This window comes from Methanococcoides vulcani (genome assembly GCF_900111645.1).
Lineage (GTDB): Archaea > Halobacteriota > Methanosarcinia > Methanosarcinales > Methanosarcinaceae > Methanococcoides > Methanococcoides vulcani.
Genome location: NZ_FOHQ01000002.1, coordinates 1 through 115,343, shown reverse-complemented (window position 1 = coordinate 115,343; position 115,343 = coordinate 1). Strand labels below are relative to the sequence as shown.

Sequence of the window (115,343 nt, the reverse complement as noted above, 5' to 3'; positions counted from 1 at the left end):
GGCATCATAGGCATCATCGTAATGGCAACATCATTCTCATTTGAGAACTTCGACATGCAGAACCCGGAACTTCTGGAACAGGCAATGCTTAATGATCCTACAATGAAGATGTCAGTGATAGTCGGGATCCTTTTCACACTATGGAGTGCTAACATCTGGATATTCGGACTTGTCCATGCAAGACGCCTGAGCGTGAAGAACGCAGCGATATCCATACTGGTGCCTGTAGGACTTTACATATTATACACTGCAAGCAAGTTCATAGGTGCATAAAGTGACACTAAAGGCCATCATAAGCATAACACTGGTGCTGCTCCTGGCACTTACAGCCCCTGCAGCAGCGGATACAGATATCAGGCCAACCGTGGTCGTAGACTATTCCATGGAGCCTGCAGTCCTCATGCCCGGGGATACCGGCACCATCACCATATCCATAGAGAATATGGCAGGAGGAGAAGTGTATGTCCAGGAGGATGACAAGACGTTCGATATGAACGCTTACATTGCCAGTATAACGCTTGGCGGTAACAATGATATCGATATCCTCAACAATGAATACACTGACATCGGCCTGCTGGGACCGCGGGATACCATCAAACTGGCATTCAACATACGTGCAAAGGAAAACGCAGAGGATGGGGTCCATTTCCTTAACATGGAACTTGTGGGTGGCAGCGACATGTACGATCTCAACTACAACATCCCGGTCAAGATCGATGACAGGAACTTAAGGCTTATAATGGCAACAATGCCAACAACGGTGATGAACGAGATCTCAACGATAGAACTGGACATCATCAATACACGGCCAAATGATGTCAACAATGTCATAATCAAACCCGAAGGAGAGAATGTCTCTTTCAATCCTGCAGAGATCTTCGTGGGAACCATACCTGCAAGCGATAAGACCACAGTGGAGATAACGCTCAACACCATGGCATCTTCAAGCGGAACGAAGAACATCTCGTTCACTGCCTCATTTTTCAACGGCGATAACTACCATGTTTCCGAAAAAGAGGAGACGGAGATAAACGTAGTAGGCCAGCCATCACTGATATTCACGAGCATTGAAGTGACAAAGATCGGGAACAGGTATTCATTTATTGGCGATATCAATAATTTCGGCACGACTGATGCAAAGAACGTACTGGTGTCTGTTACCGAATCCGAAGACATCACCCCCATGCAGCCTTATGCGAACTACTTTGTAGGCACACTTGAGGCAGATGATTTCAGCAGTTTCGAACTATCTGCACGCGTCCTGTCCTCTGACATCAAAGAGATACCCATCCTTATTGAATTCCGTGACACTGACAACGTATATTCATCTGTGACAGGCTATATTGACCTTGAAAGTACTTCAGTACCGGAAGGCGGGGATAAGGAAACACCCATATGGATGTGGGGGATCATCGCGATCATAACCATAGCAATTGCCGGAGTTATCGTCTATAGCTGGAAGAACAGGAAGACAGCAGAAGTGGAAGAACCTGAAGATCTGGATGAAGAAGAATTAGATGATGCCGAAGCTGATGAAGTCGAAGACTGATGAGGAACCTATGTCCGATCCGATAGTCCAATTACAGAATGTCAGGAAAACCTATACCCTCGGAGCAAGTGAGATACATGCACTCAATGGGGTCAGCATATCCATTGAGAGAGGAGATTTTGTCACGATAATGGGAGCATCCGGTTCAGGAAAGTCCACCCTTCTCAATATGGTAGGCTGCCTTGACACGCCCACATCAGGTAAAGTGAAGATCAATGGAACGGATATAACTAAACTCGATGATGACAAGCTTACAACGATCCGCAGGGACAATATCGGATTCATTTTCCAGCAGTTCAACCTTATACCCACACTGACTGCAATTGAGAATGTAGAGATCCCCATGATATTCAGCAGGGTCCCACAAAATCTGCGAAAGGAACGGGCCATGCGCACACTGGAACAGGCAAAACTTGAGGCCGAATATGCATATCATCGCCCGAACGAGCTATCAGGAGGACAGCAACAGAGAGTTGCCATCGCCCGTGCCCTTGCAAATGAACCTCCGATCCTTCTTGCAGATGAGCCTACCGGAAACCTTGATTCAAAGACCGGAAAGAGCATCATGGAACTGCTGGTCCGGCTAAATGAAGAGGGTACAACTTTGATAGTTGTCACCCACGACCAGAAACTTACTGAATATTCCAATAAGACCATCGTCCTAATGGACGGGGAGGTCTCCAATGATATCTATTGAAGATATCCAGAGCAACATGTACCTGCAGCTTGCAAAGAGAAATCTCAAGCGGCAGACCTTCCGAACGGTCCTTGCAGCCATAGGTATAATCATCGGGGTCATTGCCATCTCATCCATGGGGATCCTTGGGAACAGCCTGAAAATGTCGGTCACCGATTCATTCGGGGACATAGGGGATAAACTTCTCATATATCCTGCACCCGGAGAGGACGGCGTGACAGAAAAGCAGATCCAGCAGATGAAAAAGGTAGACGGCATAGATGCCATAATTCCTGCCTATTCGACAGGGGACCGGGTCGAATACAAGAATAGCTATACCTTTGGGTCCATCTATAGCATCGAACGAGAGGATCTGGAAAAGCTGGCAGAGGTGGAAGACGGGCAGTTCTTCAAATCCGGCTCAACCGATTGTGTGATCGGATCCTCCATTGCTGACAACCTTGAACTGAGGGTTGGAAGCAAGATCGAGATAGGAGATTCAAGGCTCAGGGTAGTAGGGATCCTGAAAGAGCGCGGGATGGGATTCGATATCGATGCAGACACAGGCGTGTTCACATCGGCACAGATGTATGAGAAGATGTACCCTGGCGAGGGGGATGAATATGATTTCGCCATCGTCCGGGCAGAGGAACTTGACAAGGTGGACGACATAAAAGAAGATATTGAGAAGCTCCTGAACAAGAAAGAAGAGGTAATAACCGTTTTCGCAACCAATATCATCCTCGAAAGCATCAATGAAGCCTTCAAGTCCATTTCCCTTTTCCTCATGGGGATCGGTTCGATCTCTCTGCTGGTAGCAGGGGTCAGCATATTGAACGTCATGCTCATGTCCACAATGGAACGCACCAAAGAGATCGGTGTGATGAAAGCAGTCGGTGCCTCGCGGAAGGATGTACTCACAATGTTCCTTCTGGAAGCCCTGCTTCTGGGAGTTGTTGCAAGTCTTATCGGAGGTTTGTTCACCATCGGAGCAGGCTACCTTATACTTTCACTGGTAGTAAAGAATACATCATACCTGTTCTCACTGGCAACCCTGATCTACATATTTGAAGGGATACTGTTCGGTGTTGCTACGAGCCTTATTGGCGGGATGTACCCTGCATGGAAGGCATCGAATATGAGACCTCTTGACGCATTGCGTTATGAGTGAGAACGTAGTAAAACAGCAGAATATGTTTTATTGAAAACAAGAAATATCCAAAAATGAAGAAAAGGTGGTCATTCCTCAGAAAGTCCACCCATGTCTTCGAACTCGAGTCCTTCAAGTTCTTCCTTTAATCTGTCGAGGTCTTCCTGTGAGATCGGGGTGGTATTATCAGGTTCTGTTGATGTATCCTCGTCCTCAGGGATTGCTTCTGCCGGACCGTCTACCACATTTTCAACTCCGTTGTCATCAAAATCCCCTGATACGTCTGCCGTATCCACTATCACGACATCGTCCATTTCTTCTTCAGCGACATCACCATTCTGAGCACAGCCACTAACAAGCAACATTGTAGCTATAATTAAGATCGCAAATATCATTCGCTTCATTTTATCATTCTCCCCTGACGATCAGACCATAAGCCTCGTTCAGGTATCCATGTGCAGAGAGCATATTGCCCCTGGAGATCCGGAGATAGTTGTTCCCATTGGAGAACTTGATCAATGGCTTTCCGGGAACACGTACCTGCTCGTATTCTTCCTCGGCGTTGCTGATATTTGCTCTTGCATCCTCGATCTCGGCCTTTGCCATGTCGAGTTTTTCAAGGACCAATTCGTTGTCTTCCATGCCCTCAGCCACTCCGCGCAGCTTTACTTCATACTCCTCAAGAGTATCTGCATGTTCATTTGCTGTATGGATCCAAACAAAACCACTGTTCCTTGCAACATCGGATACAAGCTCAAAATAGCTTCCGATCATTTTCAGGAAAACAACGCCCAGCTCGAACCTGTTTTCCACACCATCGACTTCCACCCTTAGCTCATCGATCTTCACAAGATTGACATCGACATCTTCCTGGATGGTCTCTTTCAGATCATCCGGAATGCCAGGATTCTCTTCTACTTCAAGGTCCTTCCATATCAGCCATGCTTCCACTTCATCAAGTGCAGCATTCAATGCATCTTTTCCGGTATCGATGACCTTCTGATTATTTTCATCGGTCTTGTCTGCTGCCCAGTCGATCTTTGCATCCCTGTGCTCAGCCTGGGCTTCGATACTTGCCTGTTTTGCGTCATGCCACGCCTGTTTTGCATCACTTGATGACAATGCACTTACAGCTATTGGCTGCAATAAGAGCATAGTCAGCACAAGCAATGCAATAAAAGATACTTTTTTCAGTTTCATGATCCTGCCTCCCGCATTAGAGATGCCATCATCAGCAATATAACCATTTTGGAGTTTTCCGGACGAACTTGTAGAAAATACCCCATCGAAATGAGATCAAAAGAAATGACAGGTAATTGATAAGGAACTGACATCGCGACAAATGATATAAGAGACTTCTAACAAAAATAATGCTAATGAACACAATGCATGTAGAAACCCGGGAAGAATGGAGAAAATGGCTGGAAAAGCATCATTTAACTGAAAAGGAGATCTGGCTTGTCCACTACAAGAAGCACACAGGCAAGCCCGTACTCCCATATGATGATGCAGTTGAAGAAGCGATCTGTTTTGGCTGGATAGACACCCTTGTTCGCAGGATCGATGAAGAAAGATATGCCCAGAGATACACTCCCCGCACTGAGAGGAGTCAATGGTCGGAAACGAACAAGCAACGGGCACGGAAAATGATAGAACTGGGCAAAATGACAGAGAACGGGTTGCAGAAGCTTGGCAATGCACTCAATGAAAGACCATCGCAGCCAAAGACAAAGACAACTGACATCCCGGCAGATATGAAAGCAGCTCTAAAGGCTGATGAGCAGGCATGGAAGAACTTTTCAGCCTTTGCTCCGGGTTACAGAAGATCATACATCGAATGGGTACTTGATGCTAAACGTGAAGAGACCCGGATCAGAAGAATAGCCAGCGTTGTAGAAAGAGCACGTGAAAATAAAAAGCCCGGGATGATGTGACCAAATATCACTGGTCACATCCCGGCAAATATAGAACTTAGTTAATTGATTCCCTGACGATCTGGGCTGTACCCTGACCTTTGAATGCCTTTATGAACATAAGGGTCTCAGCATAGCACATTGCATCAATAGCAGCTTTTGTGTCATCACCAACAGAATATATCCTGTCAAAGAACTGCTTGACTGCAAACTTGCTGAACTTGCCGAATATCTCGTTGTCGCCCTTGCCCGGAGCTTTCTCTTTGTATGTGGAGATCGTCCAGTTCCTGATATCGTTGAAGAGTTCAGGTTCGTAGACCTTGAATATGTCCCAGACGATATTCTGGTAGAAAGTTGCCACATTTCCTTTGACGATATCGCCATGAGGGAACTGGTTGTGGATCAGATCACGTGGCGTACCCGTAATACCGTGCTGTGCGATCCTCACATCCAGCTCGTTGTCCTTCAATGCCTTTGCCACTGCAACTGTCTGGTCGATATCGATGGATACCTGTTCAACGAGATTTCCGTTTGAATCATAGGTGTTGCCATGTGCACTTCCGTTGGCTATGGCCAAAAAGTGAGGGAAGACACCGTTCTCGTTCAATGCCTTGATGAAGGTGACTGCCTCTTCAGGACTTGTAAGCACCCTTCCATGATCATCTTCCCTGCCGATCTCACCGACCTCAACCTCAAGACCGTATTCCTTAGTCCCCATATTCTCCTTGATGTGAAGACCGATCTTTGTAGTGGCATCGATGTTGTCAGCAAGCTCTTCGCGCAGGTTGCCGCCCTGAAAATTGAACAGGTGGGATGCGTCAATGGCAAAGGATGTGAATCCTGCATCTATCTGCCCGCTAACAAGGGCCTTTGTAGACTCAATGTCCTCATCAGTCCCTTTCTTGATGCCTATGTGATCAGCATGCAAAGCCCACATATCAAAACCGACTTCCTTTGCTGATTCTCTTGCCATCCTTGAAAGGTCAGATGGTTTCAATCCGGAATATCCGCCTTCTAGATTACACTCGGACCTTGCCAGCTCGAAGATGAGCGGTGCATCCATGTCCTTAGCAGCACGCATGATGCCGTTCATGACAAGTGCTATCCTCGGATTAGCGGTCATTATGATAGTGTCCTTGTCAAGCAGGCTCTTAAACATTAATGAACTTGGTATTGGCTCAAAATTATTATTGGTCATATTGTTACCTTCAAATTTCTTTCAGCTATTTTTGATACTTAATAGACGTTTCAATTCATAATCATTTCTATTCGAAAATGTAAGCACCCAGATATGAAATGAAAACACCAAAAATAATAAATACACAACATCCAATGAGTTTAAGATAAAATAAGGGGGCTAAGCCAATGAAACATCTCCTAGAACTGGAAAATAAACTTTCAAATATGACAACTGATGAAATTTACAACTACGCAAAAGATAACTACCCGGAAGAACCGAACATGTGGATGGGAAAGAAAAAACTGGTAGTTCGCAGAATAGTCAATTATGAAAGGAACAAAATGAACATTGAGGAAACTACAGAATAAACTAAGCTCTGCTCTTTTTGATATAGCATACCTTCTTCAAAGGACATTTTTGTAATATTCAGGAACCAGAGATAGTCTGAAGCAGCCTGACTATTACAACTTCATAGATCAACATACCCAGCATCACACATGCCAGTATAGAGATCAGCTCTACTGTTGAACAGGTGATCCTGTCATCTTTATTTTTCTCGTAACACACTTTCATCCAGCATACACCCCACACTGCACAGAAGAAATTACCATATCAAAATTGAACTTACAGCTATTTTAATTTTTATAAGAGAGTGGAAAATTAAACCATTTGACGAAAACTAAGAAAAATAGAAAAAAGAAAAGACAAAAATGGGAAGAAAAATGAGAAATTTTGCCTTTTTTAGCACTCCTCTTCCACAAGACTGGCACCAACACCCATCACACGTATTCTTGTCTCAAGTGGGTGGTCCCAGCCATCAGGAATTATCTCTTCCTTCTCCACGTCGACCTTTACATGTTCGGGGTCCAGACCTGCATCGGCCATATACTGTATGATCATTTCCTTTCCTGTTGTCGTGGCATATTCAAGTGCTTCTTCATACTCATAGAAATTCATTCGTCCTTTCTCAGAGAAAACATAGAATTCCCAATCCGGTGCTGCCATTGAAACAGGCCTGACAAGGAAATCCACCCTGCGGATACCTTTTGCTGCCAGCGCACCTGCTGCATTGCCAACATTCGAGAATTCAGGGACCACTATATCTGCATCAAGTATTTCTTTGAGGTTTTCAAGATATGCCACCACAGGACCGCCTATCAGGACTACCGGCATCTCTACCTTGAACTTTGTCGGGGACTCGATGTCAAAGATCTTACGGATCTCGTTCTTGGGTATACCCTCCAGGAAGAAGGACATGAGATCAGATGCCATGTTCTTGGCAAATTCCTGTTTTACAAAAGCAGCAAACTCCTGAGCATCCCTCTTGCACAGAGAACCGAGGTACTTTGCGCCTATTTGCGCTGCCTCGACAGTGTGCTCTTCATAATCACCAAGCACGTGCAGGGCGTCCGTGGGTGTGAAACCGATGGTCTGTATCAGGCGTTTCTGAAGTAGAAGATCGATATGTTTGGCTGAAGGATACTTTTTCAGACGATACTTGATCTCCCTTAATGATGTAGGGGTTTCGGATATTGCGCCAAGTACCTCTTTTTCCATGTCGGTTATGTCGATCGGGTCGTATCCGGTCCTGATGAAAAACTTGGTTGGCTGGAAATTCTTACCTATCAATCCTTTAGAAGGCATTGGGTTCGTCTGAAGCTGATCGAGGAATCCGGGGTAAATATCTGCGGCACGACAAAGTGGGATCACCCTTCTTGGCCCGATGTTGACGTGATTGTCCTTGACCCATACATCACTGTCCCCTCCCATTGCAGAGGTCTCCATCTTGATGGCTTTGACCCTTGTCTTCCAGCCGCCTACAACAGCACCTGACTCACTCATGTCCGGAACACCGTCATTTATGACAGAAATATCAGTACTCGTTCCACCTACATCGATCACAGCACAGGTATCATTACCGGTCAGGAAAGATGCACCTACCAGACTGCCCGCAGGACCTGAGAAGATAGACTCGATCGGCTTTTCAAGAGCACTTCTGATACCAATGACAGAACCATCACATTTGAGCATGAAAACATTTGCATCCACACCTTTGGAAACAATATACTGTTCCACAGTAGACATGAAATTCTCAGTGATAGGAATAAGCTGGGCATTAAAGAATGCAGTAACTGCCCTTTCGAAAGCTCCAAGGTCCTGTGAAAGCTCATGAGCACATACAACAGGAAGCCCGGTAGCTTCCTTGACGATCTCTTTTACCCTCAGTTCATGGTCATGATTACGAATACTGAAATAAGAAGAAACCGCAAATGCTGCAACACGGTCTTTGATCCCTGCTGCAAAAACCCTTACAGCCTCCTCATCCAGAGGTGCTGTCTCTATCCCATTATAATTGTGACCACCCGTTACCTGAACAAAATGTTCAGTTGGCAGATCCTTATTTATTTCATAGTTTCCAACAAGGATCAGACCTACAGGAAAACCCGTACCTTCCAGAATACTATTAGTGGAAAGTGTGGTTGAAACGGATACGACCTTCACGTCCTTGAGATATTCCTGATCGATCCCATCGATCGCATTCCTTATGCCCTCCAGTGGATCAGGATATGTTGTAAGCGCTTTGTTCGAAGCAATGATAACCTCATCCGAATCCCTCAGAAGTACAGCGTCTGTGTAAGTTCCACCTGCGTCTATACCAAGACTGTATTTCATCCAAAAACAACTCCTTTATCTTATGAAATGAACAAATTGAATAATGGCCTTTAACTAATCGATTAAAAAGGGAACCTATACATAAAGATATCGTATTTATTTATCGCCGTTAACTTCTGAAAACAATGCCAGTAGCCACGTTCGTAATATAAATAATAAGAAAAAAAGGCAAGAATTGATTGAAACTTTCCATATATAAGAATAACAGATCGGATTGGAATTAGAAAGAACACGAGGATCCAAATTGTTATCTTCAAATTTTAATATATTAGGATCATCCATTCAGTCATTCATCCATTCTCAATTTTGTAATTTCAAGGGTCTTGAAATTGAAAACGACCAGGGAATTTGTGAGCCCTGCTCCTGATTTAATACATTCGGAATATATAGACAATTATGGAGAATTTCTCAATAAGATAACTATAAGAATGAATATCAAAATATATTAATGATTATTCGTGATATATATATAGCAATAACTAGATAGTTAAACATGAGAATATATCGTCAAGCCATGAGTGGGAAGTGACTCGAATGAAAAAAGATGATTTTTCATGGAAAAACAACGAGATAAAGTATCCTGAAAGTTTCGGGAAAATAGTTGCTATACCAATATCTGAAGAAAAAGAGGATGCTGTCGATGATCACACAATGCTCAATAACCGTATGATGCTCGACAATGAAGAAATAGGTGATGTTATCATCGACGCTTTCAAAGAGCGTATGCGAACCATGTTATCTGATCACAGGCACAATCAGAACCATTGAAACAGATAACAACATAGCATTACTTCTCAACACACCCTTTTCTGCAGTACATGCCGTATACTAACAAAGGTAGCAGCAATACCGCAAAAACGTTCTTCACTTCTTCCGGCATGATCTCACTGGCACTTCCTGCTATTGAAAGAGCATCGATACCGAGCTTTGAGTATATCTGATCGAGAACAAGCCCACTGATAACTGCACACAGTGCTATCGATGCAAGATAAACTACAGTGGTCCTTTTACCAAGGAATTTCAAGACCATAGTGATAGTGGCTGCGTTAGTAGCAGGTCCTGCAAGCAGGAATACGAATGCAGCACCGGGACTCATCCCTTTTAAGATAAGAACCGCTGCAAGTGGAGTGGAAGCAGTTGCACAGATGTAAAGTGGTATTCCCACAACAAGAGCAAGCAACATGGATCCAATTCCACCACCAAGATAGCTGCCCACCATGTTCGCTGGTACGAAATAAGAGATAATACCTGCAATTACGACCCCGACAATAAGCCAGAAACCAATATCTCCAAGTAATTCAATGTAAGCGTACTTTATGCCAGACCTCACTTTCTGCACAACGTTTTCGCCCTCTATTTCATGGCTACCACATGAACTGCAGCCACAGGCATCTGGCATAGTGGAGGTCATTGGAAGCACTGTTAAAGGTACTGCTCTTTTCGACACCGTACCCGGACCTTCATTTGAAAAGTCCAGTATATTCTCGGTCACGCCCGCGACAACAGCAGTAGCAAATGTTGCCACCGGCCTGAAGACGGTCATTATAGGATCAAGAAGGGCATAGGTTATAGCGATGGAATCCACCCCGGTCTGGGGGGTCGAGATAAGGAATGACAGGGTTGCACCTTTTGTAGCACCTCTTTTTTTGAGAGATAGTGCAGCAGGCACGACCCCGCAGGAGCATAGTGGCAGAGGCACCCCTAAAATGGATGCGTTGAGAACAGACCTGAACTTTCCTGCAGAACTGCCCAGATATTGCATTACTTTATCATCCGGAACGAAAACATGCAAAAGACCCGCTATACCAAAACCCAGCAACAGGTAGGGAGCAGCTTCTGCAAAGATATGCCATGACTCGACCAGTATACCTGAGAATGCTTCTGCAACAGAATCAGCAAAGCTCATAATGCACACCTCATGACATGCTTGCGGGACAGCTCAAGGAGCATTTTCACGTGCTCATCAGCAACTGAATAGACAACAAAACGGCCCTTCTTTTTGGTCCTGACAAGGTCAAGCTGGCGAAGGGTGCGAAGATTATGTGATATCGCTGACTGGCTCATTCCAAGAGCGAATTCAAGCTCACATACGAACATCTCTTTTTCCAGAAGAAGATACATGATCTTCAGGCGCGGTCCCGATTGAAGTGCATGGAAGATATTGGATATCCTCACTATTGCATCTTCTTCAGGCAGGTTGGATGCAAGAGAGCTGATAGCTTCCTTATCTACCCGCTCACATATATGGCCACTTTCCATGAATACATGAACATGTGCTCATGCATATATTATTAGCGCTGTGCCAAGAACTACGAAGATACAGACAAAACGGTCAGATGCTGCCATTTTCATCTCAAAGAGTGACGTGCGATAATTTCCCTGATAACAACGGGACTCCATCGAAAGTGCAACATCATCAGCCATACGCATGGACCCTCTTAAAGCAGGAATTGCCAGGGACAGCATCCCGGATATGGGATGATGCCCGTACTTCAAGCCGCGGGACATCTGGGCATCCTTGATCTGCCTCACATACCACAGCAGATGTGGAACAAAATGAATTGCCAATGACATCATTGTCGCTACTTCAAAGGACGTAGTCCCTAATTTCCCTAAGGGAAGAGGACGAAGCAAGTGCTCGATCCCACTGGTTATCAAAGCCGGTCTTGTGGTGGAAGTTAGTAAGGAACCAAAAAGGATCAACAGGACGAAACGACCGGTGACAACTGTTCCCTTTTCAAGGCCTTCGTATGTTGGTGAAAAAGGAAGAGAAAAGATCGGACTTCCATCTGTGAAGAACAGATGGATAAGAAAAATGAAACAAAAGAATATAACCATTGGACGAAGGGATCGTATAGCTACGGATATGCTCACGCCTGCAATGTTTGTTAGCATCCCAAAAAGAACTGCCAGAACAAGCAGATGTGACAGCACGGAAATATTGAATATCAGAATGCTCAGACACATCACAGAAATTATCTTCACCCGTGGGTCCATGTTGTGAAGAAAAGAGTTTCCCCTCACATAGGAAAAAAGTGGTTCTGCCATCAGAGGACACCCTTTTTTTCTGACCAGGCAGCATAGATCTCCTCAAATGCGTGATCCACGGAAAATATATCATCCTTTACGTCAATACCGGACCTCTTCAATCCCCTCATCAGTTCTGTTACCTGTGGGACCGGCGAAGGCATTGATGCAAGATATTCCGAAGGTGTTCCTTCAAATGCAATTTTTCCATTGTCCAGATAGATCAGCCTGTCCACAACATCAAGCACGTCTTCCAGTTGATGGGACACAAGTACAATTCCGACACCATTATTTTTCAGAGAGTCCAGTATCCTGAATAGATTAGCTTTCCCACTGCTGCTTAAGCCTGAAGTAGGCTCGTCCAGAACAATATAATCCGGAAATGAGGATAAGACACCTGCAAGAGCGACAAGGCGCATCTCACCACCACTCAGAGTGAAAGGTGATCTTTCAAGTATTTCCTCAGCAAGACCGACCTCCCTTATCGCTTCATGAACACAACTATCAAGTTCATCCCCACGGACCCCGAAATTCGTCGGACCATATGCAATATCTTCAAAGACAGTACTGCAGAATAGTTGCTTTGAAGGGTGCTGGAAGAGAATACCTACTTTTTTACACACTTCTTTTTTAGAAGAAGGCAAACCATCAACAGTAACATTTCCGGAATCCGGCATAAGGAGACCATTTAGATGCTTTATCAACGTGGTTTTACCGCATCCAACCTTGCCGACGATCCCCACGGACTCGTTACTATCAATGGAAAATGTGATATCTTTGAGGACCTGAACCTCATTTTTTCCTTTTCCGTAAGAAAAGCACAGGCCCTTCACATCGATTGACATAGCCCCTCCATTAGAGAATTGGCATTTACAGGCAGCACACCCCTATCCAGTATTCCGGAATCCTGAAGCCTGAACACAAGTTCCATGAGCGGAGGGATGCGGTGTCCGGAATTGTAAAGTTCACGGAAGACATCCGCCGGAGACCCATCAATGGCAACAGACCCACCCTCCATCACAATGACACGATCTGATGCAAGAACCTCTTCCATGTGATGGGTCACATAGACAATGGTCTTTCCCATCCTGTTAAGCTTCAGTACGATTTCCAGTACCTGGGACCGGGAATCCTGGTCCAGCATTGATGTGACCTCATCGAACACAAGATATTCAGCTTTCATGGCCAGTACACCGGCAAGTGCTGTCTTTTGCAACTGTCCGCCACTGAGGTTCATCAACAGGTGTTCTTCGAATCCTTCAAGACCTACATCAAGGATAGAATCAGATACACGGATACGGACCTCTTCACGCTTAAGTGCCAGGTTCTCCGGACCAAAAGCAACATCTTCTTCCACAGTAGCGCCCACAGCCTGGGAATGAGGGTCCTGGAATACCATTCCGACCATCTGGCGGATCTCCCAAAGGTTTTCAGGATCGAACGTCCCCATTCCGCATACTGAAACAGTGCCATCTGAAGGTGTAAGAAGCCCGTTCATGTGACGGACAAGGGTAGACTTTCCACTACCATTGTCACCTATTATCGTAGTGAACGTTCCCTTTTCTATCTGGAGGTCTATCCCGTTGAGCACCTGGCGATCATCCGGATAGCTGTAGCTTACTCCTTCGAACCTTATCATGAGTTATTGAGTTCTTTTTTATTATATCTTATAACTGGTAGCAATATATGCAACCACTGCTATTTTTACAAGAGCGCCACCAATGAAAGGAAGAAAACCTACAGTGATCGCCTGCATGAAGGACATATCTGCTACGAGCATCAGATGTGTCAGACCGAAAGCATAGATCACAACTGACCCCATGAGAACATAGATCGCATTGAACAGAACCTTTTCCGTCCTGTTCTTTTCGAAAAGGAAACCTACAATAAATGCTGCTGCGATAAAACCAATGATATATCCGCCTGTAGGACCCAGGATCACACCGATCCCTGAAGCGCCACCTGAGAATACCGGAAGGCCGGCAATTCCGAGCAGGGTGTAGACGATCATGCTTATTGCACCCCATTTGCTTCCAAGCATTGCACCTGCCAGCAGGACGAACACAACCTGAAGGGTGAACGGGATCGGACCAAGCGGGATAGTGATGTAAGCCCCGATGGCAGTCAATGCCGCAAATAGAGACGCATAGACCATTTTTCTGATATCGGCCGCAGGACGGGGCGAAGTGATAGAAGTATTAGTATCGCTGTTAACCATGACTCCATAACTGGTTTACAGTGGCTAAATACTTTCCCCTTACAAAGCAAACCTTTCAGATAAACAACCTGACAAACAAAGAAGAACAGTAGTAAAAGAGAGCAATACTACGAGAAGATCAATAATAAAAAGAGAACTGTGTCGGGAAACCCGACACGAGTAGTAAGGTTTGACTGAAATTAGAACCCGGCGTCCATGTCCAGGTCAACATCAGGCATACCAGGTGTTGGGCCTGCTGATCCACCACTTGATGCTACTAGATCATCGATCCTCAGGATCATGACAGTAGCTTCGGTTGCAGCGTTGATAGCCTGTGTCTTGATACGCAGTGGTTCAATTACATCGTTTTCCCACATATCGACAACATCCCCGGTGTAAACATTAAGACCTGCGTTCTTGTTGCCCTGCTCGTGCTGGGAACGGAGTTCTACCATTATGTCGATCGGGTCAAGACCTGCGTTCTCTGCAAGTGTCTGTGGGATGATATCAAGAGCTTCAGCAAATTTGCTGACTGCAAGCTGCTCCCTTCCCTTAAGAGTGGATGCGTACTCATTGAGCCTTAATGAAAGTTCGATCTCAGGTGAGCTTCCGCCTACTACGACCTTACCATCCTCAATAACAACTCCGACTACACGAATAGCATCGTTCATTGCGTGCTCAAGTTCAGCTACTACATGATCGGTTCCGCCGTGGAGGAGGACTGTTACTGCCTTGGTGTTCTGGCATCCGGTCACATAGGTCATCTTTGCGCCCCTGATCTCCTTTTCCTCTACAAGATCTGCAGTTCCTGTGTCTTCAGGTACGATCTCGTCGAGGTCCTGGATAAGTGTGCCGCCGGTAACCTTGCTGAGTCTCTTAAGGTCGCTCTTCTTTACCCTTCTTACAGCGTAAATTCCAGCTTTCTCGATGTAGTACTGTGCCATATCATCGATACCTTTCTGGCAGAATACGACATTTGCACCGCTGCTGATTACCTTCTCAGCCATCTCTCTCATCATTTTCTCTTCCTGGTCCAGGAACATCTGCATCTGGTCAGGTGAGGTGATCTTGATCTCTGCATCCATTTCGGTCTTTCTGAACTCGATCGGGCAGGTTACGAGAAGGATCTTTGCATTCTCGACCATTTCAGGCATGTTTGGATGTGAGCGTTCCTTGTCGATAACAAGACCAGTGACAAGGTCAGAATCTGTGATACTTCCGCCTGCACGCTTTTCGACCTTGATGTTATCGGTGTCGACTACTAAGGTACCATCTTCCTCTTCGACTACGCTTGTAACTGCATCAACGGTAAGCTTGGAGAGTTTTTCCTTGTATGACTCAGCGCCCTTGCCTGTAATAGCAGTTGCTGCGATCTTCATGAGAGCTTCTGTGTCTTCAGGAGTTACGTCAATTGTGATGGTCTCAAGGATCTCACGGCATTTCTTTGCAGCATGCCTGTAACCTTCAGATATAATAGTTGGGTGAACGCCTTTGTCAATAAGATCTTCTGCCTTTGCGAGCAGCTCACCTGAAAGGATAGCTGCGGTAGTTGTTCCGTCCCCGACTTCATCATCCTGTGTCTTGGACACTTCGACGATCATCTTAGCTGCCGGGTGCTGAATGTCCATTTCCTTCAGAATGGTAGCTCCATCGTTGGTTATGACGATGTCTCCCATTGAGTCCACAAGCATCTTGTCCATTCCCTTTGGACCAAGTGTTGTACGAACTGAATTTGCAACGGCCTTTCCTGCAAGGATATTAATACTCTGAGCATCCTTGCCGCGGATACTCTGACTTCCATTTGGTAAGATATTTAGCCCTCCTAAATAGCATTGATAAATTAATTCCAATTATTTTGAAATGCAGATTGGATTTACACAAATATTACACATTATGTACTCAATCTGTTCGTTCTAAATGCATGAACTTCTATATAAGGATAACCAATGTATGGAGTCGAACTTCTAACATAAAATGAGCTTGAGAATGTCAACAATCAACACTTATCCCAACAGTTGTAATAACACTTGCAATAACAGACAATATGGAATTAGATGAAAGTAGACTGAACAAAAGTGCATTCCAATCAAATATACCCTTAGATCATAAATTATAATCGTAAATCTCATAAAAAGAACCCCACAAAGGTTATTTAAGATCTAACCTTTGCGAAGTGTTCGGGTGTTAAACCCTAAGTGGTACGTCCCGACCGAGAATTGAACTCGGGTCTAAGGCTCCGCAAGCCCCAAGGATATCCTCTACCCTACCGAGACACATTGGACAGACTCCTAATAACTTACTGCAATATAAATATTACTGGTCAGGAGAATATTTCAGTTGATCTATACCATGTCAAATGGAAACTCATCATGAATAAAAGTTAAATGCTTCAAGGATGATGTGTAAAGCATGTCAATGACCATAGGCCTTGCAGGAAAACCAAATGCAGGAAAATCAACTTTTTTCAAGGCAGCTACCCTCGCAGATGTGGAGATCGCGAACTATCCGTTCACCACGATCAATGCGAACAGGGGTGTAACATACGTAAGGGTGGAATGCCCATGTACGCAGAAAGATAAGCGCTGTGGCAACTGCCAGGATGGGATCAGGTTCGTGCCCATCGAAATGATCGATGTGGCCGGCCTTGTGCCTGATGCACACATGGGCCGTGGTCTTGGGAATGCGTTCCTTGATGAGCTCAGGCAGGCACAGGCGATAATTCATGTAATTGATGCAGCCGGGGCCACGGATATAGAAGGAAACCCTGTGGACATCGGGGATCACGACCCTCTTGAGGATGTGGATTTCCTGAACCATGAGATCACCATGTGGATGACTGGCATTCTCAAACGCAACTGGGAAAAGCTGTCACGCAAGATCAAAGCAGAAGGTCTCAAGATGTCAGAGGTCATATCCGATCAGCTAATGGGTGCCGGAGTTAATGAATCACAGGCACACGAAGCACTTCTTTGCTGTGACATGCCATGCGAATGCACCCAATGGACAGACGAGGACATGATCAGACTTTGTGATGCCATCCGTGCTATTAGCAAACCTACAATGATAGCTGCCAACAAGATCGATATCGCACCGGAGGAGAACGTCAGGAACCTCAATGATCTCGACCTTATAGTAGTACCCACCAGCGCTGCTGCAGAGCTTGCATTAAGGTCAGCTGCAAAGAATGAGATCATAAACTATCTCCCGGGGGATGAGGACTTCGAGATAATCTCCGAGGACATAAACGATGCACAGAAAAAAGGCCTGCACAGTCTCAAGGATCTCATGAACAAGATGGGAACCGGTGGAGGCGGGATACAGGAGTGCATCAACAGGGCGGTATTTGACCTTCTTGACCTGATAGTGGTATATCCGGTAGAGGATGAAGGAAAATGGTCTGACAAGAACGACAGGATGTTGCCTGACGCGTTCCTCATGAAGAAGGGATCCACAGCCCACGACCTTGCCTACCGCGTACATAGTGATATCGGCGACAGGTTCCTTTATGCAGTAGACGGGAAAACAAAAATGAGGCTTGGAGAAAAACACGAGCTTGAAAATGGCGATGTTATCAAGATAGTCTCTACAGCAAAGTGATCACTTATAATTGATCATTGATCATTAAACATCATTTCCAAAAACAAATAACACAAGATGGCGTTTATGATAAGAACCCTATATGAGAGATATCTGCTCGGTCAGGTGAACAATTCACCAGAGCAGATACCAGAACATATAACAATAATACTCTCTGAATCCGACCTGCTTGATGCGAAAGGGGAAGATAAGTTCAGGTCCTTTATAAGCTGGTGCGAAAAGCTGGGCATCGCTACTATCAGTGCTTACATCGATGTACTGGATACAAAAGAAGAGCTTCAGTTCGAGATGACATCCATGCTTACGACAGGCATGCAGGAGATGCTGAGATCATTTCCCGAGGATGTGGGATTTTTCATATACGATGAAAACGGAAACATCAAAGAGAAACGTGAAGGAACTTCGCTCACAGTTCACCTTTCAGTAGGATTCGGAGGAAGAGCGGAGATCACAAAAGCCATCAATTCGATCCTTTCAGATGTGAAGGACGGAAAGATACAACCAGAAGAGATAGATGAGAGTGTCATTGAGTCTCACCTTCTGGTCCGGGAAGAGCCTGACATGATCATACGTGCCGGTGGCAAGCACCTATCCGATTTCCTGCTCTGGCAATCCGCATATTCTGAGCTCTATTTCACAGATGTCAACTGGCACGACCTCAGGAAAATAGACCTATTGAGAATTATACGGGATTTCCAGAAGAGGCACCGGCGCTTCGGGAAATGATCAACGCCCCAGATCCAGCTCCATTACAATGGCATTGTCATCCGGATAGTAATTGGGAATGCTCCCTGTCACCTCAAACCCGTTCGAAAGATAGAATTCCTGAGCAGTCTTGTTCTTTTCTCTTACCTCCAGACGGATGAGAGAATACGAATTCTCCTTTGCAAGAATTACACACCCTTCAAGAAGAGCCGTTGCCACCCCCATTCTTCGATACTTTGGATGGGTTGCAATACTTGCCAGATGTGCAGCCCTTTTAATGACCACAAGAACAGCATAGCCAAGAATAACACCATCAGACTCTATGACAATAAAACCGGGGTAATCCGCGTAGGAACGGAACACGCGTGAAGACCAGGGAACATCAAAGGAAAGATTCTCGATCTCTACGATCGAAGGAATATCCGATCCTGTAGCTACCCGTATCATGTGATGGAGTTATGACATCATCGGTGATAAATTGAAGGCTATGCCCTTGCAGGGTGCCATACTTATACGAGACAGTACAACCAGTCAATGATGCCAGTTTATTCGGTCATAGTGTGTCCAAAATGCAGGAGATCTGCACAGTTGATAGAACAGAAAGGTGCAAAGACCACGAAGTGCCAGCGATGCGGAGCTACATTGCAGACAAGGAAATTGAGGATATTCCACACAACGGATGTCCTTGAAGATGCCATTGCAGTACGCACAAAGCTACAGGCGAAGATACTGGGAAGAGGATATGACACAATATCGGACAAGTCCACGTTCTCAACTTTTACATCCAACTCCACAGAAGAGGACACTAACTTAAAGTTCCAGACCAAAACCCATCAAGCTACACTCAAACCTACCCCAAGCAAGTATCCCACACACATACCCACCACAAACAAGCCTGCCACGAATATACCTAAAAAGAAGGATCCTGCAAAGACAATATTATCTATCCTTGAAAAAGCACGCAGTGAAATGCAGATAACTGAACTTCACGACCATGCGCTCAGGCAGGATATTGATGAGGAGATCTTTGAGAGAACGCTGGAAAAGCTGCTTCAAAAGGGAGACATCTATTTTCCAAAAAAAGGATATGTTCGAATTGTCCCATGAAAAATAAGTGAGGGATCGTAACATTCGATCGGACTCAAACACATAAATTATATCTAAAAGAACCACATAATCGTATGGTTCACTGAACTGCTCAGGAACATGAGCATACAAATTATTCATCAAATTATTCCCATTATACAGGTAAGAACATGTCCGACACGACAACCCTTGACATTGTAGAACTTCTATTGACAGCAGAAATATACAACAAGTATCCGGAAATGGATGTTAATGATCTTCCGAAGAACATCAGGAAGAACTACTGGAGCCGTACGCAAAAAGGTGTCCCAAAACCCATCAGCGTTTCCCGATCGGACATAAAAAAACTCTTTGGGATCGAGGAGATAAAAGGACAGGTATTCGCCCTTCCTTTTTTAGATATCGATGAACTCACCTCAAAGATGAAATTCACATCATTTGATGTTGCTGCTGACTGGTTCCAGAAGCAGGAGACTGCTTCTGAAAGGATCGATCAAAATCCGGCACTGGCATACTATTTTGAAGAAAAGAAGAAGGTAGCTGGTGCCAGCTATAAGAAAGCACGTGCTGTAACAAGACCTAAAGAGGTCGACAGGGAATGGATCGAATCACTTATAAGTGAAATATCCGAAGAGGAGACTGGAGAGGACATGCTCAAACTGGTGCACATTATGGCTCCGGAGGACATTGTCCAGCCCATGAGATCCCTTGTTCTTTCAGAAGAGCAGAAAGAAGAGATCGAAAAAATAGTAAAGGCCATTGAGTACAGAGATTACCTCAAACGCATCGGCCTGTATGACATCGGAAAGATACTCCTTGTGGGACCACCGGGAACAGGTAAGACCTCTGTGGCAAAGGCTATGTCAGAGCGCCTTTCCATACCATTTGTAGAAGTCAAGCTTTCCATGATAACAGACCAGTATCTTGGTGAAACAGCAAAGAACATCGACAGGGTGTTCGCACTTGCCAAGCGCCTGAGCCCATGCATACTCTTCATAGATGAATTCGATTTCGTCGCCAAGACAAGGGCATCAGATGAACATGCAGCTTTAAAGAGAGCAGTAAATACCCTTCTCAAGGCCATTGACGAGATAAGCCTGACCAATGATGGCGTCCTTTTGATAGCCGCTACGAACCATCCCAGGATGCTGGACTCTGCTGCATGGAGAAGGTTCGACGAGATCATGGACTTCCCGCTGCCTGATGAGAGAATGAGGAAAGAGATCCTCGATATTGTCACCAGGGAAATAGAAGGTGACTTCAACACTGAAGGAATTGCCCCGCTCACCGAAGGATATTCAGGTTCAGACCTGCGTATGGTCATCCGCGAAAGTGTGCTCAATGCACTGGTCGAGGAGCGCACCAGCATTAATCAGCAGGACCTCAGTGATGCAGTGAACAGGTTCAACAAGCGTGCTCACATAAAATCCGACGAATATGTTGTCAATACCGGGGGTTTCTAAAACCCCATGAAGATAACGCTCCTTGGAACAGGTGACGCACCCGGCACACCCATCATCGGCTGTGATTGCCGGACATGCATGGATGCCCGCAACGGAGGTAAAAGCAACCGCACACGTTTTTCAGTCCTTGTGGAATCCGACGAAGGCAGAGTGCTCATTGACACAAGCCCGGACATGAGACAACAGATGCTCAATAAAGGGATCCGCCATATTGACGGAGTTATCTGGACACATGGCCATTATGACCATTACACCGGTTTTGGCGAGTTCCACCGCGTTCAGAGCCATGTGGATGTCTACGGAGTTACCGAAACACTGGACTATATACTTGATTATGTCTCATTTTTAAAACCAAGAAGGCATGACATTAGGCTCTGCGAACCTTTTGAGCTTATAGGACTTACATTCACACTGTTCGAAGTGAATCACCCGCCTGTAAAGAAGGCGATCGGTGTTATGATATGTGAAGGTGAAAAAAAGGTTATCATCAGTGGTGATACTGATAATAACATACCGGAAAGCAGCCTTGAACTTATAATGGAACCCGACCTGTTCATAGTAGATGCTATTATCCCCGATGATGTCGGATTTCATGTGAAAAAACACATGGATGCAAAGGAAGCATTGGAAATGGCTGAAAATATCAGGGCAAAGGAGGTCGTTATGACACACCTGAGCCATTATTTCAAACCTCACGACGAGGCATCCGAAACATACCCGTTAGGATATGATGGAATGGAGTTCACATTCTGAGATAATACCTACGTCAGATCTCATTTCTTTTCAGATCTTCTTTTCTCATCAAATCCTTCTTCGATCAGTTCACGTGCCTTCCGAAGTTTTCTTCTTGTTGAAAGGTAGTTCCCGAGGACTATAAGCACGCCTGCACCAAGGATGCTCGTGCCTATTAGAAGCATACGTGGAGCGGATGTCTGATAGAACTTGACGATTATTGGTTTATAGGGAAAGTCTTCATCAGATACATCAACTTTCAGGAAATCTCTTGCCATCTCTGTAAATGAACCTGCCGTTGCACGCAGGTCATACCATACAAGAACTTCCCTGTCGAGGTCATCAAAATACCTCTCTGCAGGTTCGGGATTCACTTTGCCTACAAAGGGATTGCCCGTAGTATAGCCTTCAGGCAGAACGAACCTCACAACAGAATCATGGGCCGGGACATACATGAAATCCGGTCCCTTGGGAGTTGCCAGACTATAGGCCACAATGCCTGTGATGCTCTCATTGAACCTTATGTAGATATGTTTTTGCCCACGAAGAACCTCATCGTCCATGGTGTAATTGAAAACTGGCACATCCCCTATTGAAGATGTTGAAAGCCTCTCAAAGGTTTCAAAGGATGGCTCCGTATCATTTGAGCTACCTGCAAGGATCACAATATTTGAGATCGTTTCCTTGTTCTGGTTCAGCATGTCTTCCAGAGGTACGACCTCAATAACAGAAGCGTTCACTATCATATGAACAACATTTGCAGATCCGTCATTTGCAAGATAGAACGTCGTCGTGTTAACGAACCCGGCATCGTCTGTGGGATCGTAAAAGACCTCCAGCTCATATATGGAAAGGTCAGGTGATGCCACTTCTTCGTCCACAGGCACAAGCTCGTTGATACAGCCTGATGCCAGTACTGCAAGAGCAAAGATAAATACTACTGTTATAATTTGTTTTTTCATTGTACACATCACAAACAATTTATGAAAAAACAATGGGTCCCATTAGTAAAAAAGGTTATTGAAAAAAGAGATAGCACTCCCGAAGAACGGGAGTGAACTTTAAATTTACTCATTGTTTGCTATTGTCAGGAGAACACCTGTCTCTTCAAGAGCAGCTGCGACCTCTTTGTATGCGATGAAAAGTTCCCTTTTCTGCATCTCAACGGAATCTACAGGTGGTTCGGATGCAAACCAGATATCTTTCTCGCCTTCACCACGTGTGATGGACACACATGCAAGCATGTCAGCCTGGATCAGCCTGTACACAGAATCAATGCCGGTTGGTGTGACCCATGCAGTATATGACTCTTTGAGCTGGTCAACGAATTTGGTCCAGTTAACTGTTGCAGAACCTTCAAGTCTCAAATGAAGATGTGCACGCTCCCCTGTGATCTGCTCATCGACATTTTTGAGAAATTTCTTGTACTCTGCACTCTGCTCATCGACCGTCTGTGCCTCGTGGCTTGCCAGCTCTTCTGCTGCTTCCTTAAAGAATGGAGCAAGGTTGACAATATGGGATGGCCTTGTCATAAATGAGACACCAAAGAATGCAATTCCACTCAATGCCATTCCGACAATGACACCATGGTTCATGAGAATTGGGTGTACGGTCTCAAGATACGGAGGAGCCATAGGTGCGGTCATTGAAAGATCATAGACTGTAAAGGAGATCTGTGCAATAGCACCAACAAGAAGACCTGCCAGTGCACCTTCCTTTGTAGCACGTTTCCAGTAAAGTCCACCCATCAGAGGGAAGAAATAGGATGCACTTGCAATGAAGGTTGCAATGTGAATTGCATCGATGATACTGCTAATGAAGAATGAACCCACTGTTGCTGCAGCAACTATGAAAAGGACACTGAGCCTGTTGATAGCAAGCATCTGCTTCATTGTTGCATCTGGTTTTATAAATCTCTGGTAGATATCACGTGAGACACATGATGCACCTGATGTAGCAAAAGTATCAGCACATGACATGGAAGCTGCTGCAAGGCCAATTGCACTGATACCGATCACTGCAGGTGAGAAAGTGCTTACTATGTAGGTCAGTAATGCAGGTTCTGCCTGAGCCATTCCCATTGGGAATCCTGCTGCAGCGATCTCCGGATACAATGCATTCAGTCCGATCGCAATAACTGCACATGCAGAGAATACGATTGCTACCAGAAGGGAACCAAGTACCAGACCGTTCCTTGCGGAAGTTGAGTCCTTAGCTGCCCAAACCTTCTGCCATGGGTCCTGTTCAGTGATCCATCCCGGAACTATCGCAAAGACGAAGATCAGTACCATCGGGATGCCGATTATGAACGGATTCCACCAGTCAGTAGAAACTCCAGAGAAAAGATCGGCTGCTGTTGAAATATCAGCAACACCGGAGGTAGCTGACTCAACTGCAAGGAATGCCATTACAATTGCAAATATGGAAAGGAACGCGAACTGGATCACATCGGTCCAGACAACAGCATGCAACCCACCAAGGGTAACATACACAGATACTGCAAGGGCAACGATCAGAGCTGCATATATTGGATCAAGGCCATAGAATATCTGCAGCACAAGAGCAAAGCCCTTGATGTCAGCAACTGCGAAAAGTATCATCACGATAGCGATGATGATTCCCACCGGAGCACGGATCGCAGAACTGTACCTCTGCTCAAGAAGCTCTGCCTGTGTAATAGCAGGAAGGTGTTTGATCCTTTTCACGAATATAGCAATAATAAGCAATGCAAGAATGTTCGGTGCTACGAAACCCCATATGGAGCCCATTCCAAGTAGCATGAAAAATCCTATCACGGCCAATATTCCACCAGCGGTCAGCCATGAAGCTGCCGATGAAAATCCAATCCCCATCGTACCGATCTTACGACCGGCAAGCCAGAAATCGGTCACTGTCTTTTGTCTTTTTGTAAAATACCAACCAATGCCTATCAGTCCACAAAGGTAGACTGCAAGCATTGCCATAAATAATTGATAACCATCCATAACTAAACCTCAGAATAATATTACATTTATCCAGATATTATTTGAATCATTAAATATAATCTAACGACGGTATTTCCTATTAAAGGATAGTAAGGACATATTTGGTTTAATATATAAGCTCTTTCAAAAAGAAAACCGTTTTTACCCTACACAAATACATTAGAATTCCGAAAAATGTATAAATACACGATAATTCTTATATTTAAACACATTTCGAAATAAAATGAAACTAAAAACTAGATTAATTAAATGAAATGAAAAGTTCACATCCACTCATAATGCTGTATGACCTCGAGATTGAGATCATACATCAGGCTATTTTCAACATAACCAAAGAAGAAGCAGCCTTCACACTTCTCGGTCAGTTCCTTTTGTTGATCCTTTGAGGCTTTCCACACATTGACGATACCGTCCTTCACATTGCCCAACGACTCCCTGTGAACACGGCAGTTCTCGATAGAGCCATCTGCAGTAACATCCAGGATCAGATTGTTGACATGACAATTATATCCCTTTTTCAGCTCTTTTATCATTTTAAGATAGGTCAATGAATTTATGATTGGATAGCCATCCTTTTTCATCTCGATTATCCGATCGATCGTACATTGGTATTTTTCCATGTCACGAATACCCATGTTGCCCCAGACATCCTCTTTGATCCCCCTGAACTCATACAAAGGCTCAAATGATATCTTCACATCTATATCACGTGCCAGTTGGATAAGGTCTTCGACATCATCAAGGTTCTTGCTACTGATAACGCAGTTCATCAACAGAGGATTTTTCAGTTTGTCCTTGACAGCCATAATAGCATCCATTATTATCTCAAAATCGATGCCACGTATCTCTTTGTAGCTTTTTGTCCCATCCACAGAAACAGAAAGATAATCAAGGTCATCCAGGTCATTTATCCTTTCTTTCAGCAATTTTCCGTTAGTGATCAGGGACGTGATCATACCCTTACTTTTAGCATACGCAAGGATCTGTGGCAGGTCCTCCCGAAGAAGAGGTTCAACTGTCCAGGCATTGTAGGCGCCAATGCCGAAAGAGTGAGCATCATCAAGCATCCTGAAAATATCATCGAGACTCATCTCATCCCCCGGCTCCTTCCAGTATTCACAAAAGCTACAGCTCATGTTACATCTGGAATTGACCGCGTGTGAGAGAACAAAAGGTCGCTTTCGTACTCTCATCTGCCAGATCGCACGTGCTGCAATGGTAGGAGAAAATTTAGACATGGTAACTCTTTGATCGAATGCTCATTAAGGTGCACTATATCTTCCATCGCTATTGATAAAACTTAGCATTTATCTGGCATATCCTATTCCATCATACTTTTGCAAGGATGTTTTCAAAGTTTTCTTTTTGCTTCTTATAGGACAATGTTTATAAGCAGAAAGATGTATGAAAGGGCATCTGAAACGAAATAGGTTAAAAACCCCCATCATAATTAACATAAAAATGATTTCTAACAAGATTTCCGGTGGGGATTTGCCAAGAACGAGAGACAAAGATGGCGCTCTTCTTCTTTTAAGAATTAGATATATACTAACAGGTAATCACCATGGAATCATTTAAAAACCTAGGGATCGAAGAAGCGATCCTAAGATCGATCGAAGAAAAAAATTTTGAAGCCCCTACAGAAATTCAGTCAATGGCGATCCCGCTCATTCTGGATGGAAAGGATATTATTGGAGGAGCAGCCACCGGTTCCGGTAAAACACTCGCATTTGGGTGTGGCATTATCCAGAAAATTGAGACTGGAAGGGGAATAAAGGCTCTGGTCCTTACCCCTACAAGGGAACTGGCAGAGCAGGTTCACAATTCACTTAAGGAATTTTCCCGTCATAAAAGGTTAAAAATAGCATCCATTTACGGCGGAGTTGCAATTGGCCCACAGATGAAGAAGCTGGAAAAAACAGATATTGTTGTTGCAACACCTGGCAGACTCCTTGACCATATTGGAAGAGGTACGATAGACCTGGACAACGTAGAGATGTTGGTCCTTGATGAAGCAGACAGAATGCTTGACATGGGATTCATCGATGATGTGGAAGACATCATTAAAGAGTGTCCTGAGGAAAGACAAACAATGCTTTTCTCAGCAACTGTTTCAAAGGACATCAAATACCTCTCACGCAAGTACATGAACGATCCTCAGAAGGTCTTTGCAAAAGCACATGTGGACCCTGAAAAGCTTGAACAGGTATATTATGACGTTCCAAAACCCATTAAATTCTCCTTGCTTGTTCACCTCCTGAAAAATGAGAGGTCTGGATTAGTAATGGTTTTCTGTAACACACGAAGCAATGTGGACTTCGTCCAGAAGAACCTCAGGAAAAATGATATTGATGCGATCGCCATACACGGAGGTCACACCCAGGCAAAGAGAAAGAGCACCCTCAGCAAGTTCCATTCAAGCGAAGCACATGCACTTGTCTGCACAGATGTTGCTGCACGTGGTCTAGATATTCCTCATGTGTCACACGTCTACAACTATGATATCCCTGATGATGTGAATGAGTATGTACACAGAATAGGCCGAACTGCAAGAGCAGGTAAGGAAGGTAAGGTCATTAATGTTCTGACAGACAGAGAAGCAGATGCTTTCCAAAAGCTAGTCAGGCATCACCGCAAGTTCACGATCAAAAAGGAAGAAGTGCCTGAGGTTGAAAGGGTAGTCATAAAGGACGAGAAGGACAAGCGTCATGACAGGAACAACTTCAAGAGATCCGGTGGTCGTGGCAGATCAGAAGGTCGCGGAGGTCAAAAAAGGTCCGGAGGATATGGAGGATCTAAGCCGAAAAGTGGCGAAGGTTCCGGAAGATCAGAAGGTCGCGGAGGTCAAAAAAGGTCCGGAGGGTATGGAGGATCTAAGCCGAAAAGTGGCGAAGGCTCCGGAAGATCAGAAGGTCGCGGGGGTCAAAAAAGGTCCGGAGGATATGGCGGATCTAAGCCGAAAAGTGGTGAAGGCTCCGGAAAATCAGAAGGACGCGGAGGATCCAACAAATCAAATGCAAGAACCGGATTTAAGAAGAGAACCGGAGTGAAAAGAAAGGCAGAGTGACCTTACCGGTCACCTTTTTATATAAACATCATTAGTTCTTTTTATGAACTGGTTTGTAGTAGATGCAGCAGGCGAAGCTCTCAGAAGAACGAGAAATGCCTGCTGGAACCGTTCGATCTAAAGAAGTGGCTGAAACTTGCGATCATAGTCGCCTTAGCAGGCGGAGGAGGCAGTTCAGGCTACAACGGTTCAACACCTAACACAGGCAACAGTGACTTATCAGACCTCCCTTTTTCTTACATTCCGGATGGAAATGGATTCGTTGACCAGATAACATCCATGCCCGATCTGCCATTGATACTTGCAATTGTGGGATCTATCGGACTATTTGTCCTGATATTGTGGTATATCTCATCAGTAATGGATTTTGTTTTTGTGGAATCCATCACAAAAAATGACGTTCGTTTTTGGGAATACTCTAAAAAATACATGAGGATGGGACTGAACCTTTTCATAATACGCTTTGTTCTGGCAATAGGCTTCTTTGCCATATTCATAATGGCAGCACTACCCATGATCATTCAGATCATCAATGATCCATCCACAAGTTTCCTGCCCATGCTTATTGCAGGAGGAATGAGCCTTGTTGCAGTCATATTGATAATATCGATATTTAGTGCCATTATCTACTCTTTCATCTACCTATGCATCCCCATTGCAATGTATGATAAGATTGGGATCATTGAGGCTCTGGAAAAAGTAGTGGCGACATTCAGGCAGGACTGGAAACAAATGATAGGTTACTGGTTCGGAAGGTTCATTCTGTGGACCGGAGGTGGAGTTGTCTTCGGTATAATTATACTCTTCCTCATATTGATCCCGGGATTGTTCTTCCTATTCATTGATGCCATTATCTACTTTGCTCTTTCATGGATCATTCAGCAGAGCATAATATGGCTGATCCTTGCACCTATTGCAATCATAGAGATAGCATTGTTGATCCTGTTCTCAATAATGGCAATAATGCCATTGCATGTCTTTATGAAATATCATATGCTGCTATTCCTTGAAAAATGGCGTCCAGATACGACAATTCCATTTTTTGACCTTGCAGATGAAAGCTAAAGATCAATAGGTTATGACCAATCACTTAGAACCAATTTTATAATCGATCATAAAATTAGTCTATTCGAATTTTGATCACTGATGCTCCCGATAGAGAGATCCAGTGATAAAAATGATAGTCCAGGTATTTTTAAATTGAAAGTAATTAAAGAAAAAAAAAGATTGGTGATACCCGCATGATGCGAGTATCGTTTTGAAAGAAATTATCCGAAGAGTGCTCCGAGACCAGCCATGCCGCTCTCTTCTTCTTCAGCTTTCTCTTCTTCTGCAGGAGCTTCTTCAGCTGCTGCCTCTGCTGCTGCAGGTGCTGCTGCTGCTGCAGGTGCTGCGACTGCTGCGGTTGCCATTGCGTCTGCGATGTCAACATCCTCGAGTGCTGCAACGAGTGCCTTTGCACGTGCATCGTTAACGTCTACTCCTGCTGCAGTGAGTACTGCAGTAACTGCTTCTTCTGTAATGTCTTTCTCAGCGTTGTGTAGTAAAAGTGCTGCGTATATGTATTCCATTGTAAATCACCTTTTATGTTATTAATATTAATTTTTTGATAGTAGTTTATCCAAAGAGTGCTCCAAGACCAGCAGCCATGCCGCCTTCCTCGTCGTCCTCTTCTTTTTCTTCTTCCTTCTCTTCAACGACCTCTTCAGCTGCAGATTCAACTGGTGCTGCTGATGCAGCTGCGCCAAGTGCCTCTTTCAGCTCATCGTCAATTGAACCCTCATCCTTAGCAGATGCTGCTGATGCAACAGACATCATCTCGCCCTGTGCTTTGCCAAGCAGGACGTTCATGACATCCGGCTCGAAGACCACAGCGTTGATAGCAACGTTCTTTGATTCTGAAGCTGCCTTTGCAAGTAATGTGCTGATGTTTTCGGTTGTTGGGTACACTGCGTTGACAGACAGGTTGAATGCCTGCTGAGTAGCCTGTACGAAGTCTGCGAAGATCTGTTCCTCATCAATTGCGAGTACATCAGGAGTGAAGATAGATCCCTCTTCCATAACTGCTCTCAGATCAAGACCCACTTCAAGTGGATAGATCTCCAGCCTTGTAAGCATAGCTGCGAGCTTCTGGGATACGACCTCTCCGGCCTTTGCAACTGCCTTGGTCTCCTTGATAACGACCTTACCGCCGTCGATAGCAGCAGGAATTCCTGCAGCCTGCATATCGCCCAGTATAGGTCCTGGTGGGAAGCTTGTTGGACCTGCTTCCACAACAATATCATTAGGAGTGACCATTCCACCTTTGATAGGGGAAGGACTCTTGCTCTTCTCAAGCAACTTGTAGAGTTTGAAAGGATTCTGTTCTGTGAATATCAGTGCAGTCTGAACCTCAACAAAATCATCCATTTTCTTGATATCATCGGATGACTCATCAAGTGCTCTTCTTATGAGAGTGTTTCTGGACACCTTCAGGACAGCAACATCCTTAAGGCTCCTTCTCATTGCCTGAAGCTGTTTTGCAGGAATGCCTCCAATACCCACAACACCTAACAATGGATATGATGTGACGAGGTTCTTGATATCCTCGACCTCTTCTTTCTTCCATTTAGGGATATGTTCACTGTGGTGAAGTTCTTCCATCATACCAACCTCACAGATTTACCCATAGTAGTCGTAACATAGACCGATTTAAGGTTATGTTTACCTTTTTCGAGTGAGTGCTCGACTCTGCTCAGAACTGTCTCGATATTCTCTGCCAGGTTTTCGACATCCATGTCTCTGCGACCAATTGCTACGTGGAACGTAAGTCTGTCTTTTGAGCGTATACGAATTGAGTTCTTCGTACTGTTGATAAGATCTGCAACGTTCTTATCAGGTGTCAAAGGTACAGGCATCTTTCCACGAGGACCGAGAATTGCACCGAGGGTCTTACCGATCAGAGGCATGTACTGCACTTCTGAAATGAAGAAGTCACACTCATTTGCAAGACTTCTTGCCTTGGATTTATCCTCGCCAAGTTCTTTGATATCCTCTTCGGTCAGAACATAGTCTGAACCAGCATCTTTAGCATTGAGTCCAACTTCACCCTTTGCAAAAACAGCTATCTTAAGGGATTTACCAAGACCATTGGGAAGAATTATCTCTTCGTCCACACGGTTCTTGGGTTGACTCATATCGAGGTTCTTTAAGTTAATTGCCAGATCCACACTTTCAGAGAACTTACGTTCAGGGGATCCTTCGACTAACTCTTTTACTAGATTTAAAGTAGTCTCTTCTACCATTCTATTCCTCCCGTAGTTAATGAACAAATGTTCAGATACAGGGTCAGACCCGGTATCCGGCGGGCATACGATATGCATACCAACCGATGCGACCGCTGCGGCCTACTACGGTTAAAGTAAGGAGATTTTCATCTCAATTACGAACACTTCAATAATGAAGCAATTATTTTAAACTTATCGGTCAGCCTGAGCGGCCGACCAACGCATTTGACATTAATATTGGATATCGATCCGATTACCATGCTTCTGCTGCAAGAGGCTCGTCAAACTTGCCCTCGTCAACAGCTTTCTGGCATTCCCTTGGATCAAGACCTTCTACAGTAACGCCCATTGGCACACATGTGCCCATGACCTCTTTAACTGCAGCCTTGAGGGAATAGGAAAGGATATCGTCTTTCTTCATGCGAGCGACCTTTGCGGCCTGTGCAATTGAAAGATCACCAACATTGACAGTACCGGATTCCCCGGAGCCTTTCTCAATGTTCAGTTCCTTAAGGATCAATGCGGCTGTTGGTGGAGTACCCACTTCGATCTCGACACTCTTGTCATCAGCAACAATTACCTTAACAGGAACCTGCATTCCATTGTAATCTTTAGTTTTGTCATTGATCTTATCAATCACATCTTTGATATTTACACCAAGAGGTCCCAATGCTGGACCAAGAGGAGGGCCCGGATTTGCTTTACCTCCAGGAACCAAGGCTTCTACAACACTTGCCATTAGAGATTCACCTTTTTTAATTTTATAAATTTAGTTTTAGTTAATGAATATAATCATACAGTACGCATCAGGATTCTTCCTTCCTGAGTATCCGTACAGTATCACCACGTATAGTTATAGGTATTGGTACAACAGCATCGAACAGCTCGACCGTTATTTCCTCGTGACCTTCGTCAACACGCTTCACACGTGCCTTTTCGCCCTTGAACGGACCGGAGGTTACCTCGATGATCGCACCTTCCACAATACCTGTGACGGTTGGTTTTGGTGTAAGGAAATGTTCGATCTCCGCTATACTGGACTGGCCTTTAACAACAGTCCTTGCATGAGGGACCGTCTGAATAGCCTGTTCTACAGCACCGGAATCGGATGATTCCAGAAGTACATACCCTTTAAGCTCATCCGGAGCAATTATAGCCCTGATGTCAAGATTGTCCTTCCTGGCAACCTGAGCCAGCATCCCGGCAACTGAGCGCTCTTGATTCGCAGTTGTCTTAACAACAAATATAGCGGCATCTTCACTCATAAAGTTACACCCACTTTGGTAATTCCGTCAGCAGTATATAGATAATGAAACCAACAAAGCCTATTACCAAAATACCGGCACCAGCGACCTTAGAGATCATGTGGAACTCTTCCCTTGAAGGCTTCTTGGACAATTTCAATACCCTCAGGTATGACTTAAGGACTTGAACGACATTACGGTTTATCTTAGGCGCTTCAAACATATTACCTGCCAAACTTCTCACAACCAGTTTCAGTATATTACATATGATTGATCGGGGTTGATCTAATTCAGAGTACCAACACCTCGACCATATTATAAATTCTAGCGGCGTTTAAATAACGTACTATATAAAATACCTTTCGATTGAACCCCACAAAAACAATTTGGTTCAAATTAGAAAGAGAAGGAGAGAACTCCTTTTCATTTTACGAAATCAATACCGTATTTTCGAGTAACGTTCTGGGAACTTCCACTTCCATATATCTGTGGAGATTTCACACCTGTTACAACAAGCATTGTGCGGACAGAGTGCTCAAGCTCAGGATCCACCTGTGCTCCCCAGATCAGCCTTGCATTTGGATCGATCCTGCTGTAGACTTCCTGTACAACACTCTCTGCTTCTGCAATGGTCATATCCGGACCACCAACAACATTCACAAGAGCGGAAGTAGCACCTGAGATATCCACATCAAGAAGAGGACTCCTCAATGCTTTCTGGACAGATTCCACAGCTTTGTTCTCACCGTCTGCCTCACCAAGACCTATCATTGCCACGCCACCGTTCTGCATGACGGTCCTTACATCAGCAAAGTCGAGGTTTACAAGACCAGGTTTTGTAATAAGCTCGGTAATACCTTTTACAGCTCTCATCAAAACCTCATCAGAGACCTTGAAAGCAGCCTGTAATGGTAATCTTGGGACAACCTCAAGGAGCTTGTCATTAGGAACTACGATCACAGTATCTGCAACATCCCTGAGCCTTTCAAGTCCTGCCTCGGCGTTTGTGCGTCTTACCTGACCTTCAACAGCGAATGGAAGAGTTACCACGGCAATTGTCAAAGCACCTGTATCACGTGCAGCCTCTGCAACAACCGGAGCGGAACCTGTACCGGTACCACCGCCAAGTCCTGCAGTAATGAACACCATATCAGTGCCATCTACGACCGCACGCACCTCATCAATGCTTTCAAGTGCAGCATCTTCGCCGATCTGTGGCAGACTGCCAGCACCAAGACCTCTTGTCTTTTTCTTGCCGATAAGGATCTTGCTCTCGGTAGTGACATTCAAAAGATGTTGTGCATCCGTGTTTATTGCAACAAGCTCTGCGCCCTTGATGCCTTCCTGCGCCATGCGCTGAGCACTGTTCGAACCGCCGCCGCCGCAACCAATGACCTTGATGTTCGTCTGCAGATCTCTAAGCATCGCTTCGAGTTCCGCATTGATGTCATTCTGTTCCGGGACGCTGGAACGGATTTGTGTCTCTTCTACAGATCGTGCCAATGCCTCTTCTACTATGGATTTCATAACATATTCTCCACTATAGCAAAATGATCAAATGTATTATTGGAATTATACAATACTAATGCAATACACATGTTAGATATTTGTATTATACTTTACCATCTTTTATTCAAAAGATTGCGTTATTAACACAAAACTTTTTTTTGTCCTTTCACGTACCATTTCTGGCCCGATGGTCCTTCCATCTATTATAACCGACTCACCATTGGCCAGTTTCCCAAACATGGGGCCCGGAGGAACTCCCATTTTTCGTGCGAGATCGGGGTTGAACCTATCATCCGTAATATACAACACGTTTTCATCGAAAACATATTCAGTATCATAACGTCCTTTTAGTATTTTAATGCATTCGTTTACCAAAAAGGTAAGGAAATCCTCTGCATCCTGCTTCCAGAAAGTAAAGAACACATTTGAAACAGTTGCATCCTCTAATTCAAAATACACAATATTTGAGTTCTGAAGTACGTTTTTCAAAGCCGCAATGTCCACTGATTTGGCCAGTTTGATAAGCTCCTGATCTACCCTGACAGTTGTGACCGACATAGCATCCATACCCGAACCAGTGAGAGCCACCTCACCCAGCCTTTTCCGGATACCTTCGGAGAACTTCACCCGACCCAATAGATCATGCTCCTTCACCTTATGCAGGAATATCCTGAAGTCATCCCAACGGACACCTCTCATCTCCCTGATGTCACTCTCCCTTAGCAGTTCAAGACCGGATGAATCCGCCAGATCACGTATCTTCTTCCGATCTCCCGAAGACATCGATTTCCGGTCACAGTACACCAGATCGGCACCTGACCTCTCAACTGCCTGCCGGAACATAGCCCCATCAACATTCTGTATCTGGTAATTCGGGAAATTGTGCCCGAAGGTCACATCAGAACTAAAAATAAGATTAGTCTGCCTTGCAGCATAATGCCCACCGCCAAAACCAATGGCAACCGGACATTTTACCGGTTCCACAGCAAGGATAGCACGGGCAACTATATCACCGGCAGCAGTATCGACCCATTCTGATTCAGAACTTCCGATCTCCGCATACACCGAAGGAACGTTCAGGTCTGAAGGACCATGATGCGTTGACTCCATGGAGACGTCATAGTCAATATCACCAACCATTTCAGACATTGACAGGAGAATAGAACGCAAAGCAAATGGAGCTGCTTTTGCCAGCTCTCCCGGATTTCCGCCAAAATCGGCAGACCCCGGATTTCCTGTAAAATGAGACGTAAGCAACCGCCTTCCATCCGCACTCCTGTGCTTGGAAGCAAAAATTATGAGATCGCAGGGCAAACCGGCCTTCTTTAATTTCTCATCAATATTCTCCAGATAGATATGATGTATATTAACCTCCACGATCCGGAAATTACCACTCTCATAGACCTCGGACAGGTCTTCAATTATACCCGGAGGTAACTCCAACCTGCTCCATTCCCTGAGCCTGAGCAAATGATCTTTTATGTTCTGGCCTGCCATATCAACAGTCGAACAGATAATGATGATGTTTGTAGAACTTTCCTTATCGATAGTTGTCTGCATGATCAAAGGACCCCAATAGTAAATTACATTTAAGTCACAAGCTGTTCACAGCAATTAGAATAGCACAACTAATAACCTTTACCGCCTGCAGATGATAAGGGGGCGGAGGTCATACCTTTACCATATCGAATACCCACCTGCTAACACCCGGAGCAACATTCCCACACCGCCGGTAACCGATAACATTGAGCCCCATACCGGAATATTTCTTGATCAGACCTTCGATCTGCTCCCGGGTCTTGAACGTATAGAAATGCAAATATCCACCACTTCTTACAAGGGGAAGCACATCCTCAAGGAAACGGTCCATCCCATAAGGAGTTGGAATTATTACCCTGTCAAACTTTGCATTCAGCATATTCCCAATACATGATGCATCTGCAAGGATAGGACTTATGTTATCCTCCACATGGTTCAATTTGATGTTCTCAGCCAGCCATTTGCAAGCTGCCGGATTTTTCTCAAGAGCAATGACCTTGGCACCCTTTGATGCAGCAGGTATTGCAAATGGTCCGACCCCGCAGAAAGGAACCAGCACGTCCTCACCCTCCCGAACCTGGGAAGCCAACCTTTTTCTCTCAAAAGCAAGCCTCCCATTGAAAAAAACGTCCTTCAGGTCCATCTTATACCTGAGCCCGAATTCCATATGAGTTGTTAACGAGCTATCGCCAAGCAACAGTTCGAAACCGGCAACCCGATGATCACCTTCCAGCTTTGTCACCTTGTTAAGGACCCCCCGGATATTGCCCCTCTTTGACGAGATATACTCTGCAACAGAAAATCTATGATCCCTTAACTCAGGAGGGAACGATACCACTGCAACATCCCCGATAATATCAAAACGCTTAGGGATCAGATGACGAATTTCTTCAGGAAAGTCATCAAGATGTTTAAAGGAAGTCATTGAAAGGACTCCTGCCCGTACATTATCCAATACCAATTAAAGCTCATGAATTACAACTTATTAATTATAACTCATCAATACACTTTTGTGGACTTGATGTTCATAAACTCATAGAATCCGAACCTTGAAAGCTCCCTTCCAATGCCGCTTTTCTTTACACCGCCAAATGGCAGGTTTGCCTCGGGCCTGAAAAAGCCATTCACGCCAACAACCCCCGCCTGTATCTGACATGCAAGTGAGGAAGCCTTTACCTCATCCCCGCTCCAGATACTCGCACCCAGGCCAAACTCAGTAGCATTAGCGATATTCATAGCCTCAGCTTCATCTTTAACTGCAATAATAGGAGCAACCGGCCCGAAGGTCTCCTCTTTCATGACTCCCATATCCACGGTCACATCAGAAAGTACAACCGGTGAGAAATAGTAACCCTCGCCTTCCATACTGCCACCCTCAAGCTCTACTTTAGCACCCATTGAAACTGCTTCACTGACCTGTGCTTCAAGTAATGCAACCTGATCCTCACGGACCAGTGGACCAAGGTCTGTTTCAGGGTCCAGCGGGTCACCCAGCTTAAGTGCACGGGTCTTTTCCACAAAAAGAGCTGTGAACTCATCTGCAATTGATTCATCCACAATGAAGCGTTTGGATGAAATACAGGTCTGGCCTGTGTTGATAAAACGACCTGAAACAGCGACCTTTGCAGCCATTTCAATATCGGCATCTTCCAATACGATGAAAGGATCACTACCCCCGAGTTCAAGAACACATTTCTTCATGTTCCTACCCGCCGTTTCAGCCACTTTCTGACCTGAAGGAAGGCCACCAGTAAATGAAACTGCTGTGATCTCCGGCCTTGATATCAATGAGGAAGCCATAGGTCCGTCTACAAGAAGTGTCTGGAACACACCTTTTGGAACCCCTGCTTTCTCAAATATCTCCTCGATCTTAAGAGCACACATCGGAACATAGCTGGAATGCTTCAAAACCATTGTATTTCCGCCTGCAAGTACATGGGAAGCAGCACTCAGGACCTGCCAGAGAGGGAAATTCCAGGGTTTGATAGCAAGTATCGTGCCCATGGGCTCGAATGAAATGAAGGCTGATGAAGCATCATCCACAACGTCAGGCTCAAGAAGTGACTCGATATTGGAGGCAAAATAGTCGAACATGCTTGCACATTTTTCAACCTCCGGAAGCGACTGTTTTATGGGTTTGCCCATTTCTTTTGTAATGGTCTCTGCAAGGTCCTGTTCCTCCTTTCGAAGCATAGCAGCGACATCCTCAAGATAGACACCCCGCTCAGCAGCAGCAAGTGAACTCCATTCCAGGAACGTTTCGCTGGACCTTTTCAGTATCGAATTTACTTCTTCAGAGGAGTGCAATTCGAACTCACCATTGACATTCCCATTTGCAGGATTTATTGAGACCATTGCGTTCATAGTTGGCTAATTGATCCTAATTTAATATAAGAGAGGCGGATTTGATATCAATATATAAATGATAGTACCAGATGACAATATGGAGGTAGTTAAATGAACTACAAACCATACCGACCACTGAAAGCGATAGGGTATTCACTCCTCATCTGGGCGATCGGTTTTGTGTGTGGAACCGTTGTCTTCATGACCCCGGCGCTATCGGAGATACCCTCCATAGAATATGTTTCAAAAATGCCGGCCATATCGGTCCCGTTGCTTATCGCCTCTTTAATAGTCATACCATATCTTTCAAAGAGATACCTTGAAAATGCAGTTGACAAAATTGCAGAGGCAACAGTCCTTGGAGTGATCTTCCTTGTGATAAATGTACTTCTTGACCTGCTGATGTACCTGACGATCTATGACCAGGATTACTATACATACATATCAATATGGATCTCCTACGCATTTATCCTGATACTGCCAATGTACACCGGAAAACGCATGCAGAACTGAGCACTGGACCATAACAGAATACATATAAATGCATTCACTCCCAATATGTCGTTATGCAGCAATTACTTGACACCGCAGAAAAAATAAGGACAATGGAGATACGTGGAGCAGGAAGGATCGCCGAAGCCGCCTCTGCTGCACTTCGTGATTACGTACTGAGCCTCAAGGTCACCAACATAAAGGATTTTAATAAAAAAGTGGATGAAGCAGCAAATATCCTTATCCAGACACGTCCGACTGCCGTATCACTTCCAAATGCAGTACAGATCACAAAACATCATTATTCTGATGACGTGGCAGGAGCACGTGAGGAGATAATTCGCAACGCAGACGTATTCCTCAAGCAGGCAGGAGAAGCTCTTGATAAAATGGGAAAGATCGGTGCCAAAAGGATACATGACGGGGACGTCATCATGACACACTGCAATTCCCATGCAGCACTTTCGGTCATATCCACAGCTTTCAAACAGGGCAAGGATATCTCGGTCATAGCAACCGAGTCACGCCCGAGAAGGCAGGGGTTGCTTACCATAAGGGAACTGAACGATTACGGCATTCCCACCACATTGATCGTGGATTCTGCGGTCAGATATTCCATGAAAGAAGTTGACACCGTAATAGTTGGTGCTGATGCAATAACGATCAATGGTGCTCTTGTCAATAAGATAGGAACATCACAGCTGGCGCATGCTGCACATGAAGCAAGGAAGAATGTCCTGAGCGTTGCTGAAACTTTCAAGTTCAGCCCGAACACGATACTTGGTGACATGATCGATATCGAAGAAAGGTCGGCAGATGAGGTCATTGATCAGGAGATCCTTGCAGAAATGCCAAATGTGAAAGTCAAAAATCCTGCATTCGACATAACACCTGCCGAATACATTGACATAATAATTACAGAGGTCGGAGCATTCCCACCACAGATGGCCTACACCATCATCAAGGAACATCTCGGATGGGAACTCACTAATATCGGATGATCAGTGATCGGTCAAAGATAGCAACTAAAAGATAAGGTGATCAATAATTTGGTCACTTTTTTTACATACATTCAAATCATCAACTAAAAAAATGACCGCCGATCACTCGACGATCGTACCTACCGGACTTTCCTTATAATAACTTACCAGTTGCTCAACAGAATCTGTTGAAAAGGTTTCCTCTGAACCGAAAAGTATGCTCGAGAGGGATGGCCTGTTAATATAATATACTGAAGGCTCACCTTCGATACCTCCAAGTTCTGCCGCTGCATCAATCGCATCATACAGATTCCCAAAGTCATCGATCAGCCCGATCTCTTTTGCTTCCACAGCGATGTAGACGCGACCATCGGCAATATCCTTCACCTCGCTCTTTGTCATATTACGGTGCTCTGCAACACTGGTGATGAACAGGTCATAGACCTTGAGAACGACCGTGTCAGCATACTCCTTCTCCTCAGAGGTCAGACCCCTCCAGTCACCACCCATATCCTTGAACTCACCAGATTTAGAGATGTAGAAATCTATTCCTTCATTGTCATAATATTCCGACCGGTTCGTGTAAACGCCGATCACACCTATGCTCCCCGTTATCGTGGAAGGGTTTGCCAGTATCAGGTCTGCAGGTGCGGAAATATGGTATGCAGCACTTGCAGCCACATCGCCCATGGAAACGACCACAGGGATACCCTGTGCCTGGACATTCTCGATCTCAGTTATGATCTCCTCTGCTGCTGCCGGCGATCCGCCTCCGCTGTTCACCCTGAGGACTATTGCCTTGACACCTTCATCGGCTGCAGCTTCACGCAGGCTGTTACACACATCCTCTGATGTTGCATATCCAAAGCCGGAAGGAAGATTACCTGTAAGCATTACTCCCTGTACGTAGATCACTGCAACTTTATTATCAGAAGTATAGATCTCGCCACCAAAGGACAGGTAAATAACTGCAAAGCTTCCACCAATTATAAGCAACAATGCAGTGAACAATGCAATATATTGCCATTTATGGCTCTTTTTTGGAGCAGGCGGACTTTGTGGAGCTTCTTTTGCTTCCTTTGGAGGTATTGTGGTCCCCTCTTCTTTAACCTCCACAGGAGGGACATATTCTATAATATCATCATCCAATGTCTCAACTGATGGTACAACAACGCTGTCCGTCAGGTTGCCATCTTCATGAACATTGTCCAGTATCTCCGTATACTCGGGCTCAGGAGTCATCTCAAATGCTCCAAGATCCGGAGCATCCTCTACGGATTCTTCCAGAACTTCATCAAGAAGGCCTTCAGCATCATCTTTTCCATTCACGGGTTCTTCACTATAGGTCATTTAATACCTCTGATATATATTGTAAATTGACCTGAACATTCAAAAAGCTTCTCTTGTTGATAATATAAGCGAAATATATTTTATTATTGTAGACCATGCAAAAGGAAACTAATGATAATGGAGATAAAAAATGTCCAAATTCCCATCAGATAAACCAGTCCTCGTAACATGTGGGCTGCCATATGCAAATGGAAAGGCACACGTCGGCCATTTGCGTACATATATCCCTGCAGATATATTCACAAGATCCCTCCGTAAGACCGGACAGGAGGTCACTTTCGTGTGTGGTTCCGATACTCATGGAACCCCCATCGTTTTCAACGCGGAAGAGCTGAACACCACACCTAAAGAACTGATAAAGATATATCACAAGCATTTCGATGAGACCTTCAAGGAAATGGGTGTGATGTTCGATGCATTCGGCACGACCGATGATCAAACAAATCACGACCGTACTACCGAAATCGTCAACAAGCTTATCGAAAACGATTATGTTTTCCCAAAGACCATCGAGATCGCATATTGCCCGGCATGTGACCGCTTCCTCCCGGACAGGTATGTGAAAGGAACATGCCCGCACTGCAAGGAAGAGGCAAGGGGAGATGAGTGTGACCAGGGATGTGGAAAGCATCTTGAACCGGGAGAACTTGAGAATCCGACCTGTACAACATGCGGCGGACCTGCCGAATACAGGAAACAGGAGCACTATTTCTTTAAGCTGTCCCAGTTCAAGGATTTCCTGATAGAGCACCTTGAAAAACTCGGAGGAACCCTCAATGCAAGGAACTACGCACTTGGATGGATCAAACAGGAGCTGACCGACTGGTGCATCACAAGGAACCTTGAATGGGGAGTGCGCTTCCCGGGACATGATGAACTTGTGGTCTACGTGTGGGTGGATGCACCTATCGGATACATCGCGTTCACTGAAGAATGGGCAGAGGCAAATAATGAGAGCTGGGAGAAGTTCTGGAAAGAAGATTCACGCATCGTTCACTTCATCGGCGGAGATATCATATACCACCACTGCATCTTCTGGCCGGCCATGCTCAAAGGTGCCGGATACACACAGCCCTGGGCAGTTGTTGCATCAGGAATGGTGAAGATCGAGGACAAGACGTTCTCGAAGAGCCGTGGATATGTCGTATGGGTAGGAGAAGACTATCTTGACCATGGGTTCCACCCGGACCTTCTCCGTTACTACCTCGCAAGCTACACATCCCACACCAAGGAACTGAACTTCTCATGGGAGGTCTTCCAGGACAAGATCAATACTGAACTTGTAGGAGTTTTCGGAAACTTCCTGTACAGGACGCTCCTGTTCACCCACAAGAACTTCAAGGAGATCCCTGCAGGTGAGATCAAACAGGAAACACTGGATGAGATCAATTCAACCATTGAAGCTGCAAATGAGGCAATGGAGAACTATGAGTTCAAGAAATATGCTGACGCTGTAATGGCACTGGCATCATACGGAAACAGCTATTTCCAGTCCAACGAACCATGGAAGCTCATCAAAGAGAACAAAGAAGCATGTGGCGAAGTTGTTGCAAACTGCATACAGCTTGGAAAGGCACTGTGCCTGCTCTTTGAACCGATCCTGCCAGGTAAAATGGAAGATGCATGGAAGCAGATCGGAATGACAACAGATGTGCATGCAGCAGGATATGCTGAAGCCACAGAACTTGTTAAGAGCGGCACACCACTTGAAAAACCATCCATCCTCTTTGAGAAGGTAGAGGATGAAAAGACCGAACAGATGGAAGCCATTGCATCTGCAAGAGTTAAGGAAGCCATTGCAAAACAGAGTGGCAAGGAAGAAAAAGAAGAACCAAAGGAGATGAAAGAACTGATCACATTCGACGACTTTTCAAAGCTTGACCTGAGAATAGGAACCATCGTTTCTGCCGAAGAGATAAAGAAATCCAAGAAACTGCTTAAGCTGCAGGTCGACCTTGGCGAGGAAGAAACACGCCAGATCGTCGCCGGTATAAAGGAATCACACTCACCGGAAGAATTGCCCGGCAAGCAGGTACTTGTACTTACAAACCTCGCACCTGCAAAGCTTTGCGGAGTGGAGTCCAACGGCATGATACTTGCAGGAACTGATGAGGAAGGCAAAGCTATCCTGTTGCAGCCTGAGAAAGGAACCAATGCCGGAAATGGCATAATGTAAGTGTCAATGTAAAGCGAATTAAAATACAAGTGCGAGAGTAAACTTCAATAGTAAATGTGAAGTTGATCTCAAACCTAAATTAAAAAAGAAAGGAGAACAACTCTCCTTTTATTTCTCCATCAGCATCTCAAGATAAGATGTCCTGATGGAAGCCTCTTTTTTTATCCCAATGCTTTCAAGGAATTCGAACAGCAGTTCCCTGTGAGAATCAATATCCGAATCTGCTACTAATTCCACTTCAACGAACTCACCCAGGCCTTCAACTGAATCAAGGCAGATGGTGATATCATCGTATCTGTAGATATCCCGTGTTTTTTTCACAATTCCGGATTCAAAAAAACCAAGAGAAACAAGAATGCCCTTTGCTGCCGTCCCATCCACAGGGGTTTCAAATTCTTCCCTTGTCTTAGAGACGCTGTCGAGCTTCCTGCCCTTGTAGGTCATGCGCGTGCCACCGTTGACACTGCGCAACCTCAATGCTTCGTCAGTTTCTGCAAAATCACGATGCGGTGCATTGTAATACACATCAAGGTGATCTTCAGTTCGGATCTTGAGTGCGCCCATTCCCAGGATCCTGTCCCTGACAGGACCATGGTCGGCACGCACCTTGATCTCGATCTCTATCATCTTATGCAGGGATGTATTTAGTTCCGTAATAGATCATGCCCCTGTCGCCACCCTCACCGAGCTTCCTGAACACTGGCTTGACCTTCATCCCGATATGCACATCCTCAGGTTTGCAAACTATCTGGCTTGTGAACCTTGGACCCTCGTCCAGCTGGACAATACCAAGCACATAAGGAGCCTGATGTTCAAAACCTTCTGCTGCTGTGTGAATGACAGTATAGGTCACGATCTCACCGGGACCTGAGAACTTGTGAGACTCGATCTCACCGTCACGCCTGCACTTCGGGCATACGTTACGTGGTGGATAATAGTATGAATCACAGGTCTTGCAATGTGTTCCAACAAGGTTGTACCTGTGGATCTGATTTCTCCAGAATCTTGCTACAGACATCGATGATCACCTCTCCCTCGCTAAAATGTGTACAACTGCTGTCGCGCCGGAACCTCCGACGTTGTGGGTCATTCCCACCTCAGCCCCGTCTACCTGACGTCCGCCAGCCTCGCCGCGCAACTGCTGGGTGACCTCCACGACCTGCTTGATACCGGTAGCACCAACAGGATGTCCACATGATTTCAGACCACCTGAAGTGTTCACAGCGATCTTTCCGCCAATTGCTGTTTCTCCCTCTTCGGTCATCGTTCCACCCTCGCCTTTCTTTGCAAAGCCAAGGTCCTCGATAGCACATATCTCAGCAATGGTGAAACAGTCATGGACCTCAACAAGGTCGATGTCAGCTGGTGTCATCTTTGCCATCTCGAATGCACGCTTGCCTGCTGACACGGATGCATCCAGTGTTGTGATATCACGACGGTCATGCAGTGCGATGGTATCGCTTGCCTGTGCTGTTGCCTTAATGTAAATAGGCGTGTCCGTGTACTCATGTGCGACATCCGCAGGAGCCAGGACCACTGCCGCAGCACCATCTGTTATCGGAGAACAATCGAATATGTGTAATGGGTCTGCCACCATGATGGAGTTCAGTACACTGTCCACGGTTATAGGGTTCTTGTACTGTGCAATAGGATTCATGGAACCGTTCTTGTGGTTCTTGACCGCTACAGCTGCCATCTGTTCACTGGTAGTGCCATACTGGTGCATGTGCATCCTTGCGACCATTGCATAAAGGCCGGGGAACGTTGCACCCATTATGCCTTCCCACTCACGATCTGCCGCTGCTGCCAGAGCTGAAGAGGCTCCTGTGGATGAAACATCGGTCATCTTCTCAACACCTGCTGCCATCACAATATCCTCATGGCCTGAAGCAACTGCCATCACAGCCTGCCTGAATGCAAGACCACCTGAAGCACAGGCTGCTTCCACACGTGTTGACGGAACATGAAGGTCCAATGCCAGGCCTGAATAATCAGCGATCAAAGCACCAATGTGCTCCTGCTCAACGAACTGTCCACCACTCATGTTACCGACGTACATGCCATCCAGCCTGTCGCCGCTAACTCCTGAGTCCTCAATAGCTCCGACACCTGCTTCCACAACGATGTCCCTGAAGGAGCGTTCCCACATCTCACCGAACTTTGTGTTCTTTACACCAATAATTGCTACATCTCTCATATCAACACCCCTCATGTCAGCCTGATCTTTCCTTTATGCTTGGCATACATTGCATAGTCCATATAGATCGGATCTGCCAGTAGCCCTTCAACTGTAGGTGCAGCCTCGCGGACCTCATCGATCTTGTCGGTCACCCTGAAACTGAAGGCATCTCCGCCAGCTCCTGAACCGAATGCTGTTGCGAATATCCTGTCACCTGGTTTTGCCTGGTCAAGTGTTGCGGCAATACCCATCATGCATGAACCGGAGTAGGTGTTGCCCAGCCTTGGGACGACCAGACCGGGTTTGATCTGCTCTTTGCTGAATCCCAGCATCTTGGCAACCCTTGAAGGGAACTTACCATTAGGCTGGTGGAAAACAGCATTATCGTAATCAGAAGGGGAGGTCCCCATCTTTTCCATCAGGCCATTTGCAGCACCACTTACGTGCTTGAAATATCCCGGCTCTCCGGTGAACCTTCCACCGTGTTCAGGATAAGCCATGCCCTCACGTCTCCAGAAATCAGGGATATCAGTAGTAAATGAGTAAGTATCCTCAATAACCGCTACCATCTCAGATTCCTTGCTACCGATGATGCAAGCGACACCACCTGCTGCTGCAGTGTATTCCAGTGCATCGCCAGGAGCTCCCTGGGAAACATCGGCACCAATGGCCATTCCAAGATCGACCATTCCACTGGAGACCAGACCCATGCATGCCTGGATCGCAGCTGTACCTGCCTTACAGGCAAATTCAAAGTCAGCTGCTGTCATGGCCGGTGTTGCCTCAATGGCTTCAGCTACAATAGTACTGGTAGGCTTTACAGCATAAGGGTGGCTTTCAGAACCCGTATAAACGGCTCCGATACGTTTGGGATCTATGTTGTTTCGTGCTACTGCGGATCTTGCAGCCTCCACTGCAATTGTAGCAGTATCCTCATCCATGTCAGGTACTGATTTTTCATTTACCATCAGGCCTGCACTGAGAATATCTGCATCATCTCCCCATACACGGGCGATATCTTCTACTTTTATCCTATATTTGGGGATATAAGCACCATACGAGACAATCCCTACACTCATTGTTTTATTCACCTGTTTGATGTATTAAAAGTTTTCAAGATATATCTAAAAGAGATACTCTTTCACTCGATTATATGATACTGGCTGTACTTTTTCAGGACATCCACCAGTTCATCAATATCCATTGTCGTTGCAAGAAGTGGAATCCGATCTATCTCTGCCATCTTCCGGGCCATCGGATCGACCTTGTTACCTCTTATTCCGTGAATGACCACTGCACCGGGTTTCAGATTTGTGACGCGGATAGCCACCATTGGTGATTTTCCGGTAGAAACCTTTGTGAATATCATTGCACGCTCGGTACTCCAGCCATACAATTTCTGGAACTCATGGGATGAAAGCTCAAGAATAGCCTTTTTACTGTCCACGACAGTGAAACCGTAAAGCGGCTTTTCAACTCCCTTGTTCACAACATCTGCTTCGATCAGGGTTGCAAGCTTTGCAAGCTGTATAGGATATGTATACTCATACGTGGCATACACTGCCTTGGCACCCGGATCGGTATAAAGCATACCTTCATAACTATGGATCTTCTGTCCGCCTTTGGAAGAATCGATCTGCAAAAGTGCATCTACGATCTTGCTTACAATAAGAGTACCGGGAGATTTCCTTCTGCCGCTTTCATAATCACTTATCACAGAAGGAGACACGCCAAGATAACCAGACAGATCGGTTTGGGCAATATCAAAGTTCAATCGCCACTTCTTCAAAGCCTCTCCGGGCTTCTCAGATAAAGTGATCTCACCTGCCATCTTTTCAGCCAGACGCTGACGGATGTTCTCATAGGCCATATCTTCGGTCATGCTTCGTTAGTCAAGAGGAGGAATCTGCATATATATTTAGCGAATGGTATTACGACAATTGACGAATAAAAATCCTTATGTTGTTCAACTATTTATAAAATGCCGATAATGTCCTATAAATCATGCCCTTGATAAATCTCAAATTGCATGCAAATGTTTCTGAACTGACGCTGTACCTGAAGTGTCCCCGGCAGGTATACTATGCTTACCGAAACCATACGCTTGTACCAGAGATAACTGCCGAATACCTCGAGCACATGATGCTAAAAGAACTTTCCCTCGGATATCCTGATGCTATCGAGAGAACTACGGGTGAAAAACAGAATATCCATGACGAACTTAACATCGAAATGGAACGTGTAAAGGCCGAGCTGGAACTAATATATTCTACCGAACTACGAGACCTGCCCTTCAAAGTACTGGAAACTGCTGAAAGTGTTGTTTCTGAACAGATCGACAGCATTGCCATGAACCTTTCGGAAACTATCAGGAAGCATGGTAGAGAAGAGATCATACAAAGGATCAGGCCATGTCGCACAGAGCCGGTACTGCATTCTGACAAACTAAAGATGACCGGCATACCTTCTGCAATTGTGCACTACAAAGAAAAGATGGTACCGCTTAGTATCAGAACAGGCAAATGTCCGGATTCCGGTGTTTGGGGAAATGACAGGATCCACATTGCAGCCATTGCAATGCTTCTCGAGGACAACTATGAGGATAGTGTCGAGCATGGTTTTGTCCAATATGCAAGACATGGAAATATCCGAAAAGTGAAGATAAGGCCGGAAGACCGCCGACAGGTTCTGAAGATACGAAAGCGTGTTGACACTATAAAGGAAGGCATCCTGCCTGAAAGGAAAGAAGGTCCTATCTGCAAATATTGCAATTTTACAAAATTCTGTACCACTACGAAGTCATCTCTTGCTTCCAAACTCTTTTGAAAAGGTTCCAGCACCCAAAACCTATTTATGCATTCTTCCAGTGACCATCTACGATGTCAAAACCTGTATATCTTGGAAAACTGCTTCTCCACTGGTGCAGTCATTGCAATGTACCCGTACTTGGGAAAAAATGCAGTTGTGGGGAAAGCACTCAAAAGGTAGAGGTCACCCCTCCTGGAGATATACGTCCGGCATTCCAGTACGACATCGATCATATCAATGCCGTTTCACTAAAGCAGTTCAACGCACCACTTATACCGGAAGGTCATCTTGTTGTAATGAACAAAGCTCCATACGATGACAGGATGGAAGAGATCATCGTTGACGGAGAAGTTCTCGCAAGCATCCGTTTTGAGATGGAAAAACTACAGTGGGTATTATTGCCAAGACTGCCCGGCGCAAGACGTCTTTTCGAAGGAAAGGACCTCAAGGACATGAAGGGATGGGTTGTACTGGACGGCGGAGCCGTGAGTTTCATATTAAAGGGTGCAAGCGTACTTGCACCGGGGATCGTTGATGCCGACCCGGACATACAGATTTCCGATGAGACGGTCGTACTTACCCCCGAAGGAGATATCATAGCTGCTGGTCGTGCACGCATGTCAGGTGCCGATATGCTGGAACACAAGCGTGGTGTCGGTGTCAAGACCCGCTGGAAAGGCAAGCCTGAGAAACTGAACGTTCCGGAAGGTGGACAGACCTGGGACGATGCCGTGAAGGCGAACTCTGATATCCTCGAACGTTTTGAGGAGAAAGCACATTCATTTATCAAAAACGTTACCGAGACCGTTAAAAAACCGGTCACTGTGTCATATTCCGGTGGCAAGGACAGTCTTGCAGTATTACAACTGACAAGTGAATGCCTAGAAGATTTTGATCTCCTCTTTGCAGATACCGGACTGGAATTCCCTGAAACCGTAGAGAATGTAAAAGAGATAGAAGAATTATACAGGAAACCACTCAGGACAAAAGCTGCAAAGGAAGCTTTCTGGGATTCCGTGGATAATTTCGGACCACCATCTGTGGAAGCACGCTGGTGCTGCAAGGTATGTAAGCTCGGCCCCATCACACAGATAATCGAAGAGAACTACGAGAACGGATGTCTCACTTTTATCGGCCAGAGAAAGTATGAGTCCGATGCCCGGGCAAAGAGCGAACGTGTGTGGAAGAACCCCTGGGTAGGAAACCAGGTGGGCGCATCCCCGATACAGGACTGGACCGCAATGCATGTCTGGCTTTACATATTTAAGACCGGAGTACCATACAATGTGATGTATGAACGCGGTTTTGACAGGATCGGATGCTGGCTGTGCCCGTCCTCATCACTGGCAGATCTGGTGCGTTTAAAGGAAACCCACCCAGAGATGGAAAAGAGACTTAATGACTACCTGCTGGAATATGCAGAGCGTATGGGACTCTCAAAAGAGTGGGTGGACCATGGATTATGGAGATGGCAGACCCTACCACCTGCCATTGCAGAAGTGGCAAAGCAGAAAGGGATCAATATCATACCAAAGAGCAAAGTAAAGGGTAACCTGAACTTTGCTGTGACCTCAGGATACAGACCATGCCGCGAAGGCGGGATGTCTGCAGAAGGCAGTTTTGGCATTGCACTTGATATGGAGCTAATTGAGAGTACCGGACAGCTCCGTGCTGCCGGAAAGCCTGCTTATATCGAAGGGGTCGCTTCAGTACAACATGGAGATGAACGTGCACAGATATTCGCCTCGGGAACGATCACTGCAAGAGGCAATGACGAAAAGAGTGCACGCAAGTTCATGACCAATGTGGAAAGATCGGTCAGGCGTGCCCTGAAATGCATGGGTTGTGGAGTCTGTGTGGGACAATGCCCCAACAATTCCATCACCATCAAGAACGAAAAAGCGGTCATTGGAAAGACATGCACCCACTGTGGCGCCTGCATTGATATTTGCCCTATCGTGAAGTTTGGCTGATGAACAGGACCAATGTACCACATTGCACAACCAGAACGTTTATACATAATATATAACAACATAATTTGGTGATTTTTTGGTAAAAAGAGCACTGCTGAGCGTCTCTGACAAAACTGGAATCGTAGAGTTTGCAAGAGGACTTGAGCAACTGAACATAGAGATCATATCGACCGGCGGAACTGCAAGGATGCTCCGTGATGCGGGTATTGAGACTACCGATGTCTCAGAAGTGACAGGATTCCCTGAAATGATGGGAGGTCGTGTAAAGACCTTACATCCAAGGATACACGGCGGGCTTTTGTGCCTGAGAGAAGATGCTTCACACATGGGAGAGGCAGAAAAGGAATCCATAGAGCTTATCGACATGGTGGCAGTCAACCTTTACCCCTTTGAGATAACCGTCTCAAAAGAAGGCGTTAACCTCGAAGAGGCTATCGAGAACATCGATATCGGCGGACCTACAATGTTACGTTCTGCCGCAAAGAACTACTCCTCTGTAGCCGTTGTATGTGACCCTGACGATTATGGACACATCCTCAAGGAATTAAGGTCAACAGGGATAGTATCCGACCAGACAAGGGAAGGGCTTGCAGTCAAGGCATTCCGCCATACTGCAGACTACGACAGCACCATTGACACATACCTGAGCAAAACACTGCTCGGAGAGGACGTTCTTCGTATGAACTTCACCGACGGCGTCAAGCTTCGTTATGGTGAGAACTGGCATCAGGAAGCAACATTTTACAGAGAGAAGGGGATCGAAGGACCTGCACTCTCAAATGCAAAACAACTGCATGGAAAGGAGCTTTCCTACAACAACTACGTTGATGCCGACAATGCACTCCAGACGATCAAAGAGGTCGGGAACAAGAAACCTGCTGTTGCTATTGTCAAGCACAACAACCCCTGCGGACTTGCAACTGGAAATACCCTTAGTGAAGCATTGCAGCACGCATGGGACGGCGATCCGATATCCGCCTTTGGCAGTATAATCTGTACGAACACCGTATTTGACATGGAATCCGCAGAGTTTCTCAAAGGCAAGTTCGTAGAGATCATCCTGGCACCTGGATTCGAGCACAATGCACTTGAATACCTGAAGGAGAAGAGCGCAAACCTTCGCTTGCTTGAGCTTCCACAGTTCAACGAGAGCTTTGATACAGACAGCACCTACAAGTATGTCATTGGAGGAATGCTGAAACAGCAAAGGAACATCGGTCTCTACGAGAAGTGGGAATGCGTTACAGATACACCATACCCTGAAGAAAAGCGTGAACTGTCCGAGTTCTGCATTTGTGCCTGTAAGAGCACAAAGTCAAACTCTGTAACTCTGGCATATGAGTACAGTGAAGGATGTTTTGTGATGCTTGCAATGGGTGCAGGACAGCCAAACCGTGTTGATTCCATCCGCAAGCTTGCAACCACAAAAGCAAGAGAGAACCTGGAAATGATCTACGAAAGGGAAAAGCCGGACATGTCATTTGAAGAGTACTGGGAGTCCATACTTTCCGAATGTGTCATGGCATCAGATGCTTTCTTCCCATTCGACGACAGCATAATCCATGCTGACGAAAGCAAGATCAAATACATCATATCCCCAGGCGGATCGATCAGGGATGATGAGGTAATTACAACTGCAAATCGCCTGGACATATCTATGGTCTTCACAGGAATGAGACACTTCCTGCACTGAAAGACCAAAAAGAATGCGTACACAGGTATGCATTCTTCCAACCATTTTTTTATTTTTCTTTTGACCTTTTTCTGGAGCCACCTTTTCCAAAGTTGTTTCAATTACGTCTAATTGTATTTCAGTTAAAATATTAGAACAATTGGTTATAAACCAAATATTTCGACACCATATGACCTCATAATGAGAATATTGATCAATTGTATTTCGAAGATCCCACCAATGTTTCAGAAATGTTTAAATAAAAATTCCTAAACTATATATACAATTGATACACAATCAACCTTGGAGTTGATGCAACTGAAATCAACAGGGTTACTGAGCATTTTAACATTTTCTGAAAAACGAAAGGACCTTCTGTTCCTGTTAGAAGAAGGACCTCGATCATTATCCCAGATAAGGGAACATTTTAACGTCAGCTCACCGGAGATATCCCCCCGATTAAAAGAAATGATAGCTGCAAACCTTATCTGCAGGGATGAAAAAGAGTATTTCATAACCCCCATTGGCAGAGTTGCAGCCAAATACCTGAGACCACTGGTTGACACACTTTGTTCAATAGAGAAAAATGAGGAATTCTGGAAAGAACACATTCTTGAAGGTATCCCACAATATCTTCTTAACAGGATAAGTGAGCTTGATGAATGTACGATCCATGAAGAAGGTATTGAGAACATATATGATTCTCATAAGAACTTCCTGGACAACATTGCCGAATCAAATGAGGTCTGCGGCGTATCTTCAATATTTATACCCATGTATCCCGAATTCTTCGCAAACCTTGCAAAGAACAATGTTCCCACATCCCTCATACTAACCAAGAACGTCTTTGAAAAAGTTAAAAATGAGTACACAGAAACGATGCAGATGTACCTGGATTCGGATAACACAACACTTTACCTGATCGATAATGCTAAAGTTGCGTTCGTTGCGACTGACAACTTCTTTTCCCTGTCACTCTTTTTCAAGAACGGGAGCTATGACCCACAGAGAGACCTGATGGGAACCGGGCAGACCATTGCAGGCTGGGGAAAAGAACTCTTTGAGCATTACAAAAAAGAGGCCAGGGAAATTACATCCCTGTAAATGCCTTTAATCCTACCATCATACTTGATTCACCATCTACAACGAACAGGCGCTTGTGCATTCTGCCCTTTGACTCATTTTCCGTAGGTACTGTGAACCGACTTATGCAGATCATTCCTGCAATGAAGCTGTAAACCAGAATAATAGGTTCATAGGCAATGGTCTCTGAAAGTATCAAAATCCCCAGAAGAGAATGGGAGAATAGATGCATGCCCAACAGGAGACCACGGGTCCTTTGTGGTCCAAGACTCACAGGCAGGGTCTTGATACCTGCAAGAGCATCACCCTTGATGTCCTTGAAATCATAGACAGATGAATTAACGAAAAGTTTGATCCCAAAGAAAAGGAAAACTGCGATCACAGGGAAAAGACTTTCAGCATACCAGCCTGCAATACCGGCAATGAAGGCACCCCATGTTGTACCCACAACAAGATTTTTCACTCCAAGACCGCCTTTTAGTTTCAAATGATGTTTGCCGACCTTTAGTCCTTTACTGTAAAGATAACCGGTAACAAGAGGAAGGAATGCGAGAAGCAGTATTCCATCGAGGAACAGGAAATAAGCACCTGCTAAAAATGCAAGCAACGAAACGAAAAGTGCTACATCCCTTCTTGCACCTGTAAGCTCGGACCTGTTGACAGCATCCTCTTCTGAATCAAGCGCACGATCCAGTGTGTATACAGCATACACGACCAGGCCACCTGCTATACAGGAGAGAATGTTACATTGCATCTGGAGCAGAAGGAAAGCAAGATATATCCTTAAAGCCCCGGACATCGAGACCAGTGTGGAACTGTTCAAGAGATGAAGGGTTGGCCACAGCCCCGAAATGTCAGGCAAAACAAGATTATTGTTGTTACTGTTGTTGTTTTTTGGATAGCTCAACTGATTTGTGGAAATAACTGTTTTTTCAGCCATGAGTATAACAGTAGTGGACTTCCAGATATTATTAAGGTAAAATAGGATTATACCATTGAACTAACTTAGACAACTCCACTAAAAGATAACTAAATCACTAATATATACCCGTGAAAAAATAACTACTAATTACATCATACTAACCAAATGAACATCATTTGGGAAGGATTAAAAAAAGCAGAAAAACGAAGAGTTCGGGATGTTCGAATGAGTGATTGAACGACCACATCCTGATAACTCAAGAGGGTGAAAATGAAAAACTATTGTCCTGCAATATCCGCAGAGATTGAAAGATATACAGATGGAGATCAGCAGAGATATACCATAAACTGCTGCAAAGAATCCTCCAGCCTGACGAACATGTGGAAACTAAAGATGATGGATATACGATCTCGATCAAACAGTCCCTTTGAACCACCCATGGACGTGCCATTCGGATCTAATTCACATTACTGGACGGACACGAATGGCCTGAACATACAAATCGGCTCCTGCGACACAAATATGATCGGATATTCAAGAAAAGTGATCAGCAAATTTATTTCCACCATCTTTTTACAGGAATTTCCAGATATGGAACCTGCAAATGCCAGAACTTTTGGTAATGATCTTGCAGATGAGATCAACATGTTAGACCATATGGATCCCGGGAAGGACAACGCCAGAATGATCAGGATCGAATGGTCATCCATGGCACTTGTTTTTTTCTACAATGAAACACAGCCTAATGATACCATACCCCTATTGATAGACGATCGATGCCACAATATCCGTAAAAAGAGATAATACGGAACTGTTTTATAAGGTGTTTTCTTTCTCACCACCAAACCTTTCCGAGGAAAACACCAATGAACGCCAGAGCCCGGATGCTTGCAGAAGAAAGCATCTCAAAGGTCCTTTTTAAACTTTCAGTGCCAGCAACCATAGGAATGGTAGTTCAGGCACTTTACAACCTTGTGGACACAATATTTGTCGGAAGGGCACTCGGGGCTGAGAGTGTACAGGGAATAGCAGGCATTACAATAGCATTCCCTATCCAGATGATAATAATGGGAGTGGCACTTACAATTGGACTTGGAAGTGCATCCATAATATCAAGAAGCCTTGGCTCAAAGGACTACAAACGTGCTGATATTGCACTTGGGAATGCCATATCTGCAATACTGGCACTCAGTATACTTATCACAGTACTTGGAAGTATTTACATCGTACCCCTTCTGAAACTGTTCGGTGCTACCGATACCATCCTGCCGTTCGCATTTGACTATACGAGAATAATATTGTACGGAACAATCGTTTTTGCATTCTCAATGACAGTCAATAATATAGTTCGTGCAGAAGGCAATGCAAAGGTTGCCATGCTGACAATGCTCATATCTGCCGGACTGAACATAATACTTGACCCGATATTCATTTTCGGACTTGATATGGGAATCGAGGGTGCTGCCATCGCAACCGTAATATCACAGGCTGTCAGCGCCATCTATCTGGTACATTATTTCAGCAGTGGAATGAGCAGCCTGAATTTCCATGCAAGTAACCTCATTCCTCATCCGGACGTTTTCAGGGAGACCATTACCATCGGAGCATCCTCTTTTGCAAGAAGTGCATCAGGAAGCCTGATGATCATTGTAATAAACAACACACTGGCGATCTATGGAGGAGACATACCCATAGCAGTCTTTGGTGTTGTCAACCGCCTTTTCATGTTCACCTTCATGCCAATGATAGGCATAGTGCAGGGACTCCAGCCTATTGTAGGATTTAATTACGGTGCAAAGAACTTTGAGAGGGTCATCAGCTCAACGTTGCTTGCCATAAAGGTCACCACCGTGATATCAATAGCAGGATTCCTGTTGCTGTTCCTCTTCCCGTCCCAGCTGTTCAGCATCTTCACCACAGACCAGCAATTGATAGATGCGGGCAGATCCGCCACACGCATCATGGTGCTTGCAGTTCCATTCATCGGATTCCAGATAGTAGGGGCATCCATCTACCAGACCCTTGGAAGAGCCTGGCCAGCATTCATACTATCCATCAGCCGTCAGGTCCTGTTCCTGATACCCCTTGTGTTGATACTGCCAAGATTTTTCCAGCTGGAGGGAATATGGATAGCGTTCCCGATATCAGATGGACTTTCATTCCTTGTGACCTTTGTAATGCTGGCAAAGGAATACAGCGTTTTCAAAGGTATCCGCGCATAATATAACGAGGAGACGTCCTGAAAATTATTTGTATTCGTTGTTGTTGTTGTCCCACCACATCCTGACCCGCATAGTATCACCAAGGTGCAGGATGGAACCATCCTCGTTCTGAGGCAGGACCGTACCCAGATATTCCCTCAGGATCTCCAGTTTTTCAGGAGTATATGCCCGGTAGTGCGGGATGTAGTGTTTTACAGCTTCCTCCAGTGAAGAAAAATACATACTTCGCTCGATAGGGAACACATTCATGTTAGGATAGATGCCCATATCGTAAAGAACGTTGTACATTATGTTGCACTTGGGAGAACTGTGATATTCCTCGTTGTGAAGGGGAGCCCATATGGCACGATACTGTTCATCCCAGGATGTTTCTCCTGCAAACCAGTAGATGTAGACGCAACCACTGGAAACTGCCTGTATCTTTTCAAAGGCATGCCTGATATCGGGAACGCTCAATGAATAAGAAGCAATGACAACATCATAGTCATCACCTATCTCTTCGACATCGATGTCTTCCCAGCCTTTGTGTATGCACTGGATGTTGTCGATGTTCATCTCAGCAATATTTTCCTCCAGAACGGACATCATACCATCAGAAGGTTCGACAGCGACCACTTCCCTGACGCGCTTTGAGATAGGGATTGCAAGTGCTCCCGGACCTGCACCGATATCAAGAACACGTGAATCAGGTTTAAGGTCGATCTCTTTCAGGGTATGGTCAACCCGGGCAGCGCCTTTGTCCCGGGACATTTCCCAGTACCTTCTGGCACTTTCTTTGGTTTCCCAGATATCCACCTTTTCCGATGAGCCAGCAACTTCATTATAGAGCCTCATCTGTTCTTTCCAAACTTCGTTCCAGTCAATTTCGCTGATATCCATGGACAGGAATATGGGAAGTCATCAAAAAAAGTTTTTGCTACAAAAAATTAGGGGCGTATCTCAGAAAATGTAAATATTCAGAAGATGAGGAACCTTAGAAGAATGAGTATTAAGAAGAACAAAATGAAAACGAAGAACGAAGAAGAAGAGGAAAGAGAACTATGCATGAGTCTCCTTTCCTTAGCAAATACAAGGTGCTTTATTAAAGTTTTTCAGCGATCTGAACAGCATTCAAAGCAGCGCCCTTGAGTATCTGGTCACCACATACAAAGAACTCAAGACCGTGGTCACCGAAAACAAGGTTCTGTCTTATCCTGCCAACTTCCACGTCATATTTTTTGGTGGCAGTCAGTGGCATCGGGTAAACGTTGTTCTCAATATCATCTTTTAGTTCGATTCCCTCTGTTTCGCCTAATAGCTTCTTTGCATCTTCCGGAGAGATCGGTTTTTCGGTCTCGATCACTATGCTTTCCCCATGAACCCTCATCGTTGGGATCCTTACACAGGTGCAGCTGATAGCCATGTCAGGTTCACTGAATATCTTTCTGGTTTCCCAGACAACCTTCATCTCTTCACGGGTGTAATCGTTTTCCTGAAAACTGTCAATGTGTGGAATAGTGTTGAAAACGATAGGATGAACAAATACCTTGTTCCGGGCCTCCTTGCCTTCCAGGTAATTCCTGGTTTCCTCTATCAGTTCGCTCATTCCGGCAGCTCCGGCACCGCTGGTAGCCTGGTAGGTACTGATTATGACCTTCTTCAGAACATATTCCTTGTGGAGGTTATACAGAGGAATGGCTGCAATAGCAGTTGTACAATTCGGATTGGCGATCAGCTTTGAGTCCCCGATAGCATTGGCATTGATCTCAGGAACCACCAGTGGCACTTCATCATCATATCTGAAAGCACTGCTGTTGTCGATCACATAGCAGCCTGCATCTGTTGCCTTTTGGGCATTCTCCTTGCTCCAGCCTCCGCTGATCGCAAAAAATGCGATGTCAAGCTGCGAATAATCTGCCGAGCCGGCGTTTTCAATAGTGATCTCACCAAAAGGTGTCTCGATCGTCTTACCTGCACTTCTCTCTGATGCATAAAGTCTTAGACTTTCCACAGGAAAGTTCCTGTCATGAAGAACTTCGATGATTTCCCTGCCCACTGCACCAGTAGCGCCCATAATTCCTATCTTGTAACTCATTTTTCTTCATCCGTTAGTTGCTGAGAGTCCATGAAAACCCTGAGTTTCTTTATTAGCATCATTTATGTGAAATTGTGTGAACTTTGCTTTTGGAATCTCAATGTTTCCCAAATTGATCTGCAATTCCACTTATCAGTGTTTTTTTGCTATATATCATACACATAGAAATAGCCTATCCTTGTATTTTAGTTGCTCTAACAAAAAAGATAGAGGAGATTGTAAGGCCCACAAAGATAGACCATAGTGAACTACTCCACGCTTACGCATGGAGCTTCCTGCTTCATTCTTTGAACTTATGTTCACAAGTCCACAGGCTCTTCCCCTCGTTCCGAAGGTGTCAAATATTTAGTAGATTTTGATTTTGAAGTGCAAACTTCTTGATATTGATAGCGGCATTGATATCTCGGTCATGTTCTGTATTACACTCAGGACAACTCCAATATCTATCTTTCAAAGTCATTTTACCATTGTGGAAACCACAAACATTACATAATTTCGAAGATGGCTCAAATTGACCTATCTTTAATAGTGTCTTTCCGTACTGCTCTGCTTTATATTCGAGTTGTCGAAAAAACACACTCCATGAAACATCACCGATTGCTTGTGCAAGACAATGGTTTTTTAACATGCCCGAAATATTCAGTGTTTCTACTGCAATTGCTTGGTTCTCGCTTATTAATTTATAAGAAGTTTTGTGCAGAAAATCAGTTCTCTGGTTTCGGATTTTTTCATGAAGTGTAGATACTGCAAGTCTAGCTTTATTTCGGTTCTTTGAACCCTTTTGTTTCTTACTCGTCCGCTTTTGTAAGATTTTCATCCTATCCATACTATTTCTAAGGTGTTTGGGATTGTCGATTTTTTCACCATTGGAAAGTATGGCGAAGTGAGTAAGTCCAACATCGATTCCCAATGTTGATTTTTCATCGAACATTTCTTTTTCAGGCAATTCTTTTCCATCATCTACTAGAATACTGATGTAGTATTTTCCAGTAGGGGTTATTGATACCGTAGCGGTTTTTAGTTTACCTTCAAACTTCCGATGCAACTTTGCCTTTATCGGTTGTTTCAACTTAGGAAGTTTGATTGTATCAGTTTCAAAATCCACTGAATAATGTTGTGGTATCTGAAATGATTGTACGGGATTTTTCCTTGATTTGAAATTAGGAAATCCTTTTTTCTCTCTGAAAAAGCGAGTGAAAGCAGATTCGAGATTGATAAGTGTATTTAGTAATGATTGGGAATTGACTTCTTTTAACCATTCATTGTTTGGTTTCAGGTCATGAACAAGTCGATGCTGTAATTCAAATCTCGACAAGTATTTTTTATCAACTTCATACGCTTTGTTTTTCTGTTCTAAAGCCCAATTATACGTAAACCTACATGCACCAATATGTTTTACAAGAATCTCGATTTGGGATTCAGAGGGGTACAGTCGATATTTGTAGGCTTTAAGCATCAATATACTATATGTTTTAACAATATATCAATGTTTTGTAAAATAATGGTGTATGCGGATAGTACGCCTTTCATCCCCCACCTTACAGAAGGGACTTCTCGGCTGAAAGTTAAAGCTCATCCGAGGCAAAGGTCGAACCCGCCCCGAATTCCATCCGGCAACAGTAACATTATTGATACATCTAAATACAATGCAAACTAAAGAATAATAGAGGAACATGAGGTCGATAACATCTTCGCGAATGCGGGCAATCGATGCTAACTGTGAATATCTTGGGCTCAAAGGACTGCAACTGATGGAAAATGCAGGAGCTGCCATTGCACGTGAGGTAAAGGAACGTATCGGTAGCGGAAAGGTCATATTCATTGCAGGCAGGGGGAACAACGGAGGCGATGCGTTCGTTGCTGCGAGACATCTGGCATCCGATCCGGATGTAACAGTATATATCGCACTTGTGGGTAATGCAACCCGCATAAGGACAGATGATGCAAGACATAACTTCAATATACTCAAACACTGCAATATAGAAGGAATAACTGAGATCACTGATGCATCACAGCTTAAGAAAAAAGGATGGATCGACGATGCAGATATTATCGTAGATGCACTACTTGGAACCGGGATCAGTGGAAAACTGAGAGAACCTGAATCCACCGTGATCGATATGATCAACGATTCAGATAAGCAGGTAATAGCTGTTGATGTACCATCAGGTTTTGACCCCGACGGCGGAGATATTGACAAAGCAGTGATAGCAGATATTACTCTCACTTTTCACGAAATGAAGACAGGACTTACAACGTCCCTTGCCAGAGAATATACTTCCGAGGTTAAAGTTGTCAATATCGGGGTGTGTACCGATGCAGAAAGATATGTAGGCTCAGGTGACCTGAAAGTCCTTCAAAAACGCCATGCAGATAGCCACAAAGGCAACTCAGGCAGGATACTTATCATTGGCGGCGGGCCTTATTCCGGTGCACCGGCACTTGCAGCCATGGCAGCGTTACGAACAGGTGCTGACATTGTTACCGTCGCTGCTCCTGCAAGTGTTGCAGGGACTATTGCATCATATTCCCCTAATATAATAGTAAGACCACTTTCATCAGATGTCCTTTGTGAAGAGGATGTGGGAACGATCGCTGAACTGATAACATCACATGATGTGGTGGTCATTGGAATGGGGCTTGGAAGAGCAGAACGAACAAAAACAGCGATCTCAAAGATAATACCTTTCTGTAAGAAAGTGGTTGTAGATGCCGATGGTCTTTATGGTATAGAACTGCCTGTCCCCGAAGATACAACAATGATCATCACCCCGCATGCAGGGGAATTCAGATCACTTGGAGGTCACGGGGCAGATGATGTACAGGCATTTTCCAGAGAGAACGGTCCGACCGTACTTCTTAAGGGTAAGGAAGACACCATCAGCAACGGAGAAAGGGTTGCCATCAACAGTACCGGTAATGCGGGAATGACGGTGGGTGGCACTGGTGATGTGCTCGCAGGGATCTCAGGAGCGCTCTTTGCGACCAGTTCTCCAATGGAAGCAGCATGTTGTGCGGCTTTTATCAATGGTGCAGCAGGAGACCTTGCATTTGAAGATAAAGGATATGGATTGCTTGCTACTGATGTTATAGACAGGATCACAGACGTCATGAAATAAAGGGAGTGGTAAAATGGATAAAAGTAGAAATATAACAGTAGATATTGAAAGGAACAGGGTACGCATAGTTGTCAGCCATGGTGAAGATGAAGAGATCGTGAAGCTTTCAATCGCCGAGGCACAGGAGCTACTCACAAAGGTGGGAGATGCTATCGAGGACTATGAACAGAGAAAACAGGTGCGTATCGACTAAGTGGAGAGAAGTATCAGATGCAGGAATTTAGCCATATAAAGGACGACCGTGCATACATGGTCGACATCAGCAACAAGGACATTGTGAGCAGGTATGCAACGGCTTCCGGAATGTTTGTTCTTACGGGGGCGACCATCGAGAGTATCAGAAGTGGAACCGTTAAAAAGGGAAATGTCCTTGCAACTGCAAGGACCGCTGCCATATTCGCGGTCAAGAGAGTGCCCGAAATGATACCCATGTGCCACCAGATACCCATCACCTCAGTAGATGTGGAATTTGAGGTTGGGGATACAGATTTGACAGCCAATGTTGAGGTCAGGTCTGTGGGAAAGACAGGAGTTGAAATGGAAGCCCTTACAGGAGTTTCCGTGGCCCTTCTTACTATATGGGATATGGTCAAATCCGCTGAAAAGGACGATACAGGCAATTATCCATCTACTGCTATCAAAGACATACATGTTGTAAAGAAAGTCAAGGAACAACTGACAAACCAATGACTTTTAATGGTTCAATGTAATAAAGGGGAATTATTGTTAATAACACTTGATCACTATTAATAAAATTATACTGGAGAGGTACATTCTTTGAAAATCATAGCAGGACCTGCATCACAGTTGCTCGCATCACGGGTTGCAAGAGAACTAAATATGGAACCGTCGCTTTGCGAGTTCAACCGTTTCCCCGATGGAGAGGTTTACACAAGAGTACTTGAAGACATAGTCGATGATGTCACGATCATCCAGAGCACACCCACTGATTCTGACCTTATTTCACTGTTGCAGTTGATAGATGCATGTGAGGATGCACCCACTATCACCGTGGTCATACCCTACATGGGCTATGCCAGACAGGACAGGATCTTCAAATCCGGAGAGGCCATCAGTGCACGTGCCATTGCCCGCACCATCAAAGCGGACAGGGTCATCACCGTCAATATTCACGAGAAGAGCGTACTTGAACATTTCAGTGCTGACTCTTTCGATCTTGATGCATCCCACCTTCTGGGCAACTACATCAGATCACTTAATCTGGAAAACCCCTTGATCATTTCCCCTGATGCCGGTGCCATCGCACTTGCAGAAAGTGCCTCCGAAGATGTGGGCATCGAATACGACTATCTTGAGAAGACAAGGCTTTCCGGAGATACGGTCACCATCAAGACAAAGAACATCGATGTCACCGGCAGAGATGTTATACTGATAGATGATATGATCGCAACCGGCGGGACCATGGCAGAATCAATCAAATTGTTACGCAGCCAGGGTGCAAAGGACGTGTACATCGCATGCGTACACCCGGTGCTCACCAAGAACGGTGTCCTGAGACTTTACAATGCAGGCGTACATGAGGTCATTGCGACCGACACGCTGGAAAAAGCACAAAGTCACATCAGTGTTGCACCTCTTATTGCAGATTTCCTGAAGAAATTATAAAAAGACAACAGACCCGGAGTGGTTTTACATGGTGTTACCCGAAATATGCCCATTGGACAACGAATTGCAATGCAAGGGAAAGAGCTGCTACCTATTCCATGTGGATTGGAGGACAGGCGAGGAGAACTGTACCATCGGGTACCGTTCAACTCACAAACAAGGCAACCGGTCAGACGTCGTGTCCGACAACTATGCCGAAGAAACCCGCATGCGCCTTGGATATAAACCGGAACCAGCTCCGGAAAGGGCATATGAAAGGGAACCTGTACAGCCAGTTGCCAGAGTTGAAAGGGAAGAAACGGCCCCTATCAAGCCTGTGATAGAGGAAGAAGTTGTGATGGAGACCGAACATACAACGGTGATCCACTCACATGAAGCTGTTGTGGCAGAACAGACAAATGAAGATATAACTGAGACTTCTGAAAAGGAAGATAATGCAGCAAAAAGCAAGCTTGACAAAATGATGAAGTTTGATGACCTTCCTGAAGATTATGAGAAGGAGTTCTGGAACTAAAGTTCCGGATGACTTCAGCTCATCCAACATATCGAAGAAGTAAGTATTTTAGAAGTTCTTCGGCTTTTTTTACTTTATTACTTTTTTTAAGACACACGCCCATATTATATAATAAGAAAACATCTTTTAAGGCAGATGCAAAACGAATTGGTCAGCGATATCTACGAGGCACTTCTCGGGATGATCGGTCATCTGCAATGGTGGCCCGCTGATACGCCTTTTGAGGTAGTGATCGGTACAATACTGACACAACAGACAAAATGGACAAATGTTGAGAAGGCCATAGGTGCTCTCAAAAGGTCCGATCTGATAGAGCCTGAACAACTGGCAAATGCAGATGTAGAGCATATTGAAGAGCTTGTCAGATGCTGCGGTTTCTACCGCCAGAAAGCAAAACGCCTGAAAGACATTGCACAGTTCTTCACCACAGAAGGAATGGATAACATATTCCAGTTACCTACAGAGGAACTGAGAGAACTTATGCTTTCCCTGAACGGCGTAGGGAACGAGACTGCGGACAGTATTGTTCTCTATGCTGCAGATAAACCGAAGTTCGTGATCGATGCCTACACCACCCGTATCATGAAATGCATCGGAATTGAAGGCAATTATATGCAACTTCAAAAGCTGTTCGAGACAGAACTTCCATCAGATGTACCACTATACAAAGAATACCATGCTTTGATAGTAGAATATGCCAAGAACTACTGTGGAAAGAAACAATGTGATGATTGTGTTCTCTTGCATAGCTTCAAAGACAAAGAGGTAAAGAATGGATAAAAGAACCTATCTCCGGATATATGAAAATGTAAATGATCCGGAAAACATCGATGATCTGGCGATGCAGTTCAATGAGCCTGCAGGAGTTATTGCTGCAATACTTAACCAAAAAATAGTCTCGAAGGTCAAGAGGAAGATGCATAGCCTCCAGAGCAAGAGCAAGAACTATCTCTACTTGTGGAACAAAGGCATAAGCATAATTGTACTGGCAAAGGACAACGAAGTTCCGGCTACTCTCATGGCTTCAGTGATCATCAAGGAGCTTGGCTACTCTAAAAAATATATCCTGAAACACCTCGATTCACTGGAAGATAAGCGCCTGGCAAGAGAGATAAGCGAAGCTATCAATGAAGATCATTTCTTTTCCCCTGAAGCACATAAGGCCCAGTCCATTCGGGGTAAAATGGGAGAAGACATTATTGAAAAATGGCTTAACTACAAGGAACTTGCTTACAGCACCGAAGAAGACCTGAGGGAAATGGGAATGCAAAAGACCCCGGATTTCCTGCTGGATGAGCCGATCTACGTTAATGATGTGGAGATCCTCTGGATAGAGAGCAAGGCAATGTTCGGGGATGAAAGGGAGCATGCACATTATCTCAAAAAACAGTTCCAGTACTACGAAAGGGATTATGGCACAGGAATGGTGATATACTGGTATGGCCACCTTGATAGTATCACAATGGATGGGAATATCATACGTGACCACAGTTTTTACAGGGGTTCCACCCCTGAGATCAATATGGATATTGAAGAACTATTAAATTCGAGCATTTAAGCTCATATTATTTCCAAAAAATTCACTTTTTCTTTAGAGGGGCCATGATGCTCATTGTGTGAACATGGTAGATCTCTTCATCTTCATAAGCCACAGCTCCTTCTGTAATTGAACCATGGGTACCCATCACCTCAAGCATGCTACCTACCTCATCAAGGAAAGGTTCGCGCAAATTGCTCATTTCAAAGATATCGATCAGAGCGCTTATTGAATTCTTTTGTGGTGTAGCTGTAATACGAGTCATTATAGTAAACTTCGTTAGGTACTATTAAAATCTGCCGAAATAGGAAATTTAGGCTCTCTTAACAAAAACATCCTTTTCAAAGCATCATACCTGCTATATTTATCAGGAAACCTGCCAGCAGTGCCAGACAAATAGTGAACATGGAGATAACAGCAGTATCTTTCCAGCCAAGTTCATGTTTTAGTATTGCAATGGTTGCAACACATGGAATATAGATCGTTGTTATGACCGCAAATGAGTACATCTGTAGCGGAGTCAACACCTGGACAAAGTTTGCAGTACCGGCAAGCACCGCCAGTATTTGCAAAGCCATTTCCTTTCGGAGTATACCAAAGATAAGAGCAGTTGCTGCAAATGCAGGCAATCCAAATAAGCCTACAGATACTGGCTCGACCGCATTCTGGAACATATCCAGGACACCTAGTGAATCAAGCAACCCAAGCAAGGCACTTCCTGCCACCAGCAAAGGGAATGCTACGTAAACGAACTCACGCACACGCAACCAGGTCTTCTGCAAAGTAGCCCTCGGGTCAGGCCTGCGCAATGGTGCCATCTCCATTATCAGACCGGTCTTTTCACCTGAAAGCCCTTTACCAAGGACCCAGCCAGTGCCGAATATGATCACAAGTTCAAGTACATATATTGAAATTGCTGCCCAGTAACCCACAAAAGTTCCCACAAGTCCCAGAATGATCACAGTTCTTGCAGAGCATGGTGTCAGCGCTATCAGCACCGATGCGATCCTTCTTTCACGCATGGTATTGAGAGCCCGGGTGGACATGATCGCAGGCACATTGCATCCCAGGCCAAGGACCAATGGAATGATCGCCCTGCCGTGAAGACCCACTTTGTGGGTCCAGTTATCCAGAAGGAAGGACGCTCTCGTCAGGTACCCCGAATCCTCGAACAATGAGAGGATAATGTAGAACACCGCAATATATGGGATCGCTATAGCAAACCCGGCTTCAATTCCCAGAAGAGAATATATAAAGACATTCCTGAAGATCGGAGATGAATCTGCAAGCATCTCCTCCACAGGGAAGATAAGGTAAGTTTCAAACAGAGAGACTATTCCCTCTTCAAGGAAACCACCTAGTGTAAATACAACAAAGAATGTAAGTAAAAGAGCAATGATAAGACCGGTTATTCCCACATACTCAGAGGTCAGCAGAGAATCGATCTTTTCCTTGAACGTGATCTTGTGCTCGAACTGGGTCCTGACCCGATCAACGATGTATCCTGCTTCCCCATACAGATCGCGTGCAATGGTATCCGATATCTGCATCTCATGAGCCTTTTCGATATCTTCGGTGATGGATCCGGAAGTCGCAAGCAAAAGATCGGCATCATGAGGACGGCAGCTCAATTTAACGAATTCTTCATCCCTTTCAAGAGCCCTGACCTTGATGCCATAACCGATCTCCGGGAAATCTGCATCCAGCCTTTCGATGGCACGAAGAATATGATTGTCATAATGTACCCTGCGTCTTTTCTCAGTTGAAATTTCCTCGTCAAGCGCTGAAAGAACAACATCATCAAGTCCAAGGCCTTTGGTAGCAACTGTTGGAATTACAGGCACACCCAGATAATCTGAAAGCTTCTCAACATCAATCTCGATACCCATCTCTTTTGCAGAATCCATCTGGTTTAAGGCTACCACCATAGGGATGTCCAGTTCCAGAAGCTGCAATGTAAGGTAGAGATTCCTTTCAAGTCGGGTGGCATCCACAACATTGATGATAACGTCCGGATATTCCCTCAAAAGATACCTTTTTGAGACCTTCTCATCTTCCGTGGAAGCTCCCAGGGAGTATATTCCCGGCAAGTCCACGACATCCACTTTCTTAGAACCTGCATTGATACTGCCATGCGTCAGTTCCACTGTGGTTCCCGGGTAGTTTGCAATGACCACGCCAATACCTGTAAGGCGTGAAAAAAATGCACTTTTGCCCACACTCGGATTGCCCACAAAGGCCATCGTCATATCATATTTGGAAGAGATCGCCCTTTCAGTAACAACGTCGGAACCAGAATTAATTTCTACCACTTCCACGCGGATATCTCTTTCTTGCACCCAGACGTACAAAGATCTTCCTGGCGATCTCGTTTCCAAGAGCTATCTCTGTTCCGCGTGTCAGGATAGAAGTTGAACCTTGCTTCTGCTTACGCTTGACATCCACACTTTCTCCGGCTATCAGGCCAAGAGATACCAGTCTCTCTTTGGAAGAATCAGGCAATGTCATCATGACCACTGTTCCACTATCCCCTTCCTTGAGATCGGACAATGCAACATAGTTCTCTTTGAAAAGACAGCATTCGTCCTCATCAACAGGATTGCAGTCAATGTTATTACTTCCCAGAAACTTGCACATGCTTTCCACAACAATGTCCGATACCGCATGTTCAAGACCACATGCTTCGTTGTGTGAGACCTCGGGGTCTATCTCCAGAACATCCGAGAGGAACTTTTCGATCACATGATGCTTGCGCTTTAGCTTTTTTGCCTGCAACAGACCGGTATTGGTCAGCCGGACACCATGATATGGCTGGTGATCAACAACTCCTTCCTCTGTGAGTTTTTGCACCATTTCGGAAACTGCAGCCTGCGATACGCCAAGCTCATCAGCTATATCTTTATTCTTAACAGAAAGTTCGCCGTTATTACTAAGTGAGAGTATCGTTTCAAGATATTCTTCAATGCGATCTGCAGTCATTTTCGTTCACACTATAATGTAATGAGTGGCTATAACCCATGATTTAGATATATAAATTTTGGTTCTGCATACCGAAAATTATTCGATTCCATAACCATCTCAGATAACAAAGACCATTGCAACAACAACAGTGGTCCAGAAGCCATTTTCATCCCCCTGGACACACTGGCAATAGTGTGTCGTATCAAATATGTGACCACTTGCCTTATAGACCTGCTCACGCTCTTCCCAGGCAGAGTCAGCATCGAACTCGACCCCCAATGTTGTAGCGAGCATGGTTGCTGCCAGGTCCTCAGCATAGATCCCTGCGGTCCTCTCATCCTCCCCGAAAGAATGATGCTCGGAAATGTAGCCGTAATCCTTGCTGTTGACAGGAACAGCATTCCCGATGGCTGCTGCTATCAAACGTCGTGGTTCATCCGTCTGGTTCTTTGCCATGACACAGTAAACGATCTGACCGGGCTTAAGATCACCAAGACCCTCTTCCTTTGAAACCACATCACAATTTGGAGGCAGTATGCTAGAAACCGTCACAAGATTGAACTTCTCGATCCCACCGTCCCTTAATGCAAGCTCAAATGAAGCCAGCTTGTCCTTATGGACACCGGTACCTTTTACCACAAATGCTTTTTTCGGGATCATAGAGAAGCCTATTAAAGAGAAAGATAAATATGTTTCGATAGACTTTCTGCCAGAAAGCAGACCAACATTTATATATGATTTCGAGATTCCATCACCCCCATACTTAACGGTGATCTTTAATGGTAAAAGTGAAGGACCTAAAATGGAAACAGGATATGCGAGTGTCAGAGCTTGTCGATTCCTACGAATTCATCGGATTCCAGAGCGTTGAGCTCCAGCGGGCATCCGAAGTTATAGTGAAGATGAAAAAGGATTCTGCAAAGGTATTCCTGACATTTACCTCGAACATGGTCACCTCCGGTCTGAGAGGGTTCTTTGCCCAGCTTATCGAGCTGGGAATTGCTGATGTCATCGTCACCACCGTAGGCGGTCTTGAAGAGGACATAATGAAGGCCACAGGTGAAGATTTCCAGATAGGCTCGTTCCAGACAGATGATGTGGAACTGCACGAAAAGGGCATCAACCGTGTGGGAAACCTGCTTATCAAGAACGAGAGCTACATGAACTTCGAGAGCCTTATCGAAAGGATACTCAAGAAGCTTTATGAAAAACAAAAGCGCTGGGCTGTTTCCGAGATGCTGCGTGAGATCGGGCTGATGCTCGATGACGAGAACTCGATCCTCTACCAGGCAGCAAAGAACAATGTCCCTATATTCTGCCCGGCCATCACCGACGGTGCATTCGGTTTCCACTTATACCTGTTCCAGCAGGACCATCCTGATTTCATGGTCGATGTTGTAAAGGACTTCGGCAACATATTGTTCGCAAGTAGCTTCGATGATCGCAAGGGCGTCATCGCACTGGGCGGATCGATATCAAAACACCATGCTATCCTGAGCACACTCCTGAACGGAGGTGCCGAATACGCAGTATATATGACAACTGCCCACCGCACCTCGGGAAGCATGTCCGGAGCAAACACCAACGAAGCAAAGTCATGGGGAAAGGTCAAGGACGAAAGCGATGTTGCCACTGTTATTGGAGACGTGAGCATCACATTCCCTCTTGCCATGATACATGCACTTGATGAGCTTGCAGAGGACGGTCTGCTGGAAAGCCTGAAAAAGAACAATGAGGACAGCGGAGTGGTCAAATGAACAGTTCAACCATCCCGTCGCCAAAATTCACATTATCAAAAAAGGTTGTCCTTGAGCAATACAACAAGGTCAGGGAAGTCGTGGATATCCTGGGTTTCAGCTCCAAGACGAACCCAAGGGTCAGCCCGATGATCGAAGAGAACACCGACGGATTCCTCAGCGTGCACATGATCAACGAGCTCAAGCACGTAAAGGATATGTCAAGGGTGCTTTTCCTGGCACAGGGCTGGACCTCCGGGATCGTAGAAGACCTCTATGAAAGAGGCATTCGCTCCTTTGCCGTTGACAATGAGTTCGACCTTGAGATCCTGCTCTCAACAATTGAACCCACCGACTGGAAGATCACACTTTTGCTCCGCTTAAAGCTCAAAGAGCATTCCCTGAGGACAGAGAGGTATTTCGTTTTCGGCATGAGCTCCGATATTATCAACGAAAGGGTAGCACAACTTAAGGACACTCCCCACATCGAAAAACTTGGAGTGCACTTCCACAGGAAGACCCAGAACGTCAACGAGTGGAAGATCCAGCAGGACATCGAGGACGTCCTGTCAGAAGAAACGCTTGAAGCCATCGACATTCTCAACATCGGAGGAGGTCTACCCTCAGAATATGCCAATACCAACGTTGATGTGATCGGAGGGATCTTCAGGCGCATCACCGAACTTCGGGAATGGTTGCATGAGAAGGACATACAGCTTATGATAGAGCCGGGAAGGTTCATTTCAGCACCTGCCGGAAAGCTCATCACCTATATCACAGGTGTCTATGACAACAACATCATTGTGAACGCTTCCGTCTACAACAGTGACATGGATGCGATCCTGGTACCTGTAAAACTGAGAGTTGACGGCGAGGTTGGCAACAATGCCGGCAAACCTTATGTTATCAAGGGCTGCACACCGTGCTCAATGGATCTTTTCAGGTACCGTGTGTACCTAAAGGACAAGCCGAAGATCGGTGATGAGATCGTGTTCATCAATGCAGGAGCCTACAATTTCACTTCGAACTTCTGTGATCTGGAAGAGATCCCTACAGAAATAATAGAATGATACTCAGTTGTCAGACCCATAAGCAGGCAGACTGATCATCCACAAATACCATTGCAGCCACCACGGTTGTCCACTATCTTTTTTATCCTCGGTTGCTGCATCGTAGCAGCAAGACCTTCAGCAAAAGGAACATGTTATATATAAAATAAAACATGCAGATATTCCTCAGATCCAAAAATAGCTTTAAACATATCAACACTTATACTGATCAGATAACACACATGGTGATAATTAATGGCAGAGATCAAACACTGGGCAGAAGTCATTGCTGACGAAGCTCTGGAAAATGGGACCAAACACAGGATATCCACAGGAATCACACCTTCCGGCCACATTCATATTGGAAATATGAGAGAGGTCGTAACCGCAGATGCAGCATACAGGATGATCGTAGAAAGGGGTGCTGAGACAGAATTCATATACATGGCCGACAACTTCGACCCGCTTCGAAAAGTCTACCCTTTCCTTCCGGAAAGCTATGCAGAACATGTCGGAAAACCAATTTCCGAGATACCCTGCCCATGCGGAGAATGTGAAAGCTACGCAGAGCACTTCCTCAAACCTTTCCTTGAAGGGCTCGAGAGACTTGGAATCCACCCAAAGGTCTACCGTGCAGACCAGCTTTACAAGAGCGGCAGCTTCGTTGAAGCCATCAAGACAGCACTTATCAAAAGGGATGATATCGCAAAGATCCTCAAGGAAGTATCAGGAAAGGATGTTTTGCCTGAATGGAGCCCATTCAACCCTATCTGCCAGGAATGTAAAAAGATAAATACAGCAGTTGTCACCGGATTCGATGCAGATGCTGAGACGGTCGATTATGAATGTCCCTGTGGTCATTCCGGTACCGTTCCAATGGCCGGAGGCGGAAAGCTCACCTGGCGTGTGGACTGGCCTGCAAAATGGAAGATGCTGGACGTGACAGTTGAACCATTCGGAAAGGACCATGCTTCAAGAGGTGGTTCCTATGATACAGGAAAGAGGATCGTTCGTGAGATATTCGACCACGAGCCACCACAGCCTATCGTCTATGAGTGGATCATGCTTGGAAAGAAAGGTGCAATGTCATCATCCACCGGTGTCGTAGTATCAATCTCCGACATGCTCAAGGTCGTGCCGCCTGAGGTATTGCGCTATCTTATCATGCGTACAAAACCTGAAAAACACATCAAGTTCGACCCTGGACAGCCACTGCTGACACTTGTGGACGAGTATGAACGCCTCAACGCCAATCCTGAGGTCGAAGGTCTCAACAAGCGTGTGCTGGAACTCTCACATGCAAAGGGCATCTGCCACACCGATATTCCTTTCAAGCACATGACAACCATCTTCCAGGTGGCACATGGTGACTTCGAGAAGATCATGAAGATCGTGGAACGTGCAGGCTACGACACCACCAACGAGAAATGTATCAGGGAACTGTCAGCCAATGTATCCAACTGGCTTGAGATGTATGCACCACCGTTTGCAAAGTTCAGCGTAAAGGATGAACTCCCTGAGCAGACCGCAACACTCTCTGATGTGCAGAAAGCATTCCTTGGAGCATTATCCGAGATCATTGAAGCCAGCGGAGAACTGACAGGCGAGGATTACCATAACCTTGTCTATTCCTCAAAGGAAGCAGGCTCTGACCTCCATCTTAAGATCGTGGAAAAACTTGGCGTAGCTGATGATGAGCTGGAGATCAATCCTAAAGAGATGTTCAAGGCGATCTACACTTCAGTACTTGGCCAGCAGTCAGGACCTAAAGCAGGATGGTTCCTGTCATCCATAGACCAGGACTTCCTCGCAAAGCGCTTCAGCGAAGCATCAACATACAGACCATAAGAAAATGACACAAGGACCGGCATCCTGCCCTCATTTTTCAGCATGGGACAGGGAATATTCCCATGTCAGATGGGGTGGGGCAGCACCGATCGAACCGATCCGCTCCCGCATCCCGGACGGATGCCGCATTCTTGATGCAGGCTCGGGGAAAGGTCGTCACCTTCTCCCCTTATCTAATTTTTACGATTGTACAGGCATCGATGTGTCCCCCACAGCACTGAAGGCTTCAAGGGAATATCTTGCAAAACGTGAACGTGAAGCACACCATGTCGTATCTTCAATAACAGATCTTCCTTTTGCAGACAACAGTTTTGAAGCGATCGTTTGTTTCGGAGTATTGCAGCATCTCTTAGAAAACGAACGTGAAAAGGCGGCCAGTGAGTTTAAACGAATATTGAAACCCGGCGGTACGATCTTCCTGGAGGTCTTCGGGATAAAGGATATGCGATATGGAGGAGATGCCGTTGAACCCCATACATTCATCCGCCAGAGCGGGATAATCTACCACTATTTTACAAAAGAAGAATTGCAGCATCTTTTCCGGGACTTCGGGATGCTGGACATCAATGATGTAATTACGGAAAAAAAGTTCAAGGGCGAGTCACACACCCGCCATATGGTCAACGGAACTATCCAACTGGCATCAGAAGAAGATACCAAGATAAGCTAAAAGCACTATCAACAGTGCCCCAACAACTCCTGCGAATGCACAGACCAGTATCACAACCCATGAGAAAGCAATATTCAGACCCAGTGCAAAGTTGGCGATCAGAAGGAGGACCACACCCAATACGGTGTTCACCACCATGTTCTTGACAGTCTTCAGCACCTTGTATAGAAGAAGAGCTATGATGATAGCTACCAGTACTACTACAAATTCCATTACCATGTTTATCTATTGAAAATAGATGTCAACGATATTTAACACTTACTTCAAAAAGATGCAAGGAATTCCCGAAGGATCCCTTCAAGGTCTTCATTATCAGAATACTCTTTCACAGTGACATTACCATTGGTATTTCCCAGTATCATGGCAGAGACATTCGTATCCGGCCTATGGACACAAAGTATTGGAATACCCTTGTTTATCGCTGAACAAACCTCATAACCCACACCTGTAGAAGCCATACTGACCTCTGCGATCATGCATTCGCTTGTCTTTAGAAAACCCATGTCACGTTCGTATATCTGGCTCTCGCTCATAAGGGACTCCGTCATTTCAACACCATCGTGAGCCACATGCCAGCTCAACACCTCATGCCCGTTCCTGCGAAGATATCCGCAAATGAACTGATACACGGGAAGCAACTGTCTCCCCCCACGAATAGAGCCGGAAAGGAATACCTTCATAGAACTCCCCTCATGTAATGCCCTGAAGTGTAACCGTCAGTAATATCTTTGCATTTGCCGGGTTTTTTTCCATCCAGAGCACCACGATAGCGTTGTGTGACCTTTTTCACCTTCGAAGCATCCATTGTCCTTGCCTCGATCCTCACCGCTGCCACACCTGCCTTGATAAGCTTGCCAATATTCTCGATCATGCAAAGCTCTTTTGAGTTCAGCACATGCATCCTGCAATCGTTATCCATTAGCAACGGGAAGCAATACTCTTTCTCATCGAACAGCTCGAACTCTCCGTCCTCGCACGGCCGGGAACAGCCAGTTCCTTCATTGAAGATATCACCGACCATACAGTAACGTGATTCCATGACCTCAAGCCTGCCGTGGACAATACACTCCACAGGACCACATTGTGCGACATCCTCTACCTGGGACAATGACATTTCCGGGGATAATACCAGCGAACCTGCACCAAGCTGCTTCATGGATGCATAGGAATGAAGATTGAAAACATTCATCGGACTGTCCGCGACAACCGCCAGACCTGTTTCCAATGCAAGCCTGAATGTACCGTAGTTCGAGACCACAGCACCATCAAACCCAAGCTCCTTTGCAAGCCTGAGTGTTTCCTGCACTAGACCCATAGATTCATCCGATACGATCTTCGGAGTGTTCACGTAGATCTTCCGACCCTCTTTTCTGCATCTCTCGAAAGCTTCCTTCATGTCCAGAGGTGCTCTGCCCCTGAAAACTTCCCCTCCGATATAGATGACATCAGCCCCGCCATCAATAGCAGCCTCAAGTCTCCGGGAATCATCCACACTTACGACCAGCATGGGCTTACCCGGATGTACTTCTTCACAGGCAACATCCGACAAGTTACAGCTGCTATCTGTAGAACGTCTCCACTTTTCGATCCTTGCAGCTTCCAGTCGGGAAACTGCCAGGTTCCTGATATCGTTAAGTGCCCTGATGGGGATGAATACATCTCCCGTAACAGTCACATCCATATCAACCGGCTCAAAAACAGAATTGCCTAATTTTGAGAGCTGCTGGATGATCTGCTCTTCAGTTGTCGGTTTCTTCTGGGCGACCTCAACAACATAATCAGAATACACAGACACCGCATTGTCATCAGCATCCACCATTTCCAGCTGCAATACCGAACCTGCAGCGATGTCTGTCCTGATCCTCACAGGCACTTTCCGGATAGGCTTTGGAGATGTGAATGTCTTTTTCAGGGAGTCCATTAAGGACCGGTCCATAGTTCTGTAGATAAAACTCCCGGAACGAACCTTTTCAAAGAATGGGATCTCAACAACATCGCCTTTTGTACCGGAATCAACTTCTTCACCATCCAGGACCATGCGTGTGATGTTCTCACCTGCATTTCCCAGCCCTTCAGCACCGATACCGTCACCTAACGCCAGTTCGGTGGAAAGCTCTACTATGATCCGCCTTTCATCGCTGTTGTAGCCTACAACAGTACCTGCGACCACACCTCGGTTGTATGGTTGCTCACGGCTCATCATGCCTGTTGTTGATGTACCCTCAAGATAAACATCCGTAAACTCCCTGTTGAAAAGCTGTTCAAGTACAAGGGACTCCTCAGGGGATACGAAATACGAATCCGGATCATCCATGTAGCGATCGATCAAACGTTTGTATGTGCTCACAACACCTGCCACATATTCCGGCCTTTTCATCCTGCCTTCTATCTTGAAGGAATCCACACCTGCTTCGATCAGCTGTGGCAGCATTTCTGTTGTGTTAAGATCTTTCGGGCTTAATAGATAAGGACCATCAGTGTCAACCACTTCACCATCCATTTCCAGTTCGTACATCTTCCTGCAGGGCTGGGCACAATGACCGCGATTACCACTCCTGCCGCCGATCATACTGCTCAGGAGACATTGACCGGAGTAAGAGATACAAAGTGCACCATGAACGAAAGTTTCGATCTCAATGCTGGTAGCCTGCTTTACAGAACGTATCTCATCAAGGGACATTTCCCTTGCAAGCACAACCCTTTTGACACCAAGATCTTCAAGAAAACGTACACCTTCGCTATTATGAATGGTCATCTGGGTGCTTGCATGTATCGGAAGTTCAGGGACGATTTTCCTTGCAAGGGAAAGCAAGCCGATATCCTGGACAATGACCGCATCTGCACCGTATTCGCTCAGGGAACACAGTATTTCTGCAGCTTTTTCGATCTCAGAATCCTTGACCAGAGTATTCACTGTGACAAAGACCCTGACACCGCGAAGATGTGCATGATCGATAGCTTCACGTATCTCTTCAAGGGTGAAATTGCCGGCATAAGCCCTTGCACCCAGGGTCTTCGCACCAAGATAGACAGCATCTGCGCCGTTTTCCACAGCAGCTATGAAGGATTCCCAGTTGCCTGCCGGGGCCAGAAGTTCAGGTCTTTTTCTCATGATCAATCAGTACAAATGCATGGGTTCTTCCCGCATGTAGGACATACAAGCGGATACTTTTCCAGGAATGCTTCCTCAAGGTCGATCTCGAAGAGATTTGCCAGAGCGCCTATCCAGGCAAAACAATCTGCAAGCTCTTCCCTCAGGTTTTCCATGTCCTCCCTGCGAACTGCCTCTGCCAGTTCCCCGATCTCCTCGACCAGCCAGAGAGTAGTTGCAGCAGCTCCTCTGCGTTTATCATTGTGTGCGTACAGGTCGTACATCAGTTTCTGGAATTCTGAGATCTCCATATTGTCAGCTCCTTAAATGTTATCAGGATAATTGATTGTGATCAGAGCCTGACAGGGATATCCTTTTTCCTCAGTGCTTCTTTCACGTCACGCACAGTGTACTCCCCAAAGTGGAAGATACTGGCAGCAAGTCCGGCATCGGCCTTACCATCAATGAAACCTCCATACATGTGCTCAGGTTTCCCGACGCCACCGGAAGCGATGATAGGGATCTCAAGCTCTTCTGAAAGTTTCCTTGTGATAGGGATATCAAAACCATCATAGGTGCCGTCACGGTCCATACTTGTCAGCAAGATCTCGCCGGAACCAAGCTCTTCGACCTTCTTCGCCCACTGGACAGCATCCAAGCCTGTGGGTTTGCGACCACCATAGATCACAACTTCATACCATGCAGGAGTTCCGTCCTCAAGCTCGAGAATTGTCTTGTCCTGATTGTTCTCAATATCCAGATTGCGTCTGCAGTCGATAGCTGTCACAATACACTGGGAACCAAATATATCGGAAGCCTCTTTGATCAGCTGAGGGTTCTTCACCGCAGAAGTGTTGATGGATACCTTATCTGCACCTGCACGCAGTATCTGCCTGACATCCTCGACAGAATTTATCCCTCCACCGACGGTCAGGGGGATAAAGACCTCGTCAGCAGTACGCTCTATCACATCGATCATTGTTGAGCGCCCTTCGTGGGATGCTGTAATGTCCAGGAAAACAAGTTCATCAGCTCCCTGTTCATTGTAGCGTTTAGCAAGGTCCACAGGGTCGCCTGCCTTTTTGAGATCTACGAATTCAACACCTTTGACAACGGTGCCACCTTCTGAATCAAGGGTGACATCAAGACAGGGGATAATCCTCTTTGTAAGCATAGTTTAGGTAATGAATGTCCTCTAATTAAATGTTGTTGAAGGATGAGAGTATGTGCTCAAAAGGACATGCTCCATCGTCACTCTGAACGGTATATTTAAACGCTATGAGCCACATAAAAAACGGCTAATGTATTTAAAGCGTATTGCCCTTGCAATCCTGATGGTCCTTTTTTTAACAGGCACATCCTCCGCTGCAGATGATTTCCAGTATGAGGAGATCTGGGTGCATCAGGGGGTCTTTGATCTTGCAACCGGAGATCGGGCATCCGCAGAAAAATACACTGTCAAGCTCCATGAGATCAATAAAGATGAGAACCGTTTTTCCGCCACATTGCTTCTATACGTTGAAGGCGAGTTCCGGAAGAGCTTCTTTGTCGATGATTCGTTGAACAATGAGTTCATCCATGAAGGGGACCTCACGGTAAGAACGCTTTCAATTGACGGAACGAAACTAACTCTCGAACTGTATCTTCACGAATACGAACTTGTATGGATACCATCAGAAAGCAGAAAGTTCGCTGTCGAAGACATGGCACAGGTGGACAACACCGCCATCAGGTTGCTCAATGTGAGTGACAACGTTGCAACCCTGGAAGTTACAATCAATGAAAAAACCTATGTTGACGAATACGAAACAAACGGCTACAAGAAGTATTCAGATGACATACTGTTAAGGGTAACATACATTGACAGGAACAACAAAGAGATAAATTTACAGCTGTACCAGCCAGGTGAACCCGACTTCAAAATAGAGATCAACGACCTTGGAGAGGAATATTCCCCCAACATGCCTGCTTCTTTTGAGATATACCTGAAGAACACAGGAACGATACCTGCAAGAGGTATCACCATCACTGCATCTGCCAGTAACGGACAACTTGATCCGGTAAGCTACGAGCTTGCAATGCTTGATACATTGAAGATCCACAAAATACCTGTCAACCTTACATTACCCGAAACACCGGTCAAAGAGAACATAATGATCGATGTGAACGTTGACGGTTATGACTACATGGGAAACAACTACCGGGATTCCACTACAGCACAGACCATTGTGGAACCGTACATATCTATTGAAAAGGCAATTGACACCCATCTTCTGAAAGAAGAGGACAAAACTAAAAGAAAGATCATCGTCGAGATGGTGGTCTACAACAATGCAAGTATTGGACATGAAGTTAACATACATGACCCAATACCTTCAACTTTTATGCCTGTGGGAGTGGAATCAGCGGACTGGACAGTATTCATTGGTGCCGGAAGATCAGAGAATATACGATATAAGGCATTGCCCACAGTCGCAGGAGTGTATGAACTGGGACCGGCAATTGCAAGCTGGTACTCACAGGGGGAAACTTACAGCGTTGTATCTGATGGTGCTGCAGTGACCATCGATGTTGAAGGAACATCACTGGAGGTCGAGAAGGATGTCAGTCTCAGTGATGTTTTCACAGGAGAGGAGGTCGACGTAACGGTCACTATCACGAACATCGGAAAAAGTGATGTAGAGGTCTCTTTAACAGAGGATATACCTGCTGGATTCAGGTTCGTCAGTGGAGAAGATAACTGGGAAGGCTTACTTGAGGCCGGAGACAAAAAACGGCTCACATATACGATGCTTGCACAGGAAGAAGGCATCTTTGACCTGCCGCCTGCAATGGTTCCCTACACCGATGAAGATGACATCCAGGGAACATTCGAATCGAACATGGTCAGACTTTACGTTTACTCACTTGAACCAGCTGACATGAATATCGAAAGTGAGAACACAAAAATTGATAATGAACCCCTCTCAAGAGGAGAACATGCCAGTTTCCTGTTATCCGCATTTGCCACGATAGCAGGCGTACTTTCCATAATCCCGCTTATTGCATATTTTTATATACGCAGGTCACATTAAATAACTGGAAAAGGCTGCAGTAAACGCATAACATCAAATTTATCTGAAACTAAAGGAGGATCTAGAACGGACATTGTGGGAATAGGCACAGCAGTATTGATATTCGCACTGTTCGCTGTTATTGTGTTGTATCTGCTTGTCAACTACTCTTCTTTACTGGCAGCCATCGTACTGCTTGTAGTCCCGTTAGTTGTCATTGTTGCTATACCTGAGACCGCAAATACATTTCTGGCACATGAACATGCAAGACTTGCAGGAGGACTTGTGCCCATCAACAACTATCACCTGTTGCTGTTCGTCTGGTCCACCATCATAGGGATCATACTTTACACTGAGTTCCTTACGTGGTACCTTTCAAAGAACAAAAGATCAGTAAAATAAAAAACAGATTTGTGAAATAAAAGATCAAAAAATGAGAGGGATGAGCTTTCACTCATCCAGCCTGTAGTAATATTCACCCTGTGCTTTCTGTTCCCTGTCCAAGCGGGAACCCTGTTTGTTCACCCTTGGACGTGCTGTGTCCTCATCCCTTCTGAAAGTGATATTAAGGTCTGAAAGGAACTTGTTCATACCATCCTGCATACTCGATGGACGGTGTGCCTTACCATAAACAGCAGGCTTACCTTCGAATACGATCAGCCTTTCGCTGAGCATGTCGATCATGTAGATGTCATGGTCTACCACCAGAGCGGTCTTACCGTTGTTCTCAGCAAATCTCTTGATGGCCTTTGTGGCAAGGGAACGCTGTTCCACATCAAGGTGTGCACTTGGCTCATCAAGAATGTACAGGTCAGCATCCCTTGAGAGACATGCAGCAATTGCCACCCTCTGCAGCTCACCACCACTGAGATCATTGAGCATTTTCTCAAAGAGAGGTTCAAGCTGGAGTGGCTTGACAACTTCTGCCTGATAGTAACTTGTATCGAACCTGCGGGTAATGCTCCTCAGGAACATCTGTACCTGCATCGAATCTTCACCTTTGATATACTGTGGCTTGTAGGAGATGGAAATATCAAGGTCCATCTCACCCTCATCGGGCTCGACCTCCCCTGCAAGTATCTGGACAAAAGTGGATTTACCAATACCATTCGGACCTACGATACCGATAACTTCTCCCTCTTTAAGCGAGCCAGCATCTGTCTCCAGTGAGAAAGTATCACCGTATTTCTTGGAGAATGCACCATAATCCACAAGCGATGCAATATCCGTTCCCACGCGTGGAGGGTGGACCTCGAAAGTAATGGCATCCGGACGGATACGGACGTTCTCTTCAGGAAGAAAACCCTTAAGGTACTGGTTGATAGCTACACGTACACCTTTCGGATGGGTTACTACACCGTAACCACCAGGCACACCATAGGCCACCTGGACCACATCCGACAGCATATCCAGTATAGCGAGATCGTGTTCCACAACAAGAACTGCCTTTTCGGCTGAAAGCTCCTGTATGAGCTTTGAAGAGTTTATACGCTGGTAGATATCCAGATATGGACTAATCTCATCAAAGAAGTAGAAATCTGCATCCCTTGCGGCGCAGGCTGCAATGGCAACCCTCTGCAGTTCACCACCACTGAGGTCTCCAATATTGCGGTCGATTATAGGAGCCAGATCGAGTCTTTCAACAAGCTCATCCAGTACACCGCGCTCATCGGTACCCTCCAGGAGATCACGGGTCTTCCCTTTGAAAGCTTTCGGGATCATATCCACATACTGTGGCTTTTGGGACACCTTGACCTTGCCATCGATCACGTCCTTGAAATAATCGTACATGGCAGTTCCTGAATAGTGCTCCAGAACCTTATCCCAGTCGTTGTTATCGCCACCGAAGTTAGGGACGATCGCTCCTGACAGTATCTGGACGGAGGTACTTTTACCAATACCGTTAGGTCCAAGGATACCAGTGACCCTGCCCACCTGAGGAGTGGGGAGTCCATACAGGGCAAATCCATTGGGACCATACCTGTGGGTTGGTTCGGTCAATGCTTCAGGAAGACCGATTATCATAATAGCATCAAAAGGACATTTGTTGACACAGATTCCGCATCCTACACAAAGTTCTTCGGAGATAATGGCCTTGCCGTCCTCTCCAAAGACAATGGTCTCATCGCCGGTCCTGACCCTCGGACAGTATTTTTCACATTCGTGGCTGCATCGCCTTGGCTGGCATCTATCCTTGTTCAATATTGCAATTCGCATAGGGCATCACTGAAGTTATTTAATGGAATGTATAAATTAAATTGAATTAAACTAAACTGAACTGGCTGTGGAAATTCAAAAAAAGCAGGATCATGGGCTGTGTCAGTTCAACAACAGCGTCCATGTCACAAGACAGAAGTCAATTACGATGAATTCGACGTAGAACCAATCCTTGACACCGAACTCCTTCGTATCTATCTTGATGGCGGGATAGATAACACGCTGCGCATAATATGCCAGCACAGCAACGATGATCAATGCTGCATACCAGGGAGTTTCAGTACCTGCGCCGAACCTGTAGAAGGCACCAAATCCTGCGATCATACCAATGAATGCAGCGATAGCGGTCTTGACTATACCTTCTACATGAGCTGCCTTACGTTCCTCGGGTGTCTTTTCCTTGATGATCTTAGGCTTTGAGACAACAGGAGCGTCAGACTGATCTGCATTATCCTTTGTGCCACCTGACTTCTTTTTGCTTTCTTTTTTCAATTGGCTTCTTCTCCTGAGATAAATATGATTGGGTGTTATAAACATCAGAACATATATAAACGTTTATTCCTGAAGCATAAAAATTACAAAATCAGAGGAATTCATTGCCAAGAATGTTGTCAACATCCTCAAGGCAAACAGCTCCCCTTCCAATGCTGTTCAGGTGAGAAGCGAATTTTCCGGGACGATCTCCACCCGGATGATATACCAAAGTCATTTCGGGATCGACCTTCTCGACCATATCCACAAGCCCGTTCGCATCCAGATGGTCACTTATCTGAAGGGAGGGATAATAATAGTCCTGCCTGCCCGTCATCACATATTTGGCCATGTTACGGGGCAGCTTCCCTAGATCCCACGGAGGCACGATGCAAATAGCATCCCCATCAAACTCGCCCAATCCCACAAGCTCCCCGGGTTCGTCCAGAAGCCTGTTTGAAAGCATTAGTGATTTTTCTTCCATGGCAATAGGACCATCATGTCCGATCTCACGCAAAAGCTCCACTGCACGCTGTGCCTTTCCAAAAGCATATGCTCCAAAAGCAACCTGTGAGCTGGATTCCAGGGCACTCCTGAAGCCCTCGATGTCATCCTCAAAGTGACAAGAAGGATCGGCATGGTCACCGTAATTTGCCTCGGTTATCAGCAGATCACATTTGGGCAATGCGGAAGGGTCCTTCACATCTCCTGTGACAAGTATCCGCGTTCCGACATCATTTTCCCAGTAAAATGCAACCGCTCCTGCAGTATGCCCTGTGGGATATGTCCGGACAGTTGTGCCATTGACCTCTATGGATCCGCACATGTCAACGGTCTTGCCTTTGAACTTGCGATCATGTCGTATCTCAAGCGCTACTGCGGTCTTATCAGTACAGACCGAAAGCTCAGAGAGCATGGCAGACTTCCCGTGGTGATCAGAATGAGCATGTGTTATAAGATAGGCATCTGGTTGAGGTTGTTTTTTCGGGACACGTGTGGAATCAACGGAAAATGTGCAAACCTTTCCATCTTCTGACCTGAACCTTACGGCAAGATGGGGCTTGAAAGTTCCTCGCGAATTCTTCTGGCGGCATGCCAGAACACCCATGTCTATCAACCGATCCAAATGATACCTCAGTTCAGGGATATGTATCAAGGTATTTACATGTTGTCAGAATGAAGAACTTAGAAAGAATAAAAATGAAGGAAAATGAGGGAGGAATTAATGAAGAAAAGGAAAAGCTCATACGAGCTTGCTAAGCTCTGAGCGAAGTACATCGGCACTTGTCACACCGGTGAAACGCTTGACCTCAGCTCCGTCCTTCTCAATGATGAGAGTAGGGACTGCACTGATACCGTATTTGCCTGCAAGGGCATTGTTCTGGTCAACATCCACCATCTTGAATTCTACCTTGTCGCCCATCTCACCTTCAAGCTCCTCAAGGATCGGTTTCTGCATCTGGCAGGGTCCGCACCATGTTGCGGTAAAGTCCATTACTACTACATTGCTCATTGATAATCACCTTTGGTTTTGTAAAAGTAAAAAGGGTAGTGTATGCTTCACACAAAACCATGTTGTTATTCTATAAATAATTTTTGCCTTTATTACTGAGTCCAAAGATCGTACATCAAGGGCCCAATTACAAAATAAACAGCATAAGCCACTTACTTCCGTTTGATATTACTGTAATACATACACTCATCAGGAGTGAAAATCGGTATTTCTTCCGAACCCCTGACCATCTTTACAGGTGCACCACGTATCAGAACGCACGGAATGCATTCATCTGCTTCACCCATTAACAACTGGGCAGCAGACACCAGATTATCTGCGACCGCCTTGCGTGTAATATTAAGGGTTTTTCCGAACAGGTCACGTGAGCCTCTTGCATCCTCCACAGGGACGATGCCTGATGTGCCCAGTGCTACACCCATGCACCCAAGGCGCAAGGGCTGCGTACGGCTGTCCCCGATTATCACTCCGAGATGACAGCAGCAAAACTCCTCTAAACCGGCACGGATAGTAGCTGCACTCTTCTGTGCGTTCTCAGGCAAAAGGACAACATGTCCCTCGGGAGCGTTGGAGCTATCGATACCGGCATTCGGGGAAAGGGTTCCCTTTGTAATAGTAAGGGCTGCTCCCGGCACACCGCCGATAATATCATCACATTCACACAGGACAAGTTCCATTTCCCGGGAATCAACACAGTACTTACCTGCAAGCTCCTCTGCTTCTTTTCCGGGTATGACAGTGGAAAGGTCCACCATCCTTCCTTCTGCTGTGGCTACCGCAGACTCTGCCAATACCAGGACATCCCCGTCCTGCAGGAAGATCTCATGCTCGTTGAAGGATGAACATAGCAGATTCACCATGTCATCGCCGGGCTTGATCAGAGGAGTACGTACACCAATGATCTGCATTGAAGGAAGTTCAGAGCTCAATTCATACACCACCGGATAAATAATCGGACATTATCTTGATAGCACAGTATTCACCGCACATGGAACAGGGACCTGTCTGCGGGCACATTCCCTTTGGCTTATCAGGGTCAAGAGCAAGTTCCATCTGCCCTCCCCAGTCAAAATTCGCGCGTCTGTCAGCAAGGAGCTTATCTCTTTCATCCAGACCGTATTTCATAGAATCGCCAATATGTGCTGCGATCCTGAAAGCGATCAGTCCTTCCCGGACCTGCTCAGGTGTCGGGAGGGAAAGGTGTTCGGCAGGAGTGATGTAGCAAAGATAATCAGCACCGTTGCCGCTGGCAATACTTGCACCGACCGCACCAGAGATATGGTCATATCCCATACCGACATCAGTTGGGAGCGGACCGGCCACAAAGAGCGGGAAGTTCGAAAGGGAACGGTGCGCTTTGATGTGCTCAGGAATATCATTTGCCTGCACATGACCGCCCATGCCTTCGATTATTACCTGCACACCTGCTTCATTTGCCTGTTCTGCAAGCTTTGCGTTTGTCTTGATCTCCATCATCTGGGGACTGTCGCAAAGGTCATGGACACAGCCGCTTCGCATGGTGTTTCCAAGTGAAAGGACGACATCGTTCTTTTTCAGTATTGAAAGGACCTCATCGAAATTCTCAAGATAAGGGTTCTCACAACCGTCCTTGAGCATCAGCACACTGGTAAAGGAACCGCCCTTTGAGACCATTCCCATGATACGACCTGTGCCTTTTAATTTGTCAAGCATCTGCTTTTCCACACAATGAACCACAACAGAGCTTACCCCTTCGTCCACCTGTTTTCGGAGATAGGAGAGCACATCATCGCCTGTAACATCCTTCATCCCGCATTCCACCACTGCCTGGTAGACAGGTACAGTGGTGATCGGCAGGGTAGTGTTCTCAAAGACCATCTTCCTGATGGCAGAGATATCGCCACCCATTGAAAGATCTGTGATGGTATCAGCACCATATTTCTCTGCGATCCTGACCTTTTCCAGCTCCGCATCGGGATCAATGCTTGCCGAAGATGTCCCGAGGTTAACGTTGATCTTCGTGGTTGCGCCTTTACCGATCGCAACAGGCGGACAGCCTTCACGAACCATCACAACAAGACTTCCATCAGCAACCCGTGCCAGCACAGTTTCCTCATCGAGGGACTCAACTTTAGCCACATGTTCCATTTCCGGAGTCAGCGTGCCGTTCTTTGCGTATTCTACCTGTGTGGATCTCATATTATTCTACTCTTAAATGTCGTTTTTATAAATTATTGTAAAGCGGAAATTCCCGCCATTTCAAGAAGTTTAGGTGTATTGGAATTGCCCCCTATAGGCATCATGTGGACTCCCCTGCACATCTTCCGAAGTTCCCGGATGCTTTCAGCAGCTATCTCGAGCCCTTCCTGAACAGGGTCTTCAGCATCTTCCATGCGGGATATCAGTTCATCCCCAACCCTTATTCCAGGAACGTTACCATTCATAAAACGTGCCATTCCTGCCGAACGCAGTGGGATGATCCCTGCTATCACCGGGACATCCGGATGTGTGAACGAATCCATGAACTCGCCAAAGCCTTCCACGTCATAGACCGCCTGTGTCTGTATGAACTGTGCGCCTGCATCGATCTTTTTCTTCAGTTTTATCATCTGCATCCTGCGTGCTGCCTCCGTATTGGAAACTGCACCTATAGTAAATGACGGAGCACCTGCAAGCTCATTGCCTGCCATGTCATGCCCATCCATCATCTTAGTAATAAGTGAGAGAAGCTGCACAGAATCCAAATCATACACCGGCTTTGCACCAACATGGTCACCTTTAGTGGGATAATCCCCGGTCATCACACAGAGATTCCTGATGCCAAGGACAGATGCCGCCAGGATGTCGGACTGCAATGCCAGACGATTTCGATCACGGCATGTGAACTGCACTATCACTTCATGACCGGCATCCATCAGTAATTTGCCTACCACTACCGGACTCATGCGCATGACCGCATGCTGGTTGTCCGTGATATTGATAGCATCCACCCATCCCCTGATAAGGTCTGCATCCTCAAGTGTTGCCGAGATATCAGTACCCTTTGGGGGTGCCACCTCTGCGGTCACAATGAAGCGGTCTGAATTGAGCGCATCGTTGAAAGTTGATAGCATCGTGGAGTAAATATGTAGGTTTGGTTTTTAAATGCATCGCGACAGTTAGAAATATCTCGGTTCAGTTCTCCCTCTCGATGAGTTGCATGACCACGATGGAGAGAACACCGCAGATCACAGTGATCCACAGCAGGAGCGGGCCATACTCACCCTTTCCCCACCAAAGGTAAGCGAGATATAATGCTGCAACCAGTGCTGTGGTGGAAAGATTGAGGAAAAACTTACTTCACCAGCCTATCCTTGGCATCCCGAACCTCATCCAGCAGATCCAGCCGTCCGATCCTCTCAAGACGCTCGTAGATCAGCTCCCAGGCACAATCCTTCTCAGGATCAACCTCGCACTTGCCATCCATGGAACCACCGCAGGGACCATTAAGCAATTCCTTGGGACACTGGGCTGTGGGACAGACACCCCCGAACTCGGCGATCGTGCATTGCCCGCACATGGCACAGAGATGATGTATGATCTTGTCCCCTGCCATGGCACCCAGGGATTCGGTGTTGTTGGCAGGATAGACATCCACATCCACAAAGCGTGCGATGTTCGATGTTCCGCTTCCACATGCCATTACCAGCACTGCATCAGCATCCTTTATTTTAGGTGCAAGTTCCTCAAGATATTCACGTGAGCGAACACTGCATGCAGCCTTTGCAACAACTCCACCGATAACGTTCACTCCGGCGTCTTTAATGTTAGAGGACATTTCCTCGACCTCCGGCTCTCCCCCGACATGCTGTTTGGCAGCGCATACACTGCAGCCTATAATAAAAACGGACTCTTTGTCCATCAGCATGTCAAGGATCTCGCTAAAGGGTTTGGAAGATGAGATTATCATGGTTACCTCAGATAGCTGAATTCAATATCAGATTCCTGTTTTAATGCTTCTTTGATCATCTTTGATATCAGCGGAAGGTTCCTTGCCTGACATTCGAGCTTATCGGCAAGCTTCCTGACCTGGAGCAATGTGCCCATTACAATGACATCGGTCTTCTCGGTCTCATGGGAGACAGCATCACGTTCAAGTGCTGCATCTCCTCCCCGTGCCAGGATCTCCTGTTTTATGATCAGGGCCTCGGTTGTGGTAATGTTACTGATGCGTAGCACACGGCTTACAGTCTTATCTTTCATAATTGTAGAACCCGTCCCGGTAACGCCTATATTTCGCATTGCAAGAGCTGCATCATCGGTATTTGAGATGTCCAGTATACTGACCTCAAAGCCGCTCTCTTCCACGACCGGCTGCCTGCTGCGTATGGCGCCTGCGATCCTTACAACATCAGATGTCTCTGCAACGTCATGGGTACGTATGATATGTGCACCCTTCTGGACAACGATCGCTGCTGCTGCCAGACTGCCATACAGGCGTTCGGTTGCAGGTTTGTTAAGCAGGTCCCCAATGAACGACTTGCGGGAGATGGCTGCAAGAAGCGGCTTTTCGAACACTTTCAGACGGTCGAACTGGTCTATGGTCTCAAGGTCGTAGATAGGAAGTTTTTCAGGGACCCATTTACCGATGGCAGGGTCAAGAATTAGCTGGTCGGTGTCGATCCCGCGTTTTTCGGAACGCACAAGGATGTCGTTAAGGGAACGCATTATGGCATCCATACCTATGGGGTCACCGGGAAGCTTTCCCGCTGCCATGACAACGGCCGGGCAGCCATGGTCTGCAACCACATCCAGCATACCGCCATCTGTTGCAAAACCTGCCACATCGTTGACAACGTCAGCGCCTTTTTCCAGCGACCTCTCCGCAATATCCGCAAACATCGTATCCACGGAGATCACAGCATCCACGTTGTCATTCAGAATCTTAAGAGCAGGTAAAAGGCGGTTGCATTCCTCCTGTTTTGTGATTGGGTTTGCCAGCGGCCAGGTAGATCGGGCACCCAGGTCAATGATGGCGGCCCCATCATCAACCATCTTATAAGCAACATCAAGAACTGAATCCGCGTCGACCACAGACCCCTTGTAAAAAGATTCACGGCTCAGGTTTATAACACCCATTAAACGCACCGGGTGCTCATCGCCTACTCTCAAGCCACATATGTCAACGTCAACAACCATTGTATAACCAGTGATTATGAGTTTTTATCAATTATATATAATACGATTGAAAAGAAAAAATGCAGACTGCCTTTAAGCAGTCTTCTGTGCTGCCATCAGGACATGCTGCATGAGTATGGAAATGGTCACAGGACCAACCCCGCCCGGCACCGGAGTGACCAGAGCAGCTTTCTTAATGACGTTCTCAAAGTCAACGTCCCCGTAGACCTTACCGTTCTCTTCCGTGATACCAACATCAAAGATCACAGCACCTTCCTTTACCATGTCTTCCTTGATGAGATGCTTCACACCTGTGGCAACCACAAGGATGTCTGCTTCTTTCGTGAACTTAGAGGTATCCTCGGTGAACACATGGCACACGGAAACAGTGGCATTCCTGTTCACAAGCATTGCTGCCATGGGTTTCCCCACAACGTTGCTGTGACCTACGATCACTGCGTGCTTGCCCTGTATATCAATGTTGTATTCCTCAAGTGCACGAATGACACCCTTTGGAGTGCATGGCACAAGTTCCTCGATACCAATGAGAAGCTGTCCCATGTTGAAGGGATGGAAACCATCCGCATCCTTTGCAGGATCTATGGCGTTCATTGCTTCCTGCTCATTGAGATGTGCGGGAAGCGGAAGCTGCAGGAGAATACCATGGATATCCTCCCTTGCGTTCAAGGTACTGATGATGTCAAGAAGTTCTTCCTGGGTCGTGGACTCTGGAAGCGGGTGATCCTCTGCATAAACGCCTACGCGGTCACATGCTTTGTGTTTTAACCTCACATACATCTTTGATGCGGGGTCATCGCCAACAAGAATGGTGGCCAGTCCGGGAGTTATTCCTTTTTCGCTTTTGAGCTTTTCAACTCCGGCCTTAACCTCTGCTTCCACTTTCTTTGCGACAGCTCTTCCATCAATGATCTTGGTCTGGTCATCGTTAGGCATTACAGATCCACCTTTGTGTTAATTTATTTCAAGTGCTCGTATATCGGGAAACGGCTGGACAGTTCCTGCACATCCGCATTGACTGCTTCAAGAACTGTATCGTTGTCCTTGTTGTTGAGGATGGTCTCGAAGAAGTCAGCGATCTCCACCATCTCGGCTTCCTTCATTCCACGGGTTGTTGAAGCAGGAGTTCCTGCCCTCAGTCCGCTGGTAATGAAAGGACCTCTGGTCTCGAATGGGATAGTGTTCTTGTTGATGACGATACCTGCCTTGCTCATGACGACCTCTGCGTCCTTTCCGGTGATGTCGTACTTGTTAAGGTTCAAAAGCATGAGGTGATTGTCGGTACCTTCGGAGACAATATCAAAGCCTCTTTCCTGGAGTGCTGCACAAAGTGCTTTTGCATTCTTTATGGTCTGTTCCTGGTCCTTCTTGAAAGCCTCGCTCTGTGCTTCCTTGAATGCAACTGCCTTTGCAGCAATGATGTGCATAAGAGGACCGCCCTGGATTCCCGGGAAAACTGCCTTATCAATGCCTTTTGCATATTCTTCCTTGCACATTACCATTCCACCCCTTGGACCGCGAAGGGTCTTGTGCGTGGTAGTGGTCACAAAGTCAGCATGTGGGAATGGGTTTGGGTGAACACCGGCAGCGATCAGACCTGCGATGTGTGCAACATCCGCGAGCAGGTATGCTCCGACCGCATCTGCAATTTCCCTGAAACGCTTGAAATCAATGGTTCTGGAGTATGCGGATGCTCCTACAACGATCATCTGTGGCTTCTCTTCCTTTGCTATCTCCATAAGTGCATCATAGTCAAGCATCTCATTCTCTTTGGAAACACCATATGGCACGATGTTGTAGAGCTGGCCGGAGAAGCTCACAGGACTTCCGTGGGAGAGGTGACCACCGTGGGAAAGGTCCATTGACATGATCTTGTCGCCTGGCTTAAGCACGGAGAAGTAAACGGCCATATTTGCGCCTGAGCCGGAATGCGGCTGGACGTTCACATGTTCTGCATTAAAGATCTCCTTTGCTCTCTCGATAGCAAGGGTCTCTGCAATATCAACAAATTCACAACCACCATAATAGCGCTTTCCGGAATAACCTTCTGCGTACTTGTTGGTCATAATGCAACCCTGTGCTTCCATGACCGCACGGCTTGTGTAGTTCTCTGAAGCAATAAGGTTCAGCTTGTAATCCTGGCGCTCTGCCTCCAATTCCAATGCATTGGCAATTTCTGGGTCGATATCTGAGATATAAGACATAGTTTATCGTTCCTTTGATAGCTATCGTTTTAATTGAGCAATTGATTATAAGATAGATACGATCCTGCCATCCACCTTCAATCTGTCTTCAGCGAACAGTTTTACGGCCTCAGGGTAGATCTTATGTTCCTGTTCCAGGATGCGGTCTGCAAGCGTGTCTTCGGTGTCCCCCTCAAGCACGGGAACACATCTCTGGAGGATTATTGGTCCGGTATCCATTCCTTCATCAACGAAATGCACTGTGCAGCCGGCGACCTTGACACCATAATCAAATGCCTGTTTCTGCGCATGCAATCCCATGAAGGATGGTAAAAGTGCGGGATGGATGTTCATCATCCGGTTCTTATAAGCTTCTATTACATCCTTGCCAATGATACGCATATATCCTGCAAGGAGAACCAGCTGTGTATCATATTTCTCAAGCGTCCTAAGAACCTCTTCCTCATAGCCCTTCTTTCCACCAAAGGCTGAAGGATCTATGAATACCGCATCAATACCTTGATCGTTAGCTCTCTCAAGTGCATAGGCATCCCCTTTATCACTGACAACCACTTTGATAGCAGCATCCGGAATATAGCCATTTTCAATATTATCAATGATGGACTGCAGGTTCGAACCGCGTCCAGAGACAAGAACTGCAATATTGAGAGTCATTGCTCACCCATACGAGATTGCTATATATTAGAGTTTTGGGGTTATATGAGCAGAAATACCAGGATCACGTTTTTTTCAGAAAGAACTAAAAAACAATTTGAGGAATAAAAAGTGCATCCGATCAGTTTTCCTTTCTGTGCCTTGCCCTCTCATTGATAAGGGTTTCAAGATCGTCAGCATCGGATAATGAATTAAGTTCATCCCTTTCTATAAGCACAGTGTTCTCCACCGAATCATACCTGCTCTTGCCTTCCACAATGAAAACAGATTGCGTCTGGATAACATCCGAGATACTGCTCATGAGGTGGGCTCGCTTTAGCATTGCATTGCTGTACTCGCTCACTCCTGTAAGGAAAGTGCTGGAAAAATCCTTGGAAACTGCCTTAAATGGTGCCTGGTTCGTCGAAAGGACATCATAGCCCAGTGTATAGATAAGGTTCAGGATATTATCATTTGGAGGAGTAGCCCTCTCTGATTCTTCTTTGGCGCCTGGGGACTCCATTTCTTTCTCAAAGCTGCGCAGGATGTCAATGGATCTTGCAAGCGCAACATCAAGGATCTCCTCAAGATGCAAAACAATGTCAATTGAAGCATCCATCTGTCCTTCTTCATATTTACTGATGGTACGACGGGACACTCCAAGCTCGGAAGCAAGCGCTCCCAGTGACATCGAGATATCCATTCTTGCGTTCTTCAGCACATCCCCGTCTATGGACACATACAGCCCACCGGGTGCTGCGGATACAAGCGGAGGAACACTCTCTACAAAATAATCATACAGCGTCTGGACATTCAACGCAGGTATATCATATCTCATATACACTACGCTATCCTCAAGCATCTGGTCACGGGTCTTTGCACCCACAAGTATCGGATAACCACCAAGATACTCTGCCAGAGCTATCATTTCCCGGGCAGTCTCTTCGTTCAGACCGTCAATGTTGTATAAGACCTTACAGAATAGGAGCGTATTATCCTGACGTGCAGCAAGATCGAAGCTCCGAGGCCTGATATTGCATCGATTTGAAACCGTGAAATCAGCGCGTTCCAATACCTCAATGATCTGATGTATCAGAATATCCTTGGTCATGACGATAAATCATTGTTTGCACATCTATATAAAGGTATTTGTTAGTATATAAACGAACACGGAACAAGAGAACATGATCATAGCTATAGATGATACCGATTCCAGAGAGGGAATGTGCACCACATACCTGTGTGCAATGCTGATGGATGAGCTGAAAGAGTACGGTGATATCATAGACAGCCCGATACTCATACGCCTCAATCCGACAATACCCTACAAGACTCGTGGAAATGCATCTACAGCCTTTGAAATTGATACCAATGAACCGGAAAAGGTCATGGAACATGTGATCTCAAGAGTTGAAGAGCTGGCAGAACTGCAAAGCGACATGACAAACCCGGGGATCGTGTTCATCCCCGAAGGTGAACAGGAAAGGGTAAAGGAAGCACTCGGGAACTTCTTCAGGCAGGCTGTACGCGAAGTGCTGGAAATAGAGGACGCAAAGAACCTTATTTCAGAACTTGGCCTGCCATCAAAGGGATTGAAGAATGGAAGAGGTCTTATCGGTGCACTTGCTGCCTGTGGTGCTATGCTCAATCCCGGATGGGATCACACTTACGAATATCTTGCATACAGGGAAAAGGACGCGTGGGGAACGCCAAGAGAGGTCGATGAGGAAAGTGTAAGAAAAGCAGACCTGGAAACATATCCGGACACGTGGGATACTGTGGACTGTGCGAACGACCTTGTGGTCTGTGTCCCGCATGCAGGAGACCCTGTGCTTTTCGGCATCCGTGGCAACAGCATTGATGTGGTCACAAGAACCTCCCGGATGATAAGCTCCGAACCTGTAGAACGCTACATGGTCTACCGGACAGACCAGGGAACAGACCTTCATCTTATACCTGTAGAAAAGATCGCGGATATCAGGGACCTGCATTCCTACACTATCGAAGTGACAGTGGCAACCGATCCACAGACCATCAGGGGAGGACATACCATATTCTCCATCCGGGATGATTCAGGAGATGAGATGGACTGTGCTGCTTATGAGCCTACCAAGAACTTCAGGGAACTTGCCCGCAAGTTCATCCCGGGAGACAGGATCGTATTCTCAGGTAGTGTTAAGAACAGTACGCTGAATATCGAAAAAATAAAGATAATATCCCTTGCAGAAAAATATGAATCTGTTAACCCTTCGTGCCCGGAATGTGGCAAGAATATGAAATCCGCAGGCAAGGGACAGGGTTATCGCTGCAAGAAGTGCGGAACGTCTGCCGATTCTGCTGAACGTGTAGAAGTAGAAAGAGATATTGAGACGGGAACATATGAGGTCCCTCCATGCGCACGCCGACATCTTGCAATGCCTCTTGTACGCTGTATGAAAGAAAATGGGAAGATATTCCCATCAAGATGATCTTTCAGTCTTCCCGAAGCTCATCGAGATTAGCTATCGGAGGAGTTGTCCTTTTATGCATGTTGGCCCTTAAACGCCTCAGAAGCGAATCGATGTCCTCCATGGGAACTCCAAGCCTTGCACTTACACGTTCATGGCCTTCACCTGCAAGTATAGGTTCCAAAACCCTGTCAATGGTCTCATAGGGAACACCCAGGTCTTCCTCGTCGGTCTGCCCTTCCCACAGTCCTGCAGAAGGTGCCTTGTTGAGGATGCTTTCAGGCAGGCCAAGCATCCTTGACATTTCCCTGACCTCGGTCTTGTACAGGTCACCAATAGGTTCAAGGTCAACACCGCCATCGCCGTATTTTGTGAAGTAGCCCAGAAGGATCTCCGTCTTGTTACCGGTACCCATCACGACCCTGCCAAGCATATTAGCATAGTAGTAAAGTACAGACATCCTTATCCTTGCTTTCAGGTTCCCGTCAACAGGAGCTGTGGCTTCAGAGATGTCAGGCATTATACTCTTGTAAGAACCAAGGACATCAGAGATATGTATCACCTTGAGATCGATGCCCAGTATCTCTGCAACCTCTTTTGCATCATTTACTTCGGATTCGGGAGTAGCGTTCTCCGGCATATGGATACCCAGTACATTCTCAGCACCCAGCGCTTCAACAGCAAGATATGCCACAAGTGCTGAATCAATGCCACCGCTGATGCCTACAACAGCTCCGGGTATCCCTGCTTCACCCAGCTTTGTCCCGATAAAATCCACAATAATATCCTTCGCTTTTTCCATGTCCATGCTATCAAGTTCCATTTGATGATATAATAGGAGCTCCATTATGGCCAGCTCCATATTTAGATTTCATGTTCAAATACACTGCATATGACATAACCTTTAATACAGTGGTCACAGAAATTATTCTAAATATATTGTAGGTGCTATAATGAATCTGATGCGATCTGAGATACTGGGACTTGATAAGATATTGAAGGGTGGATTCCCAAGACCTTCTGCCATACTAATAGCAGGTCCGGCGGGTTCTGGAAAGACCACAATTGCAATGCAGTCGGTCTTTACTGCCTCCGAGAAAAAGGAGGTGTGTATGTATGTCACATCATTGAACGAGCCTATTGCAATGGTCAACAACTTCATGTCAAAGCTCAGTTTTTACAATATTTCCCTGCTGTCCACCGGCAACATGAACTACATACCTATCGGCACCGAAACTCTTGACAAAGGTATCTATTCGTTCATGTGGAACCTCGAGGAATCCATCGAGAAGATAAAGCCGGACCGGATTGTCATTGACCCAATAACTGCAATCGGAAGCACGCTTGACAAGGAAGCAAAACGCAGGTTCTATTACGACCTGTTCCTGCGCATGAAAAAATGGGATGCCTTGGTGATCGCGACCGGAGAGTTCACAAAAGAAGAACTTATGACAAGTGACCTGAGCCATGTTTCCGATGGTGTCATTTACCTGTCCGATGATGAGGTTAATAAACGCCGGGTGCGCCACCTTGAGATACTTAAACTGAGAGGTCAGGGGTACAGGACCGGAAAACATCCATTTACAATAACAGATGAAGGCGTAATCCTCCACAAGCAGGAACTGCCTGAACCGGACATGCCATATTCCACGAACCGTGTTTCAACGGGTGTTGCCGGGCTTGACACTATGACAGAGGGAGGAGTTTTCGAAGGCTCCACAATGCTCATATCCGGTAGCTGTGGTGCCGGCAAGACCACTATCGGAACCCAGTTCATTGCAGAAGGAGGAAGCTCCGGTGAAAAGGGCATGATCGTTTCTTTTGTCGAATCCGATAAACAGACGGTCAACAATGCAAGATCTATCGGACATGACATCAGCGGCCATATTGCTTCCGGACTCGTCAGGGTCCTTTACACCAACCCTTCCGATCTTGAAGCAGGAGAACATGCTATCAAACTCCGGTCAATGATAAAGGAAATGGACATCAAACGTATTTTTGTGGATGACATCCATGTATTCAACGACCTTATGACTCCTTTTGATGCAAAGGACCACATCAAGCTCCTTGCAGATATCTTCAGATCGAACGGTATCACAGCAATGTTTGCACAAAGAACGGATGTGAACGAAACGATGCAGGATATAAACGACTATGGAATGGATTCCTCTGTCCTGCTTTCCCTGAGAGAAGAGGAAGCAAAGACCGGAAAGACAATTTCCGTACTCAAAATGCGTGGAAGTGCACACGATACCGGCATAAGGCAATTCGAGGTTAGAAGTTCCGGAGTTGACATCATATTACCATCCTCCCAGTGAAGGGGAGGATGCATAGTTATAAGCCTGATGAGAAATATCAAAATATGAACACAGGCCTGGACTAAACAAATATGAAATTCTATATTACGGACTCTGCAGTTTTTATTTATGGCTATGATGGCGACCCTTCACAATTCATAACAGTACCTACTGTCAGGAATGAGATGAAGAGCCAGGAAGCCCTTATGCGATTTGAGATCGCATGCGAGACAGGTACCCGGGTAGAACAACCTGACCCTGATATCAGGAAAAAGGTGGTTTCGCTTGCGAAGGAGACACGTGACGTCGAGGAACTTTCGGATACAGACATCGACATCCTTGCAAAGGCATTTGAATATAAAGAGGAGTCAATTCTGCTAACTGACGATTATGCTGTACAGAACGTAGCTTCAGTTCTTGGCATTGAATTCAAGCCCATTGCTCAGAAGAAAATACGTGACGTCCTTGTATGGGGAAAGAAGTGCACTGCCTGCAGGCGTAAGTTCGATGAAGGTGATGTATGCCCTGTTTGTGGATCGCCATTGAAGAAGGTCAGGAAAAGAAAACTATAACCGTAGATATGACCTATAACAAGGTGAAAGAAAGAGAATACAATATTTCTAATTGAGATTAAAGCTGGGATAATATGAATAATATAGAAGAAATGATCCAGAAAGCAGTTGAATTGCAAGCTAACGGCCTTGTCACAGGTCAGATAGCAAACGAGCTCAACGTATCCCGGGAAACCGTCACATGGCTTTTGACACGTTCAAAGAAGGACGTCGTTGCTCCTGCACCAAAGGACATCTCCGTGAACTGGAGCAATATCGGGCAGAGTTCTTTCAGGCTCAAGTGTGTATCACAGGCACTCTGTGATATGGTTGCAGAGTCACTGGAGAAGACCGATCAGATAGCTGACCTCGTGATAGGAATTGGGCTTAGCGGAATACCTATCGCTACAATAATGTCAGATGAACTTGGACTTGAGTTCGCCATTTTCCACGACTATGATGACCAGAAAGAAAAGAGTCGTCAGAGGGGTATCTTTAGCAGGAACTTCGCCGATGTCAGGGGAAAGAACTGCATTATCGTGGATGATGTTGTCTCATCCGGCGCTACTATCACAGACGTGGTTGAACAACTTCGCGATGTCGGTGCGAATCCTGTTGCCATAGCTGTAATTCTGGACAAGATGAATTCAGATCTGATTGCCAATGTCCCTATGAGCTCACTGGTACGTATCACACGTGTAGACTGAAAGGGGAAGATTCCCTTTTAATTCTTTAAAGAAACTTTTTTAGAATAGTTGATGAGGGAGAGGTTTCACTCCACTCCCACAGAACCGATCTTTTCTACCAGTTTGGAGAGTACCTCAGAACGCATTCCTTCTACGAACTTGATACTTCCAACCACAAGGTGTCCGCCACCGTTAACGCCGGCACCTACGATCTCCTCATGAAGCTCGCGGACCATCTGCGGGATGTTCATAAGAACACCTTTTGAGCGGATCACAGCAAAATCAGGACCGTATCCGATAGTGATAACCGGGCGTCCTTCAAGTTTCTGGCACATGCGGTCATGCACTTCGCCTGAGGTCTTACCTGGTGCAGGGAAAGTGAACTTATGTGCATAGTTCTCAACGTCCAGAACATTCAGGACTGCACCGTTTGGCAGGTCCTGGGATTTGACGTTCGGCATGCATGCGGTCAACTGCTCATCGATCATGGCATTTGCCTGTTCACAGAGCAAATTCACAATCTTCTTATGCCTGGTCTTATCGCCAAGGTCCATGAGATCATCCACAATGCCTCTGCCACTACTGAATTTAAGCCAGTATGCTTCAAAGTCAAGCGCCAGTGCAATGTCCTTGAGGTCTTTCAGGGAATATTTATCAGCAACGAGCTGTTTATAAGCCTCTGCTTCTTCTGCTTCGGAACGGTCACCCACTGCAGCAATTGCCGGCAGGTGCTTGATCTCATCCGTAACATCAGGATTTATCATACGTGCAACTTCTGTCGCAAGCATTCCGGCGGTCATTCCGAAATCCCCGCCAACATGTGCAGGGTTCACATGCCCTAGCAGGTACTGGTCAACGATCTCATCCGGATGATGGTGATCCACAACGACCATATCTATGCCATAGACCTGTGCCTGTCTCATGGCTGGTACATCCTCTTCTGTGGAACCATTGTCCACCATGACGACCAATGGGAGTTTTTGTCCATGTCTGGAAGCATCTTCGAGTGCATAGGATATGTCCTTGGTAACATCCGGCATTTCATAGAAAGGTGCTTTGGATGGTGCACGCTTGTAATAGTGATATTCTGCATCAGGTCCGTTTATCTCCCTGATCATCGGAAGGATAGCCCTCTCGATTGCTACTGCTGCAGTCATTCCGTCAGCATCAGCATGATGGCGCAGAAGGATCGGTTTTGACCTCATTATAGCTTTCTTGATCTGCTTGGTCACCTGGCGCATTGCAGGCCTGAGCTTTTCAAGTATCTCGCTTTCTACAAGGAATTCGATCTCTGCAGGTTCAGCCCTTTTGTCAAGCACTTCATCGATCCGCTTTTTGACAGCCTCCTCCTTTGCACCGGAGAGACGTTTCATGCTCTTGACCTCTACCTGGAGCCTGTCAGCACGGGATGTTACTTCGCCTGTGCCGGTTATTATCATGTCGGAATCGATCTCCGGATAGGCACGCTCTCCTGCACGCTCAAAAGCTGCACAAGAGATGAGACCTTCCTCATCAGATATCGTAAATATAGTAGGACCACCGGTCTGTTTGACCTGTATGACCTCTCCCTCGATCTTGATAAGTTTACCAATGAACTTATCGAGCTCTATGGACTTCCTGATAGGTATCTCCTTTTCAACTTCCACTATGTTGAAATCCTTGACCTGCCTTGGGATCAGGTCCATCTTACCATCACGGCGAACCTCTTTCACCTCAACGACAACAGAAGCTCCTGCCTCGAGGGGGGTACTAAGGTTGCTTGAGTGTATCAGACCACGAAGATTGGAATTCAGATCTACGAAAACACCGAAGTTCGCAAGGTTGTTCACAGTAGCACGGTACATTTTCCCGACTTCAAGCTCATCCTGATTACAGGAATTGTCCAGTACATGAACGATATCTACCTTACCACAGGTACTGCAAGCTTCCTTTCCATTGATCGGACCATCGATGGGTTTTCCGCATATATCACATTTATAGAAGGCACCTTTGCCGTTGCATGCTGCGCATGTTTTTCTTACTTCAACTTCCCCGCTTCCATCGCATTTCGGGCAAACTGAACCATCTTTCAAAAAACTATTCACGTCCTTTTGTGAAAGGCTCATGAGGTTGACAGACTTTGATTTCCCCGTGCCTTTACATTCAGAACATTTCTCAGTGGAGAGAACTTCATATCCCTTTCCTCCACATTCAGTACACTCTTCTCTCATTGTATCAAGTCTTAATTGTTTATGTTAGATTTATGTCTTTGCTTGTACGAAGACTACCACAAGCAATAGTTTTTTATTAGAACTTCTTCCATATAAATTGGGGGAGGTTACCATGATAGAAGAATACATAATACCTATACTTGTAATTGGAGTTATCATCTTATCTCAAGCGCTCAAGATGGTCAAAGAATACGAACGAGTCGTTATTTTCAGACTGGGACGACTTAGTGGAGTAAAGGGACCAGGACTTTTCCTTATCATCCCTATCATCGATTCAGTGGTGAAGATTGACCTGCGAGTTGTAACTATTGACGTTCCAAAACAGGCAGTTATCACAAAAGATAATGTCACTGTTGCTGTTGATGCAGTTGTTTACTATAAGGTCCTCGAACCTGATGCAGCAGTTACAGAAGTGGAAAACTACAAGTTTGCAACTGCAATGCTTTCCCAGACGAGCCTCAGGGACGTTATCGGACAGATCGAACTTGATGAACTCCTTTCTGAACGTGAGACCATTAATAAGGATATCCAGGAGTTGCTCGACGTTTCCACAGACCCATGGGGTATTAAGGTCACAGGCGTTACTCTCAGGGATGTAAGCATTGATGAAACCATGCTTCGTGCAATTGCAAAGCAGGCAGAAGCTGAGAGGGAAAAGCGTGCACGTATAATCCTTTCTGAAGGTGAGTTCATGGCTGCACAAAAGATGAAAGAGGCTGCACAACTCTATCAGGAAGTACCTGCATCTCTCAAACTGAGGGAACTGCAGACCATTGCTGAAGTTGCACGTGAAAAGAACCTCATCGTAGTAACAAGTTCAACGGATATTGGTGAGATCGCTGCACTTTCCAGAGCATTCAGTAAGAAATAAACACTTAAGAAGGTGATAAGATGTCAAATAAGCCATCACCTCTTATTCTTTTTCTATTTTTAGCATTGATATTGTTGCTAAGTCCTGCCTGTGCTTCCGCAGAAGAGAAAGTTCTGGTACTGGAGATATCCGATTCGATAACACCGGTTTCTGATGACCTTGTAGCTGATGCACTTTTGGTAGCACAACAGGAAGGATATGAAGCACTTGTTATAACCCTCAATACCCCGGGAGGCGGGGTTGAGGAAACGCTCAGGATCATTGAAGCTATAGACCAGTCAGAAGTTCCGGTAATAGGCTATGTCTACCCCGGCGGAAAAGCATGGTCTGCAGGCACATTGATACTTCTTGGAACTGACATTGCTGCAATGGCACCCTATACTGTCATTGGGTCTGCCCAGCCGGTCACTGTTTCTACAGGAGGGATAGAACCCGTTGAGGATGACAAGATCGTGAACGCCCTTGTGGCACTTGCAAAAGAAAAAGCAAACCAGCATGGACGTAATGAGACCGCAGCGGAAAAGTTCATCACCGAGAACCTCAACCTCAATGCCGAGGATGCACTGGAAGCAGGAGTCATCGAATATGTGGCTACAGATGTTGAAGACCTCCTTGAACAGGTGGACGGGGAAACCATAAAGGGTAAAGAACTGAACACCAGTGGTGCTACCATCGATATTTATGTTCCATCCCTCAGGCTGAGCTTTATGGATATAATCTCAGACCCGATAATCTCATCACTACTGATAATGCTCGGAATATACGGCATTGTTATCGGTATTTCAAACCCCGGTGCAGGAGCGGAGATCTTTGGAGTAGTAGCTATTTCACTGGGACTTGTAGGAATGGGCTTTGATGTGAATATCGCAGCTATATTCCTGATAATCCTGGGGGTGATACTGTTCGTTCTCGAATTGCAGGCGCCTGGAATTGGCATATTTGGAATATCGGGACTTATCTGTTTGATAGCAGGAAGCATTTTCCTGGTACCAATGGATTTCCCGCGCTGGTATACACCTGCAGACGTACAGCAAATGATGATAATTGCGATCGTCACACCTACAATTGTGATGGGATTGCTATTTGTATTTGTATTTTACAAAGTACTGGAGGTCAGGCATCGCAAGCCGGTTATCGGCGAAGACTTTGCCGGTGACCTTGCTGAAGCCATCGATAAGATCGATGCCGGTTCAAAAGGATTTGTGAGATACAAAGGAGAATACTGGAAAGCACTATCAGAAGACGACCTGGAAGAAGGTGATACTGTAATGATCACCGACAAAAAAGGACCGCTCCTCCTTGTGAAAAAAGAATGAGCATTCAGAGGAAGTGAAACATCACTTCCCTTTTATCATTTTTATGACCTTTCTTTTTTTATCAATCGCTTCATTTGCAGCATTATCTACTGCACGCTTCATCTCTTCAAAGTCCCTTGGCTCTTTATCCCCGATCATCTTCTTGATAGGAGTGTAAGCCGATTCCCTGAAGCGTGGAGTGAAATCACAGACCTCGCCATCGATCGTTATCTCTGCACCACTGCCTTCGACAACTTCTCCGATGATATCGATCTCAACGCCTGCATCCCTGACAGTCTTCATAATATCGTCTGCATATTCCCTTGGAGCGATAACAAGCAATGCATCAAGTGATACGCCAAGGTAGTCGATCTCCAGCTTTTCCAGCATATTGAGAACTTTCGGATTGACAAGCGGACGCATCTTCGACTCATCAAAAACAAGCTTGACACCGGCGGTTCTTGAGATCTCTTTTGCATCACCACGGATACCACCATTGGTCACATCGGTCATTGCATGCACATGCTTTGTCAGGCCGGATGCGATCAGGGCTTCGCATGCTTCAAGGAACTTGATGTTGATGGTCTCATCCACCACATCGTGCATCTCGTAGTAAAGAGCTGCAGTGGAAACAGTCCCTCCGCCTGCACCCTCGCTCATAAGAATAACATCCCCTACCTGTGTCTGAATGCGGGCTGTAAGGTCTGTGGCTGTACCCACTGCACCAACCCCACCGGTCATACGCTCACCGATATCCATATCGCCGCCGATACGGAGAGTGCTTCCTGTTACAAGAGGGATGCCTGTAAGTTCGGACACCGTGGTAATTCCTGCAATATGGTCAAAGATCTTGGCAACATCACCATCATCAGCAACATGGATATCAGACAGGAGCGCCACAGGACGGGAACCCATTACGTACACATCGCGCAGGGATGCACGGGCTACGTGGAAACCTGCAAGGAAAGGAAAATCACTAAGACGGGAATGGATCCCATCAATTGTAATAATTATATACCCATCCCCGGTCTCATTCAGTATAGCACCTGAATCATCAAGATGGGATGTGTCAACTGCTGCAGTGGTCTTTCCGATGACCTCTGCGAGCTTCTCATGTGCGTAGAAATCACCCAATCCGCGGGAACCTACACCAAATTCACCCATGCTCACACCGGAGATAGTGGATGTCAGTACATCACCTTCGACATTCAGTGTGGCCTTTGCCTCTACAATAGCTGCTTTTGCAAGTGACCGGGCATGTTCGGGGGTTGTGTCCTTTATCTCAAGTATGCGTTCTGTCAGTTTGTCCTCAAGTTCAGGATCATTCTTTCGAAGTCCTTTTCTTGCATAGCCTTCTATATCCATTCGATCACTCCGGAGTATCAGCACATACCTACAAAATTATCGAGCATCTTCAAGCCGATATCACCACTTTTTTCAGGATGGAACTGTGTTCCTATAACGTTGCCTGTGGAATTAACAACCGATGCAGCAAAATTCACGCCATACTCACATGAAGCAAGAGTGTGTGAAGCATCCGTATCCACATAATATGAATGTACAAAATAAACGAATGCACCATCTTCAATCCCTTCGTAGAAAGGATGGTCCTGCTCGATGGAAAGTGCGTTCCAACCCATGTGCGGGACCTTTAGTTCGCTGTGTGGGAAGCGGAGAACCATGCCGGGAACAAGATCAAGCCCATCTGTAAGCCCGCCTTCTTCTGAATGGCTCATGAGCATCTGCTGGCCCAGGCAAATACCAAGGACCGGCTTTCCGGATCCCACGTATTTGTGTATGCCATCAAGGAAAGGAACAATGTTCTTCATTGCATCGGAAAAAGCCCCGACACCCGGAAGAATGACACCATCAGCACTTTCAAGGTCTGCCGGGTCTTTTGATATGGTCACTTCTGCACCTGCGTGTTCCAGCCCTTTTTGGACACTGCGTAGGTTGCCAAGCCCATAGTCAATTATCACGATCTTTTTCATGGGAAGTACAGTACGGTTTTGGTACATCAATCTAACGAGATGGTGAAGTACAGTATATAATTATTGGCTTAATTATGAAAAATAACATAGTTTATATTCCATTTTTGCCTTTGGAACAAAACCGAAAAGGTACAGATTACTATAGGTGATTGAATGAAAAACGCAAGAAAGATCTTTAATGATGAAAGAGCGATAGAGCTCCCGATCAATATCGTGGTGATGCTGGTCGTCGGGATGGTAGCATTGGCAGCGCTCATCGCCATAATCCCGCCACCCACAAAGAACATGGCCGTGAACATCGATGAAGCAGGCCTTCAGGGAAATGTCCCAAGTGCAGGAAACACCATTGTGGTGGATGCGGTCACCGCTCAGAGCCCTCTGACTGTAATAGTTAAGATCACAGCCACAGACCCTGACGGGAATCCGGTCCGTGATGCAAATGTAGTTTTGCGAGGTCTTGGTGGTGTAGCCACAAATACCACCGACATCAACGGTGAGACAATACTGGTAACAACTGCTGCACAGGTGGAAATGGGTGCTAACCAGAATGAAGGCACAATGGACCTTACGGTCGCAGCGAATGGTTTCTACGATTATGAGAAGAAAAATGCGGTGATGATCATCAAGACAAAGTGATCTCACTTTCCTTATTTTTAATATGGTACACAAAAGCATTATTCAAGATGAAAAGGCAGCCATAGGCCTGCCAATACGCATGGTGGTCCTGACGATAATAGGAATGATCGGCTTTGCAGTGATCGTATCGGCCATAGTCAACGCACCCACCGCACCAAGACCCATGTATGCAACTTCTAATGTGACAAGTATAACTTTATCAGGTGAATTTGGCAACTCCGGTCCAATTGAGATCACCATCTCCAATTTTGACGGAGACCCCATAGGCGGATGCAATGTTGTATTGAGAGATCCTTCCGGAACCGTTGCTTCCGGCGGCCTCACTGATAGCTCAGGCCAGGTCCAGATGCAGCTTATGAACATCTCGCTTCCTACCGGAAAACGCGAAGGTTACATTACCATCAAAGCAATGGCTGACGGCTATCTCGAACACAATGACGAGCACTTTGTGAAAGTTATCCGGGGATGAACAGTGCTCGATCAATTGGCCAATCGATCAATCAATTAGTTAGCTAATCAATCCGCCTTTCTGTTGACCACATAGAACTTGGCGAGAACAGCGACAGCGAGTGCTAATCCCAACCCCAGCGAAAAGTAAGGGGAACGGAGAATATCCCATCGGCCTGCAAAGATCAGTCCTCCTGTCAGAAGCAGGAGTGCTGCCCCCATAATGCCTGAAAGCTCCACAGGCATCTTGATAGAGCCGATGGTTATCCTGTTGCGGTCTTCGATCCGCATAAGTTTCTCATCCTGCGATGCAAGTGATGTTTCAAGCTTGTCGGACAGCTTATCGAGATCCACACGAAGTGAGCCTTCCACCAGTGACCTTAGCTCTTCAATTTCTGCTTTTAACTTATCAATGCCCTCAATTGCAGAACGAACGTCTTCGGACGCTTGTGGTTGCTGTGTCTCAAATACAGTACCTGCAACATCCTCAGCAGGCACTTCGACCGACAAACGTCTTTCAACCGCACGAAGCCGCTTCTCAAGGCTCCTGACACTCTGGTCAAAGGACTCTACTCTTCCCCGGACATCCCCTTTTGCAGTACCCCCACTCATAGAACTCACCAGCAAAGACCTTCGTAAACAATATCCTCTTCAAGCTTTTCAGGATCGATCATCTTCCTGCCATCGATCACTACCTTGTCCTTCATGCCGGCAAATTCAGAGTCGAGTTCCCTGAACTCATCCCATTCGGTCATTATCAGACATGCGATCGCACCTTCCAGTGCCTCAGCAGCGCTATCGTAGTACCATATATTTCCAATCAATGCCTTCATGTTGTCTGTTGCCATCGGGTCATATGCAGTCACATCGGCCCCAAGCTCCAGAAGTTTTCTTATAACAGGAATGGAACGTGACTCACGGATGTCATCCGTTTCGTTCTTGAAAGCCAGACCCAGGACAGCCACTCTTTTGTCTTTAACATCTCCTGCATGCTTTTCAAGAAGCTCCACCATCTGCATCGGCTGCAGTTCGTTCACTTCAATAACTGATTCAAGGAGAGAAGGATAATAATCGATCTCCTTTGCTTTACCGATAAGTGCACGCACATCCTTTGGGAAGCACGATCCACCAAAACCGGCACCGGAGTTCAGGAAATACTCGGATATACGGAAATCTGCACCTACAGCGTTCATTACCTCATACGTATCGATCCCCAGGCGCTTGCAGATATTGCCTATCTCATTGGAGAACGATATCTTTGTGGCAAGGAAAGAATTGTTCACGTACTTGATCATCTCAGCAGTACGAGGATTGGTCCTTGTGACCTCGCAATCCAGATCCCGATACAACTCAGAAACAAGAGCCCCTGTTCTTTCATCAATGCTACCAATGACGATCTTATCGGGATTCATGAAATCATAAACAGCCTTGCCTTCTCTCAGGAACTCAGGGTTCATGGCAACACCGAAGTCCTTGCCTGCGACCTTGCCTGAATGTTCCTCAAGTAAAGGAAGAACTATATCTTCGGTAGTTTGTGGAACCACTGTACTTTTGACGACCACAATGTGGAAGCCGTCTTTTTTTGCCATTGCCATGCCAAGGCTCTTGCACGCAGCACCTACGATCGACAGGTCGATATTACCATGCTCGTTGGAAGGGGTTCCCACGCAGATAAACGACACATCCGAGTTCTGTACAGCATAATCATAATCAGATGTTGCTATGAGGTTCTTCTCCGCATGTTTAGTCATCAACTCCCCAAGACCTTCCTCCCAGATAGGAGGGATACCATCGTTGATCATTTGCACCTTCTTTTCGTCAATATCGATGCAGATGACCTCATGCCCAAGTTCTGCAAAACATGCAGCTGTAACTGAACCAACATAACCTGATCCAATAATAGATACCTTCATAAAAATCACTCCTGTTTAATAAAGTTGTAAAGGATGTATATTATAATAATGGTTTTGCAACCAGACTACCCTTTTCAGTATAGCATTTTAACCATAGAAAAGTATGCACATGGATGACTCTGGGATCTAAAGTCTAAAATCAAAATAAAAAATAACTGATGTTTGCGGAGGAAATCAGCCCTCTGCAAACCCTTTTCTTTTAATGTCACAAAACTTTCACAAGGATCGGTTCCCCGTCATCCACAGCATCCATTATACTGTGAGCAATCGCAGAATTGCTCCGGACCTTGACATCGCCATGACGACCAACCGTTGCAGTGAAAAGGTAACTTTCGCCTGCATATATCTCGACATCCTGTGAAGCTATCTCAGGAACGTTCAGGATCACATGCTTCTTTGTGTGCTCGACAGTAGGACGATAGGAGCTTCCTGAGAATCTGTTCTTATCCGTACCCTTGTTCTTGCGGCCTTGCTCTTTAAGCTCACGTACATCAATATGGACACCTACGATCCTCTCGATCTCATTAATTACCGCACCACTTTTGCCGATCACCTTCGAGATCTCCTTCTCGAAAACCTTTACGACAGCACTTGTGTCGGAAACCATCTCTACCTCAACAGGACCGCTGGTATAGCGCTGGACAACATCCCTTATCTCACCTTCCGCAAGACCCCATACGGGTTTCCTGCCTGTTGATTTGGATGTCGGCATGACGACGACCTGCTCGCCGAAGGTATATATCTCAAATTCAGGGGTTGAGGTCTCAAAGTCAGAAACAACGATAACAGGTCTTGCAAGATCATTTTCCATCATTCCGGATGGCACTTTTACGGTGAACTCAAGGGTCTGGACCTGGGCAACCTCTCCTTTGTCAATAAAGATGACAGTATCAACGACCTGGGGAATAACACCAAGCTCCACCCTGCCGATAAGCCTCTGTACAGCATCGATCGCACGGTTGGCATGCACAACACCGATCATGCCGACACCTGCAAGCCTCATGTCCGCAAATATCTCGAAATCACGGGTCTTTCGCACTTCATCGTAGATAGTATAGTCAGGTCTTACAAGCAACAGCACATCTGCTGTTTTTTCCATGCTTCCTTCAAGGGGAGCATATTGTGTGATCTCCCTGGGAACCTGCAGGTCCCTTGGGGACTCCATTGTCTTTACCACATAATTGTGCTCATGCAGGAAAGTGGCAACTCCTGCCCCGAATGTGGATTTGCCCGCTCCTGGCGGACCTGATATCAGAATTCCCCTCTGTCCCAGTATCCTCTCCTTGAGCTTGTCACCCAGACGGTACTCATCCAGCTTTACCGATGCCACAGGACGTACTGCCGTGATCTCTACATCATCTGAAAATGGAGGGTTCGAGATAGCTATTCGCATATCGCGTATCTGCAATACGGTAGCACCATTAAGCGACATTTCGATGAAGGATTCCGGGTCAGCTCGTGCTCGCTCAAGAAGCTCACGGGTGATCTCTTTCAGCTCACCTGAAGTGCATGGAGTATCCCTTATTTCCACAAATTCCACATTCCTGATGGAACCGCGCTTGCCCATTGGAACGACCTTGTTCTTCAGGTGCACAGACATTGTATCATCAGTAAAGAAATCCTCAATATGCAGGGTAATGAACTCGGCTTTTTTCGGAGGAAGGTAATCCACGTCCATTCCCTTTGCCACCGCAACGTCGTACTGCACCCTGTCCCCGGTCACAAAAGTAGCGTCCAGCTCTTCAGCGCATGAACGGATAATAGCATCCACTGCACCCTCTTTGGCATACTTTCTCTCTTCGATGGTCGGGCGTTCACCTGTAAAAGATATATCGATCAGGCCGTCTCTTGCCAGTTCCTGAAGCTGCTTTAGCTCATCCAGACCTTTATTGCCGATCTCGAGACCACGGTTTGCCTGAGATTCCAGTTCTGCCACCATGGCCTCAGGAATGAATATCTCGGCCCCCTCATAATCCCCTGCAACGATCATTTCGGACACAAGACCATCAATAATAACACTTGTATCCGGAACTATCCTTGTTATCTCTTTATTTTCCATAAACAGAACTACCGTTCAAAACTATTTAACACAAATGACAGAAAAGCAATGTGAGCAGAAAAAGGAAAGAAAAAAAGGATAAAATAATTCCTTAGACTATCAGTCTTAAAATATCAGTAGACCTCATCGGGGTTAAAGACCTTCTCACCAACGACATCACCCTCGATGTTGCGGTAGAAGCATGAACGATAACCAGTGTGGCATGCGCCGCCTTCCTGTTCGATCTTCATTACGATGGCATCCATATCGCAATCTATCAGCATCTCGTGTACTGTCTGCATGTGCCCGGAGCTTTCGCCCTTTTTCCACAGTTTTTGCCTGCTACGACTCCAGTAGTGAGCGATGCCGGTCTCAATGGTAAGTTTAAGAGCCTCCTCGTTCATGTAGGCAACCATGAGAACTTCGCCAGTTTTATTGTCCTGTGCAATGGCCGCGATAAGACCATTGTCATCATATTTGAGATTGTCAAGATCTATCATAGTAATCAGTTAATAGATATACTATAACTATAAAAACTAAGAGGAATCAATATGTAATGATAATAAAATATAGTGTATAGAAACTTCATTAGAATATTTTTTTACATATGATATCAAGGTGAAAGAATGGATTATAGTTTCGATGGAAGAGGGGGATACAGGGTACCGACTGGTTTGCTAGGACTTGACGTTCAGCTTGGAGGAGGAGTTCCTCCGGGAACAACTATATTGATACTTGCAGAACCCGGTGCAAGCTCAGAGATATTTGCACAACAGTTCATATATGGCGGTCTGACGAACAACGAGGAAGTTTACTATTTCTCTGCCGAACATCCGGTTCAGGAAATAATAGAGGATATGAAGAACTTCGGATGGGATGTTAACCAATATGTCGAGAACGGAAAAATGGACTTCATTGATGCGTATACCTTAAGGTTCTGCAATGTTCTGCCTAAAAGTATTACATGCAACCTCTCGGCCAAGGATTTCCTGAAACAGAACACTGATACGATGAACCAGCTTAAGACTGCTACCTCTAAAGAGAGGCAGGGGCAGTACAGAGGGGTCATCGATTCCATATCATATTTCCTGAGATCCTACGATATGAAATCTGTTACAGAAGCTATTGAAGTTATCTCCTCTATCGGAAAGCTCACCAATGCTGTGCAGCTCATCCTTATGACCGGTGGCACACATGACCCACAAGTGGAAAATGGACTCAAGAGCATTTGTGACGGGGTTATCGAGTTCCGCATGAAAGAGCGTGGAAGCGAGATCGAGAGAACTATATTGATACGTAAGATGAGAGGGATGATCCCTCCTGACAAGACCATTTCATATAATATCACTCACAAAGGCATTGAACTGGAAACTACGACCAGAGTTCTCTGATCGTCTTGTAGTGGAGATATTCAGATAATGCAATAACAAATGGTTGATGAGAATGAAAGAAAAACTTGCTGAACTCCTGACAAACATATTCACAACTTCCGGACACAGTGTTTCAGAATCCGACACTGTGGACCTGATCGTAGAGAAAAACGACCACCGAACCTATATTTTACTTACCGGTCAGCCAGATCCTGCACAGATCAGGAGCTTTGCAGACCAGATCAGGGACGGAGTGGGACTATATGTCACCATGCAGAAGATGGAGCCGGAACTCCACGATTATGCAACACATGTGGGTCTTATCACATGGGACCGTGACGAGCTATCCCTCCAGATAGGAAAAGCTGTCATCGCCGACCTTGAAGGCAATGCTACCGACCTCCAGCTTGTGGCTTACGATATAGACAACAATGCTATGACGGCAGATCAGCCTGCATCCACATCTACTGGTTTCTCAGGAAGCTTTGAAGTAAGCTCCGGGACATCAGCTCCTTCAGCGGAGCCTTCCACGCCGTCTGCCCCGCAGATGCCCGCACAGGAAGAACAGGACGGTTTCAACATCTGGGCAACTTCCCCTGAGATGCAGCAGGCAGACACGGTTGGAAACTATCAGGAGCCGGAGCGATCATATATGGAAGCACCTGTGACAACTGCACCAGAGCCCCAGCAGGCTTTATGGCAAGCGCCACAACCAGTTCCATCAACACTTGACCTTCACACTGCACCTATAAAATTGGAAAAAGAAAGGGCTGCAGCGATGGCAAAGTCCGAGATAGGGATCCCTGATGATGTTGTTCTCAAGTTCGTACCTTTCTGGAATTATGCCTATGCTGTCAAAGCAGAACACAGGTTCAAGAACAAGGTCATTGATATTTCCGGTCAGGGCCAGGGTTGTCTTAATGCCCTCAACGGCAATAAGGAAGAGATTGAACTACACCAGATAAATGACCATGTGACACTTCCTGATGACAACTATGAGATCAAGAGCAAGATGATCGACCAGAAGGAAGCGGAAAGCACGCTAATATCAAACATTATCGAAGAATATACAAAAGATGTGCGTTTCAACAATGTCGTTGGAGAGGCGCTGATATCCGAACACAAGATGTTCAAGCCATCGATGGATGATATCAGGTTCAAGATCGACCTTGTCTATGTGCCTATATGGGAAGTAAAAGGTGCAAGGAACTCCGTGGAGATCAACGCATATACACAGGAAATACTGACCAATCCTGTAGATGATGATGTAGAGTTCATGTGAATCTTTGTTTGTGACTGTCCGAACATATATGTACGAAAACTGTATATAGAGACCAACGCATTTACTGACTTTAGAAATTTACCAAAAAATGGAGTGACAAAGAATGATCGAAATTACAGACGTTGCTGCAACAGAATTGAAAGCATTGCTCGAGGCTGAGGACAAACAGGACCATGCATTGAGAATATTTGTTGCAGGTATGGGATGCAGCGGTATCCAGTATGGAATGGCACTCGACAACGAGATCAGTGATGAAGATGTCACAATCGAAAGCAAGGAGATCAAGATCGTTATGGGCACGGACATTAACGAACAGCTGGACAAGGCAACCATCGATTACATTGACACAGATGGTGGCAAAGGCTTCATCATCGACAACCCAATGGCTGCAGGCGGATGCAGCAGCTGCGGTGGCAGTTGCCATTAAGAACAAGGTATTTAATTGAGTAATACCATCCTACGCGGTAGTAATTAAAAGGTGATCAAATGATTCCAGGCATGGGCGGACGGGGCATGAACCCGAAAAAGGTCAAACAGATGATGAAACAGATGGGCATCAACATCGATGAGATAGAAGATGTGGAACAGGTCATCATAAGAACCGCAGATAAGGATATAGTATTTAATGACGCAAGCGTCAGCATAATGAATGCACAGGGAGTTGACACCTATCAGGTAACAGGTACTCCTGTGGATGTGCCACGTGAGGTCGTCATCCCTGAAGATGATGTCAGGCTTGTGGCAGAGCAGACCGGTGCAAGCGAAGAAGCTGCCCTTGAAGCTCTCAAAAATGCTAACGGAGATCTGGCAGAAGCTATTCTTGCCCTGTCTTCGTAATTCTTTTTTTAAACCTTTTTTTTGAAAAATAAAATGATAAAAGCTAAACAGCGTTAGCTTTCAAGTGATAATTCCTTGAGTATTGAGTGATATTCCTCAACAGGCATCCTTGAGTAAAATGCACGTTTGACAACCTCGCTCAGGGACGGGTGGATGTCCATTCCGTGAACGATAGGACCTACATCAGCCCCAGGAGTGTTCATGAGAGTTATCATCTGATGGATAAGAACGGATGCCTGTGGTCCGATGATGTGTGCACCAAGAAGAATGTTAGTGGAATTATCCATTATGACCTTAACAAAATAATCTTCAAGAGCCATTGCCATACCTTTACCGGTATCTTCGAACCTCTGGAACCCAATGGAAATGTTCCCTTTCCCATAATGTTCCACGGCCTCTGCTTCTCCCATTCCGACCCCGGCGATCTCCGGATAGGAAAAGATAGCATGAGGCACTGCATGATAGTCAACTTTCACATCACCGTTGAGCGCAGAGTTCTGGTAAACCACTGTAGACTCATAATTGCCGACATGCTTGAAAAGATATTTACCATTGGCATCACCAAAAGCCCAGACATTGGGACAGCTTGTCTCCAGATGATCATTGACCTTGATCCAACCTCTCTCATCGGTCTCAATATTTCCTTTTTCAGGATGAAGGATATCGGTATTCGGACTTCTGCCGGTAGCCACAAGGATCTCATCAGCCAGTACCTCTATCTCTTCACCTGTCTGCCTGTTTTTTGCAAGGATCTTCTTCTGGTTACCTGATGCCTGAACTTCAGCAACCTCGTGATCGGTGATTATAGAAATATGGTCTTCCATTTTTCTTCTTGCAAGCTCACTTATCTCTGGTTCTTCCTGAGTGATAATTCTGGGACTGCGACCTATTATAGTTACATCGGATCCCATGGCAGAGAAGAAATGACCGTATTCGGCAGCGATATAGCCACCCCCTATGATAGCAAGACTTTCCGGTAATGAAGTAAGGTCCAGAACTGTGTCACTTGTGAGATAACCAAGATCATCCAGACCTTTGACCGGAGGTATCATAGGTTTTGAACCTATGCTCAGGTATATCATCTTTGAAGTGATCGTTTCATCCCCAACTTTAAGAATATAGGGTTCAATGAATTCTACAGTGTCCTCGTAGTAGTCCATTTTAGGACTGGATGAAAGGCCGTTGTGGATCATCTCAATGTCCTTACCTATGGAAGAACGCATTTTATCCATGATGAAACTGAAATCGATGCTCTTGATCTCAGCATCAATACCAAATTCTTTTGACCTTCCGATCTCCCTTACAAGTTCTGCAGGATAGAGCAGCATCTTGGATGGGATACAACCTCTTGTAAGACAGATGCCTCCGGGATCATCCTTGTCTATAATAGCTACTTTCATCTCCGGATTCTCTTGCATCATCAAGCCAACATAGTTCATCCCTGAACCGCTGCCTATCACTATAAGATCATATTCTTTCATTTGTACACCCCAAATTACGTATAAGAGATATTATACCTGTTTCATTATTATATATGATGTGTTTCAGACAAGGAAACCTATCAGGTAAACCAGCGAACCTATTTGCATCAGTACTATCGTTCTTGATCTCAATTTCAATACGTTGTTCTTTGGCTGGTCACGCATCAAAGACCTGGAAATGAATAAATAAACAACTGCTACCGGCACGATCAACAAAAGGAATGGTGTGTTATGGACAAGATTGGGATGCAGATTTACGAAATAGGGAAGAGGGTCAAGTATAAAGACAACTGAGAAGATCAGAGAAGAAATTATGGCTGCAGAACGTGGAGAAACACGCCATGCTATTGTCTGTACACGGTGTTGCATATCTCCTTCCATATCAGAAATATCTGCCATTATCTCAAAGGCGATGCCTACCAGAAATGCCATTAAGATGTAGAACTGCACTAGTGGTTCTACTACAGTATCCACCACGATGGTACCAAAAATAATGGTCGCCATGAAATAATAAGCAATGGATATGTTCTTCAGCAGAAGAACTTTTTTCATGTGGCTACTATAGAATATCGATCAGAGCACTTATTGAAGCCTATGAACAAAGAAACAAATTCACCCAGCTTCAACGATATTAAAAATGCCAGAAGCATGCAGCCAACAGCTACCTGAAGTGCAGTGTTGCGTGATATTGCACCTGTAACAATGGGTCGGTCCTTCCTGTTGTTTGCAATGTCTACAAGATGGTCGAAGTAATCGTTTATGGAAAAGGAACCCATGAACAGGAAGATGGAGACCACTGCTGCTGTCACGTATTCAGTACCATTTCCAAAAAATTCCATTGACAGAATGCCTGAAAGGATCACGGAGAACATGCCAAAAAAGGAGTTTTCGAACCTTGTCAAAGATAAGAAGGCCTGAAGCTTCTCAGTAAAAGAGACCATGGGATCAATTTCCTGCAATGAACTTCAGTTTGTCATTGACAAGAGCTTTCAGATCTTCAAGGTCGCTGCAATCATTTATTTCATCAGACGTGATCAGTAGGTTAAGCCTGTGGTCCTTTTCAAGATATGTACATGGGAATGAAGCTCCCGGATAATTATATTCTTTATCGAATTCATCCTTGTGCAAAAAGATCACAGGTACGGGCAGATCATCTACAAAGGATCTCCATTCACTTTTCATACCTGTATTACCATAGGTGATGGCACACAGATTACATTCATAGCTCGATGGTGACACAATTTTATGAACATAATCTTTCATTTCATTTACCAGGCCACTGTCTGCATTGTATACAAAAACTATTGAAACTTTACTCATAGAAATCCCCAGATATCCCTATTATTAAGAATTTAGGGCTCAATGGGATATAAGTTTGTACATTTAGCAATTCGAATCTGTAAAAGTGATCATGAATAAAAACATATCAGAACAGCAAAGTCAAAGCTAGTGAGTTAAGATCAGTTAAAGAAAAAGGGTAATAGAGTGAGCACAGCAGCGACGCAGATTTCCCGAGGACTCTCGTACCTCAGTACAGTAAGCAACGTGGGCAGGCTTATCTTCTGTGTTCGGAATGGGAACAGGAGTTGCCCTGCCGCTATGGCCGCCGTACTCTAACTCATATTAATGGATGAAAGCCAAGGTCCGGATTCGAACCGGAATGGAATCGCTCTGCAGGCGATTGCGTAGCCGCTCCGCCACCTTGGCACTTTTTAAGCGGACTTTACTAGGCAACACAACCATATAAGCCTTTACATTGCG

Annotated in this window: 118 protein-coding genes, 2 tRNA genes and 1 rRNA gene (1 of these 121 running past the window's edge); 48 read left to right on the top strand and 73 right to left on the bottom strand. The window is 45.6% G+C overall.

Annotation, left to right across the window (positions count from 1 at the left end; genetic code table 11):
* The 4 genes in view from BMX02_RS03880 to BMX02_RS03865 are tightly spaced (at most 1 nt apart) and all read left to right on the top strand, a layout consistent with a single transcriptional unit that may run on beyond the window.
* Positions 1-273, top strand: partial view of a YIP1 family protein gene (locus BMX02_RS03880; protein WP_091689337.1) — the end only. 351 nt of this gene lie to the left of the window's left edge; only the last 273 of its 624 coding nucleotides appear in the window; its start codon lies off the left edge, out of view; the stop codon is at positions 271-273.
* A 1-nt stretch (position 274) separates the two neighbouring features.
* Positions 275-1,549: a COG1361 S-layer family protein gene (locus BMX02_RS03875; RefSeq protein WP_244624810.1), complete on the top strand. Its 1,275-nt coding sequence runs from the start codon at positions 275-277 to the stop codon at positions 1,547-1,549.
* Positions 1,533-2,246, top strand: a complete 714-nt coding sequence (locus tag BMX02_RS03870; protein WP_280176504.1) for an ABC transporter ATP-binding protein — start codon at positions 1,533-1,535, stop codon at positions 2,244-2,246. The genes BMX02_RS03875 and BMX02_RS03870 overlap by 17 nt, the downstream gene beginning before the upstream one ends.
* Entirely contained in the window at positions 2,233-3,396 is a 1,164-nt protein-coding gene (locus BMX02_RS03865) for an ABC transporter permease (RefSeq protein ID WP_167879241.1), read from the top strand. Before BMX02_RS03870 ends, BMX02_RS03865 begins: the two co-directional genes overlap by 14 nt.
* A gap of 68 nt (positions 3,397-3,464) precedes the next feature.
* Here BMX02_RS03865 and BMX02_RS03860 read toward each other — a convergent pair whose 3' ends face one another.
* Together BMX02_RS03860 and BMX02_RS03855 are read right to left on the bottom strand one after the other, a co-directional pair.
* Positions 3,465-3,779, bottom strand: a complete 315-nt coding sequence (locus BMX02_RS03860) for an LptM family lipoprotein (protein ID WP_091689335.1) — start codon at positions 3,777-3,779, stop codon at positions 3,465-3,467.
* Positions 3,780-3,783: 4 nt separating this feature from the next.
* On the bottom strand, positions 3,784-4,575 hold the full coding sequence (locus BMX02_RS03855) for a hypothetical protein (RefSeq protein ID WP_091689333.1): 792 nt from the start codon (positions 4,573-4,575) through the stop codon (positions 3,784-3,786).
* Between the two features lie 176 nt (positions 4,576-4,751).
* Between BMX02_RS03855 and BMX02_RS03850 the strand changes: the two genes are divergently transcribed.
* Positions 4,752-5,309, top strand: coding sequence for a YdeI/OmpD-associated family protein (locus BMX02_RS03850; protein ID WP_167879240.1), 558 nt, complete (start codon positions 4,752-4,754; stop codon positions 5,307-5,309).
* 37 nt (positions 5,310-5,346) lie between these two features.
* Here the strand turns inward: BMX02_RS03850 and BMX02_RS03845 are convergent, their stop codons facing one another.
* On the bottom strand, positions 5,347-6,486 hold the full coding sequence (locus BMX02_RS03845; protein WP_091689329.1) for a class II fructose-bisphosphate aldolase: 1,140 nt from the start codon (positions 6,484-6,486) through the stop codon (positions 5,347-5,349).
* A 167-nt stretch (positions 6,487-6,653) separates the two neighbouring features.
* Here BMX02_RS03845 and BMX02_RS03840 point away from each other — a divergent pair, with 167 nt between their 5' ends.
* Entirely contained in the window at positions 6,654-6,836 is a 183-nt protein-coding gene (locus tag BMX02_RS03840) for a hypothetical protein (protein WP_091689327.1), read from the top strand.
* A gap of 58 nt (positions 6,837-6,894) precedes the next feature.
* Here the strand turns inward: BMX02_RS03840 and BMX02_RS11790 are convergent, their stop codons facing one another.
* Both BMX02_RS11790 and BMX02_RS03835 read right to left on the bottom strand, forming a co-directional pair.
* Positions 6,895-7,041: a hypothetical protein gene (locus BMX02_RS11790; RefSeq protein ID WP_167879239.1), complete on the bottom strand. Its 147-nt coding sequence runs from the start codon at positions 7,039-7,041 to the stop codon at positions 6,895-6,897.
* Between the two features lie 168 nt (positions 7,042-7,209).
* The gene (locus BMX02_RS03835; RefSeq protein WP_091689325.1) at positions 7,210-9,141 is read right to left on the bottom strand and encodes a hydantoinase/oxoprolinase family protein; all 1,932 of its coding nucleotides are present in this window, start codon (positions 9,139-9,141) and stop codon (positions 7,210-7,212) included.
* Positions 9,142-9,675: 534 nt separating this feature from the next.
* Between BMX02_RS03835 and BMX02_RS03830 the strand changes: the two genes are divergently transcribed.
* On the top strand, positions 9,676-9,909 hold the full coding sequence (locus BMX02_RS03830) for a hypothetical protein (protein ID WP_091689323.1): 234 nt from the start codon (positions 9,676-9,678) through the stop codon (positions 9,907-9,909).
* Between the two features lie 19 nt (positions 9,910-9,928).
* Here BMX02_RS03830 and BMX02_RS03825 read toward each other — a convergent pair whose 3' ends face one another.
* From BMX02_RS03825 to BMX02_RS03790, 8 genes are all read right to left on the bottom strand, one after another.
* Positions 9,929-11,047 (bottom strand): SO_0444 family Cu/Zn efflux transporter, encoded by a 1,119-nt coding sequence (locus BMX02_RS03825; RefSeq protein WP_091689321.1) that lies wholly within the window; start codon positions 11,045-11,047, stop codon positions 9,929-9,931.
* On the bottom strand, positions 11,044-11,400 hold the full coding sequence (locus BMX02_RS03820) for an ArsR/SmtB family transcription factor (protein WP_091689319.1): 357 nt from the start codon (positions 11,398-11,400) through the stop codon (positions 11,044-11,046). The genes BMX02_RS03825 and BMX02_RS03820 overlap by 4 nt, the downstream gene beginning before the upstream one ends.
* An 18-nt stretch (positions 11,401-11,418) precedes the next feature.
* The gene (locus BMX02_RS03815) at positions 11,419-12,189 is read right to left on the bottom strand and encodes an energy-coupling factor transporter transmembrane component T family protein (RefSeq protein ID WP_091689317.1); all 771 of its coding nucleotides are present in this window, start codon (positions 12,187-12,189) and stop codon (positions 11,419-11,421) included.
* On the bottom strand, positions 12,189-13,013 hold the full coding sequence (locus BMX02_RS03810) for an ATP-binding cassette domain-containing protein (RefSeq protein WP_167879238.1): 825 nt from the start codon (positions 13,011-13,013) through the stop codon (positions 12,189-12,191). The genes BMX02_RS03815 and BMX02_RS03810 overlap by 1 nt, the downstream gene beginning before the upstream one ends.
* The gene (locus BMX02_RS03805; RefSeq protein WP_091689315.1) at positions 12,998-13,807 is read right to left on the bottom strand and encodes an ATP-binding cassette domain-containing protein; all 810 of its coding nucleotides are present in this window, start codon (positions 13,805-13,807) and stop codon (positions 12,998-13,000) included. The genes BMX02_RS03810 and BMX02_RS03805 overlap by 16 nt, the downstream gene beginning before the upstream one ends.
* 21 nt (positions 13,808-13,828) lie before the next feature.
* Positions 13,829-14,386: a biotin transporter BioY gene (locus tag BMX02_RS03800; protein WP_091689313.1), complete on the bottom strand. Its 558-nt coding sequence runs from the start codon at positions 14,384-14,386 to the stop codon at positions 13,829-13,831.
* Positions 14,387-14,565: 179 nt separating this feature from the next.
* On the bottom strand, positions 14,566-16,215 hold the full coding sequence (thsA, locus tag BMX02_RS03795) for a thermosome subunit alpha (protein ID WP_394328881.1): 1,650 nt from the start codon (positions 16,213-16,215) through the stop codon (positions 14,566-14,568).
* Positions 16,216-16,566: 351 nt separating this feature from the next.
* Positions 16,567-16,638: transfer RNA gene (locus tag BMX02_RS03790), tRNA-Arg, on the bottom strand.
* 136 nt (positions 16,639-16,774) lie between these two features.
* Between BMX02_RS03790 and BMX02_RS03785 the strand changes: the two genes are divergently transcribed.
* A complete protein-coding gene (locus tag BMX02_RS03785; protein WP_091689311.1) occupies positions 16,775-17,962 on the top strand; it encodes a redox-regulated ATPase YchF in 1,188 nt (395 codons plus the stop codon).
* Positions 17,963-18,028: 66 nt separating this feature from the next.
* A complete protein-coding gene (locus tag BMX02_RS03780) occupies positions 18,029-18,688 on the top strand; it encodes an undecaprenyl diphosphate synthase family protein (RefSeq protein ID WP_244624809.1) in 660 nt (219 codons plus the stop codon).
* Here BMX02_RS03780 and rimI read toward each other — a convergent pair whose 3' ends face one another.
* Positions 18,689-19,114 carry a ribosomal protein S18-alanine N-acetyltransferase gene (rimI, locus tag BMX02_RS03775; protein ID WP_091689307.1) on the bottom strand — a complete coding sequence of 142 codons (426 nt, stop codon included), beginning with the start codon at positions 19,112-19,114 and terminating at the stop codon, positions 18,689-18,691. It abuts the gene before it with no gap.
* Between the two features lie 87 nt (positions 19,115-19,201).
* On the opposite strand from rimI, the gene BMX02_RS03770 reads away from it, so the two are divergent.
* The 3 genes from BMX02_RS03770 to BMX02_RS03760 all read left to right on the top strand — a co-directional run bounded on the left by BMX02_RS03770 (position 19,202) and on the right by BMX02_RS03760 (position 21,969).
* Positions 19,202-19,774, top strand: a complete 573-nt coding sequence (locus tag BMX02_RS03770) for a DUF5817 domain-containing protein (RefSeq protein WP_135643916.1) — start codon at positions 19,202-19,204, stop codon at positions 19,772-19,774.
* Between the two features lie 149 nt (positions 19,775-19,923).
* A complete protein-coding gene (locus tag BMX02_RS03765) occupies positions 19,924-21,216 on the top strand; it encodes an ATP-binding protein (protein WP_091689303.1) in 1,293 nt (430 codons plus the stop codon).
* A gap of 6 nt (positions 21,217-21,222) precedes the next feature.
* Positions 21,223-21,969: an MBL fold metallo-hydrolase gene (locus BMX02_RS03760; protein WP_091689301.1), complete on the top strand. Its 747-nt coding sequence runs from the start codon at positions 21,223-21,225 to the stop codon at positions 21,967-21,969.
* 20 nt (positions 21,970-21,989) lie between these two features.
* On the opposite strand, the gene BMX02_RS03755 is transcribed toward BMX02_RS03760, so the two are convergent.
* The 3 genes from BMX02_RS03755 to BMX02_RS03745 form a co-directional block, all read right to left on the bottom strand.
* The gene (locus BMX02_RS03755; RefSeq protein ID WP_091689299.1) at positions 21,990-22,910 is read right to left on the bottom strand and encodes a DUF5803 family protein; all 921 of its coding nucleotides are present in this window, start codon (positions 22,908-22,910) and stop codon (positions 21,990-21,992) included.
* Positions 22,911-23,015: 105 nt separating this feature from the next.
* On the bottom strand, positions 23,016-24,932 hold the full coding sequence (locus BMX02_RS03750; RefSeq protein ID WP_091689297.1) for a sodium:solute symporter family protein: 1,917 nt from the start codon (positions 24,930-24,932) through the stop codon (positions 23,016-23,018).
* 263 nt (positions 24,933-25,195) lie between these two features.
* Positions 25,196-26,170 carry a radical SAM protein gene (locus BMX02_RS03745; RefSeq protein WP_091689295.1) on the bottom strand — a complete coding sequence of 325 codons (975 nt, stop codon included), beginning with the start codon at positions 26,168-26,170 and terminating at the stop codon, positions 25,196-25,198.
* Between the two features lie 326 nt (positions 26,171-26,496).
* Between BMX02_RS03745 and BMX02_RS03740 the strand changes: the two genes are divergently transcribed.
* Together BMX02_RS03740 and BMX02_RS03735 are read left to right on the top strand one after the other, a co-directional pair.
* Positions 26,497-27,999 carry a DEAD/DEAH box helicase gene (locus tag BMX02_RS03740; RefSeq protein WP_091689293.1) on the top strand — a complete coding sequence of 501 codons (1,503 nt, stop codon included), beginning with the start codon at positions 26,497-26,499 and terminating at the stop codon, positions 27,997-27,999.
* A gap of 21 nt (positions 28,000-28,020) precedes the next feature.
* Positions 28,021-29,064, top strand: a complete 1,044-nt coding sequence (locus tag BMX02_RS03735) for a DUF7544 domain-containing protein (protein ID WP_449288724.1) — start codon at positions 28,021-28,023, stop codon at positions 29,062-29,064.
* 203 nt (positions 29,065-29,267) lie between these two features.
* Here the strand turns inward: BMX02_RS03735 and rpl12p are convergent, their stop codons facing one another.
* The 10 genes from rpl12p to BMX02_RS03685 all read right to left on the bottom strand — a co-directional run bounded on the left by rpl12p (position 29,268) and on the right by BMX02_RS03685 (position 37,921).
* Complete coding sequence (gene rpl12p / locus BMX02_RS03730; protein ID WP_091689289.1) at positions 29,268-29,570, bottom strand: 50S ribosomal protein P1; 303 nt, start codon at positions 29,568-29,570, stop codon at positions 29,268-29,270.
* Positions 29,571-29,616: 46 nt separating this feature from the next.
* Entirely contained in the window at positions 29,617-30,645 is a 1,029-nt protein-coding gene (locus BMX02_RS03725; RefSeq protein WP_091689287.1) for a 50S ribosomal protein L10, read from the bottom strand.
* The gene (locus BMX02_RS03720; protein WP_091689285.1) at positions 30,642-31,283 is read right to left on the bottom strand and encodes a 50S ribosomal protein L1; all 642 of its coding nucleotides are present in this window, start codon (positions 31,281-31,283) and stop codon (positions 30,642-30,644) included. Before BMX02_RS03720 ends, BMX02_RS03725 begins: the two co-directional genes overlap by 4 nt.
* Before the next feature lie 235 nt (positions 31,284-31,518).
* Positions 31,519-32,004 carry a 50S ribosomal protein L11 gene (locus BMX02_RS03715; protein ID WP_091689283.1) on the bottom strand — a complete coding sequence of 162 codons (486 nt, stop codon included), beginning with the start codon at positions 32,002-32,004 and terminating at the stop codon, positions 31,519-31,521.
* Between the two features lie 67 nt (positions 32,005-32,071).
* Positions 32,072-32,530, bottom strand: a complete 459-nt coding sequence (locus BMX02_RS03710; RefSeq protein ID WP_048193500.1) for a transcription elongation factor Spt5 — start codon at positions 32,528-32,530, stop codon at positions 32,072-32,074.
* A 4-nt stretch (positions 32,531-32,534) separates the two neighbouring features.
* On the bottom strand, positions 32,535-32,732 hold the full coding sequence (locus BMX02_RS03705) for a protein translocase SEC61 complex subunit gamma (RefSeq protein WP_091689281.1): 198 nt from the start codon (positions 32,730-32,732) through the stop codon (positions 32,535-32,537).
* 200 nt (positions 32,733-32,932) lie between these two features.
* Entirely contained in the window at positions 32,933-34,036 is a 1,104-nt protein-coding gene (gene ftsZ, locus BMX02_RS03700) for a cell division protein FtsZ (protein ID WP_091689279.1), read from the bottom strand.
* A 102-nt stretch (positions 34,037-34,138) separates the two neighbouring features.
* Positions 34,139-35,578 (bottom strand): D-aminoacyl-tRNA deacylase, encoded by a 1,440-nt coding sequence (locus tag BMX02_RS03695; RefSeq protein WP_091689277.1) that lies wholly within the window; start codon positions 35,576-35,578, stop codon positions 34,139-34,141.
* Between the two features lie 109 nt (positions 35,579-35,687).
* Positions 35,688-36,482 (bottom strand): class I SAM-dependent methyltransferase, encoded by a 795-nt coding sequence (locus BMX02_RS03690; RefSeq protein ID WP_091689275.1) that lies wholly within the window; start codon positions 36,480-36,482, stop codon positions 35,688-35,690.
* Positions 36,483-36,556: 74 nt separating this feature from the next.
* On the bottom strand, positions 36,557-37,921 hold the full coding sequence (locus BMX02_RS03685; protein ID WP_091689273.1) for an NAD-dependent succinate-semialdehyde dehydrogenase: 1,365 nt from the start codon (positions 37,919-37,921) through the stop codon (positions 36,557-36,559).
* 93 nt (positions 37,922-38,014) lie between these two features.
* Between BMX02_RS03685 and BMX02_RS03680 the strand changes: the two genes are divergently transcribed.
* Both BMX02_RS03680 and BMX02_RS03675 read left to right on the top strand, forming a co-directional pair.
* Positions 38,015-38,416 (top strand): hypothetical protein, encoded by a 402-nt coding sequence (locus BMX02_RS03680; RefSeq protein ID WP_091689272.1) that lies wholly within the window; start codon positions 38,015-38,017, stop codon positions 38,414-38,416.
* Positions 38,417-38,469: 53 nt separating this feature from the next.
* Positions 38,470-39,396 (top strand): ribose 1,5-bisphosphate isomerase, encoded by a 927-nt coding sequence (locus BMX02_RS03675; RefSeq protein ID WP_091689270.1) that lies wholly within the window; start codon positions 38,470-38,472, stop codon positions 39,394-39,396.
* Positions 39,397-39,498: 102 nt separating this feature from the next.
* Here the strand turns inward: BMX02_RS03675 and sppA are convergent, their stop codons facing one another.
* Positions 39,499-40,725: a signal peptide peptidase SppA gene (gene sppA, locus BMX02_RS03670; RefSeq protein WP_091689268.1), complete on the bottom strand. Its 1,227-nt coding sequence runs from the start codon at positions 40,723-40,725 to the stop codon at positions 39,499-39,501.
* Between the two features lie 130 nt (positions 40,726-40,855).
* On the opposite strand from sppA, the gene metG reads away from it, so the two are divergent.
* Complete coding sequence (gene metG, locus BMX02_RS03665) at positions 40,856-42,901, top strand: methionine--tRNA ligase (RefSeq protein WP_091689266.1); 2,046 nt, start codon at positions 40,856-40,858, stop codon at positions 42,899-42,901.
* A 108-nt stretch (positions 42,902-43,009) separates the two neighbouring features.
* Here the strand turns inward: metG and cyaB are convergent, their stop codons facing one another.
* The 5 genes from cyaB to BMX02_RS03640 all read right to left on the bottom strand — a co-directional run bounded on the left by cyaB (position 43,010) and on the right by BMX02_RS03640 (position 46,962).
* Positions 43,010-43,528, bottom strand: a complete 519-nt coding sequence (gene cyaB, locus BMX02_RS03660) for a class IV adenylate cyclase (protein WP_091689264.1) — start codon at positions 43,526-43,528, stop codon at positions 43,010-43,012.
* A 1-nt stretch (position 43,529) separates the two neighbouring features.
* Positions 43,530-43,919, bottom strand: coding sequence for a Zn-ribbon domain-containing OB-fold protein (locus tag BMX02_RS03655; protein ID WP_091689263.1), 390 nt, complete (start codon positions 43,917-43,919; stop codon positions 43,530-43,532).
* Positions 43,920-43,925: 6 nt separating this feature from the next.
* Positions 43,926-45,098: an acetyl-CoA acetyltransferase gene (locus tag BMX02_RS03650; protein ID WP_091689658.1), complete on the bottom strand. Its 1,173-nt coding sequence runs from the start codon at positions 45,096-45,098 to the stop codon at positions 43,926-43,928.
* Positions 45,099-45,109: 11 nt separating this feature from the next.
* Positions 45,110-46,159 (bottom strand): hydroxymethylglutaryl-CoA synthase, encoded by a 1,050-nt coding sequence (locus BMX02_RS03645; protein ID WP_091689261.1) that lies wholly within the window; start codon positions 46,157-46,159, stop codon positions 45,110-45,112.
* Between the two features lie 62 nt (positions 46,160-46,221).
* Positions 46,222-46,962, bottom strand: a complete 741-nt coding sequence (locus BMX02_RS03640; RefSeq protein WP_091689259.1) for a helix-turn-helix domain-containing protein — start codon at positions 46,960-46,962, stop codon at positions 46,222-46,224.
* A gap of 122 nt (positions 46,963-47,084) precedes the next feature.
* Here BMX02_RS03640 and BMX02_RS03635 point away from each other — a divergent pair, with 122 nt between their 5' ends.
* The 4 genes from BMX02_RS03635 to BMX02_RS03620 all read left to right on the top strand — a co-directional run bounded on the left by BMX02_RS03635 (position 47,085) and on the right by BMX02_RS03620 (position 52,637).
* Positions 47,085-47,906: a CRISPR-associated protein Cas4 gene (locus BMX02_RS03635; protein ID WP_091689257.1), complete on the top strand. Its 822-nt coding sequence runs from the start codon at positions 47,085-47,087 to the stop codon at positions 47,904-47,906.
* A gap of 53 nt (positions 47,907-47,959) precedes the next feature.
* Positions 47,960-49,861: a phosphoadenosine phosphosulfate reductase domain-containing protein gene (locus BMX02_RS03630; RefSeq protein ID WP_091689256.1), complete on the top strand. Its 1,902-nt coding sequence runs from the start codon at positions 47,960-47,962 to the stop codon at positions 49,859-49,861.
* Positions 49,862-49,937: 76 nt separating this feature from the next.
* Positions 49,938-51,554 (top strand): bifunctional phosphoribosylaminoimidazolecarboxamide formyltransferase/IMP cyclohydrolase, encoded by a 1,617-nt coding sequence (gene purH / locus BMX02_RS03625; protein WP_091689254.1) that lies wholly within the window; start codon positions 49,938-49,940, stop codon positions 51,552-51,554.
* Between the two features lie 291 nt (positions 51,555-51,845).
* On the top strand, positions 51,846-52,637 hold the full coding sequence (locus BMX02_RS03620; protein WP_342210513.1) for a helix-turn-helix transcriptional regulator: 792 nt from the start codon (positions 51,846-51,848) through the stop codon (positions 52,635-52,637).
* On the opposite strand, the gene BMX02_RS03615 is transcribed toward BMX02_RS03620, so the two are convergent.
* Entirely contained in the window at positions 52,624-53,556 is a 933-nt protein-coding gene (locus BMX02_RS03615; RefSeq protein ID WP_091689252.1) for a UbiA family prenyltransferase, read from the bottom strand. The genes BMX02_RS03620 and BMX02_RS03615 overlap by 14 nt on opposite strands.
* A 252-nt stretch (positions 53,557-53,808) precedes the next feature.
* On the opposite strand from BMX02_RS03615, the gene BMX02_RS03610 reads away from it, so the two are divergent.
* Both BMX02_RS03610 and BMX02_RS03605 read left to right on the top strand, forming a co-directional pair.
* Entirely contained in the window at positions 53,809-54,342 is a 534-nt protein-coding gene (locus tag BMX02_RS03610) for a hypothetical protein (protein ID WP_091689251.1), read from the top strand.
* Between the two features lie 62 nt (positions 54,343-54,404).
* Positions 54,405-55,760 carry an MATE family efflux transporter gene (locus tag BMX02_RS03605; RefSeq protein WP_091689249.1) on the top strand — a complete coding sequence of 452 codons (1,356 nt, stop codon included), beginning with the start codon at positions 54,405-54,407 and terminating at the stop codon, positions 55,758-55,760.
* A gap of 24 nt (positions 55,761-55,784) precedes the next feature.
* Here BMX02_RS03605 and BMX02_RS03600 read toward each other — a convergent pair whose 3' ends face one another.
* The 3 genes from BMX02_RS03600 to tnpB all read right to left on the bottom strand — a co-directional run bounded on the left by BMX02_RS03600 (position 55,785) and on the right by tnpB (position 59,290).
* Entirely contained in the window at positions 55,785-56,639 is an 855-nt protein-coding gene (locus tag BMX02_RS03600) for a class I SAM-dependent methyltransferase (protein WP_091689247.1), read from the bottom strand.
* 202 nt (positions 56,640-56,841) lie between these two features.
* Entirely contained in the window at positions 56,842-57,834 is a 993-nt protein-coding gene (locus BMX02_RS03595) for an aspartate-semialdehyde dehydrogenase (protein WP_091689245.1), read from the bottom strand.
* A 337-nt stretch (positions 57,835-58,171) separates the two neighbouring features.
* Positions 58,172-59,290, bottom strand: a complete 1,119-nt coding sequence (gene tnpB / locus BMX02_RS03590; protein WP_091689243.1) for an IS200/IS605 family element RNA-guided endonuclease TnpB — start codon at positions 59,288-59,290, stop codon at positions 58,172-58,174.
* 217 nt (positions 59,291-59,507) lie between these two features.
* Here tnpB and BMX02_RS03585 point away from each other — a divergent pair, with 217 nt between their 5' ends.
* The 7 genes from BMX02_RS03585 to BMX02_RS03555 all read left to right on the top strand — a co-directional run bounded on the left by BMX02_RS03585 (position 59,508) and on the right by BMX02_RS03555 (position 64,651).
* On the top strand, positions 59,508-60,953 hold the full coding sequence (locus BMX02_RS03585) for an NAD(P)H-hydrate dehydratase (RefSeq protein WP_091689241.1): 1,446 nt from the start codon (positions 59,508-59,510) through the stop codon (positions 60,951-60,953).
* 13 nt (positions 60,954-60,966) lie between these two features.
* Entirely contained in the window at positions 60,967-61,146 is a 180-nt protein-coding gene (locus BMX02_RS03580) for a hypothetical protein (RefSeq protein WP_091689239.1), read from the top strand.
* Positions 61,147-61,163: 17 nt separating this feature from the next.
* On the top strand, positions 61,164-61,643 hold the full coding sequence (moaC, locus tag BMX02_RS03575) for a cyclic pyranopterin monophosphate synthase MoaC (protein WP_091689237.1): 480 nt from the start codon (positions 61,164-61,166) through the stop codon (positions 61,641-61,643).
* 87 nt (positions 61,644-61,730) lie between these two features.
* Positions 61,731-62,579, top strand: a complete 849-nt coding sequence (locus tag BMX02_RS03570) for a ribose-phosphate diphosphokinase (RefSeq protein WP_091689235.1) — start codon at positions 61,731-61,733, stop codon at positions 62,577-62,579.
* Positions 62,580-62,607: 28 nt separating this feature from the next.
* Entirely contained in the window at positions 62,608-63,093 is a 486-nt protein-coding gene (locus tag BMX02_RS03565) for a hypothetical protein (RefSeq protein WP_091689233.1), read from the top strand.
* A 135-nt stretch (positions 63,094-63,228) separates the two neighbouring features.
* Positions 63,229-63,873 (top strand): endonuclease III domain-containing protein, encoded by a 645-nt coding sequence (locus BMX02_RS03560; protein WP_091689231.1) that lies wholly within the window; start codon positions 63,229-63,231, stop codon positions 63,871-63,873.
* Entirely contained in the window at positions 63,866-64,651 is a 786-nt protein-coding gene (locus BMX02_RS03555) for a C15orf41 family protein (protein WP_091689229.1), read from the top strand. Before BMX02_RS03560 ends, BMX02_RS03555 begins: the two co-directional genes overlap by 8 nt.
* A 22-nt stretch (positions 64,652-64,673) precedes the next feature.
* On the opposite strand, the gene BMX02_RS03550 is transcribed toward BMX02_RS03555, so the two are convergent.
* The 4 genes from BMX02_RS03550 to BMX02_RS03535 all read right to left on the bottom strand — a co-directional run bounded on the left by BMX02_RS03550 (position 64,674) and on the right by BMX02_RS03535 (position 68,251).
* Complete coding sequence (locus BMX02_RS03550) at positions 64,674-64,895, bottom strand: hypothetical protein (RefSeq protein ID WP_091689227.1); 222 nt, start codon at positions 64,893-64,895, stop codon at positions 64,674-64,676.
* Between the two features lie 76 nt (positions 64,896-64,971).
* Complete coding sequence (gene feoB / locus BMX02_RS03545; protein WP_342707194.1) at positions 64,972-66,969, bottom strand: ferrous iron transport protein B; 1,998 nt, start codon at positions 66,967-66,969, stop codon at positions 64,972-64,974.
* Positions 66,929-67,609 (bottom strand): metal-dependent transcriptional regulator, encoded by a 681-nt coding sequence (locus BMX02_RS03540; RefSeq protein WP_091689225.1) that lies wholly within the window; start codon positions 67,607-67,609, stop codon positions 66,929-66,931. The genes feoB and BMX02_RS03540 overlap by 41 nt, the downstream gene beginning before the upstream one ends.
* A gap of 99 nt (positions 67,610-67,708) precedes the next feature.
* Positions 67,709-68,251 (bottom strand): pyruvoyl-dependent arginine decarboxylase, encoded by a 543-nt coding sequence (locus BMX02_RS03535; RefSeq protein WP_091689223.1) that lies wholly within the window; start codon positions 68,249-68,251, stop codon positions 67,709-67,711.
* Positions 68,252-68,370: 119 nt separating this feature from the next.
* Between BMX02_RS03535 and BMX02_RS03530 the strand changes: the two genes are divergently transcribed.
* The 4 genes from BMX02_RS03530 (at position 68,371) to BMX02_RS03515 (ending at position 72,894) form a co-directional block, all read left to right on the top strand.
* Positions 68,371-69,348, top strand: a complete 978-nt coding sequence (locus tag BMX02_RS03530; protein WP_091689221.1) for a deoxyhypusine synthase family protein — start codon at positions 68,371-68,373, stop codon at positions 69,346-69,348.
* On the top strand, positions 69,345-70,397 hold the full coding sequence (locus BMX02_RS03525; RefSeq protein ID WP_091689219.1) for a decarboxylase: 1,053 nt from the start codon (positions 69,345-69,347) through the stop codon (positions 70,395-70,397). The genes BMX02_RS03530 and BMX02_RS03525 overlap by 4 nt, the downstream gene beginning before the upstream one ends.
* Before the next feature lie 234 nt (positions 70,398-70,631).
* Positions 70,632-72,224 (top strand): lysine--tRNA ligase, encoded by a 1,593-nt coding sequence (gene lysS, locus BMX02_RS03520; protein ID WP_091689217.1) that lies wholly within the window; start codon positions 70,632-70,634, stop codon positions 72,222-72,224.
* A gap of 4 nt (positions 72,225-72,228) precedes the next feature.
* Positions 72,229-72,894, top strand: coding sequence for a class I SAM-dependent methyltransferase (locus BMX02_RS03515; RefSeq protein WP_091689215.1), 666 nt, complete (start codon positions 72,229-72,231; stop codon positions 72,892-72,894).
* Here the strand turns inward: BMX02_RS03515 and BMX02_RS03510 are convergent.
* Genes BMX02_RS03510 through hisF form a run of 5 tightly spaced genes read right to left on the bottom strand, consistent with a single transcriptional unit; the run spans position 72,868 to position 77,159 of the window.
* Positions 72,868-73,113: a pro-sigmaK processing inhibitor BofA family protein gene (locus tag BMX02_RS03510; RefSeq protein ID WP_091689213.1), complete on the bottom strand. Its 246-nt coding sequence runs from the start codon at positions 73,111-73,113 to the stop codon at positions 72,868-72,870. The genes BMX02_RS03515 and BMX02_RS03510 overlap by 27 nt on opposite strands.
* A gap of 44 nt (positions 73,114-73,157) precedes the next feature.
* Positions 73,158-73,574, bottom strand: a complete 417-nt coding sequence (locus BMX02_RS03505; protein ID WP_091689211.1) for a nucleoside 2-deoxyribosyltransferase — start codon at positions 73,572-73,574, stop codon at positions 73,158-73,160.
* Positions 73,571-76,006 carry a U32 family peptidase gene (locus BMX02_RS03500; protein ID WP_244625296.1) on the bottom strand — a complete coding sequence of 812 codons (2,436 nt, stop codon included), beginning with the start codon at positions 76,004-76,006 and terminating at the stop codon, positions 73,571-73,573. Before BMX02_RS03500 ends, BMX02_RS03505 begins: the two co-directional genes overlap by 4 nt.
* Positions 76,007-76,008: 2 nt before the next feature.
* Positions 76,009-76,296, bottom strand: a complete 288-nt coding sequence (locus BMX02_RS03495) for a MazG nucleotide pyrophosphohydrolase domain-containing protein (protein WP_091689209.1) — start codon at positions 76,294-76,296, stop codon at positions 76,009-76,011.
* A gap of 41 nt (positions 76,297-76,337) precedes the next feature.
* Positions 76,338-77,159, bottom strand: a complete 822-nt coding sequence (hisF, locus tag BMX02_RS03490) for an imidazole glycerol phosphate synthase subunit HisF (RefSeq protein WP_091689207.1) — start codon at positions 77,157-77,159, stop codon at positions 76,338-76,340.
* A gap of 127 nt (positions 77,160-77,286) precedes the next feature.
* Here hisF and BMX02_RS03485 point away from each other — a divergent pair, with 127 nt between their 5' ends.
* Together BMX02_RS03485 and BMX02_RS03480 are read left to right on the top strand one after the other, a co-directional pair.
* Positions 77,287-79,059 carry a COG1361 family protein gene (locus BMX02_RS03485; protein ID WP_091689205.1) on the top strand — a complete coding sequence of 591 codons (1,773 nt, stop codon included), beginning with the start codon at positions 77,287-77,289 and terminating at the stop codon, positions 79,057-79,059.
* A 75-nt stretch (positions 79,060-79,134) separates the two neighbouring features.
* Positions 79,135-79,440, top strand: coding sequence for a hypothetical protein (locus BMX02_RS03480; RefSeq protein ID WP_244625294.1), 306 nt, complete (start codon positions 79,135-79,137; stop codon positions 79,438-79,440).
* A 48-nt stretch (positions 79,441-79,488) separates the two neighbouring features.
* On the opposite strand, the gene BMX02_RS03475 is transcribed toward BMX02_RS03480, so the two are convergent.
* The 13 genes from BMX02_RS03475 to BMX02_RS03415 form a co-directional block, all read right to left on the bottom strand.
* On the bottom strand, positions 79,489-81,255 hold the full coding sequence (locus BMX02_RS03475; protein ID WP_091689203.1) for a ribosome biogenesis/translation initiation ATPase RLI: 1,767 nt from the start codon (positions 81,253-81,255) through the stop codon (positions 79,489-79,491).
* 102 nt (positions 81,256-81,357) lie between these two features.
* Positions 81,358-81,747 (bottom strand): EMC6-like membrane protein, encoded by a 390-nt coding sequence (locus BMX02_RS03470; protein WP_091689201.1) that lies wholly within the window; start codon positions 81,745-81,747, stop codon positions 81,358-81,360.
* A 91-nt stretch (positions 81,748-81,838) separates the two neighbouring features.
* Positions 81,839-82,834, bottom strand: coding sequence for an MBL fold metallo-hydrolase (locus tag BMX02_RS03465; protein WP_091689199.1), 996 nt, complete (start codon positions 82,832-82,834; stop codon positions 81,839-81,841).
* 135 nt (positions 82,835-82,969) lie between these two features.
* Positions 82,970-83,239: a thioredoxin family protein gene (locus BMX02_RS03460; protein ID WP_091689197.1), complete on the bottom strand. Its 270-nt coding sequence runs from the start codon at positions 83,237-83,239 to the stop codon at positions 82,970-82,972.
* Between the two features lie 152 nt (positions 83,240-83,391).
* Positions 83,392-84,168 (bottom strand): coenzyme F420-0:L-glutamate ligase, encoded by a 777-nt coding sequence (gene cofE / locus BMX02_RS03455; RefSeq protein ID WP_244625292.1) that lies wholly within the window; start codon positions 84,166-84,168, stop codon positions 83,392-83,394.
* Between the two features lies 1 nt (position 84,169).
* Positions 84,170-85,417, bottom strand: coding sequence for a phosphomethylpyrimidine synthase ThiC (thiC, locus tag BMX02_RS03450; protein ID WP_091689195.1), 1,248 nt, complete (start codon positions 85,415-85,417; stop codon positions 84,170-84,172).
* Positions 85,418-85,449: 32 nt separating this feature from the next.
* Complete coding sequence (locus tag BMX02_RS03445) at positions 85,450-86,331, bottom strand: methylenetetrahydrofolate reductase (protein WP_091689193.1); 882 nt, start codon at positions 86,329-86,331, stop codon at positions 85,450-85,452.
* A gap of 221 nt (positions 86,332-86,552) precedes the next feature.
* Positions 86,553-87,167, bottom strand: a complete 615-nt coding sequence (locus BMX02_RS03440; RefSeq protein WP_091689191.1) for a methylenetetrahydrofolate reductase C-terminal domain-containing protein — start codon at positions 87,165-87,167, stop codon at positions 86,553-86,555.
* A gap of 2 nt (positions 87,168-87,169) precedes the next feature.
* Positions 87,170-88,396, bottom strand: a complete 1,227-nt coding sequence (gene folP, locus BMX02_RS03435; protein WP_091689189.1) for a dihydropteroate synthase — start codon at positions 88,394-88,396, stop codon at positions 87,170-87,172.
* Between the two features lie 72 nt (positions 88,397-88,468).
* A complete protein-coding gene (locus BMX02_RS03430) occupies positions 88,469-89,329 on the bottom strand; it encodes a bifunctional methylenetetrahydrofolate dehydrogenase/methenyltetrahydrofolate cyclohydrolase (RefSeq protein ID WP_091689187.1) in 861 nt (286 codons plus the stop codon).
* Positions 89,330-89,352: 23 nt separating this feature from the next.
* A complete protein-coding gene (gene glyA / locus BMX02_RS03425) occupies positions 89,353-90,597 on the bottom strand; it encodes a serine hydroxymethyltransferase (RefSeq protein WP_091689185.1) in 1,245 nt (414 codons plus the stop codon).
* A gap of 45 nt (positions 90,598-90,642) precedes the next feature.
* Positions 90,643-91,251 (bottom strand): phosphoribosylglycinamide formyltransferase, encoded by a 609-nt coding sequence (purN, locus tag BMX02_RS03420; RefSeq protein ID WP_091689183.1) that lies wholly within the window; start codon positions 91,249-91,251, stop codon positions 90,643-90,645.
* A gap of 121 nt (positions 91,252-91,372) precedes the next feature.
* Positions 91,373-92,341: a transcriptional regulator gene (locus tag BMX02_RS03415; protein ID WP_091689181.1), complete on the bottom strand. Its 969-nt coding sequence runs from the start codon at positions 92,339-92,341 to the stop codon at positions 91,373-91,375.
* 73 nt (positions 92,342-92,414) lie between these two features.
* Here BMX02_RS03415 and BMX02_RS03410 point away from each other — a divergent pair, with 73 nt between their 5' ends.
* Complete coding sequence (locus BMX02_RS03410) at positions 92,415-93,698, top strand: tRNA(Ile)(2)-agmatinylcytidine synthase (RefSeq protein WP_091689179.1); 1,284 nt, start codon at positions 92,415-92,417, stop codon at positions 93,696-93,698.
* A gap of 4 nt (positions 93,699-93,702) precedes the next feature.
* Here BMX02_RS03410 and BMX02_RS03405 read toward each other — a convergent pair whose 3' ends face one another.
* Positions 93,703-94,524 (bottom strand): NAD+ synthase, encoded by an 822-nt coding sequence (locus tag BMX02_RS03405; protein WP_281245781.1) that lies wholly within the window; start codon positions 94,522-94,524, stop codon positions 93,703-93,705.
* 106 nt (positions 94,525-94,630) lie between these two features.
* On the opposite strand from BMX02_RS03405, the gene BMX02_RS03400 reads away from it, so the two are divergent.
* The 3 genes from BMX02_RS03400 (at position 94,631) to BMX02_RS03390 (ending at position 97,232) form a co-directional block, all read left to right on the top strand.
* Positions 94,631-95,995, top strand: a complete 1,365-nt coding sequence (locus tag BMX02_RS03400; RefSeq protein WP_091689177.1) for an ATPase domain-containing protein — start codon at positions 94,631-94,633, stop codon at positions 95,993-95,995.
* Between the two features lie 71 nt (positions 95,996-96,066).
* A complete protein-coding gene (locus BMX02_RS03395) occupies positions 96,067-96,546 on the top strand; it encodes an NOB1 family endonuclease (RefSeq protein ID WP_091689175.1) in 480 nt (159 codons plus the stop codon).
* A 74-nt stretch (positions 96,547-96,620) separates the two neighbouring features.
* The gene (locus BMX02_RS03390; RefSeq protein ID WP_091689173.1) at positions 96,621-97,232 is read left to right on the top strand and encodes an orotate phosphoribosyltransferase-like protein; all 612 of its coding nucleotides are present in this window, start codon (positions 96,621-96,623) and stop codon (positions 97,230-97,232) included.
* Positions 97,233-97,297: 65 nt separating this feature from the next.
* On the opposite strand, the gene BMX02_RS03385 is transcribed toward BMX02_RS03390, so the two are convergent.
* A complete protein-coding gene (locus tag BMX02_RS03385; protein ID WP_091689171.1) occupies positions 97,298-99,421 on the bottom strand; it encodes a DHH family phosphoesterase in 2,124 nt (707 codons plus the stop codon).
* A gap of 112 nt (positions 99,422-99,533) precedes the next feature.
* Between BMX02_RS03385 and BMX02_RS03380 the strand changes: the two genes are divergently transcribed.
* Together BMX02_RS03380 and BMX02_RS03375 are read left to right on the top strand one after the other, a co-directional pair.
* Entirely contained in the window at positions 99,534-100,292 is a 759-nt protein-coding gene (locus BMX02_RS03380) for a slipin family protein (protein WP_091689169.1), read from the top strand.
* 20 nt (positions 100,293-100,312) lie between these two features.
* Complete coding sequence (locus BMX02_RS03375) at positions 100,313-101,608, top strand: NfeD family protein (RefSeq protein WP_091689167.1); 1,296 nt, start codon at positions 100,313-100,315, stop codon at positions 101,606-101,608.
* A 21-nt stretch (positions 101,609-101,629) separates the two neighbouring features.
* On the opposite strand, the gene BMX02_RS03370 is transcribed toward BMX02_RS03375, so the two are convergent.
* Both BMX02_RS03370 and hisH read right to left on the bottom strand, forming a co-directional pair.
* On the bottom strand, positions 101,630-102,952 hold the full coding sequence (locus tag BMX02_RS03370; protein ID WP_091689165.1) for an AIR synthase-related protein: 1,323 nt from the start codon (positions 102,950-102,952) through the stop codon (positions 101,630-101,632).
* Positions 102,953-102,969: 17 nt separating this feature from the next.
* A complete protein-coding gene (hisH, locus tag BMX02_RS03365; protein WP_091689163.1) occupies positions 102,970-103,578 on the bottom strand; it encodes an imidazole glycerol phosphate synthase subunit HisH in 609 nt (202 codons plus the stop codon).
* A gap of 153 nt (positions 103,579-103,731) precedes the next feature.
* Between hisH and BMX02_RS03360 the strand changes: the two genes are divergently transcribed.
* Entirely contained in the window at positions 103,732-104,214 is a 483-nt protein-coding gene (locus BMX02_RS03360; RefSeq protein ID WP_091689161.1) for a hypothetical protein, read from the top strand.
* Positions 104,215-104,236: 22 nt separating this feature from the next.
* Positions 104,237-104,683 (top strand): hypothetical protein, encoded by a 447-nt coding sequence (locus tag BMX02_RS03355; protein WP_091689159.1) that lies wholly within the window; start codon positions 104,237-104,239, stop codon positions 104,681-104,683.
* 47 nt (positions 104,684-104,730) lie between these two features.
* Here BMX02_RS03355 and BMX02_RS03350 read toward each other — a convergent pair whose 3' ends face one another.
* The 4 genes from BMX02_RS03350 to hisI all read right to left on the bottom strand — a co-directional run bounded on the left by BMX02_RS03350 (position 104,731) and on the right by hisI (position 109,112).
* Complete coding sequence (locus BMX02_RS03350) at positions 104,731-105,273, bottom strand: hypothetical protein (protein ID WP_091689157.1); 543 nt, start codon at positions 105,271-105,273, stop codon at positions 104,731-104,733.
* A gap of 5 nt (positions 105,274-105,278) precedes the next feature.
* Entirely contained in the window at positions 105,279-106,574 is a 1,296-nt protein-coding gene (locus tag BMX02_RS03345) for a UDP-glucose dehydrogenase family protein (protein ID WP_091689155.1), read from the bottom strand.
* Positions 106,575-106,779: 205 nt separating this feature from the next.
* Positions 106,780-108,633, bottom strand: coding sequence for a PINc/VapC family ATPase (locus BMX02_RS03340; RefSeq protein WP_091689153.1), 1,854 nt, complete (start codon positions 108,631-108,633; stop codon positions 106,780-106,782).
* Between the two features lie 113 nt (positions 108,634-108,746).
* Positions 108,747-109,112: a phosphoribosyl-AMP cyclohydrolase gene (hisI, locus tag BMX02_RS03335; protein ID WP_091689151.1), complete on the bottom strand. Its 366-nt coding sequence runs from the start codon at positions 109,110-109,112 to the stop codon at positions 108,747-108,749.
* A 126-nt stretch (positions 109,113-109,238) separates the two neighbouring features.
* Between hisI and BMX02_RS03330 the strand changes: the two genes are divergently transcribed.
* The 4 genes from BMX02_RS03330 to BMX02_RS03315 all read left to right on the top strand — a co-directional run bounded on the left by BMX02_RS03330 (position 109,239) and on the right by BMX02_RS03315 (position 112,101).
* A complete protein-coding gene (locus BMX02_RS03330; protein ID WP_091689149.1) occupies positions 109,239-110,003 on the top strand; it encodes an RAD55 family ATPase in 765 nt (254 codons plus the stop codon).
* 52 nt (positions 110,004-110,055) lie between these two features.
* Positions 110,056-111,264: a hypothetical protein gene (locus BMX02_RS03325; protein ID WP_135644125.1), complete on the top strand. Its 1,209-nt coding sequence runs from the start codon at positions 110,056-110,058 to the stop codon at positions 111,262-111,264.
* Between the two features lie 103 nt (positions 111,265-111,367).
* Positions 111,368-111,691: a HesB/IscA family protein gene (locus BMX02_RS03320; protein WP_091689145.1), complete on the top strand. Its 324-nt coding sequence runs from the start codon at positions 111,368-111,370 to the stop codon at positions 111,689-111,691.
* 59 nt (positions 111,692-111,750) lie between these two features.
* Positions 111,751-112,101, top strand: coding sequence for a nascent polypeptide-associated complex protein (locus BMX02_RS03315; protein ID WP_091689143.1), 351 nt, complete (start codon positions 111,751-111,753; stop codon positions 112,099-112,101).
* A gap of 53 nt (positions 112,102-112,154) precedes the next feature.
* On the opposite strand, the gene BMX02_RS03310 is transcribed toward BMX02_RS03315, so the two are convergent.
* From BMX02_RS03310 to BMX02_RS03285, 6 genes are all read right to left on the bottom strand, one after another.
* Positions 112,155-113,582 (bottom strand): dihydrolipoyl dehydrogenase, encoded by a 1,428-nt coding sequence (locus tag BMX02_RS03310; protein WP_091689141.1) that lies wholly within the window; start codon positions 113,580-113,582, stop codon positions 112,155-112,157.
* 63 nt (positions 113,583-113,645) lie between these two features.
* Complete coding sequence (locus BMX02_RS03305; protein ID WP_091689139.1) at positions 113,646-114,134, bottom strand: UbiA family prenyltransferase; 489 nt, start codon at positions 114,132-114,134, stop codon at positions 113,646-113,648.
* Positions 114,131-114,523, bottom strand: a complete 393-nt coding sequence (locus BMX02_RS12225) for a UbiA family prenyltransferase (RefSeq protein ID WP_091689137.1) — start codon at positions 114,521-114,523, stop codon at positions 114,131-114,133. The genes BMX02_RS03305 and BMX02_RS12225 overlap by 4 nt, the downstream gene beginning before the upstream one ends.
* Positions 114,524-114,527: 4 nt before the next feature.
* Positions 114,528-114,902 (bottom strand): hypothetical protein, encoded by a 375-nt coding sequence (locus BMX02_RS03295; protein ID WP_091689135.1) that lies wholly within the window; start codon positions 114,900-114,902, stop codon positions 114,528-114,530.
* 169 nt (positions 114,903-115,071) lie between these two features.
* Positions 115,072-115,193 (bottom strand): 5S ribosomal RNA (gene rrf, locus BMX02_RS03290).
* A gap of 24 nt (positions 115,194-115,217) precedes the next feature.
* Positions 115,218-115,289 (bottom strand) — tRNA-Cys (locus BMX02_RS03285).
* Positions 115,290-115,343: the final 54 nt, after the last annotated feature.

Bases quoted from the DNA above. Each gene is read 5' to 3' on its own strand.
- BMX02_RS03870 (WP_280176504.1), top strand. From the start codon at position 1,533: ATGAAGTCGAAGACTGATGAGGAACCTATGTCCGATCCGATAGTCCAA.
- BMX02_RS03865 (WP_167879241.1), top strand. From the start codon at position 2,233: ATGATATCTATTGAAGATATCCAGAGCAACATGTACCTGCAGCTTGCA.
- BMX02_RS03860 (WP_091689335.1), bottom strand. From the start codon at position 3,779: ATGAAGCGAATGATATTTGCGATCTTAATTATAGCTACAATGTTGCTT.
- BMX02_RS03855 (WP_091689333.1), bottom strand. From the start codon at position 4,575: ATGAAACTGAAAAAAGTATCTTTTATTGCATTGCTTGTGCTGACTATG.
- BMX02_RS03850 (WP_167879240.1), top strand. From the start codon at position 4,752: ATGAACACAATGCATGTAGAAACCCGGGAAGAATGGAGAAAATGGCTG.
- BMX02_RS03845 (WP_091689329.1), bottom strand. From the start codon at position 6,486: ATGACCAATAATAATTTTGAGCCAATACCAAGTTCATTAATGTTTAAG.
- BMX02_RS03840 (WP_091689327.1), top strand. From the start codon at position 6,654: ATGAAACATCTCCTAGAACTGGAAAATAAACTTTCAAATATGACAACT.
- BMX02_RS11790 (WP_167879239.1), bottom strand. From the start codon at position 7,041: ATGAAAGTGTGTTACGAGAAAAATAAAGATGACAGGATCACCTGTTCA.
- BMX02_RS03835 (WP_091689325.1), bottom strand. From the start codon at position 9,141: ATGAAATACAGTCTTGGTATAGACGCAGGTGGAACTTACACAGACGCT.
- BMX02_RS03830 (WP_091689323.1), top strand. From the start codon at position 9,676: ATGAAAAAAGATGATTTTTCATGGAAAAACAACGAGATAAAGTATCCT.
- BMX02_RS03825 (WP_091689321.1), bottom strand. From the start codon at position 11,047: ATGAGCTTTGCTGATTCTGTTGCAGAAGCATTCTCAGGTATACTGGTC.
- BMX02_RS03820 (WP_091689319.1), bottom strand. From the start codon at position 11,400: ATGGAAAGTGGCCATATATGTGAGCGGGTAGATAAGGAAGCTATCAGC.
- BMX02_RS03815 (WP_091689317.1), bottom strand. From the start codon at position 12,189: ATGGCAGAACCACTTTTTTCCTATGTGAGGGGAAACTCTTTTCTTCAC.
- BMX02_RS03810 (WP_167879238.1), bottom strand. From the start codon at position 13,013: ATGTCAATCGATGTGAAGGGCCTGTGCTTTTCTTACGGAAAAGGAAAA.
- BMX02_RS03805 (WP_091689315.1), bottom strand. From the start codon at position 13,807: ATGATAAGGTTCGAAGGAGTAAGCTACAGCTATCCGGATGATCGCCAG.
- BMX02_RS03800 (WP_091689313.1), bottom strand. From the start codon at position 14,386: ATGGTTAACAGCGATACTAATACTTCTATCACTTCGCCCCGTCCTGCG.
- BMX02_RS03785 (WP_091689311.1), top strand. From the start codon at position 16,775: ATGTCAATGACCATAGGCCTTGCAGGAAAACCAAATGCAGGAAAATCA.
- BMX02_RS03780 (WP_244624809.1), top strand. From the start codon at position 18,029: ATGATAAGAACCCTATATGAGAGATATCTGCTCGGTCAGGTGAACAAT.
- rimI (WP_091689307.1), bottom strand. From the start codon at position 19,114: ATGATACGGGTAGCTACAGGATCGGATATTCCTTCGATCGTAGAGATC.
- BMX02_RS03770 (WP_135643916.1), top strand. From the start codon at position 19,202: ATGATGCCAGTTTATTCGGTCATAGTGTGTCCAAAATGCAGGAGATCT.
- BMX02_RS03765 (WP_091689303.1), top strand. From the start codon at position 19,924: ATGTCCGACACGACAACCCTTGACATTGTAGAACTTCTATTGACAGCA.
- BMX02_RS03760 (WP_091689301.1), top strand. From the start codon at position 21,223: ATGAAGATAACGCTCCTTGGAACAGGTGACGCACCCGGCACACCCATC.
- BMX02_RS03755 (WP_091689299.1), bottom strand. From the start codon at position 22,910: ATGAAAAAACAAATTATAACAGTAGTATTTATCTTTGCTCTTGCAGTA.
- BMX02_RS03750 (WP_091689297.1), bottom strand. From the start codon at position 24,932: ATGGATGGTTATCAATTATTTATGGCAATGCTTGCAGTCTACCTTTGT.
- BMX02_RS03745 (WP_091689295.1), bottom strand. From the start codon at position 26,170: ATGTCTAAATTTTCTCCTACCATTGCAGCACGTGCGATCTGGCAGATG.
- BMX02_RS03740 (WP_091689293.1), top strand. From the start codon at position 26,497: ATGGAATCATTTAAAAACCTAGGGATCGAAGAAGCGATCCTAAGATCG.
- rpl12p (WP_091689289.1), bottom strand. From the start codon at position 29,570: ATGGAATACATATACGCAGCACTTTTACTACACAACGCTGAGAAAGAC.
- BMX02_RS03725 (WP_091689287.1), bottom strand. From the start codon at position 30,645: ATGATGGAAGAACTTCACCACAGTGAACATATCCCTAAATGGAAGAAA.
- BMX02_RS03720 (WP_091689285.1), bottom strand. From the start codon at position 31,283: ATGGTAGAAGAGACTACTTTAAATCTAGTAAAAGAGTTAGTCGAAGGA.
- BMX02_RS03715 (WP_091689283.1), bottom strand. From the start codon at position 32,004: ATGGCAAGTGTTGTAGAAGCCTTGGTTCCTGGAGGTAAAGCAAATCCG.
- BMX02_RS03710 (WP_048193500.1), bottom strand. From the start codon at position 32,530: ATGAGTGAAGATGCCGCTATATTTGTTGTTAAGACAACTGCGAATCAA.
- BMX02_RS03705 (WP_091689281.1), bottom strand. From the start codon at position 32,732: ATGTTTGAAGCGCCTAAGATAAACCGTAATGTCGTTCAAGTCCTTAAG.
- ftsZ (WP_091689279.1), bottom strand. From the start codon at position 34,036: ATGAAATCCATAGTAGAAGAGGCATTGGCACGATCTGTAGAAGAGACA.
- BMX02_RS03695 (WP_091689277.1), bottom strand. From the start codon at position 35,578: ATGCAGACAACTATCGATAAGGAAAGTTCTACAAACATCATCATTATC.
- BMX02_RS03690 (WP_091689275.1), bottom strand. From the start codon at position 36,482: ATGACTTCCTTTAAACATCTTGATGACTTTCCTGAAGAAATTCGTCAT.
- BMX02_RS03685 (WP_091689273.1), bottom strand. From the start codon at position 37,921: ATGAACGCAATGGTCTCAATAAATCCTGCAAATGGGAATGTCAATGGT.
- BMX02_RS03680 (WP_091689272.1), top strand. From the start codon at position 38,015: ATGAACTACAAACCATACCGACCACTGAAAGCGATAGGGTATTCACTC.
- BMX02_RS03675 (WP_091689270.1), top strand. From the start codon at position 38,470: ATGCAGCAATTACTTGACACCGCAGAAAAAATAAGGACAATGGAGATA.
- sppA (WP_091689268.1), bottom strand. From the start codon at position 40,725: ATGACCTATAGTGAAGAACCCGTGAATGGAAAAGATGATGCTGAAGGC.
- metG (WP_091689266.1), top strand. From the start codon at position 40,856: ATGTCCAAATTCCCATCAGATAAACCAGTCCTCGTAACATGTGGGCTG.
- cyaB (WP_091689264.1), bottom strand. From the start codon at position 43,528: ATGATAGAGATCGAGATCAAGGTGCGTGCCGACCATGGTCCTGTCAGG.
- BMX02_RS03655 (WP_091689263.1), bottom strand. From the start codon at position 43,919: ATGTCTGTAGCAAGATTCTGGAGAAATCAGATCCACAGGTACAACCTT.
- BMX02_RS03650 (WP_091689658.1), bottom strand. From the start codon at position 45,098: ATGAGAGATGTAGCAATTATTGGTGTAAAGAACACAAAGTTCGGTGAG.
- BMX02_RS03645 (WP_091689261.1), bottom strand. From the start codon at position 46,159: ATGAGTGTAGGGATTGTCTCGTATGGTGCTTATATCCCCAAATATAGG.
- BMX02_RS03640 (WP_091689259.1), bottom strand. From the start codon at position 46,962: ATGACCGAAGATATGGCCTATGAGAACATCCGTCAGCGTCTGGCTGAA.
- BMX02_RS03635 (WP_091689257.1), top strand. From the start codon at position 47,085: ATGCCCTTGATAAATCTCAAATTGCATGCAAATGTTTCTGAACTGACG.
- BMX02_RS03630 (WP_091689256.1), top strand. From the start codon at position 47,960: ATGTCAAAACCTGTATATCTTGGAAAACTGCTTCTCCACTGGTGCAGT.
- BMX02_RS03620 (WP_342210513.1), top strand. From the start codon at position 51,846: ATGCAACTGAAATCAACAGGGTTACTGAGCATTTTAACATTTTCTGAA.
- BMX02_RS03615 (WP_091689252.1), bottom strand. From the start codon at position 53,556: ATGGCTGAAAAAACAGTTATTTCCACAAATCAGTTGAGCTATCCAAAA.
- BMX02_RS03610 (WP_091689251.1), top strand. From the start codon at position 53,809: ATGAAAAACTATTGTCCTGCAATATCCGCAGAGATTGAAAGATATACA.
- BMX02_RS03605 (WP_091689249.1), top strand. From the start codon at position 54,405: ATGAACGCCAGAGCCCGGATGCTTGCAGAAGAAAGCATCTCAAAGGTC.
- BMX02_RS03600 (WP_091689247.1), bottom strand. From the start codon at position 56,639: ATGGATATCAGCGAAATTGACTGGAACGAAGTTTGGAAAGAACAGATG.
- BMX02_RS03595 (WP_091689245.1), bottom strand. From the start codon at position 57,834: ATGAGTTACAAGATAGGAATTATGGGCGCTACTGGTGCAGTGGGCAGG.
- tnpB (WP_091689243.1), bottom strand. From the start codon at position 59,290: ATGCTTAAAGCCTACAAATATCGACTGTACCCCTCTGAATCCCAAATC.
- BMX02_RS03585 (WP_091689241.1), top strand. From the start codon at position 59,508: ATGAGGTCGATAACATCTTCGCGAATGCGGGCAATCGATGCTAACTGT.
- BMX02_RS03580 (WP_091689239.1), top strand. From the start codon at position 60,967: ATGGATAAAAGTAGAAATATAACAGTAGATATTGAAAGGAACAGGGTA.
- moaC (WP_091689237.1), top strand. From the start codon at position 61,164: ATGCAGGAATTTAGCCATATAAAGGACGACCGTGCATACATGGTCGAC.
- BMX02_RS03565 (WP_091689233.1), top strand. From the start codon at position 62,608: ATGGTGTTACCCGAAATATGCCCATTGGACAACGAATTGCAATGCAAG.
- BMX02_RS03560 (WP_091689231.1), top strand. From the start codon at position 63,229: ATGCAAAACGAATTGGTCAGCGATATCTACGAGGCACTTCTCGGGATG.
- BMX02_RS03555 (WP_091689229.1), top strand. From the start codon at position 63,866: ATGGATAAAAGAACCTATCTCCGGATATATGAAAATGTAAATGATCCG.
- BMX02_RS03550 (WP_091689227.1), bottom strand. From the start codon at position 64,895: ATGACTCGTATTACAGCTACACCACAAAAGAATTCAATAAGCGCTCTG.
- BMX02_RS03540 (WP_091689225.1), bottom strand. From the start codon at position 67,609: ATGACTGCAGATCGCATTGAAGAATATCTTGAAACGATACTCTCACTT.
- BMX02_RS03535 (WP_091689223.1), bottom strand. From the start codon at position 68,251: ATGATCCCGAAAAAAGCATTTGTGGTAAAAGGTACCGGTGTCCATAAG.
- BMX02_RS03530 (WP_091689221.1), top strand. From the start codon at position 68,371: ATGGTAAAAGTGAAGGACCTAAAATGGAAACAGGATATGCGAGTGTCA.
- BMX02_RS03525 (WP_091689219.1), top strand. From the start codon at position 69,345: ATGAACAGTTCAACCATCCCGTCGCCAAAATTCACATTATCAAAAAAG.
- lysS (WP_091689217.1), top strand. From the start codon at position 70,632: ATGGCAGAGATCAAACACTGGGCAGAAGTCATTGCTGACGAAGCTCTG.
- BMX02_RS03515 (WP_091689215.1), top strand. From the start codon at position 72,229: ATGACACAAGGACCGGCATCCTGCCCTCATTTTTCAGCATGGGACAGG.
- BMX02_RS03510 (WP_091689213.1), bottom strand. From the start codon at position 73,113: ATGGTAATGGAATTTGTAGTAGTACTGGTAGCTATCATCATAGCTCTT.
- BMX02_RS03505 (WP_091689211.1), bottom strand. From the start codon at position 73,574: ATGAAGGTATTCCTTTCCGGCTCTATTCGTGGGGGGAGACAGTTGCTT.
- BMX02_RS03500 (WP_244625296.1), bottom strand. From the start codon at position 76,006: ATGAGAAAAAGACCTGAACTTCTGGCCCCGGCAGGCAACTGGGAATCC.
- BMX02_RS03495 (WP_091689209.1), bottom strand. From the start codon at position 76,296: ATGGAGATCTCAGAATTCCAGAAACTGATGTACGACCTGTACGCACAC.
- hisF (WP_091689207.1), bottom strand. From the start codon at position 77,159: ATGCTTACAAAGAGGATTATCCCCTGTCTTGATGTCACCCTTGATTCA.
- BMX02_RS03485 (WP_091689205.1), top strand. From the start codon at position 77,287: ATGTATTTAAAGCGTATTGCCCTTGCAATCCTGATGGTCCTTTTTTTA.
- BMX02_RS03475 (WP_091689203.1), bottom strand. From the start codon at position 81,255: ATGCGAATTGCAATATTGAACAAGGATAGATGCCAGCCAAGGCGATGC.
- BMX02_RS03465 (WP_091689199.1), bottom strand. From the start codon at position 82,834: ATGGGTGTTCTGGCATGCCGCCAGAAGAATTCGCGAGGAACTTTCAAG.
- BMX02_RS03460 (WP_091689197.1), bottom strand. From the start codon at position 83,239: ATGAGCAATGTAGTAGTAATGGACTTTACCGCAACATGGTGCGGACCC.
- thiC (WP_091689195.1), bottom strand. From the start codon at position 85,417: ATGAGATCCACACAGGTAGAATACGCAAAGAACGGCACGCTGACTCCG.
- BMX02_RS03445 (WP_091689193.1), bottom strand. From the start codon at position 86,331: ATGCTATCAACTTTCAACGATGCGCTCAATTCAGACCGCTTCATTGTG.
- BMX02_RS03440 (WP_091689191.1), bottom strand. From the start codon at position 87,167: ATGATAATCTCATCTTCCAAACCCTTTAGCGAGATCCTTGACATGCTG.
- folP (WP_091689189.1), bottom strand. From the start codon at position 88,396: ATGGTTGTTGACGTTGACATATGTGGCTTGAGAGTAGGCGATGAGCAC.
- BMX02_RS03430 (WP_091689187.1), bottom strand. From the start codon at position 89,329: ATGCCTAACGATGACCAGACCAAGATCATTGATGGAAGAGCTGTCGCA.
- glyA (WP_091689185.1), bottom strand. From the start codon at position 90,597: ATGTCTTATATCTCAGATATCGACCCAGAAATTGCCAATGCATTGGAA.
- purN (WP_091689183.1), bottom strand. From the start codon at position 91,251: ATGACTCTCAATATTGCAGTTCTTGTCTCTGGACGCGGTTCGAACCTG.
- BMX02_RS03415 (WP_091689181.1), bottom strand. From the start codon at position 92,341: ATGACCAAGGATATTCTGATACATCAGATCATTGAGGTATTGGAACGC.
- BMX02_RS03410 (WP_091689179.1), top strand. From the start codon at position 92,415: ATGATCATAGCTATAGATGATACCGATTCCAGAGAGGGAATGTGCACC.
- BMX02_RS03405 (WP_281245781.1), bottom strand. From the start codon at position 94,524: ATGGAGCTCCTATTATATCATCAAATGGAACTTGATAGCATGGACATG.
- BMX02_RS03400 (WP_091689177.1), top strand. From the start codon at position 94,631: ATGAATCTGATGCGATCTGAGATACTGGGACTTGATAAGATATTGAAG.
- BMX02_RS03395 (WP_091689175.1), top strand. From the start codon at position 96,067: ATGAAATTCTATATTACGGACTCTGCAGTTTTTATTTATGGCTATGAT.
- BMX02_RS03390 (WP_091689173.1), top strand. From the start codon at position 96,621: ATGAATAATATAGAAGAAATGATCCAGAAAGCAGTTGAATTGCAAGCT.
- BMX02_RS03385 (WP_091689171.1), bottom strand. From the start codon at position 99,421: ATGAGAGAAGAGTGTACTGAATGTGGAGGAAAGGGATATGAAGTTCTC.
- BMX02_RS03380 (WP_091689169.1), top strand. From the start codon at position 99,534: ATGATAGAAGAATACATAATACCTATACTTGTAATTGGAGTTATCATC.
- BMX02_RS03375 (WP_091689167.1), top strand. From the start codon at position 100,313: ATGTCAAATAAGCCATCACCTCTTATTCTTTTTCTATTTTTAGCATTG.
- BMX02_RS03370 (WP_091689165.1), bottom strand. From the start codon at position 102,952: ATGGATATAGAAGGCTATGCAAGAAAAGGACTTCGAAAGAATGATCCT.
- hisH (WP_091689163.1), bottom strand. From the start codon at position 103,578: ATGAAAAAGATCGTGATAATTGACTATGGGCTTGGCAACCTACGCAGT.
- BMX02_RS03360 (WP_091689161.1), top strand. From the start codon at position 103,732: ATGAAAAACGCAAGAAAGATCTTTAATGATGAAAGAGCGATAGAGCTC.
- BMX02_RS03355 (WP_091689159.1), top strand. From the start codon at position 104,237: ATGGTACACAAAAGCATTATTCAAGATGAAAAGGCAGCCATAGGCCTG.
- BMX02_RS03350 (WP_091689157.1), bottom strand. From the start codon at position 105,273: ATGAGTGGGGGTACTGCAAAAGGGGATGTCCGGGGAAGAGTAGAGTCC.
- BMX02_RS03345 (WP_091689155.1), bottom strand. From the start codon at position 106,574: ATGAAGGTATCTATTATTGGATCAGGTTATGTTGGTTCAGTTACAGCT.
- BMX02_RS03340 (WP_091689153.1), bottom strand. From the start codon at position 108,633: ATGGAAAATAAAGAGATAACAAGGATAGTTCCGGATACAAGTGTTATT.
- hisI (WP_091689151.1), bottom strand. From the start codon at position 109,112: ATGATAGATCTTGACAATCTCAAATATGATGACAATGGTCTTATCGCG.
- BMX02_RS03330 (WP_091689149.1), top strand. From the start codon at position 109,239: ATGGATTATAGTTTCGATGGAAGAGGGGGATACAGGGTACCGACTGGT.
- BMX02_RS03325 (WP_135644125.1), top strand. From the start codon at position 110,056: ATGAAAGAAAAACTTGCTGAACTCCTGACAAACATATTCACAACTTCC.
- BMX02_RS03320 (WP_091689145.1), top strand. From the start codon at position 111,368: ATGATCGAAATTACAGACGTTGCTGCAACAGAATTGAAAGCATTGCTC.
- BMX02_RS03315 (WP_091689143.1), top strand. From the start codon at position 111,751: ATGATTCCAGGCATGGGCGGACGGGGCATGAACCCGAAAAAGGTCAAA.
- BMX02_RS03310 (WP_091689141.1), bottom strand. From the start codon at position 113,582: ATGAAAGAATATGATCTTATAGTGATAGGCAGCGGTTCAGGGATGAAC.
- BMX02_RS03305 (WP_091689139.1), bottom strand. From the start codon at position 114,134: ATGAAAAAAGTTCTTCTGCTGAAGAACATATCCATTGCTTATTATTTC.
- BMX02_RS12225 (WP_091689137.1), bottom strand. From the start codon at position 114,523: ATGGTCTCTTTTACTGAGAAGCTTCAGGCCTTCTTATCTTTGACAAGG.
- BMX02_RS03295 (WP_091689135.1), bottom strand. From the start codon at position 114,902: ATGAGTAAAGTTTCAATAGTTTTTGTATACAATGCAGACAGTGGCCTG.